This is a genomic window from Parabacteroides sp. TM07-1AC, from assembly GCF_003480915.1.
Taxonomy (GTDB): domain Bacteria; phylum Bacteroidota; class Bacteroidia; order Bacteroidales; family Tannerellaceae; genus Parabacteroides; species Parabacteroides chongii.
The window spans coordinates 663105-778447 of the sequence record NZ_QUKD01000002.1 but is presented as its reverse complement, the minus strand read 5'-3'; the positions used below and the strand labels follow the sequence as shown (position 1 = coordinate 778447).

At 43.3% G+C, this 115343-nt stretch carries 62 protein-coding genes and 1 pseudogene (2 of these 63 cut by a window edge); 53 read left to right on the top strand and 10 right to left on the bottom strand.

The features are described from left to right. Positions 1–1589 carry the 3' portion of a TonB-dependent receptor gene (locus DXD68_RS07615; protein ID WP_122361016.1) on the top strand. The gene continues 772 nt to the left of window position 1, outside the view, so only the last 1589 of its 2361 coding nucleotides appear in the window; its start codon lies off the left edge, out of view; its stop codon occupies positions 1587–1589. 22 nt (positions 1590–1611) lie between these two features. Next, entirely contained in the window at positions 1612–3150 is a 1539-nt protein-coding gene (locus tag DXD68_RS07610) for an Ig-like domain-containing protein (RefSeq protein WP_122361015.1), read from the top strand. 61 nt (positions 3151–3211) lie between these two features. Here the strand turns inward: DXD68_RS07610 and DXD68_RS07605 are convergent, their stop codons facing one another. The 3 genes from DXD68_RS07605 to DXD68_RS07595 all read right to left on the bottom strand — a co-directional run bounded on the left by DXD68_RS07605 (position 3212) and on the right by DXD68_RS07595 (position 9667). After that, complete coding sequence (locus DXD68_RS07605) at positions 3212–4543, bottom strand: MATE family efflux transporter (RefSeq protein ID WP_122361014.1); 1332 nt, start codon at positions 4541–4543, stop codon at positions 3212–3214. A 318-nt stretch (positions 4544–4861) separates the two neighbouring features. After that, on the bottom strand, positions 4862–6658 hold the full coding sequence (locus DXD68_RS07600) for a TonB-dependent receptor (protein ID WP_122361013.1): 1797 nt from the start codon (positions 6656–6658) through the stop codon (positions 4862–4864). Positions 6659–6667: 9 nt separating this feature from the next. Beyond that, entirely contained in the window at positions 6668–9667 is a 3000-nt protein-coding gene (locus tag DXD68_RS07595) for a tetratricopeptide repeat protein (RefSeq protein WP_122361012.1), read from the bottom strand. Between the two features lie 212 nt (positions 9668–9879). Between DXD68_RS07595 and DXD68_RS07590 the strand changes: the two genes are divergently transcribed. The 5 genes from DXD68_RS07590 to DXD68_RS07570 all read left to right on the top strand — a co-directional run bounded on the left by DXD68_RS07590 (position 9880) and on the right by DXD68_RS07570 (position 18022). Beyond that, the gene (locus DXD68_RS07590) at positions 9880–10467 is read left to right on the top strand and encodes an RNA polymerase sigma-70 factor (protein ID WP_122361110.1); all 588 of its coding nucleotides are present in this window, start codon (positions 9880–9882) and stop codon (positions 10465–10467) included. A gap of 43 nt (positions 10468–10510) precedes the next feature. Next, positions 10511–11452, top strand: a complete 942-nt coding sequence (locus tag DXD68_RS07585; RefSeq protein ID WP_122361011.1) for a FecR family protein — start codon at positions 10511–10513, stop codon at positions 11450–11452. A 148-nt stretch (positions 11453–11600) separates the two neighbouring features. Next, positions 11601–15017: a TonB-dependent receptor gene (locus tag DXD68_RS07580; RefSeq protein ID WP_317127509.1), complete on the top strand. Its 3417-nt coding sequence runs from the start codon at positions 11601–11603 to the stop codon at positions 15015–15017. 21 nt (positions 15018–15038) lie between these two features. Further along, positions 15039–16529, top strand: coding sequence for a RagB/SusD family nutrient uptake outer membrane protein (locus tag DXD68_RS07575; RefSeq protein WP_122361010.1), 1491 nt, complete (start codon positions 15039–15041; stop codon positions 16527–16529). A gap of 89 nt (positions 16530–16618) precedes the next feature. Then, positions 16619–18022, top strand: a complete 1404-nt coding sequence (locus DXD68_RS07570) for an alpha-L-fucosidase (protein ID WP_122361009.1) — start codon at positions 16619–16621, stop codon at positions 18020–18022. 111 nt (positions 18023–18133) lie between these two features. Here DXD68_RS07570 and DXD68_RS07565 read toward each other — a convergent pair whose 3' ends face one another. From DXD68_RS07565 to DXD68_RS07550, 4 genes are all read right to left on the bottom strand, one after another. Continuing rightward, a complete protein-coding gene (locus tag DXD68_RS07565; protein ID WP_122361008.1) occupies positions 18134–19855 on the bottom strand; it encodes a SusD/RagB family nutrient-binding outer membrane lipoprotein in 1722 nt (573 codons plus the stop codon). 37 nt (positions 19856–19892) lie between these two features. After that, positions 19893–23333, bottom strand: coding sequence for a SusC/RagA family TonB-linked outer membrane protein (locus tag DXD68_RS07560; protein WP_122361007.1), 3441 nt, complete (start codon positions 23331–23333; stop codon positions 19893–19895). A gap of 621 nt (positions 23334–23954) precedes the next feature. After that, positions 23955–24479, bottom strand: coding sequence for an NUDIX domain-containing protein (locus DXD68_RS07555; protein WP_122361006.1), 525 nt, complete (start codon positions 24477–24479; stop codon positions 23955–23957). Between the two features lie 87 nt (positions 24480–24566). Next, complete coding sequence (locus DXD68_RS07550) at positions 24567–25532, bottom strand: ROK family protein (RefSeq protein ID WP_122361005.1); 966 nt, start codon at positions 25530–25532, stop codon at positions 24567–24569. Between the two features lie 248 nt (positions 25533–25780). Here DXD68_RS07550 and DXD68_RS07545 point away from each other — a divergent pair, with 248 nt between their 5' ends. Continuing rightward, complete coding sequence (locus DXD68_RS07545) at positions 25781–26254, top strand: GyrI-like domain-containing protein (protein ID WP_122361004.1); 474 nt, start codon at positions 25781–25783, stop codon at positions 26252–26254. A gap of 28 nt (positions 26255–26282) precedes the next feature. Here the strand turns inward: DXD68_RS07545 and DXD68_RS07540 are convergent, their stop codons facing one another. Both DXD68_RS07540 and DXD68_RS07535 read right to left on the bottom strand, forming a co-directional pair. Then, complete coding sequence (locus tag DXD68_RS07540) at positions 26283–26660, bottom strand: VOC family protein (protein ID WP_122361003.1); 378 nt, start codon at positions 26658–26660, stop codon at positions 26283–26285. An 18-nt stretch (positions 26661–26678) separates the two neighbouring features. Further along, positions 26679–27401, bottom strand: a complete 723-nt coding sequence (locus DXD68_RS07535) for an MBL fold metallo-hydrolase (protein ID WP_122361002.1) — start codon at positions 27399–27401, stop codon at positions 26679–26681. Between the two features lie 520 nt (positions 27402–27921). Here DXD68_RS07535 and DXD68_RS07530 point away from each other — a divergent pair. The 30 genes from DXD68_RS07530 to DXD68_RS07390 all read left to right on the top strand — a co-directional run bounded on the left by DXD68_RS07530 (position 27922) and on the right by DXD68_RS07390 (position 84303). Next, on the top strand, positions 27922–28611 hold the full coding sequence (locus tag DXD68_RS07530) for an ABC transporter ATP-binding protein (RefSeq protein WP_122361108.1): 690 nt from the start codon (positions 27922–27924) through the stop codon (positions 28609–28611). After that, positions 28598–29863: an ABC transporter permease gene (locus DXD68_RS07525; protein ID WP_122361001.1), complete on the top strand. Its 1266-nt coding sequence runs from the start codon at positions 28598–28600 to the stop codon at positions 29861–29863. The genes DXD68_RS07530 and DXD68_RS07525 overlap by 14 nt, the downstream gene beginning before the upstream one ends. A gap of 12 nt (positions 29864–29875) precedes the next feature. Then, positions 29876–31141, top strand: a complete 1266-nt coding sequence (locus tag DXD68_RS07520) for an ABC transporter permease (protein ID WP_122361000.1) — start codon at positions 29876–29878, stop codon at positions 31139–31141. A gap of 38 nt (positions 31142–31179) precedes the next feature. Beyond that, complete coding sequence (locus DXD68_RS07515; RefSeq protein WP_075556172.1) at positions 31180–32301, top strand: efflux RND transporter periplasmic adaptor subunit; 1122 nt, start codon at positions 31180–31182, stop codon at positions 32299–32301. Positions 32302–32319: 18 nt separating this feature from the next. After that, positions 32320–33672 carry a TolC family protein gene (locus tag DXD68_RS07510; RefSeq protein ID WP_122360999.1) on the top strand — a complete coding sequence of 451 codons (1353 nt, stop codon included), beginning with the start codon at positions 32320–32322 and terminating at the stop codon, positions 33670–33672. Positions 33673–34040: 368 nt separating this feature from the next. Then, positions 34041–34619, top strand: coding sequence for an RNA polymerase sigma-70 factor (locus DXD68_RS07505; protein ID WP_122360998.1), 579 nt, complete (start codon positions 34041–34043; stop codon positions 34617–34619). A gap of 82 nt (positions 34620–34701) precedes the next feature. Next, positions 34702–35697, top strand: coding sequence for a FecR family protein (locus DXD68_RS07500; protein ID WP_122360997.1), 996 nt, complete (start codon positions 34702–34704; stop codon positions 35695–35697). Positions 35698–35851: 154 nt separating this feature from the next. Continuing rightward, positions 35852–39283: a TonB-dependent receptor gene (locus tag DXD68_RS07495; protein ID WP_122360996.1), complete on the top strand. Its 3432-nt coding sequence runs from the start codon at positions 35852–35854 to the stop codon at positions 39281–39283. A 14-nt stretch (positions 39284–39297) separates the two neighbouring features. Next, positions 39298–41076 (top strand): RagB/SusD family nutrient uptake outer membrane protein, encoded by a 1779-nt coding sequence (locus tag DXD68_RS07490; protein ID WP_122360995.1) that lies wholly within the window; start codon positions 39298–39300, stop codon positions 41074–41076. A gap of 236 nt (positions 41077–41312) precedes the next feature. Next, positions 41313–41678 (top strand): DNA-binding domain-containing protein, encoded by a 366-nt coding sequence (locus DXD68_RS24430; protein ID WP_233577036.1) that lies wholly within the window; start codon positions 41313–41315, stop codon positions 41676–41678. Continuing rightward, on the top strand, positions 41672–41944 hold the full coding sequence (locus DXD68_RS24425; RefSeq protein WP_233577035.1) for a DUF4469 domain-containing protein: 273 nt from the start codon (positions 41672–41674) through the stop codon (positions 41942–41944). The genes DXD68_RS24430 and DXD68_RS24425 overlap by 7 nt, the downstream gene beginning before the upstream one ends. Before the next feature lie 160 nt (positions 41945–42104). Next, positions 42105–44444, top strand: a complete 2340-nt coding sequence (locus DXD68_RS07480; RefSeq protein WP_122360994.1) for a carbohydrate-binding protein — start codon at positions 42105–42107, stop codon at positions 44442–44444. Between the two features lie 21 nt (positions 44445–44465). Continuing rightward, on the top strand, positions 44466–46355 hold the full coding sequence (locus tag DXD68_RS07475) for a right-handed parallel beta-helix repeat-containing protein (RefSeq protein WP_122360993.1): 1890 nt from the start codon (positions 44466–44468) through the stop codon (positions 46353–46355). Positions 46356–46372: 17 nt separating this feature from the next. Further along, positions 46373–48622, top strand: coding sequence for a hypothetical protein (locus tag DXD68_RS07470; RefSeq protein ID WP_233577034.1), 2250 nt, complete (start codon positions 46373–46375; stop codon positions 48620–48622). A gap of 31 nt (positions 48623–48653) precedes the next feature. Further along, on the top strand, positions 48654–50918 hold the full coding sequence (locus DXD68_RS07465) for a hypothetical protein (protein WP_122360991.1): 2265 nt from the start codon (positions 48654–48656) through the stop codon (positions 50916–50918). Between the two features lie 17 nt (positions 50919–50935). Further along, a complete protein-coding gene (locus DXD68_RS07460; protein ID WP_233577033.1) occupies positions 50936–53401 on the top strand; it encodes a hypothetical protein in 2466 nt (821 codons plus the stop codon). A gap of 794 nt (positions 53402–54195) precedes the next feature. Continuing rightward, positions 54196–57162 carry a LamG-like jellyroll fold domain-containing protein gene (locus DXD68_RS07455; RefSeq protein WP_122360989.1) on the top strand — a complete coding sequence of 989 codons (2967 nt, stop codon included), beginning with the start codon at positions 54196–54198 and terminating at the stop codon, positions 57160–57162. A gap of 35 nt (positions 57163–57197) precedes the next feature. Next, positions 57198–59456 carry a GH92 family glycosyl hydrolase gene (locus tag DXD68_RS07450; RefSeq protein ID WP_122360988.1) on the top strand — a complete coding sequence of 753 codons (2259 nt, stop codon included), beginning with the start codon at positions 57198–57200 and terminating at the stop codon, positions 59454–59456. A gap of 123 nt (positions 59457–59579) precedes the next feature. Next, positions 59580–61475: a right-handed parallel beta-helix repeat-containing protein gene (locus tag DXD68_RS07445; protein WP_122360987.1), complete on the top strand. Its 1896-nt coding sequence runs from the start codon at positions 59580–59582 to the stop codon at positions 61473–61475. A 6-nt stretch (positions 61476–61481) separates the two neighbouring features. Then, positions 61482–62903: a family 43 glycosylhydrolase gene (locus DXD68_RS07440; protein ID WP_122360986.1), complete on the top strand. Its 1422-nt coding sequence runs from the start codon at positions 61482–61484 to the stop codon at positions 62901–62903. Positions 62904–62946: 43 nt separating this feature from the next. Next, the gene (locus tag DXD68_RS07435; RefSeq protein ID WP_122360985.1) at positions 62947–65301 is read left to right on the top strand and encodes a hypothetical protein; all 2355 of its coding nucleotides are present in this window, start codon (positions 62947–62949) and stop codon (positions 65299–65301) included. A 130-nt stretch (positions 65302–65431) separates the two neighbouring features. Further along, positions 65432–68119, top strand: a complete 2688-nt coding sequence (locus tag DXD68_RS07430; RefSeq protein WP_122360984.1) for a glycoside hydrolase family 38 C-terminal domain-containing protein — start codon at positions 65432–65434, stop codon at positions 68117–68119. Positions 68120–68180: 61 nt separating this feature from the next. Further along, positions 68181–70427, top strand: coding sequence for a hypothetical protein (locus tag DXD68_RS07425; protein ID WP_233577032.1), 2247 nt, complete (start codon positions 68181–68183; stop codon positions 70425–70427). An 11-nt stretch (positions 70428–70438) separates the two neighbouring features. Beyond that, positions 70439–72718 carry a hypothetical protein gene (locus tag DXD68_RS07420; RefSeq protein ID WP_122360983.1) on the top strand — a complete coding sequence of 760 codons (2280 nt, stop codon included), beginning with the start codon at positions 70439–70441 and terminating at the stop codon, positions 72716–72718. A 315-nt stretch (positions 72719–73033) separates the two neighbouring features. Continuing rightward, complete coding sequence (locus DXD68_RS07415; protein ID WP_122360982.1) at positions 73034–74770, top strand: discoidin domain-containing protein; 1737 nt, start codon at positions 73034–73036, stop codon at positions 74768–74770. Between the two features lie 29 nt (positions 74771–74799). Continuing rightward, on the top strand, positions 74800–77244 hold the full coding sequence (gene galA, locus DXD68_RS07410; protein ID WP_122360981.1) for a beta-galactosidase GalA: 2445 nt from the start codon (positions 74800–74802) through the stop codon (positions 77242–77244). Between the two features lie 13 nt (positions 77245–77257). Further along, positions 77258–79474 carry a glycoside hydrolase family 3 C-terminal domain-containing protein gene (locus DXD68_RS07405; protein WP_122360980.1) on the top strand — a complete coding sequence of 739 codons (2217 nt, stop codon included), beginning with the start codon at positions 77258–77260 and terminating at the stop codon, positions 79472–79474. Then, on the top strand, positions 79461–81296 hold the full coding sequence (locus DXD68_RS07400; protein WP_122360979.1) for a right-handed parallel beta-helix repeat-containing protein: 1836 nt from the start codon (positions 79461–79463) through the stop codon (positions 81294–81296). Before DXD68_RS07405 ends, DXD68_RS07400 begins: the two co-directional genes overlap by 14 nt. Then, positions 81293–83575 carry a glycosyl hydrolase family 95 catalytic domain-containing protein gene (locus tag DXD68_RS07395; protein WP_122360978.1) on the top strand — a complete coding sequence of 761 codons (2283 nt, stop codon included), beginning with the start codon at positions 81293–81295 and terminating at the stop codon, positions 83573–83575. Before DXD68_RS07400 ends, DXD68_RS07395 begins: the two co-directional genes overlap by 4 nt. 185 nt (positions 83576–83760) lie before the next feature. Further along, entirely contained in the window at positions 83761–84303 is a 543-nt protein-coding gene (locus tag DXD68_RS07390) for an RNA polymerase sigma-70 factor (protein WP_122360977.1), read from the top strand. Here DXD68_RS07390 and DXD68_RS07385 read toward each other — a convergent pair. Next, positions 84293–85465: an ATP-binding protein gene (locus tag DXD68_RS07385; RefSeq protein WP_122361107.1), complete on the bottom strand. Its 1173-nt coding sequence runs from the start codon at positions 85463–85465 to the stop codon at positions 84293–84295. The two genes, DXD68_RS07390 and DXD68_RS07385, sit on opposite strands and share 11 nt — an antisense overlap. A 199-nt stretch (positions 85466–85664) precedes the next feature. Between DXD68_RS07385 and DXD68_RS07380 the strand changes: the two genes are divergently transcribed. The 15 genes and pseudogenes from DXD68_RS07380 to DXD68_RS07310 all read left to right on the top strand — a co-directional run. Continuing rightward, complete coding sequence (locus tag DXD68_RS07380) at positions 85665–86675, top strand: FecR family protein (RefSeq protein WP_122360976.1); 1011 nt, start codon at positions 85665–85667, stop codon at positions 86673–86675. A 176-nt stretch (positions 86676–86851) separates the two neighbouring features. Continuing rightward, positions 86852–90124, top strand: a complete 3273-nt coding sequence (locus DXD68_RS07375) for a TonB-dependent receptor (protein WP_122360975.1) — start codon at positions 86852–86854, stop codon at positions 90122–90124. Between the two features lie 11 nt (positions 90125–90135). Further along, positions 90136–91848 (top strand): RagB/SusD family nutrient uptake outer membrane protein, encoded by a 1713-nt coding sequence (locus DXD68_RS07370; RefSeq protein WP_122360974.1) that lies wholly within the window; start codon positions 90136–90138, stop codon positions 91846–91848. Between the two features lie 63 nt (positions 91849–91911). Beyond that, positions 91912–93789 carry a glycoside hydrolase family 97 protein gene (locus DXD68_RS07365; RefSeq protein WP_122360973.1) on the top strand — a complete coding sequence of 626 codons (1878 nt, stop codon included), beginning with the start codon at positions 91912–91914 and terminating at the stop codon, positions 93787–93789. 120 nt (positions 93790–93909) lie between these two features. Beyond that, positions 93910–96273, top strand: coding sequence for a GH92 family glycosyl hydrolase (locus DXD68_RS07360; protein WP_233577031.1), 2364 nt, complete (start codon positions 93910–93912; stop codon positions 96271–96273). A gap of 48 nt (positions 96274–96321) precedes the next feature. Beyond that, positions 96322–98433 (top strand): right-handed parallel beta-helix repeat-containing protein, encoded by a 2112-nt coding sequence (locus tag DXD68_RS07355; RefSeq protein WP_233577030.1) that lies wholly within the window; start codon positions 96322–96324, stop codon positions 98431–98433. A 242-nt stretch (positions 98434–98675) separates the two neighbouring features. Then, entirely contained in the window at positions 98676–99251 is a 576-nt protein-coding gene (locus DXD68_RS07350; protein WP_147382982.1) for an RNA polymerase sigma-70 factor, read from the top strand. A 41-nt stretch (positions 99252–99292) separates the two neighbouring features. Beyond that, entirely contained in the window at positions 99293–100324 is a 1032-nt protein-coding gene (locus DXD68_RS07345) for a FecR family protein (protein WP_122360971.1), read from the top strand. A gap of 225 nt (positions 100325–100549) precedes the next feature. Further along, complete coding sequence (locus DXD68_RS07340; protein WP_158585863.1) at positions 100550–103888, top strand: TonB-dependent receptor; 3339 nt, start codon at positions 100550–100552, stop codon at positions 103886–103888. Between the two features lie 19 nt (positions 103889–103907). Further along, positions 103908–105683, top strand: coding sequence for a RagB/SusD family nutrient uptake outer membrane protein (locus tag DXD68_RS07335; RefSeq protein WP_122360969.1), 1776 nt, complete (start codon positions 103908–103910; stop codon positions 105681–105683). Positions 105684–105701: 18 nt separating this feature from the next. Next, positions 105702–106397 (top strand): DUF3823 domain-containing protein, encoded by a 696-nt coding sequence (locus DXD68_RS07330; protein ID WP_122360968.1) that lies wholly within the window; start codon positions 105702–105704, stop codon positions 106395–106397. A gap of 208 nt (positions 106398–106605) precedes the next feature. Then, the gene (locus tag DXD68_RS07325; RefSeq protein ID WP_122360967.1) at positions 106606–108483 is read left to right on the top strand and encodes a right-handed parallel beta-helix repeat-containing protein; all 1878 of its coding nucleotides are present in this window, start codon (positions 106606–106608) and stop codon (positions 108481–108483) included. Between the two features lie 76 nt (positions 108484–108559). Beyond that, on the top strand, positions 108560–110548 hold the full coding sequence (locus DXD68_RS07320; RefSeq protein ID WP_122361104.1) for a DUF5054 domain-containing protein: 1989 nt from the start codon (positions 108560–108562) through the stop codon (positions 110546–110548). A gap of 28 nt (positions 110549–110576) precedes the next feature. Next, positions 110577–112742 (top strand): annotated as a pseudogene (locus DXD68_RS07315) (glycoside hydrolase family 3 C-terminal domain-containing protein). Between the two features lie 11 nt (positions 112743–112753). Further along, positions 112754–115343, top strand: the 5' portion of a protein-coding gene (locus DXD68_RS07310; protein WP_122360966.1) for a glycoside hydrolase family 38 C-terminal domain-containing protein. The gene runs 56 nt beyond the window's last position; only the first 2590 of its 2646 coding nucleotides appear in the window; it begins with the start codon at positions 112754–112756; the stop codon falls past the right edge of the window.

Below are 115343 nucleotides of genomic sequence, written 5' to 3'. Positions count from 1 at the left end.
AACGGCGTACGGGGTTGATCGTGCGTCCTGCCATCGGTATCAACTATTCGAAAAATGATTACCGAATGAAAGATGTGCAGGTGCGCAATGAGGCGGGCGACCGGTTTATCAATGGCAATCCCAAACGTTTCCATGACGGTTATTTTTCACTGTTAGCACAGATGGAAGCAGGCGTTACAGGCAAATCCTGGGCAGACGAATTCTTTGTATCGGCTTCTTACTCCAAAACGGATAAGGAGTTGCAGACCGGTTCGGTGCAGACCAAGGTGTATGGTATGGCGGAGCGTAATTCGGATGCGTGGAACGTATCGGCACGTTACAACAAGCGCAACTTCCTCACCGAAAACATGACATTGAAGGCAACCTTATCGCAAACATGGGATCACTCCCTCACAATCGATACCGCTTATCGTAAATATTACTGGGATGGCGGCTATATCGTAAGTCAACGCAACGAAATCCGGGGCGGGGAACCTTCCATGCGTCATTATAAACGTCCGCTGACCATCGCACGAGCCAATCTGGATTATCAGCTGAACGAGCATCATGGTTTTAACCTGAACTATAATCTGAGCCGGACGGGCAACGACCGTTATGACGATTTGGACAAAAGTTTTGAGCCGTCTAACGATGCGGTCACCAAACATATTCTCGGACTGACCTACAGTCAGTCGTTTTTTGACGGTAAGATGCAGAATGTATTCTTCGCAAAAGACTACGTGAATCGTCCCAATATCCAACAGACCGACCAGTCTACCGTGACCGGCTCGAACAAGGTGCAAGGCGCAACTACCAAGAATTATTTTGGATACGGAGCCGGACTGCGTTATGAGTTCTTTGCTCCCCTGGCAGTAAAGGTTTCCTACGAGCATAGCGTACGTTTGCCGATCGCCCGCGAGTTGTTGGGCAATGGAACGACTATCTATGCCAACGTGGCGCTGGAGCCGGAGAAGAGTGACAATGTCAATTTCGCCATGTTCGGAACTTGGTTTCCTGCTGCCGGACATTCCATTTATTATGAGGCGAATGGCTTCCTGCGCTATGTAGACAATTACATACAAACTTCCGTTATCGAAAAGGAGGGAATGTTGCAGTATGTCAACGATCCGGCAGTTCATATCAAAGGAGTGGAAGGAGAAGTTCGTTACGACTGGGATGGGCGGTTGCAACTCATGGCGAATGTCAGCTATCAGGATGCCCGCGATCAGAAAGAATTCAAAGAGGATGGCAAACCCTCTGCCACATACAATAATCACGTGCCCAACCGCCCCTGGTTGTTCGGAGGTGCTGAGGCGAGCTATACGTTCCGTAATCTTTTGTTTCCGGATAATAAGTTACGGTTGGGATGTTCGCTACAGTGGGTGCATTGGTATTTCCTGACCTGGGAGGCGTATGGTAATTATGATACGAAGGCACGCATTCCTTCGCAACGTATCTGCAATGCCAATGTCACCTATTCATGGAAACGCGACCGCTACAATATCTCATTGGAATGTTCCAACTTCCTTGACGAGACGGCCTACGACAATTATAAACTGCAAAAGCCTGGTCGTGCTTTCTTCGCTAAATTCAGAGTATTCATTAATTAATTCATATTTAAAACAAAAGAAAATGAAGAAGTTCAAATTTGTATTGTTAGCCTTTATGACAGCTTTGCTTTCATTCGGAATCACAGCTTGTTCTGACGACGATGAGGTAGAAAGTGTATCGGTGACCGGCGTTACTGTCAGCCCGACTACATTGGCATTGAAAACCGGAACCACCGGCACACTGACCGCAACTGTTACTCCCGGTACTGCTGCCGTAACATCCGTATCCTGGAGCAGCTCGGATGAAGCTGTTGCAACAGTAGACAAAGGCGTTGTTACAGCCGTTGCCGAAGGTACAGCTACAATTACCGCAAAGACAGATGATGGTGGTTTCACAGCGACTTGCGAAGTGACAGTGACAAGCGATGCACCGGCTTTCGATGAAAGTAAGTATCATTTCGATTTGTTCCTGACCGTAGGTAAGCATGGTGGTATGGCGAGCAATAACACCACTATTGTCAATAGCGTAGGCAAACTGACTGCCGATATGGGAACCATCACGGTAAAAGGTGAAGGAACTGAACTGGGTGACTATGCGATGGAAAGTATCTCAAGAGGTAAGTATTACTACCAGGTGCCTTCCAGCAACGACCGCTTCGTGAAGTATCAGGTTAAGAATAATCAGGTAGTGGAAGTGGCAGCTTGTCCGTTCAAAACAAATACGTATAAAGTACGTTCTTATTCTCATACATGGATTGACGACAATACCTTATTGGTTATGGCTGCCAGCGGCGATGCTTCTAAAGTGCTTTGGAGTAAGTTGAATGCTGATAATATGTCGATTATAGCAGAAGGTGAGTTGGATATCCCGTTGCCGAAGTCGGAAGTAGAAGGCGAGGAAACAAAGAAGTTCTCAACTTCGGGTATCCTTACCTATAATGAAAAGGCTGATAAGTTGTATTATTTTTATTTCGGTAAGAATGGTGTATCCGGCAGAGGTGGTATGACAACTACCCAATTCTATACAGCTGTCCTCAATCCTTCTGACTTGTCGGTGGAGAGCAACAAGCGTAACTCTATTGCTGCTGAAATGGCAGGAAGCGCGTATGGCGAGCTAATGCAGAACAGTGTTATGTACGATGAAAGCGGTAACCTTTACCTGGCTGCATTTACTGAAACAGAGAAGATGGAGCAAGGCTATATCTTGCGTATCAACAACGGTGAAACCGATTTCGATACCAGCTACAACGGCTATCCGAATCCGGAAGGTAAGGTGCTGACTACGCAATATTTGGGTAATGGCAAAGCTCTTGTCTATTTGCGTGATGATGCTGCCGGTACAAAAATTGATAGCTACAGCCACTATTACTCTATCGTCGACCTTACTACAGGCGAAAGAACTCGTTTGAGCTTTGACGGCAAAGAGATTGCTTACAGCGGTGGCCGCTTCTCTCAGCGTTCTGTTGTCTTCAACGAGAAAGCTTATATCGGCGTGAATACCGAAGCGGATGCCAACGCTATCATCTATATCTACGATATCAAGACCGGTACTGTAGAGAAGGGTGCTGAAGTGGCTGGCGAATTCTTCTTCGATATGATCCGCGTGGTAGAAAATGATTGATCCCTTTCTTCGTTTGATATAAATAAAAGTTACAGCTTCCCAAACTGGGAAACTGTAACTTTTATTTTAATATCCTCTTCTGTAATATCCTGAACCAAATAAAAGCAACAACTCCTTTTAGCATGCTGGAGATGCTGATAGCCCACCAAACGCCGATGATTCCCAATCCCATAGCCGATAAGGCAATAGCCATCGGTATGCGCAGTGCGTTGAATGTAATACTGATGATAGCTGGAGGAACGGTGCGTCCTGTCCCGTAGAACAATCCCTGCATGGTGATTTCAAGCATCATGAACAACATCGAGTAACCGTCTATCCGTAGGAAGATACCGCCTGCTTCATAGGCTTCGCGCTGAGGGACAATCCATGAAAAGACTTCGCTGCCGTAGAATACGAATAGTAGGGTGCAGAGGACACCGAATACGGCAGTCATTTTCAATGTTGTATGATAAGCCTCCAACACCCTGCTCTTTTCAGAAGCCGCATAGTTTTGGGCGACGAATGCACTTAGTGCCGTACTGAATCCTTGCGAGGTATTCCAGGCGATGGCTTCGATTTGTCCGCCGGCAGTCAGTGTCATCAAGCCGATATGTCCTCCGTAGGTAGAAGCCGTGCGGGCCATGAATATGTTGATGATAGCAAACAGAGTGTTCAGCATGGCGACCGGCAAACCTAGTTGTAGGATTCGTTTGGAATAGTTCTTCTTCAATTTGGCGAAGAAAGAAAAGCCGCCGAACAGTTTGCTTCTGCGTTTCAATTGGTAAACGAATATGGCACAGACCGTAGCCTGCGATAGCCAGGTAGCCCAGGCAGCTCCCGCCGTCCCCAGGTCGAAGACGAAGATAAATATCGGGTCTAATACCATATTGATGATAAGCCCTGTCCCACTGATGTAGAACGGCACTTTGCTCATCCCGGCTGCATTATGAATACCGGTGAAGGCTGCCGACAGGAAGATAAAAGGGAAGGCTGTAGCGACAATGCGCAGATACTCGACCGCATTTGCTGCGATAGAAGCCTCCAACTTATAGATATTGATGATTGGGTGGGCAAAGACAAAAAGCAGCAGTCCCCAACAGATGGAAATAATCAGAGCGATGGTGAGGTTATGAGAAGAATAGCTTTTCGCATCCTCTTCATTCCGTGCTCCGATACTTTGTCCGACACTTACTTCTGAACCGACTTTATTCAATAGCGATATCGAGTTGGTCATCCAGGTCAGGATACCCACAGCACCGATAGCGGCTACAGCCTCGCTTCCCAGTCGTCCTACCCAGGCCATATCGGTTATACTATAAGCCATCTGAATAAAAGAAGTGCCCATAATCGGTAATGCCAGATTGAATAATTGGCGTTTGATGGGACCTTGTGTCAGGTTTTTTGTTCCTTGCATGTTCGTCTAATTTGCTGCAAAAGTAGGAATAATCGTGAAGTTTATGTTACTTTAAATTTGTTTTACTGTTATCTTTGCGTGGATTGGTAATAAAATTCTAAAGTAAAGGATTATTATGGATATGTTATCATTGGTATTTACAGTAGGGGTAGTTATTGGTGCTGCTTTTCTTGCTTGGCTTTATACAAAACCAGGAAAGAAATGGTTGGAAAATTTGTAATCATTTTGTGATATAGAAACTACTTTGTGTTGTTTTTAATGGAGAAAGCCGTACTATAGCAAACTTGTTATAGTACGGCTTTCTTATTGAGAGGTGGATTAGAAGTTGATATTCACTCCGATCATTGCACTGAACTTCTGTAACGGATATCCGTAATAAAGTTCATACTTTTGGAATAATACATTATTCAGTTTCAGATACATTCCGAAAGTATCGTTGAAGTTGTATGCTCCGGTCAGGTTCAGTTCATTGATGTTATCCATCTTTACATCCTGAGAACCCAGTTTGGCCTCACGTCCGGTCCCTAGATAATAGTCCAAAGAAGCAGACAGGTTTTTGATCGGGCGCACTGTGACACCGGCGGTGATTTCCATTTCCGGCATTCCCCATGCTTTGGCGTCTTTTCCTCTTAAATCGGTATCAGGATATTTGTCGCTGTATTCTGCTGTCCAGTTATTGTAAACACCTTTCAAAGAGATTTCGAACAATTGCTGGTAACTGTATTTCAAATTAGCCCCAATCAACAATTGTTTTGTATCTATTTCGTTTAACATACCGCATGCAGAACCGAAGTAGTCTTCATCTCCGTACGCGAGTGTCGGAACAAAGAAATAGTTGTTGCTGGTGATTTTATATCCACCGAAAACATCAAACCAGAAACCGGGTGCAACACCACTCTTGATTCCTACGATACCGTCTAGCCAGTTGCGGGAAGGGGTTAGTCTGGATGTAGGAGATGCATAACGGTTTACCTGAAACAAGTCATACATACTGTTTGAATTTAATTTACCATTAGCATTTAAATACAATACAGTCTTGTCTGCTACTTCAACGTCTGCTGAAATGTTGGGAGACACCATGAATTCTTTTTCTGCTCCGCTAAAAAACATAGCGTTCACTCCCAGTTTAACATGCCAGTTATCACCTATTACCTTATAATATGGACTTAATGTAGCTGCGGCAAAATTGTCAAAATAATATATATATCCGGCTTTTTCTCCCTCCGGTATCTTCATTTCATTTGGTAAGCTATAGTTGAAGTATTGGAAGTTTCCATCTAATCCAATTCTTTGATTACCGCTAAAACCTGCGTTTAATCCAAAATTAAGATTGAATGTTCCTTCTGTCGGTCCGTCGAATTGTTTGCCCGCTCCGTATTTATAAGAGAAATTGGTATAACCTAAATCCAGCAGATAACCAACAGGTGCATCTTCTTTTGATTCAACGCCTACATTCGCTTTGATCGTTTGAGCGACCTGATTGGTTTCGACATCGCTGGCTAAATTCGGAGCCACACTGGAAAGTGGATCTAATGCCGGCAATCCGTAATAATTGAATCCTGAATAACCATACTTAACGCCCATCTTCAGAGCTAACTTATCGAAGTTATGCTTGAAGTTAAGGCCGCCCATATTATCATTCAGCTTCGCTTTTACCTTTTCATTTATCTGGAGATATTTCACCTTGCCGTTGGTAGAACGGTGTGAGAACCAGATATTCAGCTGATCCTTGTCTGTGCTGAGGATATGATACCCTAGGTCACCGTTCAGGTTCAGATAGGTACCGCCGCCGAAGTTAAAATAACCACGGCGTTTGTTATACTGGATATCCGTCATGATATTACCGGAAGGGAGCAGGCTGATCTCTTTCTGAGGATCGGCAGCGATCGTAAAACCGGCATAGTCGATCGCCATCTTCTTCACTTCCGGTTCTTTGATGACCGGAAGGGTGTTCACTTTGCTTGCATCCTGTACCGTCGGATCATATTCACGTTCGAGCGTCATCTCCCGGTCCAGATTCTGTTTCTTCGAAGTATCTTCCTGTGCACTCATTGTGGCAGTAGTCCCAAGCAAGGCTACAACACACAGCGCTTTTACATTATATATAGTCTTCATTGTATTCAATTATTGCTTTAGTTTACCTAATCTGTCCTCTATCATACCGGCAATCTCATCGTCACCTTTGTAATTGTTCTGCAGGTTGTTCAGATAAGCGCGTGCCTGAATGTCATCTCCCTGGCGGATATAAATATCTGCCCACAGGATGAATCCGCGTGCCAGCCAGTACTGGTGAGGAGTTCCGTTCTTAGCGAAATCTTCCAGTATCTTTTCAGCATTCTTATCGTCTTTAGTGTCATAGAAATATTGAGCCAACAGATATTTGGCTTCTGCACCGTGAGCTGTACGGGTGTCTTTGCTAAGAACTTTCAAGTCTTCAAGTGCTTTCGCCGGCTGTTTATGGTCGATATAAGCTTTGGCACGGATATAACGGGCTTCGGCTTCTACTTCAGGAGATAGCTTCGGATCTTTCAGCAATTCGTTGGCTGCGAGCTGTGCTTCTTCCTGTTGGCCGGTCTGCAGGGCACAACGCATGATACCCAGACGGGCTGCCTGTTTGTTTTCCGGATTCTCTGCGATAACCTGTAAACGCTTGAAGGTTTCCAGTGCTGCCGGGAAGTCCTGGGTGAGATATTGCATTTCTGCCGTACGTGCCACTGACTCTTCCAGGAATTTCGTATCGCCGCTGTCGATAACCGATTTGAAACGCTGCAGGGCTTCATCATATTCCTTCTTGGCAAAGGCGATGCTTCCCAGATAATAGTTCGCATTCGAACTGAAAGCTCCTTCCGGGAATGTTTGCAGATAGTTGACCAGACTGCGACGGGCTTCGTCGTTATTACCGCGCAGGAAGAGTTTTTCTGCAGCGATGTATGTCAGTGAATCCTGTTCGCCGACTTCCAGGCGGACGTTACCTCCCAGTGAGTTGACATAGTTGGCATACGCATTGATATCGTTCAGGTCGATATAAACAGACTTCAGGTCCTGAAGAGCTACTCTGGCTTCTTCGCTACCCGGATAGTTACTGATCACTTTCTTATAGGCTTCAGCCGCTTTCTGCGGTTGGTTGTCGTTGAAGTACAACAGACCTAACTGGATACCGGCTTTACGGGCGAGACTGCTTTGCGGGAAACGCTGAATCAGTGTTTCGAATGCCTGGGCTGCCTGTGAACTGTTTTCAAGCAATACATAAGAACGTCCTTTTTCGAAAAGAGCGTCGTCTACATATTGTGATTCCGGATAATCGCGGATCAGGCGGTCCATCGCACTGATCTTACCCCGATAGTCTTTCTGCAAACCGAGCAGGAAGCCTTTCTGATAAACCGAATAATCTCCGGCAGAGGGCTGCAGTTGAGCGGCACGGCTATAGTTTTCTTCTGCCTGTGTGAACTGACGTTTCTGGTACAGGCAGTCACCGACACGATTATAGGCATCCGCCAGGGCAGGAGCCTGCTGGCTGCTTTCAAGGTTGATATACTGGCGGAAACGGTTTTCTGCTTCCCCGTATTCTTTCAGTTTGAAGTAGCAATACCCCAGATTGTAATGAGCCAGTGCGTACATGTCGGTATTCCGCTGACGGGTATTGTTCAGATAGGTACGGTAATCAGAGATCGCCTGCTGATACTCTCCTTTGCGGTAGTATGATTCTCCACGCCAGAAATAAGCATCGTTGCGTGATTCCATATTATAAGAACCCAGATTGATCGCCTGTGTGAACAGGTCGACCGCTTCATCCAGTTTCATATTGGTGAATGCCTGCGTTCCCAGCTGGAACAGGATGTCTTGTTTCGCTTCCAGTATCTTTGTACTCGGACGATTGATCTTATTGATGGAGTTGAGGGCTGCCTGATAGTTTTTAGTAGTCAGATAGACTTCCACCAGGTAGTCGTTCACTTTATCGGCATATTGTGAATTTGGAAAATCGTTCAGGAAGTCTTCGAAAATAGTCACCGATTCGCCAAATCCTGTAAAGGCTGTTTCATGGATCAGCAACGCATAGTTGAACATCGCCACTTCCTGTATCTGTTTGTCGAAAGATGCCGTTGCCGCAGCTTCGAAAGCCATACGGGCGTTGTTCTTGTCTTTCAGTTTCAGGTAAGACTGTCCCAGATACAGATAAGCATTCTGTGTCAGTGCATCGTTTTCGCGTACGGTCTGTGACAAGGCGCTGACAGCACTGCTGTAATTCCCTTTATTATAATAGCATACACCGAGAATATACAGGTCGCCTCTTAACGGGCTGTCGGTAGACGATACGTATTTGCTTAACATGCTGATCGCCTTGTCCTGATTGCCCAAATGATAATACGAGTTACCCAGGATACGATAAACCTCGCTGTTATTCTTACTGTTCGGATAAGAGGAGAGGAGTTCTTCCCCTTCGCTTATTACCTTTTCATACTTGTTCTGTATAAAATAGATCTGTGTAATATAGTATAGCGACTGTTCACGGTAATCCGGCATCTCTTTCAGGCGGCTGAATTCGACTAGCGCATTGTTGTATTTACCGGTCGCATAGTCGATATAAGCCACATAGTAAGTAGCGGCTTCCCGATATTGTGTGCCGATTTGCTGTATCCGGGCAAAGTAGTTACGTGCTTTATCCATCTCGCCCGTCTGCAGGAGTGAATAAGCCAGCCGGAAACTATAGGCTTCCTGTTGCTCCGGACTGAGCAGGTCTATATCCGATTCGTTGAACCAGAAAATAGCTTTTTGGTATTCCCCGCGTCCGAAATGAACGGAACCGATCAGGAAGTTCACTTCGTCGCTATGGCGTGAAGCCGGATAATCCTCCAGATAATCTTTCAATAGTTCGTCGGCATTGGGACGGCCCTGTTCATAAGCTGCGTATACGATCATATAGTCAGCTTCCTGGACCAGGTCTGCATCTTTTGCGTGTTGTTTGTAAGCCTCCAGCTTATCGATACAACCCGGATAGTTTTTTAAACTAAACAATTCTTTACCTTCTACGAACAAACGGTCCGGTGCCTCAAACTGGTACGACCGCTGCCCGCTAGCCACATGACTTCCTACCACCAGGCACAGTGGAATAAGTATTCTTTTCATCACTCCTTCGCTTTAATGTACAGATATTAAACAGTCTCTATTAGTTCTAAGTTGCAAATATAAAGAATAACATACAAATGCTAAGTAAGTTATTAACAAAAAGAATTAATATTTGGAATCATAAACAAACGTGTCAAAACAAAAAGTGAGGGTATCGGTCATGGTTTCGTGTAAAAATGTCTTATATTTACGCTCTCTTCATACAGCAAAAGATGGGTGGATCGGAAGACATAAAAGAATTAAGCAGGTTGTTGGAAAGTTATAAAGGCCGTTTTATCAGCTTTGCAAATTCCTATGTGCAGGAATTTTCCGTAGCGGAAGATTTCACGATGGAGGCTTTTATGGATTATTGGGAAATGCGGGAAATGCTGCAGCCTGATTCGAATGTGCCAGCCTATATCCTGACTTTGATCAAGCATAAATGTCTGAATCACCTGAAAAGAAAACAATTGCAGGAAGATGTCTCTCAAAGGCTCCGGACGGTTGCCGAATGGGAGCTGAATCTGCAAATATCCTCTTTGGAAGTCTGCGAACCCACAGAGCTTTTCACTACAGAAATAAAAGAGATAGTAAACCGGACCCTTCAGCAATTGCCAGAACAGACACGGCGCATTTTTCTGATGAGCCGTTTTGAGAATAAAACCCGTAAAGAGATTGCCGACGAATTGAATATGACTTCGAAAGGCGTAGAATACCATATATCCAAAGCGCTGGCCGCCCTTCGTGTGAATTTGAAAGACTATTATACGATCCTTCCCTTTTTATTTTATAATCTGAAATTTTTAACTTTTTTAAACTAGGCGCTTGCTTCTCCCGATTTCTATATATACAGAAGATAGAAATATGGAGAAAGAATTACTATATAAGTTTTTTACGGGAACTGCTACACTGGAAGAAAAAGAGTGCATTATGCGGTGGATGGAAGTATCTCTGGATAATAAAGCTGTTTTTCTGAAAGAAAGGAAATTGTATAATGCGATACTGTTGAATGCCGAACCGGAGAATACATCGGTTGCCGGAAACAAAAAACAACATGGGGTGCATTTAGGTTTCGTGAAGTTCCTGCGGATAGCGGCAATGATCGTCATCGCTTTCGGGTTAGGGTATTTTGCCCAGGACCGGGACGACGAGGGGCCGGTAGCTATGCAGACTATAGCCGTTCCTGCCGGCCAATGCGTCAATATCACGTTGCCTGACGGCAGTAACATTTGGCTGAATGCGCAGACGACTATACAATATCCGGTTTCGTTCAACAAACATGAACGTAAGATCAAGCTGGATGGCGAAGCTTACTTTGAAGTGGCGAAAGATAAGAAACGGCCTTTTATCGTCAATACAAAAGAATGCAGTGTGGAGGTCTTGGGTACGAAATTCAATGTGGATGCCTATTCCAGTCGGGATAAATTTGAAACGGTGCTGATGGAAGGAAGCGTCAAGGTATCCATGCATAATGACCCTTTGGAAACAATTTCACTAAAACCCAATAATAAGGTGTATCGTTCGAATGGTAAACTGTTGACACAGAAAATTGATAATTACGAAAGATACCGCTGGAAAGAAGGGTTGATCTGTTTCCAGGATGAACCGTTCAGGCTGGTGATGGAAGACTTTGAGAAATTCTATGGGTTGAAGATAATTGTGAACAACCAGAAAGTGACAAAGTATTTGTACACAGGGAAATTTAAGCAAACAGATGGTATTGATTATGCGCTAAGTCTGCTGCAGAAAAATATCCACTTTACCTATCAACGCGACCGCGAAAATCATGTGGTGTATATTAATTAAATGAAATAATAACCTTTTAAATCTGATTGCCTATGATATAGTAAAAAAAGTTTTTGTTAACGAAAAAGCCGGTTGATGGTGACGCATCAACCGGCAGGAATCTCAATCACAATTAATTAAATTGTATTATTTTGAAACACACAAATGTATGAAAAAAAATACTTTACAGGGACATTATTGCCTAAAAAGTCCCAACCTTAAACAACTCTTTAGAATTATGCGGATAACTACATTCTTGTTATTGGTCTGTATCTTTTGTTCGTTTGCCTCTACTTCCCATTCACAAAATATGCGGGTGAGCATAAGTAAATCAAGCACACAGTTAAACAAAATTTTCTCTGAAATAGAGAAACAGACGGAGTATCTGTTTGTATATAACAACCAGATAGATGTGAATCGAAAAGTTTCTGTTAATGTAAAGGAGAAACAGGTTGCCCAGGTATTGGATGAACTGTTCCGCGATACCAATATCGAGTATATGATCCAGGGTAATCATATCGTTTTGTCCTCCAAAGAAAATAAGCAGGAAACACAGCAGCAGTCGAGACGTCAGATCTCCGGAGTTGTCGTAGATGATAACGGCGATCCGGTTATCGGAGCCAATGTGCTGGTAAAAGGGACGACGACCGGGAATATAACGGATGTAGATGGTAAATTCTCTTTCGAAGTGCCGGATAATGCCGTACTGGAAGTATCCTATATCGGCTATTTGACGCAGGAAGTCAGTACAAAAAATAAATCGATTCTGAAGATCACTTTGCATGAAGACACTCAGAATCTGGAAGAGGTCGTGATTGTAGGTTACGGTACGATGAAGAAAAGTGACTTGACTGGTGCTTCCGGCTCTGTAAAAGAAGATGCGTTGGCGCAACGGACAGTTACTTCTTTCGGACAGGCTTTGTCGGGACGCGTATCCGGTGTGAATATCTCGACCAACTCAGGTCGTCCGGGCGGACGTGCTTCCATCCGTATCCGTGGTAACTCTTCTATCAGCGTAACGAACGACCCTCTTTATGTGGTGGACGGTGTGATTCTGAATGTCAGCACATTGACCAACGGAACATCTCCGATCGACTATCTGAATCCGAACGATATCAAGTCGGTAGAAGTCTTGAAAGATGCGTCGGCAACAGCCATCTACGGTGCCCGAGGTGCGAATGGTGTTATTTTGGTTACAACCAAAAAAGGTGAAGGTGTGGGTACTAGTATTCGTTACGATACCGACTTCGGTATAGGTGTTCTTCCTAAAAAACTGGATGTACTGAATGCTGCCGAGTTCCTGCAACTGGAGGATCTCGCCTATGCGAATGCTCAGAAGTTCGATCCGGAAGGATGGCAGAACGGAAACTATAAAGATCCGAAACTGAAAAGAACAGACTCGCGGTTGTTCGATTCTAACGGCCAGCCGTTGTACGATACAGACTGGCAGGATGAAACTATCCGCAATGCTTTTTCGCAGACACATCAGGTATCCGTGTCCAATACAAAAGGTGGCGACAGCTACGGGTTGTCTGTCGGATTCAGAGGAGAGGACGGTCTGATCATTGAATCTTACCTGAAACGTTATTCTGCCCGTTTCTTTATGGACAGCGAGCTGACCAAATGGTTGAAAGTAGGGGGTAGCCTGAGCTATGCCTATCAGAAAGAACGCCAGACCGACTCAATGGGGGATGGCGGTATCACGGTAGGACGTCAGATCGTGGAGGCATTGCCTTTCCTGCCTGTCCGTTATGAGGACGGAACTTTTGCCGGAAACAACGATTATCCGGGAATGGAAGGCGGTAACAGTCCGGTGCAGGTAGCTAAAGACCGTAACTATACATTGGAAACACAGACTATGTTGGGTAATGTATATGCGAACATCACTATTCTTCCGGGGCTGGAGTTCCGTTCCGTATTGGGTGCCAATATCATCAATCAGAAATCGAATTATTATGGAGGTCGTCAGTTGATCTGGATCTCTTCTCCGAACGGCAGTGCTTCTGTAAATAATAATCGGAATAACTCCTGGCAGTTTGAAAATTATGTGACTTATCATAAAGATTTTGCCCGGGTACATTCGTTTACCGGTATGGTCGGTTTATCCTGGCAGCATGTGGATAACTCTTCGTCCACAGCGTCGGCAACAGGTTTCGAAGATGATTTCTTCCAGTATAACAACCTGGGGATCGGAACTTCTCCCACGGCAGCATCGAGTGCCAATGCGTATGGTTTGAATTCTTATTTTGCCCGTGTCAATTATGGCTATAAGAGTAAATATTTATTGACGGCGACAGCTCGTTTGGACGGATCGTCTAAATTCGGTCAGTCAAACAGATATGCATTCTTCCCCTCTGTAGGTGCTGCGTGGCGTATCTCGGAAGAGAGCTTTATGAAACCGGCTACTGCTATCTCTAATTTGAAGTTGAGAGCCAGCTACGGTTTGACTGGTAACTCGGAAACAGGTGCTTATGCTTCACAGGGTAGTTTGGGCAATTATACGACTGTTTTCGGCAGTTCGAAAGCATCCGGTATCGGTGTTTCTTCTTTGGCTAATCCTGATCTGAAATGGGAAAAGACTTCTCAGGTGAATGCCGGATTGGACATCGGTCTGTTCAACAACCGCGTAAACCTGGAAATGGATGTATATTATAAAAAGACGACAGATATGTTGCTGAGTGCTCCGGTACCGGCTTCCAGCGGTTTCACATCGATTACGAAGAATGTCGGAAGTATGAGCAATAAGGGTTTTGAGTTTTCTATCAATACGGTAAATATTACCAATGAGAATTTCTCATGGGAAACGACGTTCAATATCTCATTCAACAAGAACAAGGTGTTGGCGTTAAGCGAGGGAGACGATGATATTTATCCGGGACCGGATATTTTGTCTTCAAGCAATAACATCATCCGTGTTGGTGAACCGGTCGGTTCTTTCTATGGCTATAAACGTCTGGGAACTTGGGGTACGGATGAAGCGGAAGAAGCAGCTAAATATAACTTGCGTCCGGGTGACCTGAAACTTTGGGACCGTAACAATGACGGACAGATCAATGATATGGATCGCCTGATCATCGGTAAAGGTATTCCTGACGGTTACGGGACATTCTCCAACTCATTCCGTTATAAAAACTTCGACCTGGTTGTCGACCTGCAGTATATGTTCGGTAACGATGTACTGGATATTTCCAAACACTCGGCAGAAGACCGTACCGGTATAGCAAACAGTTATAAGACTGTTCTGAATGCATGGACTCCGGAAAACCAGAATACGATGATCGCACAGATCAGACCGACCGGTGCGGGATATACGACGAACATCGACTCTCATTTCGTGGAAGACGGCTCGTTCCTGCGTGGTAAAAACCTGGTTTTGGGGTATACTTTCCCGTCTGAATTGACAAAGAAGATCTCGATCAAGTATCTGAGAGTATACGGTAGTGTTCAGAATTTCTTCCTGATCACTAAATATAACGGTTATGACCCGGAAGTGTCGGATGCGACACAGACGTTTGCTCAAGGTATCACCGTATTCGGTTATCCGAAACCGCGTACGTTCACGATTGGTCTGAATGTTAGTTTTTAACTCTTAATACTATTATTAAATATGAAGACAAAATATGCTTTATTGATATTATCACTGGTGCTCGGTTGTAGTTGTACTGACTTTTTGGACGAATCGAATCCGTCTAACTTTACTCAGCAAAACTATTTTAAGACAGCGGAGCATGCGCGCAGCGTGGTTAATTCTATCTATGCAGATCTGCGGTATTCGGCAAACGGTGACTATGGTGGCAATCCGTATTTCATGACCGATTTCCTGACAGGGCTGGCAGGAACGAAAGTAAGCCAGAACGTCAACATCAATAATATCCGTTTGGTCGTGAATAATTCGGACAACGAGTATAGTAAGAGTTGGTGGAACTATGCATACCGTGCTATTGCCAATGCAAACCTGGCAATCACTTACATACCGGGAATCGAGATGGATAAATCGACTAAAAGTAAATGTTTGGGCGAAGCCTATTTCCTTCGTGCCTATAATTATTTCAACCTGGTACGTTTGTTTGGTTCTGTTCCGTTGGTATTGGTGCCGGTGGATGCTTCTTCCCCCGAATTGTATCCGCAACAGGCTTCTACGGAAGAGGTTTATAACTCGATCCTTTCGGACCTGAAACAGGCGGAAGAATCTGATCTGGGCTGGACGGATGAAACCGGACGTGTGACGAAAGCGACAGTGAAATCTTTGCTGGCAAGCGTTTATCTGACAATGGCAGGATATCCGATGGAAAAAGGAAAGGAATACTATGCGCTGGCTGCATCTAAGGCAAAAGAGGTGATCGATAACGGTAGTTATAAACTCTTTTCTTCTTACAGCGACCTGCATAATATTGAAATGGAGAATAAAGGGGAACATCTGTTCATGATACAATATCAGTCCGGTATCGTAGAGAATCCGTTCCAGAGCTTGCTCTTGCCTTACAATATGGACGTTTCTTATTATTCGACGGAAACGGGTTCTGTATATGCACTGGATGAATTTATCAATACGTATGAAGAAGGGGATAAGCGTACTGAAGAAGGTGAGTTTTATTATACACAATTCACTTCGAATGCCAACCGTGAAGAAGTTGTGAAATTCGGCGGTTATTACATCTATAAGTTCTTCGATATGGATGCTCATTTGAATACGGCTAAGAGCAGTCTTAATTATCCGTTGCTTCGTTATGCCGATCTTCTGTTGATGTATGCGGAAGCTCAGAATGAAGCGGAGGGCGGGCCTTCGGCTACTGCTTATGCTTGTGTCAACCAGATCAGGCAACGTGCGAATCTGAAAGATTTGAGCGGATTATCGCAGGAAGATTTCCGTTATGCAGTCTGGAAAGAACGTTACCATGAACTGGCTTTCGAGAATAAGATTTGGTTTGATATGGCACGTACCCGCAAGGTGTTGAACCTGGCGACCGGTAAGTTTGATGACTATGTCGGGCATAAGTTTACGTATGGTCCTGTATTGAGTTCACGGGAATTACTGTTCCCGATTCCGACGAACGAGATCAAGAACAATAAGAACCTGAAACAGAATGACGGTTATTAAAAGAACGGTTATTTAAGTAGAATAAAAAAAGGTATATTTGCCGGTTGACTTTTCGGAGGAACCGGCAAATATTTTAATAAGGAACAGTTATGAGAAAAAATGTATCAATTCTTTTGTGTCTAGCCTTTTTATGTTGCCTGGCAGTACAGGGAAAAACACAACCGACAAATGGAACTTCGGATCTGCGCACTTTGCAGCAGCAATTTGTCGATCTGAAATTCGGAATGTTTATCCACTTTAATATTCCGACTTTTATGAGTGACGACTGGGCTGACCCCGATGCCAGTCCGGCTATCTTTAATCCGGTGAAACTGGATTGTAACCAGTGGGCGGAAGCAGCTAAAGCGGCCAAGATGCGTTATGGCTGTCTGACGACCAAACATCACAGCGGTTTTTGTATATGGGATACGAAAACGACCGGTTATAATGTCATGAACAGTCCGCTCAAACGAGATGTAGTAAAAGAATATGTGGAGGCTTTCCGGAAGCAGGGACTTAAAACGATGCTTTATTATTCCATACTGGATACGCATCATAAATTGCGTCCCGGCTTTATCACGAAGGAGCATATCGACATGGTGAAGGCGCAGTTGACGGAGCTTCTGACCAACTATGGTGAAATAACTGCGATCATTATCGACGGTTGGGATGCTCCCTGGTCAAGAATTTCGTATGAAGATATACCTTTCCAGGAAATTTACCGACTGATCAAACGGCTTCAGCCTGACTGTCTGGTCATGGACCTGAATGCTGCCAAATATCCGAAAGATGCTTTGTTCTATACCGATATTAAATCATACGAACAGAATGCCGGACAGCATATTTCAAAAGAATCCAATCAGTTGCCGGCTCTGTCCTGTCTGCCCATCAATAAGAGTTGGTTTTGGAAAGAAGAGTTTCCAACTTCTCCGGTGAAGGATCCGACCGCGATTGTAAAGGATAATCTGGAGCCGTTCAACCAGGCTTATTGCAATTTCATACTGAATGTGGCTCCTAACCGGGACGGATTGATCGATCCGAATGCTGTAGAAGGTTTGAAGCAGATAGGAGCTATTTGGAAAGACAATGCGACGGCTCCTGAATTGCCGGTGTATGATGCTCCGATAACTGCAACGAATATTGCAAAGCATAAACCGACTAATTCCAGCTGGAGCGATGATATGTGGATCATGGATTTTGCCAATGATGATGATTTTACAACAAGTTGGCGATCCAATAAACAGGTGGCAAAGCCCTGGCTGGAAGTCGATCTGGACAAATGTCATTCATTCAATATGATAACGATCACAGACCTGCAAGGGAGTATAAAGAGTTATCGTTTGTTATACGAAACGGACGGTGTGTGGAAAGAAATTTGTTCAGGCGATAAGTCTGATAAAGTAAAAGTGCATCGTTTCGACCGTCTCTGGGGTAATAAAGTAAAAATAGAGATTGACAGCACCAACGGACAAGCTTCCATTGCGGAGTTCGGGGTGTATGATGAACAACGTTGATAGTTTATATAATAATAAAACCGCCGCGAATCACTTCGGGGCGGTTTCGGGTTCCACATTTACCATCAATTATGTTTTATATAATTTATGTGGATATATCTTTATTATTGATTATCGAACCATTTTGTAATAATCTTTCTTAGCCCAGAAGAGGTTGGTGTAATAACCGGATGACTCTTCGTAGTTCTTGGCGATCGCTGCCTGGCAGTTGTCACTGTTGTAAGTCAGCTCATCACTTGGATAGGGTAAGCGGTTCGGAGGAGTCGGGAAAGCGGTCACCTGGTTGTCTGTTGCGAATCCAACAACAGGATAACCGGTACGACGTGTCACATTCCAGGCTTCCAGCTTGTTCAAGAAACCGAAGTTTAACCATAGCTGAGTGCAGACAGCTTCCTGTGTCGGTTTCCAGATATTTTCAGCGTATGCTGTGATTTCATCATCTGTCGGTCTAACCAATGGACGGAATCCTCTGTAGCTATCGTTGCCTGGCTTATAAAGCGAACTTGTTTCCTTCATATCCCAGTAATATTCAGTAGACAGTTTCACACCTTCTACGAAGTGAGTTTTCGCCTTGTTGACGTCAGCTGCTACACCATAACCCATCAAATAGGCTTCTGCCTTGCTGAGGCTAACCTCTGCTGCGCTCAACCATAAACCGAATATGTTTTCATTTCCCTGATACTCTTTCCAGCCGGCAGCTGCGATAGAGTCAATTTCACAGAAATAGTTGGCATCTGGCATGCCTTTCTGTACATATTCCTGATGCTTTTGATCTATCAAGTTAGATATTTCTGCATCGGTCATCATGACATCGTAAGCGATATATTCGCCCTCTGGGTTACAGTCGTACATTACTTCCAAACGTGGGTCAGTCTGGTCATTGGGTAGACCGTTTGCTGGTACATTCATAGCATCCAGAACTGCTTGTGAACAAGCAGCCATGCCACTTGAACGAAGTGCTTGCGACAGTGACTTACCAAAGTTGAAGTCATCTTTTTGGGTGTCGGGTGTCACTCCCATATTTTCCTTATTGTTGTCAATCAGCGGATATTTGCCTGGATTGTTCAGGATTTCAGCAATGGCGGCATGAGCTTCCGCTACGCAATCACCGGAGGTTGACAAATGAAGGGCAATACGCAGACGGAGCGAGTTTACGTATTTCTGCCACATAGTAGCATCACCAGCTGCGATTGTATAATCTTGGCGGCTTAATGCATTTAATCCTTTCTGATCCACATTGCCGTGGTCGAAATAGTCGCCTACCTCTTTCAAGTTGGTAAGAATCTGCTTGTACAGTTCTACATCGTCGTCGTAAACGCACTTCTTTTTAGCCTCATTGTAGTCACCGTCTCTCCAAAGAGTTCCGGCACCGGTGTAGGGAACATCACCGAATACCGACAACATTTCATGCAACTGTGATTCAACCAACGTACGACCCAAATAATAGAATACCAAGTTCGATGGTTTTTCAACCTCGGGAAGATTTTCATAGGTATATTCCAGCAAACGCAGCTGGGTTACCATGTCATAGAAGTTTTTCCAACGATCGTCGTAGCGACCTTCTCCAGAACCCATATAGCGACCGCGTGCATTGTTGGTACCGATAATACCGGAGAAAAGACCGGATGTGGTAGATTGTATCCAATGACGATAGTAAATCGGGTTCATCCATGTATTACCTTTGAACATTAGACCGGTAAATACCTGAGGAACGCCTACTGTTTCTGTCTTGGAGGGATCAGCATACTTGTCATCATACGCTGAATCGGCACATGATGAAGCGAGCGATATCAGTGCGATTCCTCCTATTAACAATGAAAATATCTTTTTCATAAATTCTTCTTTTTAATCTGATTTAGTAAATAGTAAGTTAGAAGCTTGCGCGTACTGAGAAACCGAATGTACGTGCACTGGCAGTAGAACCGCCGATTTGTGCCTGGTAGATCCAGTTTGTTCCGTCTGTCGCTTCAGCGTCGAACAGTTTCATTGTGCGATATACATAGAACGGGTTACGTACGAAACCGGAAACCATCAGGTTGTTGCAGGCAAACTTTCTAGTCAATTCTGCCGGTAAAGTGTAACCTAGACTGATTTCGCGACATTTGATGTAGCTGTTTTTCTGGATAGCATCCTGATAACTCATGCTGGGACCTGTTCCCCAACCATACATATTGTTGTTTGCTTCCATTTGAGTCACAACGATATCGTTCGGTGTTCCGTCTTCTTTCACGCCCGGAAGTATTAAACCATTGTCCCAAACATAGTGGCCGTTAACCATTGTTTCACCTCGATTGTAGTTGCCTACTTCACTTGGATTGAGTACATGGATAGATCCTTTGTTTTCCATCTTTTCTGTATCGCTGTAGTAGAAAAGACCTCCGGTTGAATGGTCACGAACACCTACTGCATCGGTTATATTTCCAACTGCCATCATATACTGCCAGGGAGTGTTCAATACATCACCACCGAAGCGAAAGTCGAATGCCATGTCTAATGTGAAGTTCTTGTAGCTTAAACTTGTACCGAAACCTCCGGTTACTTTCGGCATAGCGTTACCAACTTTGTGACGTTCCGATGTGTCAGTCATATACAAACCGTTGCTACCTACAATATAGTTACCGTTTTCGTCGGTTTTATAGGTATAAGTATACCAGTCACCCATAGATTCGCCAACGTGTGATTCAAGAATAGCGGCTCCACCGTCGATGTTTGTATGGGTTAATACATCCAGACCTTCGGCCAGTTTTTTTACGGTGTTTTTGTTCCATGCTACATTTGCACGCAAATCCCACTTCCAATCCTTGTTTTCAAAGGGAGTGCCGTATACGCTTAATTCAACACCTTTGTTGCTTAACTCACCGACATTCATCAACATACTTTGTGCACCCATTGATGCAGCACTGGTTGTTGCAAGAATCTGATCCTTGATAGTATTGCTATAGAAGTTGAACTCCATCCCCAAGCGGTTACCGAAGAATTTGTTTTCCAAACCGATTTCAAATTCATACTTGGTTTCCGGTTTGATATCTTCGTTACCAATACTTGTTGGTACGGTATTATAAATATAGTTGGATGATCTCATCAAAGATTCTTGACTGAAAGCCAGGTTAGCAAGATAGAGTTCGGGGGCGTTACCTACAATACCGTAAGAGGCACGTACCTTTCCATAGTTCCACCAAGTCGGCATTTGATCTTTCAGCAACTCTGTATAGAGCACACTGACACTGGCAGAAGGATACCAGAAAGAGTTGTTGCCCTTTTTCAAGGTAGATGTCTTTTCCTGACGGATAGAACCTTCCACAAAACCCCATCCGTTATAACCGTAGCTGGCTGTCAGGAAAGCACCTGTTTTAAGTAACTCCTGTTTGGTCATGCTTGCATTCTTTGTACCAACGGAGGCGTTCAGGTTAAACCAGTTTTCCGGTGTCAAGCCTTGATTGGTGCTTACATCTGACAGATAGTAGGATTCTTGGCGTGCTGTCCAACCCAGGTTAGCTGTTATGTTATGGAGTTCGTTGAATGTTTTGTCATACATTAACATAACGTCGCTATAAACAATTTGGTATTGACTGTTTTTCAATCCGTATTTGTCACTAAATTGACCGTTGGTAGAGAAAATATGTGAGTTATCTGAATACTCTTTGTTTTCAATCTTGTCGACTGTCAGATCAGCAGCTACACGTCCACTCAATGTCAATCCGGGGATAATCTCCCAGGTTGGGTTGATAGAACCAATGAAACGTTGATGATCTTCTAACTGTTCCTTACCCATGATGTTCCAGAAGTATTCGTCAATCAGCGCTGTAGACCCCATCGGTGAGTAAAGGAACTGTTCGTCCGGTGTTAAGGTATCGCTTGTTCCGCCGTTGTTGGCAGAATAACTGTTCTTATACCCGAAACTAGTTACTGTATGGTCACGCATGTAAGCGACATCGGTGAAACCACCGAACATACCGCTAAAATTGTTAGTCAAACGGCTGATGCGATATGGGCGGTTCTTGATATATTGGTTCTGATAAGTAGCCGTATAGTTCAACTTGATTGTATTAGTAACATCGAATGTACCGTTCAGGTTGAAATTGTGCTTATGATTGTTAGAGTTAAGCTGCATGGCCTTCGCATCAGTATAGGTGTACGAGAAACGTACATTGTTGCGTTCATTGCTATTGGTCAATGACAGGTTATATGTTTGGTTGATACCTGTACGGAAGATATCTGCCCACTGGTTGTGATCGATCGGTTCATATGCCCGCTGTGTACCGTCAAAATAGGTTACCATCTTACTCGGATCGTATTTAGCACCCCATGAATAGTACGTTTCGCGGTTAGTCGTAGTAATAGGGTTACCGTTGCGGTCGACACGTAATTGGCGGAAACCGGTCAAAGCTTCCTGGCTGCTGTTACCTAATTCAGAGTTATCATAACCGGGACCGTATTCTTTCTGAATCTCAGGCATGTAAGCTACTTTATCGAAACTTACGTTGGCACTGAAGTCTACGCGTGTACCTGTACCGGCTTTAGCCTTTTTGGTCGTGATCATCACAACACCGTTGGCAGCTTCCGAGCCGTACAGAGCAGAAGCGGCAGCACCTTTCAAGATAGAGATGTTCTCAATGTCTTCGGGGTTGATATCGACCATACCGTTGGAATTGATACGTTGGTTACCCCAATAGCCGTCGTTGTTGGTGTTACCGTTGTGGAGAGGAACACCGTCCATGATGATCAAAGGCTGTGTGTTACCTGTGATAGAAGAAAGACCACGGACGGAAATAGATACAGCAGATGTTCCACCACCGGGAGCAGCCTGGATACGTACACCGGTTGCCTTACCGTAAAGTCCTGAAGCGAGGTTCGAACCGCCGGTTCTTGTCAATTCTTCAGAAGAAACGTTACTTACAGCGTAACCCAATTTTTTGGCATCTTTTTTGATACCCAAAGCTGTTACGACTACTTCATCGAGTTTCTGGCTGTCTTCGGCTAATTTGATGTTCAAGGAAGTCTGGCCTGTGTAGGTAATTTCCTGAGTCGCGTATCCGATAAAGGAAATCTGGATAACGTCTCCGTTTTTAACTCCTTCAAGGCTAAAGTTACCATCCATGTCGGTAATATTACCGTTTGTGGTTCCTTTGATCACTACTGATGCTCCGGCAACAGGACCGAAATCATCTTCTACAACACCTGTCACTTTCCCGTTTTGTTGGGAAATCGCGGTTTCTAGCTTCTCTGGCGCTAAATCAGCATATGCACTGATCGGCAGTACCATGGCTCCTGCGGCGAGGAGTAAGCTGACTTGTTTGAAGTGTTTCAACATAATAAATGATGTTATTGATGATAATACTAGTGTTAGTAAAGGTCCTTTAGATTTTGACGTTTATTGATCTTTGATCTTAGTTCTGAAAGAACTTAGGCTTTAGAAAGGCTAAAGGTTATTGATAATCAAGAAGAGTTTACTTATTTTAAGTGATAAAAAATATGAATATAGAAAAGCAAGCTACTTCTATTCAGAATCACTTGGAAATACTTGATTAACAAATATTGTGTGAATGATAGTTCTGATTGAATTTCTAGAATTAAATGGATGTTTTTGTACTTTAAATATACAATATGAATAAAATCATGGTCTAAGATTTGTTGTTTGATAACACCAGGGCGATCTATTTTGTTTTAGGCTAGAATGTTAAAAATGGTCTTTTATGAAATAAATATTGACGAAAAATAACAATGTGAAATAAAAAAGATATACATTTGTGGCAAGTATTAAGTATTGAGTTCTTTCAGAACTTAGGCGATATTTCTACCAAATCTCCTTGTTTTTCTTCAATTTTTACTATCTATTAATTTATTTTACCCAGTAATACTTCTGTTTGTATTAAAAATAAAAAAGAGCGGACTTTTATCCCGCTCCTGATTGTCATAAATTGGTACTTACCGATTAGTTATTATTTTTTCTATAGATTTCGATCCCTTTCTTTATCGACATCAGACCGAAATCATCTGCATTTAGCTCTTCTTTTTTCAGGATAACGACTTCGGCAGCATCATCTTCTGCGTGGGCACCGTTGAAATTATCCACGAGACATTCAAAAAACATATCCACCGTATGTACTTCGAAACCGCTATACATATACAAATTAGGAATAGAAAACAGATAGCGGCATTCGGTTATATCCAGTCCTGTCTCTTCTTTCACCTCACGATGTGCTGCTTCTTCTGCCGATTCATGCATATCGACAAATCCTCCCGGTAAATCGAGCGTCCCTTTCGCCGGGTCTTTGGCACGGCGTACCAATAAGATCTCACCTGCCGCATTACGAATAAAACAGGCTACAGCCGATGACGGGTTGAAATAGTATACGAAACCGCACGTCGTACATTGTTTAGCTTTCTCGTTACGTTCGACGAAAGTTTTAGCACCACATTTGGGGCAATAAACGAACTGATGTAAAGGATGACTCATAGAATTGACTAATATATAATGTATACAAATGAATAAGGGCGGCTTTAGGCCGCCCTTGATCCGGGGAAAATCCCCTGTGAAATACGATTACTCTTTCACTTCCCAACCCAAAGCACTTGCGCCTAATACAGCTGCATCGCTTTCTTTCAATTGAGAGAAAAGAAGTTTTGTTTTACCTTCATACACTTTCAGCATGTTCTTTTCCATAGAACGTTTGATCGGATTCATGATCAGATCGCCCGCCTTAGTCAGACCGCCGAACAAGATGATAGCTTCCGGACTGGAGAATGCAACAGCATCGGCAAAAGCTTCACCCAGGATATTTCCTGTAAATTCGAAGATTTCCTGAGCCAGTTTATCATTCTTCATCGCTGCATCATATACATCTTTTGAAGTGATTTCATCCGGATCCAATTCACGCAGCAAGCTGTCGTCTTTACGGATTTCCAGATATTCGCGTGCTGTACGAGCCACACCTGTCGCAGATGCATAGGTTTCCAGACATCCCTGGCGACCGCAACCGCAAGGACGACCGTTGTTACGACGCATAATTACGTGTCCTAACTCACCGGCAAATCCGTCATGTCCGTAAACCAGGTTACCACCGATAACAATACCGCTGCCAACGCCTGTTCCCAGTGTGATCACGATAAAATCTTTCAGACCGCGCGCTGCACCATAAGTCATTTCACCGATTGCTGCAGCGTTCGCATCGTTTGTCAGTGCTACAGGAATACCGCCGATCTGTTCGCTGATCAACTGAGCCAAAGGAATTTTTCCTTTCCATGGAAGGTTCGGAGCAAATTCAATACAGCCGTTGAAGAAGTTACCATTGGGAGCTCCTACACCTACACCTTTGATTTTGTCGGGACCGCCGGCCTGGTCGATCACTAATAACAAACCTTGTCCGAGTTCGGCAACATAATCATCTATGTCGTTATATTTACCTGTTTTGATTGATCCACTGTACAAGATTGTACCTCTTGCGTCTACTACTCCAAAAACAGTATTGGTACCGCCTATATCAATACCTACTACATAAGGCTTCTCCATGATTTTATATTTATGATTAATAATGAGCGTTTCTGGAAAGCAAATATAAGAGGAATCTGTTTAGCTGCAATGATTTTCTTCAAAAAAATGCTGAATTGTTTCAGTTTTCAGTTTTGGCAATAAATGTAACTTTAGTTTGTTACCTGATCAAAATGTGTCATTTTCAGCTTTTTCTCCTCTTTCTATAGTGGTTTTTTCGGGATTTGTTTTATATTTGGTAAATTCTTAACCCTTTAATGAATAACACTATGCCACAGGTTTCAGACATACGGCTTATGGTCCGGGCGGAACAACCTGTTTTATCAGCCCGCATAAAAGTCGGTTACAAAGAATTAGAAGAGATGTTTGCCAGGAAACGCGAGGATGCGTTGCGGATTTTACGAAAAACAGGCATATATATGACCGATGTGCCTTTTATCATTTACTACGATTTTATGAACATGGATCTGCATGACCTGGATGTAGAGATTTGTTTCCCCGTATCTTGTATGATGGAAGGGAATGAGGGTGTACAGCCCCGGGTTATTCCGTCATCGAAAGTGGTTCATTGCCTGTTCAGAGGCGATTACGACGAGATGGATTATTTGTATGGCGAGATGACTTCCTGGATGATGATGAAAGGGTATGAGCCGGAAGGTACTGCCTATGAGTTCTATTACCGTAAAAAGGAAGAATCTTACGACGACCGGTTAACCAAAATTGTATTGCCGGTAAAAAGCTGATACAATTTTGGTTTTGATATTTACTGCTTTATTTGGCTGGTAATATTTCGATCCAGTAATCATCCGGGTCGTTGATGAAATACAAGCCCATGTCGGTGTTCTCGTAACATACGCAGTCCATTTCCTTGTGGAATTTGCGGACTTCATCATAATCACCCGCCACGCGGAAACAGAGATGGCTTTCGTTATCTCCCAGTTCGTATGGTTCGTTGCGGTCTCTTAGCCAGGTCAGTTCCAGTAGGAAACCGGTCTGATCGTCTGTCAGGTAAACAAGGATGAAGGAGCCGTCTTTCGCTTCTTTGCGGTGATGCTCTTTCAGCCCCAGTGCTTTGTTGTAGAAAGCGATGCTTCTTTCCAGGTCGAGAACATTGATGTTGAAATGATCAAATCTACTTTTAATTTCCATAATTGTTTTCTTTATAAATTAAAAATCAGTGCCTTCTCCGGGGACGGACAACAAGATATAACGACATCCTTTCGACTCTGCATAAGGGCCGAAAGCGACCACTTCGGCAGGACGTTCCCAAAAGTGCATGGGGACTAAAACGTCTGTCTTGATCCGGTCGACAAACTGTCGGGCTCCCCGCATAAAGTCTGTGCCGATACGCGGATCGACGGGGAACATGGCAAGATGTAAATGTTGCGTTGTTTGAGCTAATGTTGTCAGTTCGTGCAAGTAATCGCCTTCTGCCTTTGCCACTTCCTGTGGGGTGGATTCGTCTTTCCAATGCCAGTTGTTGAGGTCGCCGGCATGAAACAGCTGTTTGCCTTCAGCCTCGATCAGGAAAGAAATACCGACATCGGTCGAGCCGAATGCTTGGATGCGGACATGTTCATCTTCAAAAACATCTCCCTTTTTCAGATAAGTGGCGTCTTCGGCTTTTGCACGTCGCCGTTTCAGGATATCTTTAGAGAAAATATATTGGATATCCGGTTTTATCTCTTTCCATTTCAATATCTCCGGATTGAAATGATCCGGATGGAAATGGGAGGACAGTATATATAATGTACCTGTGCGATGAAGCAGTTCGTCGTGTACGAATCCCGTATCCGGAGTTTCTCCCGAATCTTTAAAATAATCGATCAGGATGGCATATCCGTCTGCTTCGATGGCAAAGCCGCTGTGATAAATATAAGTAAGCCTCATACTGTTTTCTTTTGTTTTCATGTAAATAAAACATGATATCCTGTGATTAAGTTGCTTTCTGCGGTACAAATATACAAAAGGATCGGATGATTTATATTTTTTATCTCAAACAGTTTGCCTTTCGATAGCTATGGTAAGGCCTTTCGATAGCTATGGTAAGGTCTTTTGATAGCAATGAACAAGCCTTTCGACAGCTATCGAAAGGCAATTACTTTGTGGACAAAATATGAAATCAACAGCAACAATGCTTGATTTGGATGGGATGTTTTTAAAATATAATAAAAATTAAGTAGATGCAGTGAAAATAAGAAAAATCCGTTTATTTTGTAAGTGTTTTGTGATAGAATGTGTTTACCGGATTATAAATAGATAGTTAATATAATGTAATTATTAGTACCTTGCGATACAAGGTATCTTATATAAATATACATTTGTTCCGTCAGAGAATAAAAAAGTTCCTTAAACATGTAACATTTTTGGCAATGTGTACGTCTAATAATAAAAAGAAATGACAGATATTATGATTCAGCTGAAAGGAATTAACAAAACGTATTTCAATGGTGCTCCGTTGCATGTCTTGAAAGGTATAGACCTGGAGATAGAAAAGGGGGAGATGGTTTCGATCATGGGAGCTTCCGGATCGGGGAAATCGACACTGTTGAACATACTGGGAATATTAGATACTTATGATACCGGTACTTATCATTTGAACGGACAATTGATTCAGAACCTGAGCGAAACCCGTGCAGCTGAACTTCGTAACCAGATGATCGGTTTTATCTTCCAGTCATTTAACCTGATCTCCTTTAAGAATGCGATGGAGAATGTGGCTCTTCCTTTGTATTATCAGGGAATGAACCGCAAAAAAAGAAATGCCATGGCAATGGAGTATCTGGATATGGTCGGTCTGAGAGACTGGGCGGAGCATATGCCGAGTGAAATGTCCGGCGGACAGAAGCAGCGTGTTGCTATTGCCCGTGCCCTGATTGCCAAACCACAGGTGATCCTGGCCGACGAGCCGACCGGTGCACTCGACAGTAAGACTACGGTCGAGGTAATGGAACTGCTTCGCAATGTGAATAAAGAAGGCATGACTATGGTGATCGTTACCCACGAACAATCCGTAGCCGATGCAACAGAAAAGATCATCCGTGTCAAGGATGGTCTGATAGAAAACATAGAAAGAGGAAAAGGATATGTTCGACTTTGATAATTTCCGCGAGATATGGAGTACGATCAAAAAGAACAAGCTCCGTACATTCCTCACCGGCTTTTCCGTAGCATGGGGGATTTTTATGCTGATCGTCCTGCTGGGAGCTGGTAACGGGATGAAAAACGGCATCATGAAAAACTTCGACCGTTGGGCGGGAAACCGTGTGGAGACATGGCCCCGCTTTGCCAGTAAACCTTATAAGGGAATGCAGACGAACCGACGGATCAAGTATAAAGACGACGATCTGGTGGCACTGAAACAACAGAATCCGGAAGTAAACCTGGTATCGGGTATTCTCTATCAAAGCGATACACTTTCATATAAAGAGGAATATAATACTTATTCGTTGCAGGGAGTCCATCCGGACAAGGCTATAATCGACAAGATCACGATGACGGTAGGCAACGGACGTTTTATTAATGAAGTGGATGTCCTGCAAAAGAGAAAGGTGATCGTTATTAGTCCGCGAATGAAAGAAGTCCTTTTCAGGGGAGAGGACCCGTTAGGTAAATATATAAATGCCAGTGATATTGCTTATCAGGTAATCGGAATCTATACGGATGAGGATAATAATAACAATGCACCGGCCTATATTCCTTTTTCTACTGCACAGCAGCTGTATCGTTCGGGCTATGGCCTGGATAATATTATCTTCTCCCTGGATGGTGTCAGCACCAAAGAAGAATATGAAGCCTTTGAGAAACGTTTCCGTCAGCAGATGGGTAAACGACACTATTTTGATCCGGAAGATTTGCGGGCGATCGGTATGTGGAGTACGATTGAAGATTTTGCCATGTTTAACGGTATGTTGAACGGTATTACCTTGTTTATCTGGATTATCGGTATCGGAACGCTGGCTGCCGGCATCGTGGGAGTGAGTAATATCATGTTGATAACCGTAAGGGAAAGAACCCGTGAGTTCGGTATCCGTAAAGCGATCGGTGCTACTCCGTTCTCCATCCTGAAACTGATCATCGTGGAGTCTATCTTGATAACGGCAGTGTTCGGCTACATTGGAATGATAACCGGGGTAGGACTGACGGAAGCCATCAATGCCGTAATGGAGAGTAACAGTATGGGACAAGCCTCTTCGAATGATGATATGAGTATATTCCTGAATCCGACGGTAAGTCTGAGTGTCGCCTTGTCTGCTACCCTTTTGATTATCGCAGCGGGTGTGTTGGCTGGTTATTTCCCGGCACGTAAGGCAGTGAAAATTACGGCTATCGAGGCCATGAGAAACGAATAAAAACAGAAAGATATGTTCGATATAGACCGTTGGGTGGAGATATGGGTGACAATCACCCGCAACAAGACCAGAAGTTTTCTGACCGGGTTCGGTGTGTTCTGGGGAATTTTGATGCTCGTTATCCTGCTGGGTTCCGGTACAGGGTTTAAGAATGGAGTATTGATGGGAGTAGACGGTTTTGCAACAAACTCTGCTTTCTTCTTTTCCGAACGTACCGGTGAAGCGTATAAAGGATATAAGAAAGGGCGTTATTGGCAGATGCGTAACCGCGACCTGGAAACGATCCGTCAGCGTGTGAAAGGTGTTCGCTACCTTTCGCCGATGGCCATGTCGTGGGGCGGACAAAATAATGTGGTGAGAGGCCAGAAGGCAGGTACATATAATGTACGTGGCGTGCACTCAGAATATTTTCAGATTGAAACGCAGCATGTGCTGGAAGGCCGCTTGCTGAATGAGATAGATGTGTTGGAAAAACGTAAGGTCTGTGTGATCGGAAGTATTGTCCGCGAAGTATTATTTTCTCCGGGTGAAGATCCGATTGGCGAGTATATCCGCGTGAACGGTATTTATTATCAGGTGGTCGGTGTGGTAAAACCCAAACCGCGCGTACAGATTGGCGGACGTACGGAAGAGAGTATTATGACTCCTTTTACAACTTTGCAGCAGGTGGCTAACCAGGGTGATAAGTTCTGGTTCCTGTGTGCTACGGCAGAGGACGGGTATAATTGTCAGGAGATGGTGGATGATATCACGATGGTGCTGAAAATGCAGAACGAGATTTCACCGACCGACCCGCAGGCTGTTAGCAGTTTTACGATAGCCAAGCAGTTCGAGACATTCGATATGCTTTTTACCGGAATCAATATTCTTGTATGGCTGGTAGGGATGGGAACGCTGTTGGCCGGTATCATCGGAGTTAGTAATATTATGATGGTGACTGTCCGGGAACGAACCCGCGAGATCGGTGTACGACGTGCTATCGGTGCCAAACCGTTCGATATCATTTCCCAGATCATGAGCGAGAGCTTGTTGCTTACGGCTTTGGCCGGATTAATGGGGCTGAGTTGCGGGGTATTCCTGCTCGATGTGGTGAACAGAATGCTGGCAAGCAGCGGGCAAGAGGCTAATAACGGCACTTTCTTCAGTAACCCGGAGATTCATATCGGAACAGCAGTTGTCGCTACATTCGTGTTACTTATCAGTGGCTTGATGGCTGGATTGATTCCCGCCTGGCGAGCCATGCAGATCAAAGCTATTGATGCAATCAGAGAAGAATAACATACTATCATTTGTCAATTAAAATAAACTATATAATCATGAAGAATCGTATCGTAAAGAAAGTCCTGCGAATCATCTTTTTAGTATTGGTGGGAGCCGCCGTGATCGGCACTTTCTACTTCTTGTGGAAAAAATCACAACCTGTTATTACTGTTTATGAAGTAGTAACGCCTAAGCGCGACTCCGTGGAAACGAAAACCGTAGCGACCGGAAAGGTGGAACCTCGCGACGAAGTTCTTATCAAACCTCAGATGTCGGGTATTATTTCCGAACTGCTGAAAGAAGCCGGTCAGATGGTGAAAGAAGGCGAGATTATTGCAAGAATCAAGGTGATCCCGGAAATGGTTCAGTTAAACAGTGCCGAATCGCGTGTGCGTGTGGCTAAGATCAACCTGGAACAGATTACAGCTACCTATAAACGGGATGAAGAACTGCATAAGCAGGGAGTTATCGCGAAAGAAGATTATGAAACATCTTTGTCCAACTATAAAAAAGCACAGGAAGAAGCTGAGAATGCACAGGATGCATTGGAGATTATCCGTGAAGGTATTTCCCGCAGGTCTGCAGCATCCAGTACGACGCAGGTTCGCTCTACTATCACCGGTATGATTCTGGATGTTCCTATCAAGGTGGGTAACTCCGTGATTCAGTCGAATACCTTCAACGACGGTACGACGATTGCTTCTGTAGCCGATATGAATAATATGATCTTTCGTGGAAAAGTGGATGAAACGGAAGTGGGTCGTATCCATGAAGGAATGCCGATTAAATTGACTGTCGGTGCGCTGGATAGCCGTACGTTCGATGCCGTATTGGAATACGTAGCTCCGAAAGGTGTGGAAGAAAACGGTGCCGTGATGTTCGAAATTAAAGCTGCCGTACAGATGCCGGAAGATGCCTTTATCCGTGCCGGTTACAGTGCCAATGCCGAGATTGTGCTGAAACGTGCGACAGATGTAATTACTATTCCTGAAAGTTGCGTAGAGTTCAGCGGCGATTCTACTTTCGTGCAGATCGTGACGCAGGAGAAGCCGGAACAACTGTTCGAGAAACGTCCTGTAACAGTCGGCTTGTCTGACGGTATCAAGATTGAAGTGAAGGATGGTTTGGCTGAAAATGATAAGATTCGTGGCGGTATTGTTGCTCCGAATAAGAAATAAAATTTAAACGAATAAGCTATGAAACAAGTAATATCATCTATAGCGTTGGCTTCTTTCCTTTTCTGTCTCCCGGCGGGAGCACAGGAGGCGCCAAAACAATGGTCGCTGGAGGAATGTATCCGTTACGCTATTGAAAATAATATAGATCTGAAGCAGAAAGAACTGGAGCGGCAGAATCAGGAGGTGACCTTGCATACCAGCAAATATAGCTGGTTGCCCAACCTGAATGCCAGTATCAATGAAAACTTTGGTTTCGGTCGTTCGGAATCGAAGGACGGTTTGATCGTAGACCGTAACTCGGCAAATACCTCTGCTTCTATTCAGTTGAGTATGCCTATATTCGATGGTTTCAAGATCCCTAACGATATTGCAGCGCGCAAGCTGGACTTGAAAGCATCTATCGAGACACTGAATAAAGCGAAGGAAGACCTTTCTATAAATGTGGCTTCCTATTATTTGCAAGTTCTTTATAATAAAGAAATGTTGAAAATTGCCGAATTGCAGGTGGCACTCAGTTCGGAGCAGGTAACAAAGACGGAGGCGCTTTATAATGCGGGAAAAGTCCCGGAGTCACAATTGTATGATATGAAAGCGCAGCTGGCAAAAGACGAGGTTACACTGACCGAATCGAGAAACAACGTAAAGCTGGCATTGCTCGATTTGACTCAAGCGCTCGAACTGGAACGTGATGGTGAAAATTTCGACGTGCTTGAGCCTGAAACAGGTGATGCGGTTGAACAATATATGAGCAGCATTATCCCGCCGGATCAGGTGTACGACTATGCAGTCGGTGTTAAACCGCAGGTCAAGGAACAGGAATACCTGCTCGAAAGCCAGAAGAAAATGCTGAAGGTGGCTCAGGCCGGTTATTATCCCAAACTGAATTTCAGTGCAGGTTACAGCAACGGTTACTATCATAACTTCGGTGATGGAGATTATAATAATGCTCCGTTTAGTGACCAGTTGAAGAATAACGGACAGAAATCGATCGGTTTCAGTTTGAGCATTCCGATCTTCAATCGTTTCCAGGTGCGTAACAGTGTTCGTTCTGCCCGTATCGCTATCCACAATCGCGAGTTGCTGATGGAGAACACGAAAAAGACACTTTATAAGGAAATCCAGCAGGCTTATTACAATGCCACGGCTGCACAGGAAAAATATGTATCGTCCGACAAGTCGGTCGATGCCAGCAAAATAGCTTTCTCTTATGCAGAGGATCGTTATGGAGCCGGAAAAAGTACTGTTTTTGAGTACAGCGAGGCAAAGACCAAGTATGCGCAGAGCCTGGCTGAACAGACACAGGCGAAATATAACTTTATTTTCCGTGCCAAGATTTTGGATTTCTATCATGGAACACCGATTACTTTGTAATATTATTTACACAAGGATACAGATCCTTTTTACAACATAATTGATAGACACACCAAAAAGAAGGGAGGTTTTCGTGAGAAAGCTTCCCTTTTGTTTTTATTTGGTGAATTCTGTTCAAAAGGAGTGAATAAATATTATATTTGCTGCATAAAGCGGAGATTTAATCCCCAAAAAGAACTAGTTCATGAAGAACTATGGAATAGTTAGCGTACTATTCTTATCGAAATCAAAGGATGATGCAATGAGGAAGATAATGTGAGATTTTTTATAAAAAGATGAAGGTGCTGATTCTTATTTGTGTACAAAACAGAAGCGGACATAGTTCTTCATGAACTAATATTTATTGGAAAAAGCAGCATGAACGTTTTATGAATATAAACCATATAAATAAGGAGGTAATAGAGCAGATCAGAAACGGCTCGGAAAAAGCTTTTTCCGGGTTGTATAGTGCTTATTATAGCTATTTGAATGCTGTTGCTTTATGCTATCTGTTAGACAAAAGCTGTAGCGCTGAAATTGTAGATGATGTTTTTGTCAATATATGGAATAAGAGAGAAACCTTATCGTATCCTATACATTATTATCTGGTCCGTTCTGTCCAAAATGGGTGTCTCAATTACATACGCATGCAAAGAGCTCAGCAAAATGTTTTGGATGAGCACAAAGACCAAATGTTAGCTTTTCAGGAAAATTATATCCAATCGACACCGGTTCCGCTGCAATATGTAGAAATGCGCCAGACGGAAGAAGAGATACGTTCGGCAGTAAATCGATTACCTTTGAAATGCCGGCAAGTCTTTGAGGAGTATTTTTATGCCGGCAAGGAGGTTGATGTTATAGCCCATGATATGGGTTTGACTGTCAGTACGGTACGTGTTCAGTTAAAGAACGCGACAGATCGTTTAAAACCGGCATTAAAACATCTTCTATTTCTTTTCTTATATTAAATTCAAAAAAGTTTGATTTTATCTAAATGTTTTCCGGTTGAGATGTGTATTAATTCTAAACAACCGGAAAATTTAGCAGTATATGCAAGATAAAGATATATTATTTGAGGAACTAATGAGTAACTATATTTCAGGTTCCATAACGGACAAGGAGAAAGTATCTTTGTTCGCTTTGGTAGAGGAGTCTGATTTATACAGAGAGCGGTACAACGAAATGGTAAAGTTGTACGCGCTTCTTCATGTTCCAGCCTTTGAATCTCAGAAAGAAACCCAATATACCCATTTGAAAGAAAGGTTGCATATAACGTCCGGAGCTACTTTACGGCGCCGGTGGTTTATCTATGTACGAAACGTTGCTGCAGTCCTTCTATTGATGGTTTCTGTTTCCATCGGTTCTATTTTTACATACAATGAATTGGATGAATCAGGCGAACAGCTATATAATGAAATGACGGTTCCTCTGGGTTCGCAAACCAAAGTGGTTCTTCCTGACGGTTCAACGGTAGTCCTTAATTCCGGCTCTGTCTTGAAGTATCCGTTATCATACGGGAAGAAAGAGCGAAATGTCTATTTGGTAGGTGAGGGCTATTTTGAAGTGGCGAAAAATGTCGAAAAAGTTTTTCAAGTCTATGCAGGTGGTATGCAGGTGAAAGTGACCGGAACGACATTTAATCTTCGTTCGTATCCGGAAGACTCGGAGACAGAAGTGGCACTGATCAATGGTGGGGTAGATGTATTGGCTAATAATAAACAAGTCCGTTTGAAACCGGATGAAAAAGCGATATATAATCGTGAAACGGGTGCCTTGTACAGCGAAACGACTGAGTCGCATAAATCATCTTTATGGACGACGGGGCGGTTGAGTTTTGTGAATGCTTCTTTCCTTGATATATTGAAAGATATAGAGCGGAAATATAATATAAAGATCCATGTAGAGAGTAAAAAGGTTACAAATGAATACTTTACAGGAAGTATTAATCTGACAATGTCACTTCAGGAAGTGTTTAATTTTATTGACGTGGATAAGAAATATCGTTTCGAACAGAGTGGAAGCGTAATAATGTTAAAGGATAGATAAAACTGCGATTAAAATAGGATGTTTAACTTTAAAAGAGAATTTATGGAAAACACCAGTTAAAAAAAGAATCGGAGATAGTTGGCACTTCTCTCCGATTCATTAGATGATTTTTTTGAATTAATTAGTTGTTAACTAACGAAATCGTTACAAAAGTATGAAAAGAAAGTATTTCTCAATCAAACAATTGGGTTTATTTTTGGCGATGGGCGTAATATCTACTTCTGTATATGCCAATACGGCATTACAAAGCGTGAAAATTACAGTAAATCACAAAAATGCCCCTATTAGTAAAGTTCTTGATGACATAGAACGACAAACAGGTTATTCAATCCTGGTACGTAATAATGATATTAATATCAAACAAAAGGTTACGGTAAATGTAACTGATGAAACTTTAAACCAAGTTTTGTCCGATGTTTTTAAGGGAATGGACGTTAAGTATGATATTGAAAACAAGACGATATCTATTTACAAACCGAAAGTAACATCTACTATTGCTTCGGCTGTAGACCAAAACAAAAAAATGATTTCCGGTATGATCGTTGATCCGAATGGTGAACCGGTAATTGGTGCTAATATTTTAGAGAAAGGAACCACAGATAATGGAACAATTTCTGATATTGATGGGAAGTTTTCTTTAAATGTAAATGATAATGCGACTTTACTTGTCTCTTTTGTCGGTTTTAAAAATATGGAGATTCCGGTAAAAGGGAAAAATTCACTTAAGATAACGATGGCAAATGATACAGAGTTATTGGATGAAGTGGTTGTTGTCGGTTATTTGACACAGAAAAAAACATCGTTGACAGGAGCTGTCTCTAATATGAAGATGGAAGAAAACCTCACAACCATTCCTACTGCCTCAGCCGCGAATTTGTTGGCAGGAAAAATGGCTGGTGTCAATATTTCCTCTAAAAATGGACTTCCTGGAACGAACCCGAGTTTGAAGATCCGTACTGTTTCTTCCTGGAAGGAGGAAAAGTACAATCCGCAGCCGGTAACTTATGTTATTGATGGTGTCGTTAGAGATGCTACCTCTTTCAATGCGATGAGTGCAAATGAAATTGAGGACATTTCTGTATTGAAAGATGCTGCTTCGGCTGCTATTTACGGATCACGTTCTTCTGGTGGTGTTGTTATCGTAACAACCAAAAAAGGTAAGATCGGTAAACCGACTATCAACTATTCATACGGTTTCTCTGTCGATACACGTACAAAGAGTTACGATCTGACAGACGGTGTACAAACAGCGGAGATATACAATCGTGTTAACCCTGAAGCTACTAATAAATGGACTCAGGAGGAAATTGATCATATACGGTCTATTAATAACGGGTATGGATACAACCAGTTGGATGAAGTGTATCAGAACCCGACCACACAGACACACAATATCAATATCTCGGGAGGTAATGACCGGATTCATTACTTTGGTGCGGCTTCTTATATGAAGCAAGAAGGGTTCCTGGCTCCGCTTACATACGATAAATATAATATACGTATGAATGTGACGGCTGATGTGACCGATGATTTTGAATTGTATACAGGTTTTTCATTGACAAATGACAAGATTGGTCGTATTGCCAGTGATGGTACGGATTGGGCATACGATACGTATGGTAAGTTGCGTATCTGGCAACCGGAACAGCCGGTGTTTACGGATAGTGGTAAATTTGTGGATTACGGTTGGATAGGGAATGTGGGTGCCCGTGTATTGGGTGCTGACGGATATCGTCATGATAAACGACTGAATCCAACATTTACAGTAAAGGGTACATACAAAATGCCTTTCTTGAAAGGCTTGAGTGCAAGTGTCCAATATAATAAGACTTGGACTCATAGCACAGTAAACGGATATTATACCAATTATGATATGTATGTAACAAAACATTCGGGTGCGAATGGTCGTATTATGTCTACTCGTGATGAAGATATTGTTAATGTTCGTAAATCTAGCCAATATGGAAGAGATTATTTGCGTAAGGATTCCAAATGGGGAGACACACAGCAATTGAACTTCTATTTGAATTACGCTAATACATTTAACGATGTCCATAATGTGGCAGCTGTATTGTTGACAGAATGGTCTGAAGGTTTCAATGATAGTGTTTACGGTTTAAGAGAAACATTTCCGACTTATCAGACTGACCAGTTTTGGGCGGCAGGTAGTTCGCGTGAGTTTACTGAAGGAGGTGGTGATGCTTCTGCTAAGAATGGACGTATGTCTTATGTCGGACAGTTCAGTTATTCGTATGCCAATAAATATTTGTTAGGTTTCTCTTTCCGTGAAGATGGTTCTATGAACTTCGCTCCTTCTCAGCGTTGGGGATTCTTCCCTGCTGGTTCTTTAGGTTGGGTATTGTCGGAAGAAAACTTCTTCAACAAAAAGTGGATTCAATTTATGAAGATACGTGGTTCTGTCGGTCTGACCGGTGACGATTCTGTCGGTGGATGGCAATGGCAGGAGTCTTATACAGCAACAAAGCTGAATGATAACAATGATATCAAAGGTGCTTATTTCGGTAAGAATCCTTCTAAACATGTTGGTTTGAATTATGGTAATGTGGTCAATCCGAATCTAACCTGGGAAAAGGCTTTAAATTATAATATAGGTTTGGATATGAGCTTTTTGGATCATTGGAGTTTGAGTGCTGATTATTGGTTCCGTAAATCTTATGATATTTTAGATAACCGTCAAGCGACATTGCCGACTACCTTTAGTCGTGACATGCCTGCCGAAAACTACGGTAAGATGAATGCACAAGGTATTGACCTTCAGTTGGGATATAGAGGGAATAGTCGTGAATTCAATTATTTTGGTAATTTGACACTGTCCTATGGTTGGAACGAAATCAAATACAAAGATTATGCAGAGAATGCTCAATGGATTGACATTCCTATTGGTACATCCACAACTCGTTGGATCGGATATGATTTTGACCGTATCATTCGTACACAAGAAGAGTTGGACGCTTTCAACGCAGAACATCCGAATTATTCATTTAAAGGTATGAAGCCGGAATTAGGTATGCTGGTTTATAAAGACCATTCTGGTCCGGATGGCAAACCCGATGGCGTTGTAGATAGCTGGGACCGTGTTGTATTGCGTAACAAGAACTTCCCTGTTCAGTATGGTTTGAACTTGGGTGGTAGTTGGAAAGGTTTGAGTTTGGACATGATGTTCTCCGGCGAATTAGGTAAAGACCGTTCATTCCGTGATTTGGCTGGTAATGTGGAGTGGAACCGTATGTGGTCGGAGTGGTATGATAATAGTTGGACACCCGAAAACCCGAATGCGATGCTTCCGAAGCAAAAGAGTGCAAATGAACCGAGAACATACAAAGATGACGAATGCCAGTTCTGGCTGAAGAAGACCAATTTTATGCGTTTGAAATACATTACATTGAGTTATGATTTGCCGAAAAATCAATTCTATAATAAGTTGTTTGATAATGTTCGACTTTTTGTGACGGGATCAAATCTCTTTGTTTGGAGTAGCTTTAAATATTATGATCCGGAATTGGAAAATGGTAATGCCTATCCGATCATGCGGTCATTCAATTTTGGTATTGATGTTAAATTTTAAATCTGGAGTAAATAATGAAACGAATTAAATTATTAGCAGGTATGCTTTGTGCTTTCTTTATGTATGGATGCAGCCTGGATTACGAAAATACAAATTCCATTACTCCGGATGGAGTATGGAAAGATCCTCAAATGATCAGTGCATTCCTGTCGAATATTTATGGTAACATGATGCCGGGATGGCCGATTGCTGCCAATAATACGGATGAAGGTATGAATGGTACTACGGAAATGAACCAGTATGTGCGTGGTGAATATTCAGTAGATATTAGTGGTCAAAAATTGGATTATCGATTTATTGATAGGATTAATTTCTTTTTGACTAACTTGGAGACGGTTGACCCTGCTGTCTTATCTGTGGAAGAAAATAATCAAATGCGTGGTCAAGCTTTGTTTTGGCGTGCATGGGACTATTGGGGAAAGGTTTTTACCCTGGGAGGGGTTCCCTTGATTTTGGAAGTGCAGGATGTATCTGACATCAATTCCCTATTGGTTTCTCGTAACTCCACCAGTGAATGTATGGCTCAGATTGTGAAGGATTTGGATGAAGCCATTTCTTTACTGCCTGACACTTGGGGGGATAGTGACTATGGACGTATTGATAAGGGATGTGCTATGGCTTTAAAAGGTCGTATTCTATTGGCATACGCCAGCCCGTTGTTCAATCCAAGCCACGATCAAGCTCGTTGGGAGCAGGCTTATAAAGCAAATAAGGAGGCTGTCGATTTCTTGCAAAGTGTAGGTAAAGGGTTGTATCAAGGTAAATATGCCGATATTTGGTATGACGAGCAAAATTGTGAGGTGATTATGGTGAACCAGTTCTATGGACCGGATCATTATCTGGATCAGAAGAATATCCGTCCGTTGCCTCTTACAAGAGATATGGCTGAGCAGAACCAAGCTATCCTTCCGTTGTTGATGGCTTTCCCGAAAGCTGACGGAACACCGTTGGAACTGGATGTAAATCGTTTGAGTGATAAGACTTATAACCAACAATTCGTAAATGATTTCTATAATAATCGCGACCCACGTTTCCATGCTACGGTATTCTGTCCGGGAACTGAATATCCGTGTGATGATATGTTGACGGGAGGTCAGAAATATTGGAATGCTTGGAGGATGAACAATGGTGAATACACTTCGTTGTATTATGATCAGCGTGGAAGCGGGACTGGTACTAGTGCTAATTTTTATCAACGTAAAGGATTGGATTATTCCATCAATTACAATAAAGTGTATGAAGCCCAGATCGATTGGGTTGAAATCCGTTTCACGGAAGTGCTGATGAATTATGGCGAATGTGCCAATGAATTAGGAAAGAGCGGCGAAGCATTGCAGGTGTTGTATGATGTCCGTAAGCGTGCCGGTATAGAAAATACCACAGGTAAATATGGTATTACTGCTACTTCTCAGGATGAAATTCGTGAAGCCTATATGACGGAACGTTATATCGAATTTGCTTATGAAAATAAGCGTTGGGACGATTTGCGGCGTTGGAAACGTTTCGATATCCTGAATGGTATAAAATATCGTTCAACCCTTTGGCTGGTGATTGATGATTACAATATCGTTAAAAATGGCAATTTCGATTGGACGAAAGATATGTTCGACCCCGAAGTGAACAAGTTGTTCCATTTCGACTATATCGAATGTGTGGATGGCGACAAATCGTTGTATCGTTTTAACTTGGATAATAACCACTGGTTCTATCCGATTAAGAAAGACGACCTCGACCGCAATTCGAAACTGGAGCAGAACAACGAGTGGGGCGGTACCTTCGACCCGTTGAAATAAGTTTTTGATTTGAATTGATTCACTAAAGCATGCAGATTTTATCTGTAAAGATTTGTCTGCATGCTTTTTATTTTGCAAGCAAAGTACTTTAATCTTTGAAATTCGTATACCATGGCAGAAAAAATAAAACTGAGTGTAACTTATATACAACGCCATCACGGAAGTGAAAGGCGATTATGTGGCTAAACCGGTCGTTACAGGTTCATTACATAACAGTTAGATAGCCCGGCCGTATTGTGGTTAAACGTATCGAATATCACAAAGAAACCATTGTAAACATTTTGAATCCTGCCGACCAGGAGAAGGTTAATGCCATCGCCGAAGGCAAAAGCGTGGTGGATGGTGTCGGTCAGTATTTGGTGAATGTCAGTGGGGCGTTCGACGGCGAGAAAGCTCCGTTCAATTCCGTTATCCATAGATTAGGAGTTTCTTATACACTAGGTAAGTTGTTGCGTGACACGTTGAAGTATGTCGTCGTAGAAACTCGTCCGGCTGTTGTCGGAGCAATTATCAATGATATTGTCGATACAACGACGGGTGAAGAATTTGCAGTTGACCTCTTCCGGCCCTGCCCATTACAGGGACAAACATCAAGATGGTAGGTGACGGCCCGACGGTTGGTATTTATCTTACCCCAGCCGAGGGGAAAGCCAAGAAAGTTGTTTTGTTGATACACAACAACCCGTTGCAAGTTACATTCATGCTTCCGGCATTGACTAACGGTGAATACAAATTGAGTCTTAAAACACAGTATAGTGCAGATGACAACTTGGTGAAGGAAGCACGTACATATACTTTCCTGGTTTTGCTTTACGTGGGTGATGTACCTGGAAGTGATGACGATGACCGTCTGATTTACACCATCTAAGTTTCTAGATTTAGATGGTTGCAGTTTAGAGACTTACTTATCTTTTGCTCGGCAGGAAATAATAATCCACAGAAAAGACAGTATTTTGCTATTTTGTGAAAAAGAGGCAGTTCATATATTTGTTAAGTTCAAAAAGTAAAATTCAAATGAGTTTTAAAAGATGAAGAAAATAGTATTGGAAGTTGCCATGGACGTGTTAACTCTAGGCTTACAAGAATGTAAAGAAATAAAGAAATTTGTGTGTTTGATTGCGGTATTTCTTTTGTGCGGACAATTGTCTGCCAGGGAATACCATGTATCCGTAAAAGGAAGGGATACGAATGCGGGAAGTCTGTCTGCCCCGTTCCAAACCATTCAGGCGGCTGCCGATAAGGCGATGCCAGGAGATGTGGTCATTGTACATGAAGGTGTTTATCGGGAGCGGGTGGCTCCCCCCAAAGGAGGTACTTCTAATAAAATGCGTATAATTTATCAGGTAGCCCCGGGTGAACAAGTAACCATAACAGGTTCGGAACCTGTTAAAGGATGGAGTAAAATGCAAGACGATGTTTGGAAATTGACCTTGCCCAATTCTTTCTTCGGAGAGGGCAATCCTTTTGATGAGCTGATTTATGGAAGTTGGTATCGGGGAAAAGGCAGACCCAATCATACTGGTAACGTTTTTCTAAATGGAAAGCGGATACGGGAAACATTTTCTTTAGAAAGTCTTCTCCATTCCGATGAAAATCGGCAGGGTTGGTATGCTGAGGCTGATGGAAACGGAGGCCCGGTGTTGATGAATTTCGAATGGATCCAACCGGCAGGGGGGCAACGGATGACTTCTATGCAGGCTTCGGTAGATGGGGGTGACCAAGCGGTGTGTATTGCCATTGTTGACCGTTGGCCTTTTGGTTATTTGAAAGACGGTTCTGTGATGTATTTTGAAGGGGTGGATTTCGCTTCCGGTACCGATACGCTATTCTATCAAGCTGCTACACTGGCAAAAGGTGGGATTGTGGAAATGCACTTAGGAACTCCTGATGGGGAACTTCTTGGTTCTTCCATGGTGACCAATACGGGTGATTGGGAACAGTTTGCTGTGTTTCCTATGAAAATGTCACGAAAGTTGGCTGGCAAACAGGATATTTGTTTGGTATTGAAAGCTCCGGATTTGAAAGTAGATGGCAAGACGACGCTTTGGGTAAAATTCCCGAACGGAATAGATCCGAATAAAGAGTCTGTGGAGATAACGGTTCGTCCGCAAGTTTTCTATCCGGATAAGACAGGAATTGATTTCATTACGGTTCGTGGCTTTACATTGGAGAATGCGGCTACTAATTGGGCTCCTCCTTCGGCAGAGCAGCCCGGACTGATAGGTCCGCGTTGGGCAAAAGGATGGATCATAGAGAACAATACGATCCGTAACTCACGTTGTTCGGGTATTTCATTGGGTCGTCCAACCTATGGTCATGCGCACCATTATCAAAAAGAGTTGCCGGTAATTTATCCAGAACCGGATGCCGGTCAGAGCAAAGAACAATTGGCTGATTACTTTGCAGATGCTTCTTGGACAAAAGAGGAAGCCGGATTCCATATTGTTCGTAATAATCATATCTATGAATGTGGCCAGACAGGTATCGTTGGTTGTAGCGGCGGTGCATTCAGTTTGATAGAAGGGAATGAGATACATGATGTCTGTTTGGATGAGACATTCGAGGGAGATGAGATGGCTGGTATCAAGTTGCATTTTGCCAATGATGCCGTGATTAAGGACAATCATATTTATAAATGTATACGGGGAATATGGATTGATTGGGGAGCTACGGGTATGCAGATTGTGGGTAACCTTTTGCATAATAATGATAAACTGGAAGATTTGTTCATAGAAGTATGCCATGGACCGACGTTGGTTGCCAACAATATTTGTTTGTCCGGGTATAGTATATGTCTTTCTCAAGGAATAGCTTGTATCCACAATATCGCTACAGGTAAAATTTTTGCGGGCATAGACCGTTGTGCAGGTGGGCGGAAATCGTTTATTTATGAGCCGCATGGAACTGTCTCTGTCGGGAATATAAAGAATAATGGTGGTGATTTGCAATGGTATAATAATCTTTTGTCGGATAAAGCGTCTTTAAATCATTGGGATGAGCCTCAGTTGCCTTTACGTTTTGTTGGGAATGTTTTTTCCAATGGGGCGGAACCGTCACCTGATGATAAATCTTATTTGTTACTGAAAGAGTTTGTTCCGGACGTGAAACTTGAGCAAAAAGAGGATGGATGGTATTTGTCGATGAATGTCTCCAAGGAGTGGAAAAAAGCACCTTGCAAGTTGATGACTACAAAGAATATAGAGAATGCCATAACTCCGGATTTGCCTTTTATCAATCCCGATGACAGTAAGTTGAAGCTTGATTTCGACTATTGGGGGAATAAAAGAAAAGGCGCAAGACCATTCCCTGGTGCTATTGAAATGAAAGGAGAGGGGCGACAGGAATGGAAAGTTTGGCCGAAAGAATAATTCATAGATAATATTCAAATCATGAAAAAAGTACTATGCTTAATTTCGATATTCAGTTTGTGTGGAAACCTGTTGTTTGCGCGGGAATACCATGTATCCGTCAAAGGAAGCGATGCTAATAACGGAGATGTCTCATCTCCTTTTAAAACAATTAATTGGGCTGCCCAAAAGGCTTTGCCGGGAGATACGGTGACAGTGCATGACGGAACCTATCGTGAATGGGTGAACCCGCTCAATGGCGGAGAACGGGAAGGGAAACGGATCCTGTATCGGGTGGCCAAAGGTGAAAAGGCTGAAATCAAAGGTTCGGAATTGGTAACGGGATGGAAAAAAGAAAAGAAAGGGAAAGGGGTATGGAAAGTCATATTGCCAAACATTTTCTTTGGAAACTATAATCCGTATAACGATAAAATATTTGGAGATTGGTTTTCTAATCATGGGCGCGACCATCATACCGGTGATGTATATCTGAATGATGTGTCATTATACGAAACAACCAGTGTGGAGAAGGTCATTGCCCCCGATACGATGCGTACAATACGCGATCCACAGGGGGCTACAAATGTTTGGTTCGCCGAAGTCGATGCAGATAAAACAACTATCTATGCGAATTTCGGGGATGCCGACCCGAACAAGGAAACTGTCGAGATTGCAGTCCGCCCTACTTGTTTTTACCCTACCCGTGAAGGATTGGATTACATAACGATCCGCGGGTTCCATGTGAGCCAAGCTGCTACCCAATGGGCTGCTCCGACGGCCGAGCAGGTCGGTATGATTGCTACGCATTGGTGTAAAGGCTGGATCATAGAAGACAATGTGATTAAAAATTCCCGGTGCAACGGCATTACTTTGGGTAAAGAGAGAGGTAGCGGGCATAATTTGGAGTGTAATGATAAACGATTGGATGGTACGGCACATTACATAGAGGTTATATTTAACACGTTGCGTCGTGGATGGGCTAAAGACAATGTCGGTTCTCATATTGTTCGTAATAATATCATTTCAGATTGTGAACAAACGGGTATTTGTGGAAGCATGGGGGCTGCGTTTAGTGAAATCAGTGGAAACCATATTTATAATATCCATGTGAAGGGACAATTTAGCGGAGCTGAAATGGCTGGTATTAAATTGCATGGGGCAATAGATACTTATATCCATCACAACCGGATCCATAAAATAGGTAATTTTGGTATTTGGATGGATTGGATGGCACAAGGTATGCGGATATCATCCAATTTGCTTTATGACAATAAGGAACCGGATTTGTTTTTTGAAGTGGACCATGGACCTTATATCGTGGATAATAATATCCTTCTTTCACGGCGTTCCTTGTTCGATGATACCGATGGGGGAGCATTCTTGCATAACCTTTTTGGTGGTTATATCAATCGCCAGGACGATATGCGTTACACGCCTTACCATTTGAATCATTCCACTGAAGTGAAAGGAATAACGACTATTACTAATGGAGACCATCGTTTTTATAACAACCTGTTTGTTGGCGGGAAGGTTCCTGACGCCCAATATGGTTTGTGCATGTATGATCCGGCAAAAGGGCCTGTTTATGCGGAAGATAACCTGTTTTGTAACGGTGCGAAACCGATGACGGATAGAAACCAGGGGAGTGTTATGGATAGTTATGATCCTGATTTGAAATTGGAAGAAACAGCAGACGGGGTTTATTTATCATTCAAAATGGGACAAATCTCACCGGCATTAATGCAGGTAAAAACGGTGGATTCAGCCCGGTTGGGTATAACCAAACTGTCAGGCTTGCCTTATGAACATTTTGATGGGACTCCTTTCATTTTGGATAAGGATTACTTCGGTGTTGCCCGCTCAGGACAATCTCCTGTTATTGGACCTGTGGAAACATTACAGGGTGGGACAATTCGTATGAAGGTTTGGTAGATTTAAAATAATTAATGATGAGACATAAACTATTAGTATTGGCTCTTGGAGCCATTGTTTCCGTTCAAACCGGAGCGGAAAACCGGAAGTCGTGGTTACCCAAAGATCAAACGGTTACAAACAACATCCGCTTGTTGGAGTGTTCATACGATAAAGCACTCCTAAAGCAATGCGAAGAAATTACCCCTGCCTCTTCCGATTGGGAGGTGCGTGTGACGGGTGATTGGGATGGAGAGTCTACTCCGTATGGTACGCAATATGTATATGAATATACGTTTAAGGCGAAACGCGCCCTGCAATCGGCTGGGGTGGCGGTGGCTTTCGACCGTTACAACTGGAGCAGTGACAACTATGTCATGATACCTTCGGTTGTTTATAACGGCAACAGGCAGCGGATTGTAAATCGCCAGTATGCGACAGGATTGGACGAAACGGATTACAAGCGACCGGATTTGGCATTGACTTCCAACCCGATTCCTCAATTGTCACCAGAGTTCGGAGCGCCATCCCGTTTGGAGGTACTTGTAAATAATGCGGCTACTCCTGCTATAGTTTGGCTGGAACGTGCTCAGCAGAAAGGGTATGTATTGTTGACAGATCAGGGGTTAGAAAAGGATGGGGTGATTTATGATCATGCCTTGATTGTTGAAGAAACCCCAGATCGTTCCGTGTCCTCATTGGTGGTCAGTGCACCTGGCGTACGCGAAAAACGCTTGGAGTTCATTGGTTTCAGTGAGAGTCGTGATCGTGGCCTCTCTTTCCAAAAAGGGGAAGAGGTGAAAATACGGGTCCGCTTGTTTGCGTTTGATGCATCGGCTGTCCCAGCCGTGCTGGACCGTTTCCATCAGGTACGTAAATTGCAGACCGGTGAGAATCATCCGCGTAACTTGAAACCAGCCAGCGAGGTGATGCGTTTGATGACCTCTAATATCGATCGTCGGTATTTGAAATGTAACGATTGGGAATTTTATCGTCCGGAAAATGCTGATTGGATCTCTTTCGGATGGATCGGGGGGATGATGAATACTTATCCGATGTTGGCGTTGGGCGATGGCGAGCATTTGCAAAAGGTGAAGAATACGTTTGATTTTGGGTTGCGCGGACAAGGTAAATCCGGTTATTATTATAGCGTGTTAAATTCGGAAGGAAAGACTTTTTGTGGGTTGAAGGAAAAACCGGAAGTCGCTTTGGTACGTCAGAATGCGGATGTATTGTATTGGATGGTAAAACAGTTCATGTTGTTGAAAGCTCAGAACAAAGCGGATGCAATCAATCCTGAATGGGAGAAATCTATTATGCGTTTGGCTGATGCTTTTGTGCATACTTGGAATAAATATGGTGAATTGGGAAACTATATCAATGTGGAAACCGGTGATGTGGAAGTCTATAATACCACAAGTGGTGCAATGGCTGTTGCCGGATTGGCTTTGGCTTCACAATATTACGACAAGCCTGAATATTTGGAGATTGCCGAACAAATAGGGGATGCTTATTATAAAGAGTTTTCGTTAGTTGGTTTTACTTCCGGAGGTTGTGGGGATATCCTTCAAAATGCAGATTCGGAAACATCTATTGCTTTTTTAACTTCATGTAATTTGTTGTATGAATTGACTCGTAAACTGGTTTGGTTGAAAAGGGCTCAGGATGCTGCCAACCTGTGTGCGACTTGGGTGATTTCTTTCGATTATGTATTGCCGAAAGAAACAGAATTGGCAAAAGTGGATGGCCGCCTGACCGGTGCTGTATGGGCCAGTACGCAGAATAAACACAGTGCCCCGGGATTTTGTACTTCTTCGGCGGATGCTTTATTCCGTTTGTTTAGGGCAACAAAAGATTTTCGTTTTGCGGAATTGGTACATGATGTATGGCATGGATATGTGGAAGGGATTACTCCGAATGGTTTTATTTGCGAACGTTTGGGATATTGTGATGTAGAACTTAGAGGTACTCGTTTGCATGGTGATGGTGGAAATGGTTGGACAGAGCTGAACGGCTGTATGATGGCCATGGAATTGCCGGGCCTCTACATCCGTCCGGAAAAGAACCTTTTTTATGCCTTCGACCATGTGGATGTCAAACTCATCAAAGGGAATGAGCGTGAGATGTTGTTTTCAATCACTAACACAACTCCTTTTGATGCGGAAATCTCCGTTTTGAGTGAAAGTGAGGCGGAGGCTGCAAAACCTTTATCTAGTGTCGCTTTTGCGAATTGGAAGAAGATAAAGGTAAAAGCAGGTAAGACGATAGAGTACCGCGTAAAGAAATGAAAATAGCTATCATATAGATAAAACAATAAGAATGAAAAAGAATTTAATCTCGCTGGCAGCAATGACGGTATTGTTGTCAGCTTGCGGAACGGGTGGATCCCGTTCGTTTAAAACAGACCGTTTCGGTATCGACATAGACAATCGGGGATATATAACCGGCATGTGGGACTTGACAAAGGAGAACCGTAATTTCAGTCCCGCCGACCAACCGTCGCCTCTGTTGGCGCTTTATGACGAGGAGTTGAGGTGTTATTATTATCCGCAAAAGGCTAGTTATAGTGGAGGCAAGTACCGGTTGGAATATGAGAATGGTTCGGTGGCTACAGTCAGTTTGGAGGAGAAGAGCAATTATTTCAAACTGAAGTTGGAAAGCCTGGAACCTCGCAATGGTATTGATGATGTGCAGTGGGGAAACTACTATACGAACATCGATAATATTTTGGGTGAAATGATTGGAGTGGCGCGTGATACATCGGCTGCCGTATGCTACTCCATTGGGGTGTTGGCGTTGGATGATAATACGATCGGAGGCGAATCCCGTTTTATGTCGGAGACAGGTCCTTCAGGTTATATCGCCCATTCACCCGACCGTGTCAACCATCCGCTTCCTTTGGAATTGCATGAAGGGCAGCAGTTCACATTGGGAGGAGACGGGTATAATGATGTCGCTTTCTATAATCGTAAGGAGAGTTACTATCGAATTCTATACGGAACATCCGCATTTGTCGATTGTAACGGTCGGATCAATATCCATTATCACTCTCGCGACCGTCGCAAAGGTAAGATGATTTATTCTCCCGAAGGGAATCCGATTTTCCATAACAACGAGCCCAACCACATGATGCGCCAGGATGTTCCCGGGGTGGATTTCATCGGTTCATCTATCGCCTTGTGGGGTAGTCCGGACAGTACGGCTTTGATGGAGGTGATTCAGAATATCGTGTTAAGCGAAGGGTTACCTTATCCTACTTTCCAGGGTAAGTGGGTAAAAGATCCGACTAACTTCATGCCGGATATATGTACCTACGGTGGTTTGATGGATAGTGTGGCTTCGTATGCCAAACAGATGGGATTGAAAGTGATTCATACTTATGACCAGCCTTTCTTGCATGCTGACAGGGGAAATGGTGGTTTCATCGACGGTCCGAACCATGAAAATAAACGCTATCATTTTACGGACAAGGATTTGTCAACCCGTGAGTATACTGATATTTTGGCTAAGGATGGCTTGATTTTGGGGCGTACCTCCATATCCAACTCCATGGCGCCCGGTACCAAGGATTGCAGCCCGGTTCCTTCGGACAGCATCTGTATTCTGCATCGCCGTTTCTTGACGGCTGATTTGAATGAAACGGACACGTTGATTTATATCGATGATCCGACTCATCTTGAAGAGATCGCTTGCTGGGAAGGACATAACGAGGAGTTGAACATGGTGAAGATTGGTAAGGAATTGATTCATTATCTCGGTGTATCTAACGAGAAACCTTATCGATTGCTTAATGTGACGCGTGGCTATTGGAACACTGTCGCTTCTTCTCATTCCAAGGGTGATGCTGTAGATAAACTTCAGCCAACTGTAAGCTGGGGATATCAGGGACTTGTACCTAATCTTGAACTTCAGGATGAAATAGCATACCATTATGCCGACATCTGTAAAAATAGTGGATTGCGTATGTTTGATTATGATGGTCAGGAGTTTTTCTTCCATACTGGTTTCGGTGGATATGGCGTGAAACGTTTCTTCCGGGAAATGTTTGCGAAAGCAAAAGAGTATGGTTTGCCGGATATACGTTTTACTGGAGCAACTCTATCGGAAGGTTCCTGGCATTATCAAAGTATTTGGAATGTGGGGGGCGGTCTTAACATCTACGATGTAGATAAACGTGTTTGGGGTAGTACAACCAGTCAGGGTAAAGACCTGCGTGATGTTACTTATGCCAACTTCTTCCCGTCGTCATTTGGAGGTAATTTCCCAATCACAGAGAAGTCAACTGTAGAGGACTTTGAACATATCGAGGCTACGGCTGTCGGTTATGGTTGTACATACGCATTCAAGATCGGTCAGAAAGACGTGGAAAGTTGTCCGCAAAAGTATGCCATCTTTAACGTTATCCGTACTTGGGAGGAAGCTCGTCGTGCCGACGCTTTCCCTACTTACATTAAAAAGATGTTGCAAAACCCGGCACTCAGCTGGCGCCTGGAGGCTAAGGCAGACAATAGTGGCTGGACGCTTTATCAAATGGCGAATGGTGAGAAAGTTCGTTCTTTTGATTTGTGTAGTAATAAAAAGTAATTTAAAAGCTGTAAACCATGAATTTAAAAAAAATTAGCTGTATATATATGGCAGCCTTACTTGTTTTGTGTTCATGCAAGCAAGCATTTGTTGATGAATTATCTACTCAATACGCAACCTTTAGTGTGGATGGAAAAGGCTTTATTTGTCAGGTGGTAGATAACAGGACTGGTACAAACTATTTAGTAAAAGAGACAGCTTCTCCCATACTCAGTCTGTATGATGGTGAACAATATATCATGCCAACCGGCTTGAAGGCTGAAAGTGATAAATGGATACTTACTTTTGAAAATAACTCAGAGGCTATTGTTTCCAAGAAAGTGAAGGATGGTTATATCCGTCTTCAATTAGAATCATTGAGTAACCGGGACAAAATAGAAGCAGTAGCCTGGGGACCATACGCAACAACTATCTCTCAGTTTATAGGTGAGACAGTTGGTGTCGTACACGATACCACTTTTGCAATCGGAGTACAGCCTTTGCAGATTAGCACGACCGAAGGTGTTCCTCATTTGGGTGACGATGCTGTGGGCGATTGTTATATAGAGGCTCTGCCCGGGCATACTCTTCCGGAAGAGGTAAAAGATAAAGCGGGGCAAGTGGCTCCTTTTCCTAATGTGAATGTAGATGGGGATATGCCTGATTATATCCGTATGATTAGAGGAAATGCAGCCGTAGGTCGCTCTTATGGTAGTGACTTGCAATTCTTTGCACGCGATTGGAGGCAAGAAAAAGTGATTGATTATGTGGGGCGTAAACAGTTCGTTTCCGCTTGGAATCAAGATTACATCGGAACATCTATCGCTCTTTTCGCCACTCCTAAAGTGGATGTGGTAGACGTAATTGGTAAAATAGAGGTTGCAGAGGGTTTACCTCACCCGGAAGTTAATGGTGTATGGATCAAGAAGCTGAAACATCAGAATCCGGCTTATATGCTTTATGAAGGTAACTCATTGGATAATGCCTTGGATTATGCCGATTCTTGTAATTTCGACCTGATTCATATCGGTGATATATTCAAAAGTTGGGGACATTTTGACCTTCATACCTCTCGATTCCCCGATGGAGCGAAGCAGATTAAAGCTTTTACAGATAAAGCACATCAACGTGGCAAGCAGATAGGTGTACATACATTGACGATGTTTACATCGACGCACGATCCGTATGTTAGTCCGATACCGAGCGACAGCCTCGCTTTTGCCGGAAGTTCAAAATTAAGTAAAGCGATTGGGGCAGAAGACAAAGAGATCGAGATAGACGAACCGGATTATTTTCATTATCTAGGAGAAACCCGTTCGGCACGGATTGGTACGGAGATCGTATCGTATAGTGGCGTATCTAAAGAGAAACCCTATCGCCTGTTGAATTGTACACGCGGGCAGTTCGGAACCCAAGCTTCGACGCATGCTGCTGGTGATAAAGTTGATAAATTGTTGAATAACTGTTATAGCGGTTTCTATCCGGATATGAATTTGAGTCGGGTATATGCTAAAAGATTGGCAGAGGTTTGTAATGAAACAGGTATTGACCTGATGGATTTCGACGGATATTATGGTGGATCTCCAACAGGGCATGGTGTCATGGGGGCTGCCGATTTCTTGAAAACTTGGTATGAAGGTCTTGACCGAACAATGATTTCCTGTGGTTCTTCTCCTTTCCATTATTGGTGGCATTCCTATTGGTTTATGAACTGGGGAGAACCCTGGTATGACAATCTGCGTCAAAGTCAGGTAAATTACCGTTTGGAAAATCAACGTTACTTCGAACGCAATCTTATGCCGGGTATGTTGGGATGGTTCAAATTGGAGCAAACCTATCGTCCGGAAGATATAGAGTGGATACAAGCCCGTAGTGCTGCTTTCGATGCAGGTTACCTGCTGCGTGTGGATGAAAGTATCGAAAAGAATGGATTCAAAAGTCAATTGTTCGAGGCTATCCGATCTTGGCAAGAGGTACGGAATAATCATTTGTTGACATCCGAGCAACGTGAAAAGATGAAAGATCCGAAACGTGAATTTCATTTAGCAAAGATGGGGGAAAAGAGTTGGAAACTCTATGAAATCTGTTTGCAGGGAGGTAACCGACATAAGTACCGTATGGTACAAACCGGTGAACCTTTGCTGAGTAAATATACTTTCAAAAATCCATACGATAAACAACCGATTACTTTTTACGCAAATATTCTTCCTGGTGAAGAACTGGGAACAACTATCAAAAACTTGAAGTTGGTTGTAGAAGGTAGTGCAGCAGTAGAAATACCTACGACTTTGAAAGCCGGAGATAAGATTTACAGCGATGGAAAAAAAGTGTATGTATGCGACGAATACTGGAAAGCAAAAGCTGATTATCTTTTGCCCGAAACCGCTTTGTGGAATGAAGGTGATAACATTGTGAAGATTGAATGCGACTTTTCTTCCGAGAAAGCACCTATTGTCGAATTTGAATTCAAAGCAATTGGAAATGAAGAAACGATTGGGATATAAAAAGAATGAACAGGCATAATGCTGAATAGTTGAAAATTTGATAAAAAAGGGGAGGGGAAGGTTTTACTCTTTTAGTTTTGATAAATGTCCAATTTGTTTCAAATTAGGGTTGTTTATTGGAAAAAAGTTAATTTATTTCCTCTTTTGATAACAGTAGTTTGGGACTATATTACTCTGATAAGTTGTTTAGTGAAGTAAATCTGCCAGATAATACGAATAAAGTCCCAGCTGATTGAGATTATCTCAGAGATAATTGCGACGAAGTCCCAGTTGGTTGGTGTTGAAGTCCCAGATAATTGAAATTAGCTCCCAGCTGATCGCGAATGTCTCCGAGGAAAATTCATTTTCCGGAGTACAATGATTAAAAAGGGCTTTTAGAAGAGGAAAAATCATCTTTTTTTCTTCTAAAAGCCTTTTTTATACAATGCTTTTACAACTGACATTTTGTTATTGAAAGATCTGTATCTTGGTTACTTTTTTTAATTGGTAGCCAGGACTTTCTGTTTCGGATGTCGAAATGACTATTAGTAGTTTATTAAAACAGTCGAAATGATAATCCTTAACCTTTCAACAGTAGCCTATTTTAGTCCGTGTTCGATGATAGATACGTAGAGGACAAAGAAATAGAGGGAAGAATGACAAAAAGATATTTTGACAAAAGTAGTATGGAAATTTATCTTATTTGTGTTTTTTAACTCTTTTGTCTAAATGTTTTCAGGACAATAAGTGTCTTATTATATAAACAAGTTGTAGTAATAATTGATTTAAGTCTAATCTGAAAAATATAAAAGTCTATGAATTTGAAAAGAATGACGATGGCGGCAGTGTTGATGGCCCTGTCTTTGTTGGCTGAAGCGAAAGTAACCCCCATCGTGCATTACAACTTTGGAAAATCCGGTAATGTAACCTATGCCGTGGCCCCGGAAAAGTTAACGCCGTTGGCCGGAAAAGGCGAATTGATGGCCGTTGGCCGCCCCGTCTTCTATGCCGATGCACCCGGCGATAAGAAAATGAAGGGAGAAGGCGGAATCTTATTTAACGGCAATGGCGACGGATATAAACAGGTAGAAGCCATTGGTTCTCCGGCCGACAATCAGGTATTGGAAATATGGGTAAAGCCTCGCCAGCATACACAAGGCGAAGGGCAGGAACAGGTCTTGTTATCCAATGGTACAACCAAGGAAGGATATGTATTTACGCATCAGAAAGGTCATTGGTATCTAATTTCCGGCGGTACGGGACGTGCTGAAATCGGCGAAGTGTCCAATAACGCCTGGACGCATCTCGCTATGGTGGTGGAAGATGGAAAGGGCTCTGTCTGGATGAACGGGAAAAAGACCGGGACATTCAAGCCTACCAAGGCCATGGCTCCTCATTTCTCCATTGCCGTTTCGGAAGAGGGAAAAGAGGCCTTTTACGGTGAAATATATGAAGTGAGATACAGCACGTTCGCCGCCGGAAAGTTCAATCCCGAATCTGATTTCCTGCTGGATTATAAAAAGATAAAAGAGACAAGCAAACAACGTTTGGCCGAACGCCGTTCCTTGGTGCAACAACTGGAACAGGAGAGTGCGGGCAAGAAGATTGTTACAGAGTTCCCCGATGTTCGTCAGGAAAAAGACTGGCTGATCAGTCAGGTAGAAGAACCGGCCTGTTTGTATGTACAGAAATCGGAAGATGGGTTGACATCCAATTTACAGTTGAATAACGGGTTAGTTTCCCGTACCTTTTATGTCGGTGAGAATATTGCCTGCGTAGGATATAAGAATCATTCGAATGAGGCTGAGTTTTTACGGGCGGTGAAGCCGGAAGCACGTGTTTGCATTGACAGCGTGTGGTATGAAGTCGGCGGATTAAAAGGGCAGCCGGAATTGTCTTATCTATTGGATAGTTGGTATACGGAAATGGAGGCTTCCGACCTGGCGTTTACACTGGAGAAAGTGGAAACCGGCCTTCCGCTGATGCGTTATCCGTGGACTCCGAAATATAATGCCGTTCCGGCAGACTGGCCTGCCAAGGGCTTGCGCATGGAGATGACCTTCGTGCCGACTGAAAGTATGGTGGATGTGAAAGACATACAGGTGAAGGTCAACTATGAAATCTATCAGGGCTTGCCTGTGATTGCCAAGTGGATTGAGGTGATTAATGAAGGAGAAAAGGAAGTGTTGCTGAATGAGATGGAGTGTGAAGTGCTGGCTGTCAACCAGGACCAGGTGAAGCGTCTTCATGTGGAGAGTGATTTCTCCTTTGCGTTGGTGAATGCGGATATAGAGGGTAGTGCGTTGATGCATTACGCCGGTACTCCCAAACCTTATCACGTGGGCAGCTCCACTACCAAATGGACGGTCGACAAAGACTATAATACCTGGGCCAGTCATAATCAGGCAGAAGATAAGTTCCTCGGTTTCCCGCATCATAACTTATTACTGAGCAAATTGCCGATGGGACCTTATACGAAAGTAAGCAAAGAGGTTCCCTTTAAATCATATATCACCTTCGAATTGTTGCAGGATAGCGACGACCGCGAACGCCAGTCGCTCGGACATCGCCGGATGTATAAGAAGCTGGCTCCGCAGACAACTGAGTCTCTGATTTCTGCCGGAATTACTTCGCATGATGAAACGAAGCTGAAAGCACTGATCGACCAGGCTGCCGAACTGGGACTTGAACAACTGGATATTCAAGCCTGGCCGGGTGTCAGTCATGACAACCTGGATTCGGCTTATGTGCAGTTGTGGCGTCGAGTGGCGACATACGCCAAAGAGCGTGGTATCGTGATGGGTGGCTACGAGTTGCAGGTTGCCTCTCGCGGGCGAGGTGCCGAGGTGGATTGCGTTCATCCGGAAACAGGAAAACCGGGTAGCCTTTTCGGACAGAGCGTCTGCATTGCCAGCGAGTGGAAAGATACATACTATTCGAAAATGTGGGAGTTCTTCGATAAGACCGGATTTATGACATATAATATGGATGGACCGTACCATGGCGATCCGTGTGCTTCAACCGTTCATCCACACCATACGCGGTTGGAAGATTCGCAGTGGCAGCAATGGAAAACGCAGGTGGAGGTCATTCATGAACTGCAACGCCGGGGCATGTATATCCCTATTCCCGACTGGTATTTCCTCAACGGACAAAACTCTACCGGAATGGGATACCGTGAAGCCAGTGCCAACCTGACTCCGCAACAGCAGCTCTTGTTAGGACGCCAGTATATCTATGACGGAACCTGGCATAAGATTCCGACTATGGGATGGATGACCTTACAGCTGGTCGGCTTCTATACGAATGATCCGCGCGTAGGCCTGGAGCCTCTTTGCGACAATTTGGATCGCTATGAAGCGCAGTTGATGCAGTTCCTGGGAAGCGGTTGCCATCTGACTATTCGTGGAAATCGCTTGTATGATACGCCGGAGACGAAGCAGATGGTGTCTCGTTGCATCAACTGGTTTAAGAAATATCGCGACATATTGACTTCTGATATTATCCACGTCAGCCGCCCGACCGGCCGCGACTTGGATTGCATGATGCATGTGAATCCTTTCATCCGTCATAAAGGCATGGTGGTTGTGTTTAATCCGACTGACAGGGATATCACGAAAGAGATGCGTCTGCCTCTGTATTATACGGGCTTGAAGGGCAAGGCTACGGTCACCTCTTCAGACGGAAGCAAACAGAACTTCTCTTTGAACCGGGAAGGTGAATTACTGCTGCCGGTTTCGATAAAGGCACAGGGTGTGTCCTGGTTCCTGATAGAAGAATAAAGTATAGGTTGATTGAATGAAATAGGGAGATAGATATGAAAAAGTTGTTATGGCTACTGATTGGCGGATGCGTTTGCGGACTATTGACTACAGGATGCACAGAGGTTGCCGATTCGAATAACCGTTATGTAAATAAATGGATTGGTACGGCTTGGGAGGGCAGGGTGTCTCCTGTCGCCTCCGTACCGTTCGGCATGATGCAGATTGGTGCGGATACGCGTCCTTATGGTGCAGGCTATCATTATGACGATCCGACTGTTTTAGGATTCAGTCATCTGCATAAAAGCGGAGGCGGATGTGCAGATTTCCTGGATATCTTGTTTATGCCGTTACCCTTGAATCAGCCGACAGGCGAGGATGAATTGTACTCTAAACAATACCAGGCGGCTTTGTCGCATCAGGAGGAAAAGGCGGAACCTGGCTATTATTCAGTCAATTTGTATGATAAGCAATTGACGGTAGAGTTGACCGCTTCCCGCCGATGTGGGATACAACGCTACAAGTATGCATCCCAGGGGGAAATGCCGGTAATTGTCGATTTAAAGTATGGTTCTGAAAGTGCTTGTACCATACAAGCCGGGCACGATGTGGATACGGTGTATGCCTCTGCGTTTGAGAAGGTCGACCCGTACACGATTCGCGGCTATCGCTTTTCAAATGGCTGGACACCGAAGCAACAGGTCTATTTCTATTCTACCTTTTCTTCACCCATCAAAACGTGTGCCTTGTATGTAGACGACCGACGCGTCGAGGAGACCACCTCTGCCGAGGGACGCAATGTCAAGGCGCTACTAACCTTTGAAGATGAACAGGGGGAACTGGAAGTCAGAACGGCACTCTCATCGGTGAGCATGGAAGGGGCAGCCGCTAATTTGTTGTCGGAAACAAAAGGAAAGACATTCGAGGATATCAGGGAATCGGCTTTCGATGCTTGGAGCCGTACGTTAGGACAAATAGAGATAGAGACTGACGACCCGAAGAAGAAGGAACTTTTCTATACCTCTTTGCATAATGTCATGCTGTATCCGTTCCTGTTGTCGGACGTAGACAATCGTTTCAGAGGGCCGGACTGGCAGGTTCATCAAACCGATGGTTTTGATTATTACGGAGGTGTGGTCGGTTTTTGGGATACGTTCCGGGCGGCTTGTCCTTTATTGGCAATGTTAAATCCGGAAGTGGCAAATGATTATATAAAGACGTTGCTGGAGCATTACAAACAGGCCGGACAGTTGCCGATATGGACGTTGTGGGGCATTGAGAATTATCAGATGACAGGTATTCATTCGTTGCCGGTGATAGCGAACGCCTATCTGAATGGCATCCGCGGTTTCGATACCCGGCTGGCGCTGGAAGCTATGGTGGCATCGGCTATGAAAGATACGTGCGGCTATTCCATGGGCTATTTTGTCGGATTGGAGAATTATAAAAAATACGGATATGTTCCCTGCGATATGGAGATGGAGTCGGTGGCGCGTACGTTGGAGTATGCGTTCGATGATTATGCACTGGCCCGTTTTGCCGAAGCAACCGGTGCACAAAAGGAAGCCGCTTACTTTTCGAACCGATCGCTCAATTATCGGAATGTAATTGACCCGACCACCTTGCTGGCGCGGGGACGGTTGAAGGATGGCTGCTGGCGTACACCTTTCGATCCGTTGGCTTCTTCTCATCGCAAGGATGATTATTGTGAGGGCAATGGTTGGCAATGGACTTTCTTTGTCCCTCACGATGTGGAAGGACTGGCCGGTTTGTTGGGAGGCAAGGAGGCATTGGAGGAGCGACTGGATACGCTTTTCGGCATGTCTTCCGAATTGCGCGGAGAGAATGTATCCGGTGATATTACCGGACTGATCGGGCAATATGCACATGGCAATGAACCGGGGCATCATACCGTTTATATGTATAACCGGGTAGGCCGTCCGGACAAGACGCAGAAGTATGTCAATCAGGTATTGACTACTCTCTATAATAATACCCCGGCAGGTATTTGCGGTAATGAAGATACCGGACAGATGAGTGCCTGGTATGTCTTCAGTTCGTTAGGTTTCTATCCGATGAATCCGGCTTCCGGACAATATGAACTGGGTGCCCCTTTGTTTCAGAAGGCAACAATCAAACTCTCTTCGGGAAAAAACTTTGTTATCAAGGCTAACAACTTGTCGGAAAAGAATATTTATGTAGACAAGGTCTTCTTGAACGATCAGCTTCTGGACCGGACGTATATTACGTTTGAGGAAGTCTTACAAGGTGGCGAGCTTCTCTTTGAAATGAAGGGAGAGGTTCCGGTTATTTGATTTATGTAGAACAATAAGCAATAATAATCCACGAAATAGGCAGCTATTTGCTATTTTAAAAGGGAATAGCTGCCTTTATATTTGCGACATCAAAAAGATGTGATACTTATTAATATTTAAACCATGAAAAAGATACTATGCTTCATCTCGATGTTCTGTCTGTGCGGAAATATGTTATCAGCCAAAGAATATCATGTGTCGGTAAAAGGAAGTGATGCCAATAACGGTGATGTTTCATCCCCTTTCAAAACAATTAATTGGGCTGCCCAGAAGGCTTTGCCGGGAGATACGGTTACGGTTCATAACGGAACTTATCGTGAATGGGTGAATCCGCTGAGTGGCGGGGAACGGGAAGGGAAACGTATCCTGTATCGGGTAGCCGATGGTGAAAAAGCAGAAATTAAGGGCTCGGAATTAGTAACGGGCTGGAAAAAAGAGAAGAAAGGCAAAGGCGTATGGAAAGTCGTATTGCCGAATACATTCTTTGGAAATTATAATCCGTTCAACGACCGTTTATTCGGTGACTGGCTCTGGTCTGAGCGGGTTCATCATACGGGAGATGTTTATCTGAACGATGTTTCACTGTATGAAGAATTTACTTTGGATAAGGTGTTCACACCGGATACACTGCGGACAATCCGTGATCCGCAAGGATGTACGAATGTTTGGTTTGCAGAGGTGGACGCTAACAATACAACTATTTATGCAAACTTTGGAAACGTTGATCCGAATAAGGAGATAGTAGAGGTTTCAGTTCGCCCTACCTGCTTCTATCCGACTCGTGAAGGACTGAATTACATCACAATTCGTGGCTTCCATATCAGCCAGGCAGCTACGCAATGGGCTGCTCCGACGGCTGAACAGGTCGGTATGGTCGCTCCGCATTGGAGTAAAGGTTGGATTATTGAAGACAATATCATCAAAAACTCCCGTAGCAACGGTATTACCTTAGGAAAAGAACGTGCCAGTGGGCATAACCTGGAGTGCAACGATCCACGTTTGGATGGCACATTGCATTATATCGAAGTCATATTTAATACGCTACGTCGTGGTTGGAGCAAGGATAATGTCGGCTCACATATCGTTCGGAATAATATTATTTCCGATTGCGAACAGACCGGTATTTGTGGTAGTATGGGAGCTGCGTTCAGTGAAATCTATGGAAATCATATTTATAATATCTTAGTGAAGCAGCAATTTAGTGGTGCGGAGATGGCCGGTATTAAATTACATGGTGCGATAGATACATATATTCACCACAATCGGATTCATAAATCTGGTAATTATGGGATTTGGTTGGACTGGATGGCTCAGGGTGCCCGGGTATCATCCAATTTGCTATATGATAATTTGGCACAGGATTTGTTCTTTGAAGTGTCTCATGGTCCTTACATAGTAGACAATAACATTTCTTTATCGCCACGCACAATACAGGAAAATACTGATGGAGGCGCGTACTTGCATAATATTTTCTCAGGAGATATCAACCGTTTGGACGATCAACGCTACACTCCGTATCACTTGAATCATTCAACTGAGGTGAAAGGTATCCGGACCATCACTGAAGGCGACCATCGCTTCTATAACAATCTCTTTATCGGTGGAGATAACAGTGAGTTGAAATATGGAATGGTCGTGTTCGATGTCTCTCAACGTCCGATCTATGCAGAGAACAATCTGTTCCTTAACGGGGCTCTGCCTATGACAAATAAAACGCAGGATTGGGTAGAAAATACAGTCGATCCGAAGCTAAGAGTGGAAGAGACGGCAGATGGAGAAGTGTATCTTGTTAGTAACATTAATCTGCAGGAACTATCCTCTTTCAAAGGAAAAGGAATTGATGCCGACCGCCTTGGTATTACTCAGTTGACCGGATTTCCGTTTGAGAACTTTGACGGTACTCCTTTCTGCTTGGAGAAAGACTATCTGGGTAATAAGCGTTCTGCGTCTCCGGTTGTGGGACCGGTAGAAAGTTTGCCCTCTTCCAAACGTATAAAAGTGTGGCCTAACTTAAAATAACAATCAATGTCATATAAAATTCATTTATCCCTGGCGGGCAGCCTGCTTATGGCAGGACTGCTTGCCAGTTGTCAGTTTGACACAAAACAGGTAGCGGATGGTAATGCCGCCCCTGTTTCAACCAACCGAATGCTTAATCCTATCGTACCTCCGGGAGTATATATCGCTGATCCGGAAGTAAGACAGATGCCCGATGGACGTATCTATGTCTACGGATCGCGTGATGAACCGGGCAACGCCTGGTGTTCGCGTTCCTATAACGTGCTTTCTTCCTCCGATCTGGTGAACTGGAATGTGGAACAATTTTCTTTTGCTACTGACGGACCGGGTAAACAAGTGGATTATACCGACAGGATCTTATACGCTCCGGATTGTATCTATCATGACGGGAAATATTATCTCTACTATTGTTTGGCAGGAGGTGGTGACGATGAAGGTGTCGCTGTATCTTCTTCTCCTTACGGTCCGTTTAAAAATGGAAAAGTGATGGAAGGTGCAAAAGGTATCGATCCCTCCGTATTCATTGATGATGATGGGCAGGCCTATCTCTATTGGGGACAAGGATATGCCAAAGGAGCGAAATTGAGTAAAGATATGCTCTCGATCGAAGGTGCCGTGCACGATAGCTTGCTGACGTATGAAACTCATTTCTTCAACGAGGGCAGTTCTGTCCGGAAAAGGAATGGTATCTATTATTTTGTGTATGGAAGCCATTCGCAGCATGGAGAATCCAATTGTGCAACGTTGGATTATGCGACATCGACATCGCCGTTAGGCCCTTATACGTATAGAGGGGTTATTATCGATAATTGGGGCAGTGGCCGGAATTTGGTGAATAACCATGGCTGTATTACCGAAATCAACGGTCAGTGGTACATTGCTTATCATCGTCCCACTCATGCTAGTGCGACCATGCGAAAGGCTTGCCTGGAGCCAATTACTTTTAATCCGGACGGAACGATCCCCAAAGTAGAAATGACTACGCAGGGGATTGGCGGACCTATCTCTCCTTTATACCGGATGGATGCTGCCAAAGCTTGTCTGATGTCAGGTAATGTTATGGTATCCGTACGTCGTCCGGCGAATGATATTCCGGTCGAATATCTGGCAGCTATTCGCGATGGCGATCATGCGTATTGGAAATATTATGACTTTACCGGTTCGGATGTCAACCATTTCATTTGTAAGACCTGGGATAAAAACAAAGCGGCTAAGATCGAAATTCGCCTGGATAGTCCGGACGGTGAGTTGATCGGGACCTGCGAGATAGCTCCGATGCAGGGTGAAACGGCGTATGCTATTCATGAAACGAAAATCAAACCGGTCACAGGAAAACATGCACTGGTATTGGTCTTTAAGGCGGTTGATACGGAAACATCCGGGGAGGACTTGCTGAATTTGGAATGGTTTACGTTTGAGAAAAGATAAATAGAACGGAGCGTTTTTAATTAATAGATAAAAGACAAAGAAGATGAATAGGAAATTTATTAGCATATTACTGTTGATATTTTTGTTTTGCATGGCACCATTGGTCGATGCCCAGGATAACAGAAAGGGATCCTGGTTACCGGAAGACGGAAAGGTGTCTGTTCCGGATAGAAAATCAACAAAAGTGTCCGACTTCTTAAAGTCTTTGCATGGTTGTCTGCGTCCAATTGTTTGTGAATATGAGGATGTGGTCTTAAAATCGGCAAAGGGTTTTAAAAAAGGAAAAGCGCAAGCACAAACTTCCTCGTGGAGTTGTCATATTAACGAAACAACAGTAGCCGATTGTCCGGATGCCTTAGATTTAGATGTTACCTTTATGATAACAGGAGGAGAGCTGGAGTCGGGTGGTGTGGCGTTGGCTTTTGATTTTACCGGTTGGAGCCGGGAGAACTATGTCTTAATGCCAGCTTATGTATATAATGGAAACAGGTTTCATGTAGAGACCAATGGATATATGGCTCCTTATCCCTCGCATTACTATTATAATAAGAACGTTCCGCTTTTGTTTTCCAATAGTCCTCGTTTGTCAGAGGAAATACGTGCTTCTAAAATAGAGGCGCTTACAGGCAATTTGGCAACACCGGCATTTTGTTTTTTCTCTCCGAAGGAACAGAGAGGATGCATCATATTGACAGAGCAGAGAAGTCGTTTAGGCAATTATGGAATGTTTATTGAAGAAAATGCGTCACAGGATATGGCTACTTTTGTCGTTAGTGCTCCCGGTGTTCGTGAGTTGACGGCAGGGTTTGGCGACTTTGGGTATAGTGGGGATCAGGCATGCAAGTGGACTTCCGGTGATCAGTTACGGATGAGGTTTCGTATCTATAATTTTGAAGCAAATGGTATTCCGGAGCTTTTGGATAAATTCATGGACGTACGCAAAGAAGTGACAGGGGGGAATAATCCGAGGAATCTGTGTCCGTTTAGTGCGGTTACCTCTTTTACGGCTGATTATAAGAATCAAGTTCGTTGGTTGGAAAAAGGAGCAGGTAAAAGTTTTTACCGTATGGAAAATTCAGATGGCTATCAGCTCGGATGGGTTGGTGGCTTGATGGGGACTTTTGCTATGTTGGCATTAGATGATTCATTATCGCGTGAACGGGTCATTCAAACCTATGATTATGTCGTTTCGAATATGCGTGGTAAGAGCGGCTATTTTTATGGTAGTTTTCGGGATGGTAAGGTTGGTAGTGACAGGGATAATATTCCTGACGCAGCTTTGGTGAGAAAAAATTCGGATGCCTTGTTCTTCATGATGAAACACCTCATGTTATTCGAACAGCAAGGATATGGTGATTTAGTGAAACAGGAATGGAAGGATGCTGCGAGAGCTCTTGCACAGGCTTTTGTGAATACCTGGGTTAAAAATAAAGATGTAGGAAACTATGTGAACGCGGTTACGGGTGAAATAATCATTTACCATTCGACCTCCGGTGCTATTGCACCAGCTGGGTTGGTATTGGCTGCTCAGTATTTCAAAGAGGATTCTTTTTTGAAAACAGCTATGGAAATAGCCGGTTACTTTTATGATGATTATGTGGTTGGGTTAGGACTCACCTGTGCTCATTCCGGAGATATAATGCAGGATGCAGATGCCGACTCCGCCTATGGATTTATAGAATCTTTAATGGCTTTGTATTATGCGACAATGGATAAAAAATGGTTATCCATGGCTCAGACGACAGCACATTTGGCGGCTACCTGGACATTATCCTACGATTATGAATATCCGCCCGGTTCTACATTGTATGACTTAAAAGCGAATACGGCTGGCGCCATATGGGCTAGTGTACAAAATAAACATGCAGCACCTGGGATATGCACCAGCTCGGGAGATTATTTATTTAAACTGTTCAGGGCTACCGGCCAGGTGCGGTATGCCGATCTGTTGAGAGATATCATCTATGCGCATGCCGAGGTAATGGAAACGCCGGGAAGACCTACGACCGGCATGGGACCGGGGACATCGATGGAACGTATCCAAACCACAGACGCAGATGGAAAAGGATCTGTGGGAGTGATTCTTAAAACATCCAATGGTTGGACGGAAGATTGTGGTTTGCTGATGTCTCTTGAAATTCCCGGTATATATGTACAAACAGATAGGGATGTTTTATATGTCTTTGATCATTTAAAGGCAGAGGTTGTACGTCGCAATGGTGGCGAGGTGACATTGAAAATAACCAATCCTACGCGTTTCGATGCTGTGACGGCTGTTTTCGCTGAAAGGTCTTCTGCTGCTGACAAACCTTTAGGGTATTGCAATTTTACAAAATGGGAAAAAGTATTGGTGAAGTCCGGAGATACCGTAGAGGTGACTCTTTCGGCAATTCAATAAATAGGCTCAGCTACTAAGTACTAATTGTATTTAGTACAATACGTAAGATTGTATAACTTAATAAAAGGAAAGTATAAATCGATTATATGCTATTCCTCCTATTTTTGCATCACATTATACTTACACTTATATGAAACGAATTTTGCTTTTTATCGTACTGGTACTATTTATATCCCGGTCGAACGCACAGATAGCTGCGATAGATGTTGATAAAGGTTCTGAAAAGACATCGGTAGAAGATATCATAATTGTATTTAAAATGCATTTTGATATTGGATATACAGACTGGTCGGAATCTATATTGCAGAAATATGCCACTTCCATGATGGATGAAACCTTGCATTCGGTGGATGTAACGAGTAAGTTACCACCGGAACAACAGTTTGTGTGGACACTCCCCGGATGGCCTATGAAATATATACTGGACAATGTATCGGCAGACCGGAAGCCGGGTATTGAGACAGCCCTGAAAGATGGACGTTTCAGGGTGCATGCTCTTCCTTTTACTTATGAAACGGAGTCGAGCGACCTGGAAACGCTGGTTCGCGGAATGTCTTATTCTTCTCAGATCAACCGGACGTATGGACATCCGCTGACAAGAGGTGCTAAATTGACTGACGTTCCCAGTCATTCCTGGATTTTACCGACGTTGCTGACACAGGCAGGAGTAAAGATTTTACATATCGGATGTAATCCGGGGTCAGTTTCTCCGGAACTTCCGACATTATTTTGGTGGGAAGGTCCTGACGGCTCCCGGTTACTGACATTTAACTGGGCTGAATATTATGGATCAGGTGTTTTGCCGCCTGAAGGGTGGAAACATAAAACATGGTTAGCCATGATCCATACACATGAAAATACTGGAGCTCCGAAACCGGAAGAGGTTGCGGCTGTATTGGAAGAAGCCCGTAAGAAAGTACCGGGAGCCAGGGTAAGGATAGGACAACTGGAAGATTTTTACGATACATTGATGAAAGAAAATCCTTCTATTCCTGTGGTACGCGGAGATATGCCCGACACCTGGATTCATGGTTATATGTCAATGCCCAAAGAGGTGAAGATCAATAAATCGATGCAGCGTCTGATCTATAATGAAGAGACCTTGAACACATTGCTGAAAGGCTGGAACGTGAAAGCGGAACCTGTGAAACCGTATGTCGACAAAGCTATCGAACAGTCGGTATTATTTGACGAACATACTTTCGGACTGGCAATCAGTCACGGTCATCAGGCTTTCTGGAAATATGGCGATCCGTTTGTAATAGATCGTGCGAAAGGTGCTTATGATTTTATTGAAGAATCATGGAATGAAAAGGCTAACCGTGTACATCGGTCGAAACAATATCTTATCCCCTCTTTACGTAAAGACATGCGTAATCTGGCCAATGCCGTAGAAGGGGATGGGCAGAAGGTGGTGGTATATAACCCGTTACCCTGGAAACGTTCGGGTGTCGTTTCTTTGTTTATGGATGTGTATCAGAAGAAATTCACTGTTTATGGATTGAAAGACGAACAGACCGGCAAGGTCATTCCTGCTTATAATGAGGGTAACTATCTTTCATTTACCGCTCATGATGTACCTACTTTGGGATATAAAACATATTCGGTGATAACCGAGCCTGTTTCGGAAAAGGCTCATGCCATTCGTGTCGATCAGGTGGAAAATGTGATTGAGAATCCCTATTTCAAAGTCGTTATTTCATCGGAAAACGGTGCTCTGTTGTCTGTTTGGGATAAGAAACGGCAGCAGGAGATGGTCGATACCAGCAATGAATACAGCTTTGGTGAGTTTATTCATGAGAAGTTTGGTAATGAAGAGATCGAACGATATAACAAGGCATACGTTAAACCGGGTCATCACGGTTGGGCAGATCAGGAGATGGGACGTCCGGTCGATCCGGCTTTAAAGTATGAAATGGTTAAAGGTAAAGCTTTACGGATTGTTTATAATCAAACTGCACACTCGGTGGAAGCCACAGCCTTCTGCCGTACCGGTCGTGGTGAAGATTATACTTTGACCTATACGCTTTATGAAGATTCTCCTTACCTGGAAATCTGTTGGGGTATGCAGGGTAAGCGGGCCGATATGCAGCCGGAAGGCGGATGGCTGGCATTTCCTTTCAATGTCTCTCAGCCGACTTTTCATTTAGGACGTACGGGGGCTGTCGTTAATCCGGCTACGGATTTTATAAAGCGCTCTAATCATGATTATTATTTTCTGAATACAGGTATGGCTGTTGTCGACCTGAAAGGGAAGGGATTCGGATTGAATACTCCGAATGCTCCGGCAGTCAGCCTGGATCGCCCAGGGTTGTATCGTTTTACCGGTGACTTTATTCCTCAAAGACCGAATGTGTTTGTCAATCTATTCAATACCCAGTGGGGAACAAACTTTACAGAGTGGGTGGAAGGTGCCTTGTCGGCGAAGGTTTATCTATGGTCGGTCGATGAATATAAAAATGAGCCTTCACTGATTACTCCGACAGAAGAAACCCGTGTGCCTCTTATGGCTGTTTACCGGGAAGGAAAAGGTGGCGAACTACCTGTGTCGGCAGAAGGAATACAGTTGTCGAAGAAAGGTGTTCTGGTTACAGCCTTCGGAGCCAATACGGACGGAGACGGAGACGTTCTGCGTGTCTGGGAACAGGCCGGGGATGCGGGTGAATGTGTGATCACATTACCTGACTGTGGTTATCGTACGGCCCAGTATTGTAATTTACGTGGAGAGCGTCAGGGAAAAGCCTTTCCTGTGAAGCAAAATAAAATAACTATTAACTTGAAGGCCTACCAGCCTTTATCATTAATTCTGGAGAAATAAGCAAATGAAATTCAATAAGTGTGTTTTTATATGTATTAGTTTTTTTGTATGCTCTGCTTTTATGCAGAACTTGTTGGCAGAACCTTCCGGGAGGAAGGTTCATGCTGATAAGAAAATTCCGCAGCTTTCAGAGAAAGGAAGCTGGTTACCGGCAGTGAAGGATGTAACTAAAAATATCCGTTTGCTGGAATGTTCTTACAATGAAGCCGAGTTAAAGCAGTGTAAAGAGATCAATTCGTCTTCTGCCTGGGAGGTACGGACCGAACAGACAATGGCTAATGGTGGCAAACTATATACTTTTTCTTTCACAGCCAGACAGGATATGAAAGATGCCGGCGTGGCAGTGGCATTCGACCGGTATGGCTGGACAAGCGATAACTATGTGATGATCCCTTCTTCCGTTTATAACGGTAACAGGCAACGTATTGTCAATCGCTCGTATGCTACGGGGCTCGATAAGACAGATTATAACCGGAAGGATCTGGCGTTGACTTCCAATCCGATTCCGCAGCTTTCTCCTGAGTTCGGAGCTTCCTCCCGTTTGGAGGTCAATGTCAGTAATGCGGCGACTCCTGCCATGACGATGCTGGAACGGGGGAAGAAGTCCGGGACGATTTTATTGACCGACCAAGGTATCGAATGGAATAAGCAACTATTGGATCATGCCCTGATCGTTGAAGAAACACCTGATCGCAGTATCGCCTCTTTTGTTATCAGTGCTCCGGGGGTACGGGAACGTAAACCGGAATTTATCGGTTTCAGTAAAAGTCCTGACCGGGGAATACAGGTGAAGAAGGGAGATAAAATCGTTATACGGGTTACCGAGATCACTTTTCCCTGTGAAGATGTTCCGGAATTACTGGCGCGCTTTATGAAAGATCGTAAGCTACATACTGCCGGGGAAGCTCCCCGTAATCTGATGCCGATGAGTGAGGTGCTGACACGGATGGTACGGAATATCGACGACCGTTATCATGTCGGTGACCAGTGGGAATATTATTGTCCGGAGAATGCCGACTGGATCTCTTACGGTTGGATTGGCGGTCTGATGAATACCTATCCGATGCTGGCTTTAGGCGATGAGGAGCATTTACGGAAAGTGAAAAATACGTTCGACTTCGGACTGCCGCGTGCCAAAGGGAAAAGCGGTTACTATTATGATGTTCTCGGATCGGACGGAAAAGTCTTATACCGTGATGCGGCTGTCAACAATCCGGGAATCGGTCTGACCCGTAAAAACGGCGATGTACTTTACTGGATGGTCAAACAATTTATGTTATTGAAGGAACAGGGGAAAGCTTCTGTTATCGATGCCGGTTGGGAAACGAATGTGCGTCTGTTGGCAGATGCTTTTGTCAATACCTGGAAAAAAGAGGGAACATGGGGGAATTATCTGAATGTGGAAACAGGCGACGTAGCTGTATACAATACGACAAGCGGAGCAATGGCGGTAGCCGGATTGGCCCTGGCTTCCGAATATTATAAGAATCCCTCTTACCTGGAAGTTGCCTGCGAAGCTGCTGCGGATTATTACGATAATTTTGCTTTAGTCGGCTTTACCTCCGGTGGTTGCGGAGATATCCTTCAAAATGCAGACTCCGAAACGGCGGTTGCTCTGCTTACTTCTTTAATGACACTTTATGAAGTGACGGGGAAAGAACAATATCTGAAACAATCGGCCGACCTGGCCAATCTATGTGCCACCTGGACCGTATCTTTCCCTTACCGTCTGCCGGAAGATACTCCGCTGGCAAAACTGGGAGCCAATCTGACCGGTGCCGTTTGGGCAAGTACACAGAATAAGCACGGTGCTCCGGGCTTTTGTACGCAGTCCGGAGATGCCTTGTTCAAACTATACCGTTCTACCGGCGATGTTTCTTATGCAGAATTACTCCGTGACGTAATCCATGCCCATGCAGAAGGCATACAACCCAACGGAAAGATTACAGAACGTCTTACTTATTGTGATGCCGATAGCCGTGGCTCTCGCGGAGACGGTGGTAAGACCGGCTGGAATGAAACAAACGGTGCCATGATGGCATTGGAGATTCCGGGTATTTATGTTCGGACAGACCTCGGCTCCCTCTATGTTTTTGATCATGTAGAAGCGAAAATAATCAAACAGAACAAGAAGCAATTAGTTCTGCAAATTACGAACCCGACCGCTTACGATGCAACTGTCACCCTCTTAGCAGAGAATGCAGAAGAAGCATCCTGTCCGCTGGGCGACAATGCCTTCCTCGGATGGAATGATAAGGTGACGGTAAAGGCGGGTAAGTCTGTAACCTATAAACTAAAAACAAATTAATAACAACTCTTATGATAGAATATAAGAAAGTCCTTTCATTATGTGCCGCTTCTTTACTTCTTTTCAGTTGTACAACTGAGAAGACCTGGGATTTCAATACCGACTATTTCAGTATCGGTGTGAATGACAAGGGGTATATTACCAGTATGAAGAATACGACTGTTTCCCCTGCCCGCGAGTTCAGTCCAGCTGATAAACCCTCTCCGTTGATGTCGTTATACGATTCTGAGAAAAGGGTGTTTTACACACCGCAAAGTGCCGTTTTCAATGACGCAACTCATTGTTTTACGTTGGAATATCCGAACGGTTCTGTGGCTGAAGTCTCATTGCAACCCAGTGGTAAATATTTTAAACTGACATTGAATAGCCTGGAGCCAAGAAACGGTATCGATGCGATTCAATGGGGAAGCTACTATACCAACATCACCAACCTGTTAGGTGAAATTATCGGTGTTGCTCGCGATACCAGCGATGTCGTGAATTACAGTATCGGCGTGCTCGCCCTCGATGACAATACATTAGGTGGTACACCTGATATTGAAGGAGATGCCGCCCCTTTCCAATACATCATTCACACGCCCGATAAAGAACGCTACCCGTTGCCTGACAGTTTGCATGAAGGACAAATATTTACTCTGGGTGGTGATGGCGTCAGCGATGTCGCTTTCTATGCCAATAAGGAACCTTATTACCGGATCATGTACGGAAATGCGGCTTTGGTGGATAGCCTGGGACGCATTTATCTGAATTATCAGTCGAGGGACCGCAGCAAACCGCGCCAGGTCTTTTATTCCCTAATCCCGAATATGCCGGCAAACATTCCGAACCATATCGATGTGGAACCTATACCGGATGTCGATTTTATCGGTTCTTCCGTCGCTTTATGGGGTAGTCCGGACAGTACGGCGCTGTTGGATGTCATTCAAAATATTGTCCTCTCGGAAGGATTGCCTTATCCGACCGTAAAAGGAAAATGGATCAAAGACCCGGCTGCCTTTAGTCCGGATGTAATGACCAGCGGTAACCGTTACGACAGCATTATTTCGTATACCGCCCGTTTGGGCTTCCCTGCCATCCATGCATACGATCAGGGATTTTTGCGTCCCGACCGTGCCAACGAAGGGTATCTGGACGGAAAAGCTCAAACAAAGAAGCCTTTCCGTTTTAATTCAGGAAATAAATCACATCGTGAGTTTGCCGACCTGGCTGCCGCCGAAGGTTTGATGTTAGGTCGTGTCTGCATTACCAACTCACTGGCACCAGGTACTAAGGATGCCAGCCCTGTCCCCAGCGACAGCCTATGTTATCAACAGAAACGCACGTTGATGAAAAGTATCACTGCCCAGGATACGCTGATAGTAGTCGATGATCCGAAATACCTGGAAGAAATAGCCAGTTGGGAAGGTCATTGCAAAGACCTGAATATTCTGAAAATCGGAAAGGAACTGATCCATTATCTGGGAGTTTCCGAAACAGCTCCTTATACATTACAGCATGTAACTCGTGGCTATTGGGGAACGCAGGCCGCTAGTCATGAAGCCAATGAGCCTGTCTATAAATTGCAGGTGACCATCAATTACGGTTACGACGGATTGATCCCGAACCTGGCCCTTCAGGATGAGATTGCCGAATATTATGCAGAGGTGGCTGCCCATAGCGGTCTGACTCTTTATGATTTCGACGGACAGGAATTTCTGTTCAACAACGGTCATGGCTATTATTCTGCCAAACGTTTTTTTCGCAAACTATTTGAAAGAGCCAAAGAACTGGATGTTCCCTATATCCGTTTCTCTGGTGCTACCTTGTCGGAAGGCTCCTGGCATTACCAGAGTGTATGGAATGTGGGCGGCGGACGTAACCTGTATGATATCGACACCCGTGAATGGGGAAGTGCGACTAGTCAGGGAAAAGACTTGCGCGATGTGACCTATTCGAATTATTATCCGGTTTCGTTCGGTGGTAATTTTGCTATCAAAGATACTTCAACTGTAGAACAATATGAACATGTGCAGGCCATCTCAGTCGGATACGGTGCAACCTATTTCCTGGCAATTAACCAGGAAGATGTAGAAAGTTGTCCGCAGAAAGACGAGATATTCAAAGCCATCCGTACCTGGGAAGATGCCCGCCGGGCGAATGCCTTCTCCCGACAGTTGAAGAAACTTCTCAGGGATCCGTCCTACGACTGGAGGCTGGAGGCTTGTGAAGATGGAAACAGCTGGACCTTGTACCGTCTTGCCAATGGCGATAAGGTAGAATCGTTTGTTTTACGAAGAGCGGAAGGATATTAAAATAGCACAATAGTGCTGGGTGGTATAGCACTATAGTACCAAGGGAGCTAGCATAGTAGTGCTATATACCCTGGTGCTATAGTGCTACTTTTAATGATATAGGCATCCTGATATCTTATGGATATCTGTCGTCAGGAGTTTTCCGTGGTACTGTAAAGTATGCGAGCTTATTGTATGAAGGATGATTATATATAGATATTGTTTGTAAGACAGTAAATGTTGTTATTTTTGTTGTATATCTACTTGCTAATCTGTATATTTGTTTCCGTAAATACCTGAAAAACTCAATCTTTATATGTGATAAATACAAGAAGTATGAAAAAGTTATTGCTAACCTTGCTGGCTGTACCTCTTTTGGTAAGTTGCCAGGACTCTCACCTGATCGAAGCTAAAATAGCCCAGTCTCCGAAAACGTTTTGTAATCCGGTGAACCTCAATTACCGGTTCATGAAAATAGATGGAGGCGAGGGGATTCGGGAAGCTGCCGATCCGGTTGTAGTAACCTTCAAAGAGAAACATTATCTGTTTGCATCCAAGTCATCGGGTTACTGGTATTCTGATGATTTTACTGACTGGAAACATGTTTTTATAACCGACAGTGTATTGCCTATCGAAGATTATGCACCGGGTCTTTTTATACATAATGACTACCTCTACTATGTGGGGTCCACGCATGGGAAAGGAATGTTGTACCGTTCATCCGCTCCGGAAAAAGGAGAGTGGGAGTCGGTGAAGGAAATCTGGTCTTTTTGGGACCCTGCTTTTTATGTAGAAGGGGATAATTTGTATATGTACTATGGCTGTTCGCCTGTCGATCCGATCTATATGCAGGTACTGGATCTGAATACATTGGAAGCAAAAACAGAAGTGATCACTTGCTTTAACAGTGATAAGGAAAATCATGGCTGGGAACGAACGGGAGAATTGAACGAACTGCCCCGTCGTCCTTATATCGAAGGAGCCTGGATGACGGCTCATCAAGGTAAGTATTATTTACAATATGCCGGTCCGGGAACCGAATGGAAGTCGTATGCGGACGGTGTGTATGTCAGCGCATCTCCTACCGGTCCGTTTACCTATATGGAAAACAGTCCGGTCTCTTATAAACCGACCGGATTTATCGGTGGTGCCGGACATGGCTGTATGTTTACGGTCGGTAACGAAAACTATTGGAAAGCGGCAACCAACTCGATTTCCGTCCGTCACATGTTTGAACGGAGAGTTTCTTTCTTCCCTGCCGGTTTCGATAAGGATGGTTACCTATATACGAATACCTATTTAGGAGATTATCCGATGTATCTGCCCGGAGGCAAAGAGCAGACTGCCGGAAACTATCAACCCGATTGGATGTTGCTTTCCTATAAGAAACCGGTCACAGTCTCTTCTTCACTGGATGGTTATCCGGCAGAGAATACGGTGGATGAAGATTCCCGTACGGCATGGGTTGCCGCATCGAATAAAGCAGACGAATGGCTACAGGTCGATTTGCAGAAACTCTCTTCCATTCAGGCCATACAGGTGAATTTCGACGAATACGGAGCGAATCAGCGAGGCTTTGTTCCGAATGTTTACCAAAGTTATCTAATCTCTGCTTCTGCCAATGGCGAAGACTGGTATCCGGTAGTGGATTACAGTACTAAAAAGACTGATACTCCTCATGACTATATCGAATTTGAGGCTCCGTTTAAGGCTCGGTATATCAAATTGCAGAATAAAGAATATACAGTATCGTCGAATCTGTCCGTCCGTGATCTGAGAATCTTCGGTAACGGTCTGGGCAGTAAGCCGCGTGCAGTGAATGGCTTTACAGTGGAACGGGATCTTACCGATCCGTGTAAGGTCCGTTTGAGTTGGAATGAAGTGCCGCATGCTCAAGGGTATATTGTCCGTTATGGTGTGGCGAAAGACAAACTGTATAACAATTTCCAGGTAATGGGAGATACTGCCCTGGAAATCGGAAGCTTGAATCAGGGTGTAACTTATTATTTTACCATAGATACTTATAATGAGAATGGCGTTACTCAAACGTCGCAGATAGAAGTTTGCCAATAATGACAAAATAGAAAACAATAGATAGAGGAATGAAAAGATTGATTTTTACAGTCATGCTACTACTCCCTTCCCTTTGGATGGGGGCGCAGTCGCAACGCGAGAAAGTATTATTAAACCAAGATTGGCTTTTTGCCAAAGGACATGCGGCTAATCCGGAAAAGGATTTTAATTACGGACAGGCATTGTCGTTCTCTAAGATTGCCTTTTTGCAGGAGTCGACTATGCTGGATGCAGACCAGGAATCACGTTTGGCCATTCCTCATACGCAGAAGTTTGATGACAGCGCATGGGAGAAGATCTCTGTGCCTCATGATTGGGGAATGGCTTTGGGATATAGCCAGGAGCAATTCAAGATGAAAGGATATCGTAAGCTGGGCGGACGTGCACCCGAAAACAGCGTGGGCTGGTATCGGAAACAGTTTACTCCCGAATTGGTAAAAGGGGACCGGTATACGCTGGAGTTTGAGGGTATCTTCCGTGATGCACAGGTATGGATGAACGGAGTCTATTTGGGACGTGGCGAGAGCGGCTATGTGCCTTTGGTATTCGATGTAACGGAATGCCTGAATTATGAGAAGGATGCTGAAAATGTGATATCCGTCCGTGTAGACGCTACTCATTCCGAATTATGGTCGTACGAAGGTGCCGGTATCTACCGCAATGTATGGCTTCATCGCACGGCTCCCGTGCATATTCCGCAATGGGGAACATTCGTTACCAGTGAAGTGGATCTGCAGAAGAAAGAAGCCCGTGTGAAGGCTCAGGTGGAAGTTACTAACCAGAGTGGAAATACATCGAGTGTCATTGTAAGGAATATTATAGTAGACAATCAGGGTAAAGAGATAGCCAGTGCAGACGCAAAGGTTTCCGTGAAATCATTGGAGACGGAAGAAGTCGAGACATTGATGAATGTACCGGATGCCTGTTTATGGTCATTGAAGATTCCTACTCTTTATACATTACATACGGATATTGTTGCAGATGGGAAAGTCGTAGACAGTTACGATACCTCTTTCGGTATCCGTGATATTCGTTTCGATGCCAACGAAGGTTTTTTCCTTAATGGCGAACGTGTGCAGATTCAGGGGGTATGCTGCCACCAAGATCATGCCGGCGTAGGGATTGCTGTTCCTGACCAGCTGAATGCCTGGAGGGTGGCCCGCTTGAAAGAATACGGGGTAAATGCATATCGTGCTTCCCACAATCCCCCGACAACGGCAGTGTTGAATGCTTGTGACACATTAGGTATGTTGTTCATGGATGAACTGCGTGTATTGAGCTCCAGTAAAGAAGGTCTGAGCCAGTTGGAAACGATCATTCGTCGCGACAGGAATCATCCGTCTGTTATCATTTGGTGTTTGGGTAACGAAGAACCTGCGATACAGGGAACGGAGAAGGGGCGTATGATTGTTGAGCGCATGAAAGCCGTTCAGCGTAAACTGGATCCTACCCGCCCGTGCACGGCTGCCATGAACGGTAGTTGGGGTGAAGGTTTTACCTATGCCGTAGATGTACAGGGTTCTAATTATTATAAAATAGGTAATATCGATGCCATACATGAAAAGTTTCCGAACCTGCCCTGTATCTTCACTGAAGAGGCGAGTACGGTGATGACGCGTGGTATTTATCAGACGGATGCAAAGAAAGGTTTCCATCAGGCTTATGATCGTGACTGTCCGGGATGGGGAGCACGTGCACAAGAATGGATGCGTTATGTCGATGCACGCAAGTTTGTCGCCGGTGCTTTCGTTTGGACCGGTTTCGATTATGGAGGCGAGGCGCAGTTGCATTTCTGGCCGGGTGTAGTGTCTCATTTCGGTATTCTGGATTATTGCGGTTTCCCGAAAGATGCTTTTTGGTATTATAAAGCCTGGTGGACGGAAGAACCGGTGTTACACGTGCTTCCTCATTGGAATGGAATCGGTACCGATTCGGTCGATGTACATTTGTATACTAATATGGATGAGGTGGAACTGTTCCTGAACGGTAAGAGCTTGGGTAAAAAGACGGTTGAAAAGTTCGATATTCCTGCCTGGCGTGTTAAATACACTCCGGGTAAGCTGTTGGCTAAAGGAAAGAAGGACGGAAAGAAATATACGGAGTTGGTAGAAACTACCGGAAAGCCGGCTTCCCTGCAACTGGTCAGTGAGAACGGTTCTTCTATTCAGGGTGATGGCAATGACGTGGCAATCGTAACCGTAAAAGTGTTGGATGCCAAAGGACGTGTAGTGCCGATTGCTGACAACAGTATTCATTTCGATGTCCGCAACGGCAAGATATTGGGAGTGGGTAATGGTAATCCTTGTAGTCAGGAACCGGATGTCTTCCCCGAAGGCAGCGATGTACACCGGAATGCTTTTAACGGTTACGCCCAGGTACTTGTTACCAGCGACCGTTCCGGACAGCCTATCGAACTGACAGTCGTATCGGAAGGACTGAAAGAGAGTAAAATCATTGTCGAAGTAACAAAATAAAATAGATAATCACATGAAAAACAAACTGAAAAGTATCGTTTTACTGGCTGTTGTCTCTTTGAACGGCCTGGTTGCACAGACGTATGAGTATCCGTTCCGGAATCCGGATCTTCCATTGGATGAACGTGTGCAGGATATTATTTCCCGTCTTACTCTGGAAGAAAAAGTTCAGTTGATGAAACATGCCGCTCCGGCAGTTCCCCGTTTAGGCATACCGGCTTATAACTGGTGGAATGAAGCACTTCACGGTGTAGCTCGTACACAAGAAAAGGTGACTGTTTTCCCGCAGGCGATCGGTATGGCTGCCACCTTCGACACGGAAGCTTTGCAACTGATGGGGGATATGACCTCATCGGAAGGCCGTGCCCTCTTTAACGAAGATTTGAAAGCAGGAAAGACCGGTAGTATTTACCGCGGACTGACCTATTGGACACCGAATATCAATATCTTCCGTGATCCTCGTTGGGGACGTGGGCAGGAGTGTTACGGCGAAGACCCTTATCTGACAGGTAAGATGGGATCGGCTATTGTCCGTGGCCTGGAAGGTAGTGATTCTCATTATCTGAAAGCAGTAGCCTGTGCCAAGCATTATGCCGTACATAGCGGACCGGAAGGCAATCGTCACTCGTATGATGCGCATGTTTCTTTATATGATTTATGGGATACGTATCTACCGGCTTTCCGTGAGTTGGTGACTAAGGCGAAAGTGCATGGTGTGATGTGTGCCTACAATCGCTTGGAGGGGCAACCCTGTTGTGGACATAATGAGTTGTTGCAGGATATTCTGCGCAATCAGTGGAAGTTTGATGGGTATGTGACATCCGATTGCTGGGCGGTAAGTGACTTTGCGAAGTATCACAAAACACATAGCAATGATACGGAAGCAGTAGCAGATGCAGTTTTGGCTGGTACCGACTTGGAGTGTGGTGATTTGTATCAGAAGTTGCAACAGGGAGTAGAGCGCGGTATTATCTCGGAGAAAGAAATCAATGTTTCTTTGGCTCGTTTGTTTGAAATCCAGTTTAAGTTGGGTATGTATGATCCGGCTGACCGTGTACCATATTCTACAATTGGTCGTGAAGTGATCGAGTGTGATGCGCATAAAGCTCATGCTTATAAAATGGCACAGGAGTCGATGGTCTTGTTGAAGAACCATAAGAATATACTTCCTTTAAACCCGAAGAAGATCAAACGTATTGCTTTAATCGGTCCGAATATGGATAATGGCAGCACGCTGTTAGCCAACTATTTCGGTGTTCCGAGCGAAATCATCACTCCGTATAAGAGTTTGAAGAAACGTTTTGGTAATACGATTCAGATCGATACGCTGACAGGTGTCGGTATCGTTCAGAAACTGGAAGGTGCTCCCTCTTTTGCCCAGGTGGCTGCCCAGGCTAAGAAAGCAGACATTATCATCTTCGTTGGCGGTATCAGCGCCGACTATGAAGGAGAGGCCGGTGATGCCGGAGCTGCCGGTTACGGTGGTTTTGCCAGCGGTGACCGTACCACAATGAAGTTGCCAGCTGTGCAGACAGAATTGATGAAAGAGTTGAAGAAGACAGGCCGTCCGTTGATTCTGGTTAATATGTCCGGTTCCGTTATGAGTTTCGACTGGGAGAGCCGCAATGCGGATGCTATCCTTCAGGCCTGGTATGGGGGACAAGCTGCCGGTGATGCTATCACCGATGTCCTTTTCGGCGACTATAATCCGGCTGGCCGTATGCCGTTGACTACCTATATGAATGATGAAGATCTTCCGGATTTCGAAGATTATTCGATGGCGAACCGTACGTATCGTTATTTTAAAGGCGATGTCCGTTATCCGTTCGGTTATGGCTTGAGCTATACTACATTTGCTTATCAGCCGTTGTCGAATGCTTCCGTTGTAAAAACCGGCGAAAGCATCAAGGTGACGACAACAGTGACCAATATCGGCAAACGGGATGGTGATGAAGTCGTTCAGTTATATGTCTCTCATCCTCAGAACGGAAATACGCGTGTCCCGCTACGTGCCTTGAAAGGCTTCAAACGTATTCATCTGAATAAAGGCGAAAGTCAGACAGTTACTTTTACGCTTTCTCCGGAAGAGTTGGCATTGGTAGATGACAAAGGCAATTTGGTGCAGAAAGCCGGAGAGGTGGAATTGTATATCGGTGGTGGCCAGCCGTATAAGTCGGAAGGTAGTTTTGGTAATTTAAAAATGGAGGGAGAACCGTATGTTGTATACTAAATATTTTTTATTAGTGTGTTTTATTCTGTTTGCCGCTCATGCAGGGGCAAACAGAATAGACACTGTTTATGTTTCGGATTTTGGCGTACAGCCCAATACCTATGAGAATGCTGTAACAGGTTTGCAGGAAGCCATAAAAGCCTGTAAACAAACAGGTGCAAAGGTATTGAGTTTTCCGAAAGGACGCTATGATATCTGGCCGGAAGGAGCTATTCGTGCCGAATATTTCATCTCTAATACATCGACGGAAGAGGAATGTCCTTCAAAAGTAAAAACGATAGGATTGCTTTTTAAGGACATGGAAAATCTGATTATTGAGGGGAATGGTTCCATGTTGATGTATCATGGGAAAATGATTACAATGGTACTGGATCATTGTAAGAATATTCAGATACGGAATATCAGTACGAACTTTCAGCGTCCGACTGCATCTGAGATTCAATATACCCGGGCTACTACGGGAGAGACTGTCGTTACTTTACATCCGGATTCATGGTATGAGATAGTGGACGGTTATATTAATCTGTTTGGTGAAGGATGGAAGTCGAATCGTATCCATTGCAATGAATATGATGTGGAAAAGAAAACATCTGTTTATACGAATGGCTGGAATGTCTTATCCAAATCAAAGGCTAAAGAACTATCCCATGGAGTTGTCAGTTTCTCAACTCCTTCTGATTTTCATCCCAAAGAAGGAAATATATTAACAGCCCGTGATGTGATTCGCGACCAGGTCGGAATGTTCATTCTGGAGAGCAGCGATATCGTTTTGCAGCATGTGAATATGCATTATATGCATGGTTTAGGTATCGTTAGTCAGTTTGTGAATAATATAACCATGGATCATGTGAATTGTGTTCCTCCGGATGGCAGTGGCAGAATCCTTGCGGCATCTGCCGATATGATGCATTTCTCCGGATGTAGCGGAAAGATAAACATTTCGGACTGCCGTTATGAGGGAGCGCATGACGATCCGATCAATATACATGGAACCAATTTGAGGATCATGGAAAAGCTGGATGCCAATACGTTGAAACTTCGTTTTATGCATGGGCAGAGTTACGGTTTCAACGCTTTTCATGAAGGAGACGAGGTTGCTTTTGTCAGGGCTAAACGTATGGAACGTTATCAGCGTTCCAGCGTGTCGGAAGTGAAAAGGATTTCGGACAGAGAGGTTCTGTTGCGTTTGGACAAACCGGTTCCGGCCGATATGGAATTGGGATTGGATTGTATAGAAAACATGACCTGTACACCGGAGGTCGAGATACGTAACTGTTACTTTACGCGTACTTGTACACGGGGATTATTGATCACGACTCCTCGTAAAGCTGTTATTGAAAATAATATTTTTGAAAAGACAGGAATGAGTGCCATCCTGATAGAGGGAGATGCGGAAGGCTGGTTTGAGTCGGGACCTGTCTGTGACATTTTGATCCGGAAAAATACTTTTATAGATTGTGCTTATCAGGGAGGTCCTGGTAATGCCGTTATTGCACTGAACCCGTCGAATACACTGATTGATCCGGACCGGCCTGTTCATAAAAACGTGCGTATAGAAGAAAATGAATTTCGGGTGTTTGATTATCCGGTTCTTTATGCCAAAAGTACGCAGGGGCTGGTGTTTAAGAATAATACGATCATCCGGACACATGATTTACAGCCGAAATCCTCCAACAAACAGGCGTTTTTCCTGAATGGTTGCAGTAAGGTGGTTATCGAAGGAACTACCTGGGAGGGAGACGTTTTATCTTCCGGTTTACATCTGGAAAATATGAAAAGGAAACATGTGAAGTTTTCTAAAGATATAACACTTGAGAAATGAGAAGAAAGAATAATTTGTTGATGATGTTGGGGCTATCTGCATTGAGTCTGTTTTTATTCTCATGCAATGATCAAAATAGTCCTGAACAACAATCGGAGGCGATTATCCGGAAACATACGGTTCGTTTTACCGAACCTCCGAAACGGATTCCTAACCGTAATTCGGTAGATGCGCCTTTGCTGGGGAATGGCTTTACTGGTGTCGCACTGGCGGGGCCTCCCGAAGCACAGACCTTTTACGTAGCCAGAAACGATTTCTGGCGGTTGAAGTCGGCTTTAGATGAATCCTATCCCTTGGTACTGGGCAAAATAGAGTTGTCGATACCGGCTTTGGAAGGAGCTTCTTATCTGGTGGAACAACAGTTATATGATGCTACTACGACTGCCCGGTTTACAAAAGATAATCAGTCTGTATCCTATAAAACATATGTGTCGGCTACTGAAGATTTGTTGGTTGTCGAACTGGAAATGGATGGAGAAGGCAGTATAGAAGGTCATGTAAACCTGTCTTTGCCCGGAGAGAAAGAAATCATAAATAAACCGCCATTGGAACGAGTCTTTCCTGATGAACGGGAAGTCGGTATAACCAAAGAAGGCGTTCTCTATCTATGGCGGGCTTTTGAAGATTCTGTCGATATTCCAACCAAAGCGGCTATGGCTTTGCGTATGGATCAGTCTTCGGATGGAAGTTTTGTCCTGGAGCCGGGCAAACCGGTGCGCATGGTCTGTGCTTTTTCAAGTAATTTTAAAAGCAATGACTGTGTATCGGATGTTATCGGGCGTGCTTCCGACTGTTCTTCTTCCCATCTGAAAGAAGTAGAAAAGCATCATCAGGAATGGTGGAAAGATTATTGGCAGAAGTCTTTTGTCAGTATCCCCGATTCGGTAATAGAAAAGCAATATTATCTGTCTCTTTACGGAACAGCTTCTTGCAGTCGTGATAAGGATTTTCCTCCTTCTATCTTCGGTACCTGGATTACCCGGGAACGTCCGAACTGGAACGGTGATTATCATTTGAATTATAATCATATGGCTCCCTATTACGGTTTATACTCTTCCAACCGTATCGAACAGGCCGATCCCTATTATATGCCGATGCTGGCTTTGATATCCCGCGGAAATTATTATTCTGAAAAAGTAACCGGTATTCCTGACGGTATCTTGTTACCTGTAGGTGCTGGTCCTCTAGGTATCGAAACAACTCGTCGTTCTCCTTTTATGGATACCTATTTTAAAGGTTGGTTCGAAGAAAAGCTGGTGGAGGATGAGGGTTTCTTTATGGGGCAGAAAAGCAATTCGGCGTATGCGGTTGTCAATATGTCCATGCAGTTTTATCGTACCTGGGATAAGGCATATACCCGGAAGGTCTATCCGTTCGTAAAGGGAGTTGCTGCTTTCTGGGAAAAGTATTTAACGCTTGAAGGAGACCGTTATGTTATTTATAATGATGCTATCCATGAAGGTACGGTTGGAACAATGAATCCGATCCTGTCTTTGGGACTGGTACGGATGGTTATGCAAACCGTATCCGACATGAGCATTTTTCTGGGAGTCGATGATGACAAACGAGAGCAATGGGCATTTATCACCAACCATATATTTGGTTATCCGTTGCAGGAACGAAATGGTAAAACAGTCTTTCGCTATACGGAAAAAGGAACGGATTGGTGGGATGGTAATACGTTGGGTATCCAGCATATTTATCCGGCAGGTCAGATCGGCTTAAACAGTGATCCGGAAATGTTGAAGATTGCACATAATACAGTCGACGAAATGCAGCGTTGGCTGGATTTCAACGGAAGTAACAGCTTCTTTCCGGCAGCAGTGCGGATAGGTTATGATCCGGACAGTATTCTAGTTCATCTGAATGCCTACTCCCGTCATACTTATCCGAACGGATTTCAGTTGGATAATCCGCATGGCATAGAGAACTGGAGTACGGTTCCCAACACGATCAACGAGATGCTTTGTATGGGGCATCAGGACATTGTCCGCGTTTTTCCGGTTTGGCCACGTGAAAAAGACGCTTCATTCCATCAGATCAGGGTGGAGGGGGCTTTTCTGGTTTCCGGTGAATTGAAAAATGGTGAGGTTGCTTCCCTCGCCATATTCAGTGAACAAGGGAGACCTTTGAGTTTATTGAATCCCTGGAAGCATAAGAAAGTCCGGATGAAAGTTTGGCAATCAGACCGGTTACTGGAAGAAAAAGAGTTGGAAGGCGAAATATTTCATATGGAAACCTTACCAGGTGCAAGTTATTCGTTTATAGTTAGTAATTGATTGAGATTTTTTTTAGTCTTGCAGGTGTACTGTTTATTTTAATATCTGTTTTAAAACGGTCCCTGCAAGCCTTATCTTTTTATCTATTTCTGATAGGTATATTGTTTATTTGGTTATTTTTGCGAAACAGAGGGATACGAGATTAACAAAAGAATAACCTCATTTAATGAAGAAACTATACAAACATGATCATTAATGAAAGAACATTCAAAGATGCATATAATGACTATTTTGAAATTATATGCCGCTTCCTGAATTACTATACCCGCGATTATCAGGTAATAGAGGAGGTGGTTCAGGATGTTTTTGTCTGTTTGTGGGAGGATTACGAAGGTAAAGAAATACAATACATCAAGACTTTTTTATATAACAGTGCCCGTAACCGGATGCTGAATTATTTGCGTGATGAAGATAATCACGCTGTTTTATTAGAGAAATGGGCCCGTATCGAATTAGAAAAGAACGAATCGGTCGATTGTGTAGACCGTGAGTTGTTTTATCAATTACTGCAGGCTGCCGTCGAGTCTTTACCTGAAAAATGTCGGGAGATATTTATCCTGAGCCGGGAAGAACAATTAAGTTACAAAGAAATAGCACAAGTAAAAGAGATTTCCGTAAAAACTGTCGAGAACCAAATGGGGATTGCCTTAAAAAAGATACGTGAATATATTGCATCCCATTCGGACGAAGCGATGACGCTTGTATTATTATCTCTTCTTAATAAATGAAACCAAACATCCATAAGGGGATTTCGTTTTTATAGGCATATTCTATGTCATCTTTCACCACATATCCCTCGGTTGCATTTTTTATCTGTACCTGTTTTTTGTTTCGCCCACCAACTTCGAATGTACGTCCGTCAATTTCAAAATCGCTTATAGGGGATGATGTGACGAAGTGCCTTACACGCATCCAGGCGAAAAAGACGGTTTCACGAATATTACCAATATCTGGTGTCATGTCGGACAACATGTAGGCGATGTCTGAATTATTAAGATAGACTTTATCTATCTTTTCCAATAATTTCAGGCCATTGGCCTTTTCGCGAAGCAGATTTATGAGTCCGGCTTTTTCCAGATAGAGCAGATAGTCGGGCAGTGTGTTCCGACTGATTTCAAGGTCACGTTCCAATTTGGTGTAGTTAGGCTTGAATGGAACGCTTTGGGCAAGTGCATAAAGTAATTTTTTCAACTTAAAAGCCGATGCAACATTCATTTCTGCAAACTGAGGAATGTCTGTTTCCACCATAAGTTTCACGACACTGCTTAATCGCAGACGATACTCTGTCTCTGTGAAAAAAGGGTAATAACCCGCTTGCAGATAACTTTTAAAAAGTTTAAGAGGACGTTCTTTTTCATAAGGGAACAGTACTTTCCCGGCTAATATATCGGATAAGGAATAGGCAGGTAACTGCCATCCTTGAGTCAGATTAATGTATTCTCTGAAAGAGAGGCCGGGCAGGTTGTACTCCACTTTCCTTCGACTTAAATCGGCACCGCCTTTTTCCAAATCAAGAATGGACGACCCTGTGTAGACGACATGCAGACCGGGTATTTGGTCGTAGATGTTTTTTATCTCTGTCGACCATCCTTTGTATTTATGTATTTCATCTATGAAAAGTTTTTTCCCACCTTGTGTATAGAACAGGTAGGCTAAATCGAAAAGCCGATGATTGGTAAAATAAAAGTCATCAGCGGTAACATAAAGCACTTCTTCAGGATTCTCGTACTTTTTGATGTGTTGAAGTAATAACGTAGTCTTGCCTACACCTCTTGAACCGACAATGGCTATCAATCTGCTATCCCAGGCAATTTTTTCATGCAGGAAGCGGATGAAATCGGTAGAAGTCAGTTCTAATTGGAGACGAAAATTTCTGTATAAGTTTTGCATATTAGCTATCATTTAGGCTTTTATTCGCTACAAAGATAATAAATTGCATGATGCATTGTGCAGTTTTTGTGAAAAATCGCACGGTGTATCGTGCAGTTTTTGCTGATTATTACCTGCAGAAAGGTACAGTAAAAAATATTTCAAATTCCTTTGGGGGTATTAGGGGGCATTATGTGTCAACTAATAAAAGAAACGGAATATGAACGAACGACAAATACCATATGAACTACTAGCCAAGTATTTATCCCGGCAATGCATACAGGCAGAATTGGAAGAGGTAAATCGTTGGTTGAACGAAGATGCCGAACATCCTCTTCTGCTGGAAAAGCTGAAGCTGCAATGGGAAGCAGTTCAGGTGGATGCCTCTGCCTTTGTGATACCGGATAAAGCAGCGGTATGGAATAAGGTACAGGCACGTATTCGTGATAAAGTGAAGCAGGTTCCATTGTATTCCCGTTCATTATTGATACGTGTGTCGTCAATAGCTGCTGTTATTGCGTTGGTTCTAGGCTTTTCACTCTCTTTTTTATTGAATGGTCAGAAAGAATCCTGGCAGGCTTCTCAGTTCGAAAATGTGGTTATGGCACCTCCCGGACAGAAAACTCAGCTTGTTCTTCCTGATGGTACGCTGGTCTGGCTGAATTCCGGATCGCGTTTGTCTTATAACTATCAGTATAGTACACAAGATCGTATTGTCAATCTGGAAGGAGAGGCTTTCTTTGATGTTCAAAAAGATACGCAATATCCTTTTATAGTCAAGACCGGTGCCGTTGATGTAAAAGTACATGGTACGGCATTTAATGTCAGTGCATATGCCGACGATGAGGATATTATGGTAGCATTGCTTCGAGGAAAAGTAAGTTTGCTATCGGCCAAAGATCAGCAGTTGCTGACTTATTTATCGCCGGATCAGGAAGCTACTGTTTCTAAAAGTAGTTTGTTGTGTCATGTTGAGACGTGCGATGCGGAAATAGAGGCTAGCTGGCACCACAATCTTTTAAAGTTTGATGGTGCATCTGCAGAAGAAGTATGGAAGAAATTGGAACGTTGGTATGGAGTGGATATAACATTATCCAATGTGGATGCTTCCAGGGCTTATTGGTTTACTATTAAGACAGAGTCATTGACGGAATTATTGGAGATGATCAATAAGATTACCCCAATAGAGTATAAATTAGACGGGAAGGAGGTGACGATCAGATATAAATAGAGATGCTTTTTGTCTAACGTATAATGCCTTATGCGTAAAAGGCACAGAGACCCCTAATCTCCATGCCTTTTGAAGTATATATACTTATTCGGTTGTTATGCCTTTGGCAGGCATAACAAATAATTGATATACAATGGCAAAGATATAACAAATTTATAATCTTAAAGCTATTACACATGTTTAAAATAAACTGGAAATTATTACCAGTGCTTGTTGCATTCGGAGCAGTAAATAGCGTCTATGCACAGGCCGAAAAACTAGATTTATCGGTAACGAATAAATCATTAAAACAATTTATTACTCAGGTAGAGAAAGAGACGGATTATACTTTTATGCTGGATCAGACTGTCGATCAGAATCAGAAAATCACAGTAAAAGGTCAGCAGGAAAGTTTGGAAACGATTTTAACAAAAGCCTTTGCAGGAAAACCTGTTACTTTCGAAATTGTTGGCAAACAGATTATTTTGAAATTGCCACGCACCACACAAAGCGGTCAGACAAAGAAAATTACTGGTACAATCAAGGATGAGAACGGTGAAGCTGTTATCGGAGCAAATGTCTCGGTAAAGGGTACAACGACTGGAACGATTACGGATATAGATGGCAATTTTAGCCTGGAAGCACAGCAGGGGGCTACTCTACTCATTTCTTATATTGGATATGAAACGCAGGAAATAACTGTAGGAAGTCAATCGGTTTATAGTATAAGATTGTCGGAAGATAGTCAGGCTTTGGATGAAGTAGTCGTAATTGGTTATGGTACGCAGAATAGACAGGCGATTACAGGATCTATTACTAAAGCCGATATTGATACATATCGTGATGTCCCGACTAATAACATTATGGAAACGATTAAAGGTTCGGTTCCGGGATTGAATGTAGGCGGTGTGAATAAAGCGGGTAATGTTGCCGGATTCAGCATTCGAGGTCAAAATTCAACCCGTGATGGCGGTAATAATCCATTGATAGTATTGGATGGTGCTATTTATGACGGGTCATTAGCTGATATACCATCAGAAGATATTGAAAATTTTACTGTATTGAAAGATGCCAGTGCAGCAGCTGTTTATGGTAGCCGTTCTGCTAATGGGGTTATTTTGATTCAGACAAAACGAGGTAGAAGCAAGTCTTCGAAACCGGAATTTAATGTAAATTTATCATATGGTATAAGTAACGAACTGAAACGCTTGAAGGTATATGATGCCCCTGGCTATTTACAACATATCTTAGATGTACGTCAAGCCAATGGTTTGGATGCAGATCCAGCGAAGATAGACCTTTATCTTCAGGCAGAAGAGTCGAAAAACTATAATGCAACACCAGACCATCAACCTACTTTTTCGGATCCTTATGAACTGTTTCGTCAGAATGCTTATAATTTGAAGGCAAATGTAAGTGTTTCTAATAGCTCGGAATTTGCAAGTTATTATATCTCTGCAGCAATGACAGATCAGAAAGGAGTTGTGCTGAATGACCGCTATAAGAATTTCTCAGGCCGTGTCAATATTGATAGTAATTTGACAAGCTGGTTGAAAGTAGGGGTAAAAACCAATTATAGTATTCGTGATTATTCAGGAAGTACTCCGTCTATGGAGAAAGCTGCCCAGTTTAGCCCTTATGCTTCTTTGTATGATGAAGAAGGACGTTATTTACAGTTTCCTCAAACAACAACATCTTTCCAAAGTCCGTTTTGGAGTATGAGGACGGATGATACGGAGAAATACAATATTTTGGGAGCTATTCTGAATGGTAAGATAACCGTACCTTGGGTGAAAGGCCTGACATACGAGATGGTTTATTCAAATACTTTGCGTTGGTCTCAGAAAAATTACTTTTATGATGAATATACAACCGAAGGACAGGGCAAAAACGGTAAGGGGGAACGAAAGAACGAAAACAACTACAGCATGTTGTTGGACAATATGATTAAATATAACAATACATTTAATCAAAAACATAATGTGGATGTGACTCTACTGTACTCAAGAGAACGTCGTACTTGGGATGATATGACTTCTTATGCAGAGAATTTTGATAATACTGTTTTGGGTGACAATAAACTGGAAGATGGCAAAAAGCAGACAGTAAATACGGGGGCTGGTGAAAGTGGTGCAATTGCTTGGATGGCTCGTGGTACTTATACTTTCGACGGTCGTTATTCTTTGACCGGAACTGTGCGTCGGGATGGTTGTTCTGCCTTTAGTATCAATCGGAAATGGGCCACTTTTGCTTCCGGAGGCTTGAATTGGAATATCACTAATGAATCTTTTATGAAGGATGTTAAGGCTATTGATAATCTGGCATTGCGCGTTTCTTATGGTTCAAATGGTAACCAATCTATTGATTCATACAGTACATTGGCTAAAGTGGGCACTAATAAATATATCTTTGCAGGCGACCCGTCTTATTCAATTACACAAGGAATTTCATCTTTTGCATTGAATGATTTGGGATGGGAAAAGACGACAGGAGCTAACTTCGGAGTAGATTTTTCTGTATTGAATAACCGTCTTTCCGGTTCTGTAGATGCTTATTTTACCAATACGACAGATTTGCTTTTTAGTCTTGCATTGCCATCCGTTTCCGGTAAAACTTCTATTTTATCTAATTTAGGTAAAATTAAAAACAAAGGGGTTGAAATCGGTTTACATTCGGTTAATATAGAGACAAAAGATTTTTCATGGACTTCTGATTTTGCTTTCTCTTTAAACCGTAATAAAGTAGCTACTATTTATGGTGAAGATAACGATGGAGATGGAAAAGAAGATGATTTGATCAGCTCCGGATATTTTATTGGAAAAACATTAGGCACAATCTATAACTATAAAGTGAATGGTATGTGGCAGCAAAGTGATGTCGACAACGGCACGATTATGGAAGGAATGCGTCCTGGTGATTATAAATTGGAAGATGTGGATGGCGACGGGAAGATTAGTTCGGATAAGGACCGTCAATTCTTGGGTACTTCAAAAGAAAACTTCCGTTGGAGTTTGACGAATACATTGTCATACAAAGATTTTTCTTTGATGGTATATATTAATTCTATCTGGGGTGGAAATGGATATTTCCTTTCCGGCAACAATACTCCTTATACTGATGAGTATGTGAATAGCGCAGCACATAATAGAACTGTCTATGATTACTGGACTCCGGAGAATACGAATGCAAAGTATCCACGTCCTGATTATCAAGCGAATGCAAGGTATAAAGGAACAAAATACGTAGATCGTAGTTTTATTAAATTGCAAAAGATTGCTTTAAGTTATGATTTATCAAGATTGGTGAAACCGTATGGATTTAATAATATGCGTTTATCTTTGAGTGCAGATAACTTATTTACGTTTGCTCCTCATTGGGATGGTTTAGATCCGGAAACAGATTCTGGTTTGAAGATTACGGCATTCCCATCTATTCGTACATATCAAATGACTTTAATGTTTAACTTTTAATCTATTGGAAAATGAAACTGATAAGAAATTTATTTATAGGATTGATTTTAGCAGGATCGATGACTTCGTGTAACGACCTGTTGAATGAAACACCAAAAGACTTTTTGACTCCGGAGAATTCTTATACGGATAGAAAAGGCTTTGAGGCTGCTTTGGCTAACCTTTATTTGAACATAAGGAATGATTTTTATGCAAATACAGATAGTTGGCAGAATTATGATTTGATGGGTGTGGATGTTGATTTGAACGGTCCGCGTTCTGCGACAGACGTATATCCCGAATATTTTTACTGGAATACGCTAAATGCAGATAATGGATTTGCTAAAAAATGGTGGCAGCGGCTGTATGGTTATATTTATAGCTGTAATGTTATTATAGATCGGAGCGAAAGTTCTATTGTAAAGTGGAATTCGGAAGAGGAAAAGAATGCAATAGTAGGGGAAGCTAAGTTTTTGCGTGCTTTTGCATATCGTTTTTTGGGTAATATGTGGGGACAGGCTCCTATTGTTCTCGAAGAAACAACTTCACCTCAATTTAACTATAAGAGTGCCAGTCAGGAAGAAATCTATCAGCAATGTAAGGATGATTTGTTGTTTGCTATCCAATGGATGCGAGATATTGACGACCAGAAAGGTGGAATGGCTTCAAATGTAGCTGCCAGACATTTGTTGTCTGAAATTCTTATTTGCATGAAAGATTATAATGGTGCAATAGAACAGGCAACGGCTGTAATCAACAATCCGGCTATGTCATTGATGACAGAACGATTTGGGAAACTTAAAGATTTTACTTTTGAAGGATATGATTACCAAGGAGAAAAAGAAGCATGGGGAGATGTCTTTTGGGATTTGTTCAGAGAAGGAAACTTTAATAGAATCGATGGAAATAAGGAGTGTATCTGGAATGTGCAGTTTGATGTGGATTTGGAAGGAGGCGGAAACGTGGGTGCTTCCGGTGGTAATTTTGTTATGGAGCGTTGGATTGGTACCATGTGGTGGAATTTGAAAGATGCGGATGGAAACTCAAACTGGTTGAAAGATATTTTGAGTGGTCGTCCGGTAGACCAGATTTCTATAACTGATTATGCCGCCAATCAGATATGGCAGTATAAAGATGATTGGGATCGTGATATGCGTAACTCAAAGTATAATATGAAACGTGAGTATTACTGGACAAACCCGAATGGCCGTTTTTATGGACAGAAAATGTCGGAAGAAACGTTGGGGAATAAAGAAGAATTGTTCCGTATCACTCAGCCTACTTTTATGAAAGTCGTTACGGCACAACATCATGGTCAGTTCAAAGATTCTCAAAGTGGAGAAACGCATGACAATGGTCGTACTTATAAAGATTGGTATATTATGCGTTTGGCTGAAACGTATCTTTTGCGTGCGGAAGCTTATATGAATGCAGGTGATTTGAATGCGGCAGCCGCTGATATTAATGTTATCCGGAATCGTGCAAAAGCAACTCCGGTTACAGCATCTGACGTGAACATAGATTTGATCCTGGATGAAAGGGCACGTGAACTTTACATGGAAGATTATCGTTTGAATACGTTGATGCGGTTGAATAAACTAACTGAGTATTTGATGAAATATAATCCGAAAGTTATTCAGGCTGGATATAAATTGGATGATCATTTGAATAAGTTACCTGTTCCTAATTCTGAAATTGAAGCGAATAAGGAAGGTGGATTAGTTCAAAATCCGGGTTATAATTGATGTTAAATGCCTCTATTCTCTTTCATGTAAGAGGATAGAGGTTTTATTGTTAAAGATAAAAGGATGAAAAAGACAATTAGTTTATTATTTTGTGCCCTGTTACAGCCTCTGCTGCTTAGTGCACAAACTCTGTTACCCCTGGTAAGCCCTTCGGAAACATTGAATGCTAAAATTCAAGTAGATGGAACATCTGTCCGGATTGGTCTGTATGAAAAAGGAGACCAGGTTGTAGACGTGAAAACTCTTCAACTTAATCTGGAAGAAAATACCTTAGCTGGCAACTGGCTGGTAACCAACCAGAAAAGAAACGAAGTCAATCAAACCTGGAAACCTGTCTATGGCGAACGCTCACTTATCACCGACCGCTATAACGAACTCAAACTGACGCTCCGCTCCGATGCAAATCAAAAAGAGATGACGTTGGAAGTCCGTCTGTACGACGAAGGACTGGCTTTCCGTTATGCCTTCGATAAACTGGATTTTTGGAATCAGACTTTGCTGAACGAGAAAACACAATTCCTATTCAAAGAAGACTGTAAGACTTGGGTAACCGGTATGGCACAGGGTGCTTATTCGGAAAAGAGGTTGAGCACGTTGAGCGGTGCTGCCGACCGCCCCCAAGTCATTCAAGTAAACGACCATCGCTTTGTGGCGATCGGTGAAGCCGCTTTGGTCGATTATTCCCGCATGAAACTGGAAAAGAGTGAAACCGGTTTTGGCGTACAATCTGTACTATCAGGAAAGGTGAACCTGGATTTGGCTGATTACCAATCACCCTGGCGTTATGTTATGGTTGCCGAACATCCGGGAAAATTGGTGGAACATAATTATTTCGTTCTTAATCTGAATGAACCCAATCAAATAGCGAATACGAGCTGGATCAAACCCGGACAAGTGCTTCGTGAAGTCACGTTGACTACGGCTGGCAGTTTGGCTTGTATCGATTTTGCTGCAGAAAACAATATTGCTTACGTGCTGTTTGATGCCGGTTGGTATGGTGCGGAAGAAGATATGAAATCGGATGCAACGACAGTTACTATCGATCCGGCTCGCTCGAAAGGACCGCTCGATTTGCCGAAAGTGATAGAATATGCCAATTCTAAAGGCGTAGGTATATTAGTATATGTAAATAAAAAAGCCCTGCATCAGCAATTGGATGAAATACTTCCTTTGTATAAGATATGGGGCATTAAAGGTGTAAAATACGGTTTTGTAAATGTCGGTGATCAATATGCTACTGCCTGGTTGCATCAGGCAGTCCGCAAAGCGGCCAAATATGAATTGATGGTTGATATCCATGACGAATATCGTCCGACGGGCTATTCACGCACGTACCCGAATTTGCTTACTCAGGAAGGTATTCGCGGTGATGAAGAAGGACCTTCTTTGGATCAAGCTATTTACACGTTATATAACCGTATGATTTGTGGAGCAGGAGATTATACTAATTGTTATTTTGCCGAAAGAGTAACGGCAAAGATGGGAGGACGTGCCGCCCAGTTAGCCAAATTGGTGGCTATTTACAGTCCCTGGCAATTTGTCTATTGGTACGATCGTCCGGAGAAATCTCCGAGAAAAGCCGGTGGAGCCGGTTCTGCCGAATCGGTGATAAAGACGGATGTAGCAACCCGTTTTTATAATTCCATTCCGACAGTGTGGGACGATACGCGGTTTATGGATGGGAAGATGGGAGATTATGCCGTTGTGGCTCGTCGTTCCGGTTCCGATTGGTATGTCAGTGTATTGAACGCAGGAGAGAAGAAACAGGTATCTGTCCCGCTGGATTTTTTGAAAGATGTGACAACCTATAATGCAACTCTTTATTATCAGGCTCCGGGAAAGAAAAAGGATGTAGTAAGCATTAAAACGATGAAACTACAACCGTCGTTGACGCTCGATGTAGAGGCCAACAGCGGATGTGTATTACATATTACCCGTTGAAAAAATGGTTGGCTTATAAAATAAGTAAGCAATAATAATCCACCAAATAGGCAGCTATTTGCTATTTTTCATAGCAATAGCTGCTTTTATCTTTGTAATCTGAAATAAACTATTCATACCATGAAAGAAATATTTTATTTGAATAAAATACCCGCCTTCATTATCGCTGGTAAGTGCGTTATTCTTACTCTGCTATTCTTTTCAATGTCAGGCATAGCAAGCCGTGCGGAGGAGGTGAAATCTCCTGTGGATCATGTTCGTCCCCAGATTGACAGCCATAAATCACGCTGGTTTTATTTTGCGTCGGCCAGTCGTCCTTATGGGATGGTCAGTTTGAGTCCGGACACGTGGGTGAAAGGGAGTTGGAATTCGGGTTATTTATATGATTCGACCGAAGTGAGATGTTTCAGCCATATTCATTGCTGGCAGATTTCCGGTATTCCGGTCATGCCGACAACGGGTGAGGTGACAGGCCACAAAGGAATGGAGACATATAAATCGGGATTTTCACATGATACGGAAATAGTTAAACCCGGTTATCATCAGATTACGCTTGATAAATATGGAATAAAGGCAGAGCTGACATCTACCTCCAGGGTAGGTATGCACCGCTATACATTTCCTCAAAAGGAAATGGCCAATGTCCTGTTTGATGTCGGTGCATTCTTAGGACATGGGGCTATGGAGAAAGCTGCCATCCGTAAGGTTTCCTCCAAAGAGATTGCAGGATATGCCGTTATGGCTCCTACCAGTCGAAGGAAGAAAACATGTACGGTGTATTTTGTAGCTCAATTCAACCGTTCCATCCATGAGTTTGGTGGTTGGGAGAAGGTCGGTGACGAAAAAGAACTGACAAAGAAACAAGCCCTAGAGGGAAAGGAGGTTGGCGGTTATGTCAGATTTAAACCCTTGGGTGATGCGCCTTTATTAATGAAAGTCGCTTTATCGTATGTGGATGAAGAACAGGCACGCCTGAATCTGAATACCGAACTGAAACATTGGGATTTCGATCGTGTTGTCGGGGACTCCTATGCTGAATGGAACGGAGAGTTAAGCAAGCTAACAGTGGAAGGCGGAACCGAGCAGGAGCGGATTAAATTTTATACAGACTTATGGCATGCATTGTTAGGTCGTCATACTTATTCAGATGTGAATGGGAAATATACGGATAACACGGGGGATACTCCGCTTGTATGCCAGGTACCACTGAAAAACGGTGTCCCAACGTATACTGTCTATAACTCCGATGCATTATGGGGTACAGAATTTAATTTGAATATCTTATGGTCGATGGCTTATCCTAAGATTATGAGCGAGTTTGTATCTACGATGGTCGGATATTATCCTACAGGAGGTTTGATTGCCCGTGGACCCAGTGGCGGGAATTATACCTATGTGATGGTGGGCGATCAGGCAATACCTCTGATAGCTTCCGCCTATAATAAAGGCATACATGATTTTGACTTGAATGCCGCCTTGGAAGGTAGTATCAAGAATGCTGAACCGGGAGGCATACGTGATCATGCAGGTTATGAAACGGAAGTGAATGAGTATATGAAATATTATACGGAGAAAGGTTTCGTGCCGGAAGGCATCGAGGGAAAAGGCGGACATCGGGAAGGCTGTGCCATGACGCTTTTCTTTGCTTATCAGGATTGGTGTTTGGCTCAATTTGCCAAAGGGCTGGGAATCGATTCTGTGTATAACAAATATAACAACCGTTCGTTTAATTACCGGTATATGTTTGATCCCGGACAGGGATGGATGCGTCCCCGGATGAAGAACGGAGATTGGTTAAAAGATTTCGCACCTGTGGGGAAAGGTTTCAATATGCCGGGTTTTGTAGAAAGTAATGCAGCTATCTTTACTTATTATGTCCCTCATAATATTCCGGATTTGATTTATCTGATAGGAGGAAAAGACTCCTTTGTCCATAAATTAAACCGTCAGTTTGAACTGGCTGCCCCGAATAATTTTATAACTCCTCACGGACATCACGCACAGAATTGGGTAGATTATGAAAACCAGCCTTCTTTGCATATGGCACATCTGTTCAGCCATGCCGGTGCTCCCTGGTTGACTCAATACTGGGTTCGGAGAATAAAAAAAGATGTATTTGGGGATATAACGCCTTACGGAGGTTATAACGGTGACGAGGATCAGGGACAGATGGGAGCTCTGGGAGTTCTGATGGCGATCGGGTTGTTTGATGTGCAAGGTGGAGCCTCTGTGGATCCCCACTATGAAATAACCTCTCCGATCTTTGACCGTATAACGATTCAGCTGGATGAACGTTATTATCCGGGAAAGAAGTTTGTTATTGAAGTAAAGAATAATTCGGCAAAGAATGTCTATATCCAATCCGCACGTTTGAACGGTAATCCATTGAATACGTATTATTTCCCTCATACCGAATTTGCCAAGGGGGGAGTACTTGAAATAGAACTGGGTCCTGAGCCCAACAAGCAATGGGGGATAGAATAGTGTACGGTTATCTTATTGTTCAGTAAATATTATAGGAGGAAATAAATAATGAAAATGAAGTTTATCGTATTAGTCGTTTTTATTTTACAAGGCATTTTTGTTCATGGAAAAAGTGAAAGTCAGTCAGGCAATCGTCAAACGACAATAATTGTAAAACCCGGTTCGGGAACTTTGCAGCAGGCTATTCGTAAAGCTGCATCTTTGGAAGGAGATGTGATCATTGAAATGAAGGGCGGCGAATACCGTACGGATAAAACTATTGAAATCCAACCGGGTAAATGGTCTTCTTTGCTGATAAAAGCGAAAGAGGGAGAAAAGGTATCCGTATCCGGTGATAAAGTGATCCCTTTGAGTAGAATAAGACAAGTGAAAGATCAGGCTATCCTGTCCCGCCTGCAGGAAAGTGTACGTGGAAAAGTGGTTGAGGTAGATTGTAAAGGTATTGTCGAAACTTTGGCAAATATCCGTCCTTCCGGTTTTGGACGTAAGTCACTACCTGCCTGGTCGGAGTTGATGATTGACAACGAACCGTTGCACTTATCCCGTTGGCCGAACGATTCGATGGCATTGATTGGACGGGTCGATGTGTCCGGCGGACCGGAAGATAAAAAGCTGGGTCGATTGCCTGTATTTCATTATCAGGAGGAACGTCCGGCTCATTGGAAAAACACGGATAATATGTGGATTGGCGGATATTTCGGGTATGGCTATGCAGATGATATGATACCGGTTAAGTCGGTCAACCCGCAAGACTCCAGCATCTCTGTCGGTATGTTTACAACCTATCAGTTCTTTACCGGAGCCGATTTCCGTAGATGGTTTGCCTTGAACCTGCCGGAAGAAATAGACCGGACGGGAGAATATGTGATTGATCCGGATGCAAAGAAGTTTTATTTCCTGCCGGGAGATCAAAAAATAACCAAAGTCCGCCTGACCGTTTTGGACGAGCCGGTCATAGTCGTAGAGAATTGTAAAAATGTAACCATAGAAGGCATTACGATTGAAAACAGCCGGGGTATAGGTGTTTATATGGATAATACGGAAAACGTATTGTTGCAGGGATGCACCATCCGCAATGTCGGAAATGTAGGTGTTTGCATAGGGAAAGGTACTGATTCGCCCAAAGAAGACAACACGCTTCAAAAACATGCCATGGAAGCAGGAGGTGAACTTTGTGGCAGAATGGTAGGCGATATGATGGGAAAGATCTACGAAAACTCTATTCTGGATCGGCAAGCCGGAAGAAACAACGGTGTAAAGGATTGTTATATTTATAATACCGGAGCCGGCGGTGTCAGTTTGGGAGGAGGCAACCGCGTTACGCTGACCCGTTCGGATAATTACGTTGAGAATTGTAAGATATCCCGCTACAACCGTATTGAGAAATCCTACCGTCCGGGCGTTTGGATAGATGGCGTAGGCAACCGGGTTACCAAATGCGACATATCGGATGCACCGAGCATGGCCATTCTGTTTCATGGAAATGAGCATACGATAGAATATTGTGATATTACGCAGGTTTGTCAGGAGGTAGACGACCAGGGAGCTATTTATTATGGACGTGACCCGTCGGAACGGGGGAATGTGATCCGTTATAATTATTTCCACGAATTAAGTCCGCGTCATCGGGTAACAGCCACTTACCATGACGATGGTGCCTGTGGAAGCGAAGTCTATGGCAATATCTATTTCAAAGCCGGTTCATTACCTGTGCTGATTGGAGGCGGAATGGATCATAAATACTATAATAATATCTTTATTGATTCCCCTACGGCTATCCATCTGGATAATCGTTTGCAAAACTGGGCAAGCAACATGGTGAACAAAGGAGATATTTACGACAAACGTCTGCAAGCCGTCAATTATACGCAACCCCCTTATAGTGTGAAATATCCGGAATTGGTCAATTACTGGCAGGAAGACCCGGCTTTCCCGAAACGGAACCGGATATACGGCAATCTCTTTTATAATATAACTAACCTGTTGCATGGCAACAGCCAGTGGGGTGAGTTTTGGAATAACTGGACAACTAATGAAGATCCGGGCTTTGTCGATCCGGCTGACCCTTTAAAAGGATTCCGAAAAGATGCCCCTGTCTTTAAACGGATAGCCGGTTTTAAAGATATCCCTTATGCAGAGATCGGTTCGACATTGAAATAATCTTAAAAGTGTTTCACCCTGATGAAACAAGTGTTTCTCCTGGATGAAACAAGTGTTTCTCCTGGATGAAACAACTGTTTCTCTTAGGTGAAACACTTTTGGGCTGTAGTTTAACGATTTTAGAAAAGCGGATATATGCAGCTGAATAATCTGTTGTTTCGATTTTTCTGATGACGGAGTAAGTAAATATTTGATTTAAATCGTTTTTGTTGTGTAATTGTTATACCGGCGATTCTAATCTTATGAAATTAAGTGGAGAAAAGGGAGATTTGATTCCGCGGGATGAGGTGGAATTATTTAAAAAGATATATGTAGCCTATACCCCTGACTTAGTTGCTACAGCAGCCCGGTATGTCGGTATGGTAACGGCAGAAGACCTGGTGCAGGAGCTTTTTTTGAAGGTTTGGAATCAGAAACTCTTTTTGTGTGTCAAAGCTTCCGAACTTAAATATTTTTTGTTTGCATCTCTTCGCAATGCCTGTTTGGATGTGCTGAAACACGAAGAGGTAAAACAAGGATATGCCGAGTATTATAAGAAAGAGTTGATGATGGAAATATTATCTTGCTCTGAACAGCCTTTTTATTATGAGGAAGAAAACGACAGCCTCAATACTCTTTTTGGGAAAATCAATCAATTGCCTCCTAAATGCCGGGAAATATTTCTTGCCTCTTACGTCGATGGGAAAAAAGCATCCGAAATAGCCAAAGATAAGTCCATCTCACAACGTACGGTAGAAGCTCAATTGTATAAAGCTTTGAAAATACTACGCGGAGCATTGACTCTACTTATTTTATTTTTTTCATTTCTGAGTAAGTAAATCTTTTATGAAAATCGTTTTCGGGATAGAAAAGCAAAATAATGAAACATAAAGAACATATCGATTATGAAAAGTTGCTGATCCGGTATCTACAGGATACAGCTGATACTCAATCTTTGCAGCGGCTGTTGGATATTGTCCGGAAGTCGGAAGACAAGAAACGGGAGTTGGCAGAGTTACAATCAGTTTATGATTCTTTATCCATACGGCTCGATGCGCAAAAATATCCGATAGAGGCTAGTTGGGAGAAGATGCGGCAGAAAATAAATGTGGATAAACAACCGAAAGTGTCTCGAAAGTCCATAACTCTATTATTGTCTTATGCTGCAATTATCCTATTGGCTTTGTCGTTGGGCATACAGTATTTGTATTATCACAATCTCCGTCAACCGCAAGAGGTGGCAGATAGTTATACACGATTTGTGGTGGAAAAAGGGGGTGGGAAAAGCTCTTTGTTCCTTCCGGATGGAACTAAAGTCCTGTTGAATGCCGGAACGACTATTCAATATCCGACACGCTTCGACCAGAAAGAACGGATGGTAATGCTGGATGGTGAAGGTTTTTTTGAAGTTGCCGAGAATCAGCAGAAACCATTTGTTGTCCGGTTGAAAGGACATGACGTAAAAGTTTTAGGGACAGTCTTTAATGTAAAGGCCTATTCGGATATGGATCATACTGTGACCTCCTTGATTTCAGGGAAAGTTCTTTTGACTTCTTATGATACGGAAGGTTCGATACGTGAAGAACAAGTTTTACATCCGGATGAGACAGCCCGTATCGATAAGCAAACCGGAACAATAACGACTTTCCGTAGTGATGATGAGTTTCAGTTGGCATGGACAAAAGGTCTTTATAAATTTAAAGATAAACCTTTCTCGGACGTAATGTCTGAACTGGAACATCTGTACGATGTAACTATTTTGATAGAAGATGACAAACTCGCTAAGTCTGTTTATACCGGTAGTTTGGTTTTGAAAAACACGATCGAAGAGGTTTTGAAACCTTTAGGCCAATACAATAAGTTTCGGTATAGGAAAGAGGGGCATGTGATCCGTATTTACTCCGAAAAATAATTGTTTTGATGTATAACTTTAAAAATAGAAAGGATGGAACCACCAGAGAAGTAAACAATTAAAAAAATTCGGGAAATGCCAGGCACCTCCCGAACTATTATTCATTTCAGTCTTCCCGCGAACGTCGGCAAACAGAAACGGAAAGACTTCAAACTTAAAATAATACACAAAAATATGGAAAAATATCAAGAATGGGGCTTTTTGTCTCCAAAAATAAGGCGTATCATGAAATTAACACTGGCATTTACGCTATTATGTATCATACATATATCTGCCAATACGTATGCACAGACCACACAGGTATCAGTAGATGTTAAAAACGGTACTTTTTATGATGTGGTGAAACAAGTGGAGAAACAGTCTGAATATCTGTTTTTTTACAATAGTAAAGATATTCCCAACGATTTGCCGGTTAGTCTTCAGAAGACTAAATCCAATATCACTGTGATATTGGATTATCTGGTAGAAAAGTATGATTTGTCATATAAAATAGATGACAGACAGATTTTTCTGACAAAGAATGCGGTTGTTCAGCAACAACAAGGAAAACGAATAACGGGTATCGTAAAAGATCCGAACGGTGAACCTATAATTGGAGCCAATGTGATGGAAAAAGGGACGACCAATGGAGTTGTGACAGATATTGATGGGAAATTTATGCTGACTGTATCTGAAAAAGCTGTCGTACAAATCTCTTATATCGGCTATCTTGGTCAGGATATATCAGTAGGAAGTCGTACCGATTTTTCAATAATATTGAAAGAAGATTCTCAGAATCTGGAGGAAGTAGTGGTTGTAGGATACGGTACACAAAAGAAAGCAACATTGACCGGTGCTGTAAGTAATATCGGTAACGAAGAGCTGGTAAAAACTCGTAATGAGAATGTGAAGAATATGATTTCCGGAAAGATTGCCGGTGTTCGTGTCGTTCAGAAATCCGGAGAACCGGGAAGCTATAATACGGATATGCAAATTCGTGGTATGGGTGCTCCGTTGGTAATTATAGATGGAGTTCCCCGTACGAATATGGATCGCCTGGATCCGAATGAAATAGAATCGTTTACGGTACTGAAAGATGCTTCGGCTGCTATTTATGGTGTAAAGGCTGCAAATGGGGTGGTAATTATTACTACTAAAAAAGGAACAAGCTCGAAATTAACATTGGAATATAATGGTTCCGTCGGTTGGCAGCAAGCTTCTAATATACCTGAAACATTGAATGCTGCAGACTGGATGGAATTGACAAACGAGAACTCGATCAATAAAGGAGGAAGTTTAATGTTCTCGGCAGAAGATATCGATGCTTATCGTAAAGGATTGAAACCTGAAACAAAATGGTCAGATGTCGGATTTGACAAGATTGCGCCGCAAACTCAACATAGTATCAGTGCTCAGGGTAAATCAGAAAAGATTGATTATTTCCTGAACTTTGGTTACATGAAACAAGACGGCTTCTATTCCAGTGGTGATTTGAATTACGAACGTTATAATGTCAGAGCGAATATAAATGGGCAGATAACAAAGAATCTTAAAGTGGGGATGCAACTGAATGCGATGATGGGGACTAAAAACGAGCCTGTAATGGATGCATGGGAAATATATAAAGCAGCCTGGATGCATATACCGACATTACCTGTTTATGCCAATAATAATCCGGCTTATTTGCAACAATTACCAGGGGCTTACCATCCATTGGCTCTTACTGATGCAGACATAAGTGGCTATAGAAAGAATCAACAGAAATTATTTCAGGGAACTTTTACATTGGACTATACAGTTCCTTTTATAAAAGGCCTCAATGTGGGAGCTATGTATAGTTATGACTATGATAACTCTGACAATCGTTTATCCAGAAAGGAGTATACGTTGTATGAGTATGATAGCGCATCTGATATTTATCAACCTTACAAGGCTTATTCTCCTTCACTGATACAACGTAGTTATGGGAAAGTGGAAAGAACTTTGTTGCAATTAAGGCTTAATTATGAAAGAACATTTAATGAAGATCATAATTTGAAGATTTTAGCATTGTATGAAGAAACAACAAATCGTTCGGATAATTTTGCTGCGCAAAGGGATTTACCGATGGATGCTGTCGATCAAATTTTTGCTGGAAGTACGACTAATCAGCAGGCAACAATGAATACAGATCCGAAAGTCTTTTTCGATATGGCAAATAAAGCATTTGTCGGTAGAATAAACTATGACTATAAATCAAAATATTTGGCAGAATTTAGTTTTCGCTATGATGGTTCTTCCAAATTTGCAAAAGGTTCTCAATGGGGATTCTTTCCTGCTTTCTTAGCAGCCTGGCGTGTCTCTGAAGAGTCTTTCTTTAAAAATACGGATGCATTATCATTTATAAATAATGTGAAACTACGTGCAACGTATGGTATATTAGGTGATGATGATGCTTCTACTTATCAATTTTTGTCCGGTTATTCTTATCCGAATGGGGGATATATTTTTGATAATTCTTATATCAGTGGTTTGGGATTTAGAGGAATGGCTAATCCAAATATAACCTGGTATGAAGCACATACTGCTGATATAGGTTTGGATATCGATATGTGGAATGGTCTGTTAAGTTTTCAGGGAGATATTTTTAGTCGAAATAGAAAGAATTTGTTATCAACCAGAGTCTTGTCTGTTCCTGGAACATTGGGATCTGCGTTGCCTCAGGAAAACCTAAATGGTGATTTAACACGTGGATTTGATCTTAGTTTATCACATACGAATACAATTGGTGATTTCCGCTATATGATTTCTGCTAATATGTCCTATTTCAGAACAATGAACAAGTATGTGGAAAGAGCTGAATCGAATAACTCCTATCGTAACTGGCGCGATAATAATAATGACCGTTATAGCGATTATTATTGGGGATATGATTTTATCGATTATTTTCAGAATATGGGACAAATATGGTCTGCTCCGATTCAAGATAATAAAGGAAATTCGATTCTTCGTCCAGGTGATTACATTTATGAAGATTGGAACGAAGATGGTATCATTGATGATAATGATGTTCGACCGATTGAGTTGAGTGGAGATCCTCGTATTAACTTTGGTTTTACTTTGGCTGGTACATATAAAGGGTTTGATGTAAATTTATTGTTCCAGGGTGCTGCTAAAGGTACAGTTGTAAATCAGGTACAAATGGAAAGACCATTGACTTGGGACCGTGGTGGTCTTTCTATGTTTATGGATCGTTGGCATACAGCAGAGATGGGGGCTGATCCGAAAGATCCGAATACAGAATGGATTCCGGGGTATTATCCCTCTACTAATAATGGAGGAGAAACAACAAACTACTGGACCTCTACTCGTAGTGTTCAACATGTAAATTATCTTCGTTTGAAGAGTGTGGAGGTTGGTTATACGTTGCCGCAGCATTGGATGCAGAAGGTTGGTATTCAAAATTTGCGACTTTATCTGAACGCATACAATTTGTTTACTCTGACAGGATTAAAGTATGTTGATCCGGAACATCCAAGTGATAGTTACAGCTGTCTGTATCCTATTACAAAAACTTACAATGTAGGTGTGAATGTAACATTCTAATTTTAAATACAGAATCATCATGAAAAAGATAATAACCTTTTTATTTATAGCGATATTGGGTACCAGTTGTAATTCGTTGGACGTTCCGCCTCTTAATATCATTCAAGATAAAGATATTTTTGCTTCCGAGTCTGGTATCTCTTCATATATGTCTTCTTTGTATAATGATTTACCAATACAGGATCATCAAGCTACTGTGTATGGATTTGGTAACTATTGGAACAGTTGGCCTCAGGCAGGGCATATGTCAGGGGAGTTGGTGAACAATAAACTTTTCTTTGTATACGATTCTCCTACTGGAGATATGTTTCAGTTTTGGGCTTACGATCGGGTGAGGAAAATAAATTATTTTATTGAAAACATGCCTCTTTATGAAGCCAGTTTCCCAGCAGATAAAATAAATGCTTGGTTGGGGGAAGCTTATTTTTGTCGTGCTTACTACTATTTTGCTATGGTAAACCGATATGGGGCTGTTCCTTTGGTGAAAGAAGTGAAAAACTATCCGGAAGCGAGCATTGAAGAACTGCAGATTCCTCGTAATACACAACAAGAAGGATGGGATTTTATTGCGGAAGATTTGGATAAAGCGATAGAACTACTTCCGGAAGAAAGTCTGATGCGAGGTCGTGTAAATAAATATGTCGCTTATGGATTAAAATCAAGAGCAATGCTTTATGCGGCCTCACTTTGTCTGTTTGATACCCCAGTTAGTGGTTATGAAGAACTTTTAGGCATGCCTGCATCTAAAGCGCAAAGCTATTATCAGGCAGCGTACGATGCTGCTTCCAAATTGGATGGAAAATATTCGTTATATAATAAGCATACGGATAAGTTTGAAAATTATTGGAACCTATTTCTGGATGAAGACAATCCGGAAGTGATCTTTGCTAAATATTATCAATATCCCGATAAAACTCATAGTTGGGATGTACATCAGGTCCCATTTCAAGTAAGAGGTCCTGAAGGATATTCCAGTATTTTAAACCCGACATTGGAGATTGTCGAATTGTTTGATGATATCAATGGTAATCCGTTTGTGTTAAAAACAACAGATACAAATGGTAATCCTATTCGCTATGATAATCCGTATGACATCTTTAAAGATGTAGAACCTCGTTTAAGAGGTAGTGTTATTTTACCGAATGATGTTTATAAAGACGAAGTCATAGAAATCAGAAAAGGTATTTGGAGCAGTTTTCCGAATGGAGAATTAAAAACAACAACGGATTTTTCTGCGATGTATCAGAATATGCCAATAATGGGTAAAAGTGGTATGGGACATAATGAAACAACGACAACAGGTTTTTTTGTACGAAAGTATCAGGATCCAACTTTGGCAGATAACTTGATTATACATGGGCGTTCTACTACTCAGTTTATCGAAATGCGTTATGCCGAGATTTTATTAAATCAGGCAGAAGCTGCTTTTTATTTAGGGAAAAAGCAAGAGGCTTTGGATTTGATCAATCAAGTGAGAGAAAGAGCTGGTGCTAAATTGTATACATTGGATCAATTAACGGAAGAGAATATCCGTAAAGAAAGACGTATGGAATTGGTATTTGAAAAACATAGTTTTTGGGATTTGCGGAGATGGAGAATTGCGGATAAATTGATGAATAACAAAAAATACACTGCATTATGTCCGTATTATATTTATGATGAGGGTAAATATATCTTTACCAAAGAAGAAATAAGTACTACTTATACATATGATGTAAAAGTAAATTATGCAAAAGTACCGGACGGTGAAATATCCAAGAATCCGAATTTGTTACCTAACAATCCAGGTTATTAATTCAATAGTTATAACAATATGAAAAAGATCAGTTTATTAATGTGTATGTTGTTTGCATTGGGCATGATGTCGTGTGGCGATATTGATAACATGGAAGGTCCTAATGCAGCGATAGCGGGAAGTTTGATAGATGAAACGACTAATAAACCTATTATATCTGAACAACCGAATGGTTTCAGAATAAAGATGGTAGAAACGAGTTGGAGTGAATCGGCGACACCGGAATATTTTTGGGGAAAAGCCGACGGAACATTTAAAAATACGAAGATATTTAGTGCGACTTATGATGTACAACCGGTGGAAGGAGCTTTCTTTCCGGTAGAACCAGTATCTGTAACAATCAAGAAGTCTGAAAATATAGACTTTAAGGTTACTCCTTATTTATCGATTCACCCTAAAAAAGTAGAGATAGCAGGGGATGTCATAGAGGTGGAATGGACTATATCTCGTCCAAAAGTAGGTGATAAGATATTGGATACACGTGTGTTTGTGGTTCATGACAACCCGAATGTGGGGACAAACTATTTTACAACGGCATTGAGTCCGATGATCGATTTGAGTAGTGTTCCGGATGAAGAAGCTTTGTCTACAACGTACAAACAGACGATTACCGGATTGACCAAAGGTAAGACCTATTATGTAAAGGTTGGTGCGCGAACGGACAATTCCAGCAAACGCTACAATTTTGCAGAAACAGTGAAGTTGGAGTATTGATTGGTAGCATTTTTGTAACGCGGTTCGTTACTGAAGTATAACTAACCTTGCAGACGAAGCATAACGAGGTTTGTTAACGGAGGGCGGCGAACCGCGTTACTATTTTGGGGTGGAAAAGCAATAATAATCCATCGAATAAGCAGCTATTTGCTATTTTTTATAGCAATGGCAGTTTTTATCTTCGTACATTGAAATAAAAGTAAATATCATGAGAAATATTCTGAATCGGATTTTGGTATTAAGCCTGTGTTGTAATATGTTGCAAGCGAAAGAGTACCATGTCTCTCCCAAAGGAAATGATAATAATGCTGGAACAATCGAGGCCCCCTTCAAAACCATCAATCGGGCGGCTCAAAAGGCATTACCCGGTGATGTGGTGACGGTACATGAAGGAGTGTATCGGGAATGGATAAAACCGATGTATGGCGGGACCAGCGATAATCGGCGGATTGTTTATCAGGCTGCCGAAGGAGAAAAGGTGGAGATTAAAGGCTCTGAAGTGATCAAAGGCTGGAAGAAAGAGGGAAAAGGTATTTGGAAGGTGGTGATTCCTAACACACTTTTCGGTGATTTCAATCCTTATAAAGAACTGTTTGATGGTGACTGGATTATCAATGACGGACGTGTCACGCATTTGGGGGAGGTCTATTTGAATGGAGAGGCCTTCTATGAAGTGGATTCTTTGAGTAAGTTGCAAAATCCGAAGCCGCATGTATGCAAGGCGGATCCGGAGGGAACGACTGACTTCTGGTATTGTGAAACGGATGACGAAAACACGACTATATGGGCTCGCTTCGGTACCGTAGATCCCAATAAGGAATGTGTCGAGGTGGTTGCCCGTCCGACCTGCTTCTATCCGGATAAGCAGCAACTGGACTATATCACCATCAAAGGGTTTGAAATGAGCCAGGCCGGTACGAAGTGGGCTTCGCCGACGAATGAGCAGGTGGGTGTAATCGCCACGCACTGGTGTAAGGGTTGGATTATAGAAAATAATATCATCCACGATGCCAAGAGCACAGGCATTACGTTGGGCAAGGAGCGTACAACCGGCGACGGGGTACTTCCTGCTGATGATGCCGATGGAGTGAAAGATGGGCATATCTCTTATATAGAAGTTATATTCAACACAACACGCCATGGCTGGAACAAAGAAACGATCGGTTCTCACATTGTTCGCAACAATACGATCTATAATTGTGAACAAACGGCTATTTGTGGGACGATGGCTGCCTTCAGTGAAGTCTACGGTAATCATATCTACAACATCCACGTGAAAGACCAGTATAACGGGTATGAAATTGCCGGGATCAAATTTCATGGGGCGATCGATGCCGTGATACGGGACAACCGCATTCATGATTGTACGTCGTATGGTATGTGGTTGGATTGGATGACGCAAGGAACACGAGTGTCCGGTAATTTGATGTATCGTAATTCGACTGATTTGTTTATAGAAGTGAGCCATGGTCCGTATATTGTGGATAATAACCTGTTTCTTTCTTCCCTGTCGCTTTGTCAGTCAACGGATGGAGGTGCTTACCTGAATAATTTTTTTGGAGGGAAGTTGACTCTGCAGGCAGACTATACCCGTTTTACCCCTTACCAATTGAATCATTCTACCGAGTTGAAAGGTGTAAGTCCGATAAAACATGGCGACCTGCGTTTTTATAACAATATTTTTGTGGGAGGAGCTGATAAGAAATTGTATGGCTTGGAGTTTTTGAATGAGGTAACAGGTGTGATTTATGCCGAAGACAACCTGTTCTGTAACGGAGCACGTCCTATGAAAGAGAAGGTGCAGGGTGTGGTGGATGATGCGTTCAACCCTTCTTTCAAAGTGGAAGAAGTTGCGGATGAAGTATATATTACATTCGAAGGGGAAACTAAATTGTCTCGGTTGAAAGGCAAACCGGTCAATACCGACCGCTTGGGAGTTGCCAAGTTGACGACCTATCCGTTCGAGAATGCCGATGGTACTCCGTTTTTATTGGATATTGATTTCTTGGGAGAAAAGAGATCAACTGTCTCTCCTTCTATAGGACCGTTTGAAATAGTATCAGGTAATCGTATTAAGGTGTGGTGATGTTTAGCTGGCAAGTGACAAATCTACCGAATGGGCTGGAAGAAGAATGTTTAAATTTTAAAAATACAAGATGATTATGAAGCGAATGTTAATCCTTCTACTGCTGGTTGTGGGAGGACTTTGCCAGTTGGTGGCACAGGAAGTAAATACCTCCGTCGATAAAGTTTATGTCGTTTTTAAGACGCATTTGGATGTTGGTTTTACCGATTTGAGCTCCGTGGTGACACAACGTTATATCACAGAGTTTATACCCAAGGCTTTGGATGTGTCAGAAAAATTACGGGCAGAGAATGCAAGTGAAAAATATGTCTGGACAACAGGGGCGTGGCTGATTTGGAAATATCTCCATACGGCATCTCCAGAGGAAGTGAAACGCCTGGAGGCAGCTATCGGACGGGGGGATATTGTTTGGAACTCTGTTCCTTACACTGTCGAGTCGGAATCGATGAACTTGGATTTGTTTGAAACAAGCCTGCTTCTTTCTCATAAGCTGGATGAAAAATACGGAAAAAAGACGATTGCCGCTAAAATGACGGATGTGCCGGGACATACGCGTAGCATTGTGTCGCCGATGAGCCGTGCAGGGATTCGTTTTCTGCATATTGGTGTGAATCCGGCTTGCCCTATACCTAATGTACCGGAGTTCTGCCGTTGGAGAGATACGGATGGCAGCGAACTGATTTTGGTCTATCAGCAAGATTATGGCTCGGAGAATATACTTCCGGGAGGAAAGGCTGTTATTTCTATCAACTTTACCGGTGATAACCACGGTCCTCATTCGTATGAAAAGGTGAAAGAGATTTATGCCGACCTGCATAAGCGTTATCCGAATGCCCGTCTGGTAGCTTGCTCTTTCAATGAGATTGCCGAAGAGTTGATTGCCATGCAGGACCAGTTGCCGGTAGTTACATCGGAAATAGGGGATACCTGGATATATGGTTATGGAAGTGCCCCGATACGAATGGCGAAATTCAGAGCCTTGTCTGAACTCTATTCCCAATGGTTGCGTGAAAAGAAAATCGACAAGAATAGTGATGCAGCACTCGATTTTGTATTGGAATTGGGTTTGATTGCCGAACATACGCAGGGAGTGGATGTGAAAACGCATCTTCATAACTGGGATAAATATGATATGGACCTTTTCCTTCCGGCTCGTGCCACCGCACCTTTCCGGAAGGCGGAAGCATCGTGGAAGGAATTGGACGATTATATTTATAACGCGATCCAATACCTTCCTCAGCATTTACAGGCAGAGGCGTTGGCGAAGATGAAGGAAATCGACCAGCCGGTTGTTCCTGTCTTTACGGAAAAAGCCCAATCGGTTTCTTCTACTCCTTGGCAGGCTGCCGTACTGAAGAAGGGGGCATTGAAACTCGAAGGTTTATCATACCAGATGTATGATGCCGCCGATTATAAGCAGTATTTGGATAACTACCTGCGTGCCCATTATGGATGGGCTTTAGCTGATATAGGCAAGCCGGGACTGGATAAGTCGAAAGCCGTCAGTGTTTCTCTCTCCGCACAGACTATCAAGCAGGAGGTCCGTAAAGAGAAGAAAGGGATACGGACGGTAAGCGAACTGGTCTTCCAAAATGAAGGTAAGGTGGATCAGCGGGTACTTCCTGAAAAGATGTATATAGATGTATTGGACTATAAGAACGGAAAGAAGGCGGAAGTTACTTTGACGATAAAAGGTAAACCAGCCGTTCGCCTGCCGGAAGCTTATTGGCTGTCTTTTACTACGGATGATATTCTTTCCATCGTTGCAGAGAAGGTAGGCGGGCGTGTTGACCTGCTCGATGTGGTAGAAAAGGGCAACCGCCAGCAGCATGGCATCGACCGGTATGTGGATTTGATTACCTCCAACGGCACCATCCGTATATGGAGTGAAGCCGCTTTCCTGGTGAATGTCGGTGAAGCGAGAGGTATAAATTACTCATTGGATTATCCCGACAAAAAGGGCGGCGTTCATTTTAATCTGAGTAATAATCTTTGGAATACAAATTTCCGTATGTGGAATGAGGGATCGTTAACTTATCGTTTCACGATCGAAAGAATAGATTAACGACGAATAAACATAAGAGTAATAGACAATGAGCTATATAAAGAAAACAGGATGGCTTGTTTTGGGTTTGATTGGTTATTTTACCGCTTTTTCCCAAACGAAACCTATCTATCAGGATGCCGCCAAACCGGTGGAAAAACGTGTGGAAGATGCTCTGTCCCGTATGACTCTGGAAGAAAAAGTGCGGTTGATACATGCCAATGGAGGCTATCGTTCGTGGGGTGTCCCTCGCTTGGGTATACCCGATAATAACCCGACGGATGGTCCTACCGGTATGCGTCCGGAGTTCCGTTGGGAAAACTGGTCGGATGCGAAGGCGAATAATGACTATTGTACGGCGTTCCCGTCCCTTATCTCTTTGGCTGCCACTTGGAATCCGGATATGGGTATCTTGTATGGAAAGTCATACAGCGAAGAGGCGCTGTATCGTAATAAAAACATCATATTAGGTCCGGGAGTGAATATCTGTCGTACACCTCTCAACGGGCGTAGTTTCGAGTATATGGGGGAAGACCCTTACTTGGCGTCTCAAATAGCAGTGTCGTATATTCAAGGTGTCCAGTCAAATCATGTGGCAGCATGTGTGAAGCATTTTGCTACCAACAACCAAGAAACCGGCAGGATGTATATCAATTCGCTGGTCAACGAGCGTACTTTGCATGAAATCTATTTCCCTGCTTTCAAAGCAGCCGTGCAACAAGGGCATGTGTGGACTGTGATGGGAGCCTACAACCTGTTGAATGGCCAGCATTGCTGCCATAACGACTATTTGTTGGACGACATATTGAAAAAGGAATGGGGCTTCGACGGGGTGTTGTTGTCTGACTTTGGCGGTACTCATAGTACTCAGGAAGCAATCGACAATGGATTGGATTTGGAATATGGAACCGCTTTAGGGTCGGAAGAGGCTTTTGAAAACTATTATTTGGGAAATGCTTATCTGCAACTGTTGAAATCAGGAAAGGCAGACGAAAAAGTGCTGGATGAAAAGGTAAGACGTGTTTTGCGTATGATGTACCGGACGAATATGTCGACAGACCGTCCTTGGGGTGTCATGAATACCCAAGCGCATACGGATGCTGCACGCCGGATTGCCGAAGAGGGAATCGTATTGTTGAAGAATGAAGCCTCTATCCTGCCTTTGAGTCTTTCCGGCTTGAAAAAGATAGTAGTAATAGGCGAGAATGCCATACGGACAGTTGCCAATGGTGGTGGCTCTTCCGAAGTGAAGGCTTTGTATGAAGTGACTCCTTTGGAAGGGATAAAGAAGATGGCGGGCGATAAGATAGAGGTCGTTTATCAGCCCGGTTATTCATCCGGATTGAAAGGTGCATCTGCTGCAGATAGCCTGAAACGGGAGGCGCTAAAAGCGGTAGTTGGTGCAGACGTGGTTGTCTATGTCGGTGGGTTAAATAAGGAACCGAACCAAGATAGTGAAGGTTCAGACAGGTTATCGTATAATTTACCGTATGGGCAGGATGAATTGATAGCGGAGTTATCGAAAGCCAACCCACATTTGGTTGCCGTGATGATAAGCGGTAATGCGTATGCCATGCCTTGGTTGAAACAGGTACCCGGTATACTTCAGGCCTGGTATGGAGGTACAGAGAGTGGGAATGCCATCGCATCGGTATTGTTTGGCAAGGCAAATCCTTCGGGAAAGTAGCCGGTAACTTTCCCTGTCCGGCTTGACGATATGGCAGCGCATGCATTAGGAGCTTATCCCGGAGATGGAAAGACGGTCGAATACAAAGAGGGTATTTTTGTCGGTTACCGGTGGGTTGAAAAAGAAAAAATCAAACCCAACTTTGCTTTTGGGCATGGCTTGAGTTACACGACATTCAAGTATGGGAATGTAACTATTGATAGGAAGGTTGTGGATGCGACAGGACGTTTGACTGTAACGGTACCTGTTACGAATACAGGGTCGCGAGAAGGATCAGAGGTGGTTCAGTTGTATGTCAGCGATCTGAAATCTTCCTTGCCTCGTCCGGTAAAGGAATTGAAAGGGTTCCGCAAGGTCAAATTGGCTCCGGGGGAAACTGCCAATGTATCCTTTACGATAGATAAGGAAGCACTGAGTTTTTATGACCCGGCGCAGCATGGCTGGGTGGTTGAACCCGGCAAGTTCCAGGTGTTGGTCGGCTCGGCATCGGATGATGTCAGGGCGAAAGCTATGTTTGAGTTGCAATAAAATATAGGTTTATGGATAAGAAAAGTATATTTTGTGGATTGTTATCTTTGCTTCCCTTTCTGGCAAAAGGAGAGGTGGCAGAAGAATATAATACTAAGGTGAAAGAGGTCATTGTGATTTGTAAGACCCATTTTGACATTGGCTATACGCATCGGGTGGATGATGTGGTGAACTATTATCAAACGGACATGATCGACCGTGCCATTAAAGCTATGGATGCTTGTGCCGATCTGCCCGAAGAACAACAGTTTGCCTGGACGATCCCCGGGTGGGTCTTGTCGAAGACGATGGAAGACTGGGATGGGCAAACGCCTCAGCGTAGGCAGATATTGGACGATAAATTCAGGTCGGGGAAGATTATCTCGCATGCGTTGCCTTTCACGCTAATCTCTGATATTTGTGGAGTGGAGGATATGGTACGCGGACTGGGCTTTTCGTCTGCGTTGAATCGTAAGTATGGTTTGCCTTTGTCACACTCTGGCAAGATGACCGACGAACCGTCGCAGACAGGAGCTTTGGCGACGGTATTGGCTCATGCGGGTATCCGATTTTTGCATATCGGTTGTAACTGGCCGAGCGGGTTTGTTAAAACACCGGGATTGTTTTGGTGGGAAGGACCGGATGGCTCGCGGGTGATGATATTGTACTCTGCCAGTTACGGAACAAACTGTGCCGTGTGTCCTGTAGAATGGCAGGGACCGAATGATCCGATGATGGGAGTAAACCTGATGCCGGCAAAAGATTGGCCTTATACGGTTTGGCCGGCTATTCTAGTGACAGGTGATAACTCGGGACCTCCTACGGCAGAACGAATTAAGGAATTGTTTCAGGAGATAAAAGAGAAAATGCCGGATGTGAATGTGCACATGGGAACGATGGATGACTTTTACGATGCTATCATGAAAGAAAATCCGCAATTGCCCGTGGTGAAGTCCGCTATGCCGGATACTTGGATACATGGGGTGATGTGTGACCCGGGTGGAATACGCCTGTTGCGGGAAACGCATTCATTGATACCGGCAGCAGAGGCGTTGCATACGCAATTGGGCTGTTGGGGTGTTGATACACCGGCGGTTTCGGATGAGATAGCTACAGCGTATGAAAAGATGGCTTTGTATGGCGAACATACGTGGGGCGGATCAAGACAAGTGAATGTTTACGGAAAGGCTTTTCAGCAATTACCGGCTGAAAAAAATAAAGATTTGGAAGCTTCGTGGGAAGATAAAACGAATTATGTGCGGAAAGCCTCCGACATCGCGCATTCGGTTACAGATAGGAACATGACGGCTTTGGCTACTCACGTGAAATGTAATAAACCCTCTTCCATAGTCTACAACCCGCTGCCTTGGAAGCGTTCGGATTGGATAGAGCTAGAGGGAAAGAAACTGTTTGTAAAGGATATCCCCGCAGGAGGATACCGGACTGTCCCGTTGAAAGAGGTAAGTACCAAAGAACAGAGATTGTCAGGCAACACACTTGAGAATACCTACTATAAAATCACTTTCGATGCGGAACGGGGATGTATCACTTCCTTGATAGATAAGAAGAGCGGACGCGAGTGGATAGACCCGAAAGCCGAACAGGGCTTCGGACAGTATCTGAATGAGCGGTTCACGTATGAACAAACGTTGGATTATACGATGACTTACCAGCAAGGACGAGCTAAAGATTGGGCACATCCAGGTATTTGCAAACCGGGTATGGTGTCGGAAAAAGAGGTCCCTTATCGAGCCGCATCTCCCCAACAAGGTGTGTTGAAGATGACTGCTGAGGGTGACGTGCAAATAGCCGAACTGGCTATGCCTTCCGACCGCTCCAACCATCTTCCGGCTTCTGTATTGCGTATCTCTTTGTATAAAGACCAGCCGTATGTGGATATGGAAATCACGATACAGGATAAAGCGAAAGACAATTGGCCTGAGGCGGACTGGCTCTGCCTGCCTTTCCGGATCGAGCAGCCGGAGTTCAATGTTTACCGGCAGTTAGGCGTGATGAATCCGGCAACGGACATTCAATCGGGAGCAAACCGGCATCTGTATGCGGCTGAATATGGTGTAACCATTACCGGTCGGGATGGAGCTGGAATGGCAGTATGTCCGCTCGATCATCCGTTGATCAGTTTGGGAGTTCCCGGATGTTGGAAATATTCAGATGATTACGTACCGGAACAGCCGGTTGTCTATCTTAATTTGTATAATAACCAGTGGAATACGAATTTCCGTTATTGGTATCCTGGTACGTGGAGTTCCCGGGTTCGTATCTGGACGATAGAAGAAGGTACTACTCCGGAAGAAAGATCCCGGCAGTTCGTGACGTCGGCATTGGAAGCGCGTAATCCATTACAAGCCGTATCTGTAAAAAAGAATGAAGGAAATCTTCCTGCTGCCCAATCGGGTATAGAAGTCTCTCGTGCGGGAGTGACAGTCACCGCATTTGGTGCCGATCCGGATGGAAATACAGGAACATTACTACGCGTTTGGGAACAGGTTGGAGTTTCAGGAAAACTAATGGTCACGTTGCCAAAAGGGATGAATGCCTCACTTGCCGTACCGGTAAATTTGCGTGGGGAAAAGAAAGGAGACCCTATCCACATTAAATCCG

Bases quoted from the DNA above. Each gene is read 5' to 3' on its own strand.
- DXD68_RS07610 (WP_122361015.1), top strand. From the start codon at position 1,612: ATGAAGAAGTTCAAATTTGTATTGTTAGCCTTTATGACAGCTTTGCTT.
- DXD68_RS07605 (WP_122361014.1), bottom strand. From the start codon at position 4,543: ATGCAAGGAACAAAAAACCTGACACAAGGTCCCATCAAACGCCAATTA.
- DXD68_RS07600 (WP_122361013.1), bottom strand. From the start codon at position 6,658: ATGAAGACTATATATAATGTAAAAGCGCTGTGTGTTGTAGCCTTGCTT.
- DXD68_RS07595 (WP_122361012.1), bottom strand. From the start codon at position 9,667: ATGAAAAGAATACTTATTCCACTGTGCCTGGTGGTAGGAAGTCATGTG.
- DXD68_RS07590 (WP_122361110.1), top strand. From the start codon at position 9,880: ATGGGTGGATCGGAAGACATAAAAGAATTAAGCAGGTTGTTGGAAAGT.
- DXD68_RS07585 (WP_122361011.1), top strand. From the start codon at position 10,511: ATGGAGAAAGAATTACTATATAAGTTTTTTACGGGAACTGCTACACTG.
- DXD68_RS07580 (WP_317127509.1), top strand. From the start codon at position 11,601: ATGAAAAAAAATACTTTACAGGGACATTATTGCCTAAAAAGTCCCAAC.
- DXD68_RS07575 (WP_122361010.1), top strand. From the start codon at position 15,039: ATGAAGACAAAATATGCTTTATTGATATTATCACTGGTGCTCGGTTGT.
- DXD68_RS07570 (WP_122361009.1), top strand. From the start codon at position 16,619: ATGAGAAAAAATGTATCAATTCTTTTGTGTCTAGCCTTTTTATGTTGC.
- DXD68_RS07565 (WP_122361008.1), bottom strand. From the start codon at position 19,855: ATGAAAAAGATATTTTCATTGTTAATAGGAGGAATCGCACTGATATCG.
- DXD68_RS07560 (WP_122361007.1), bottom strand. From the start codon at position 23,333: ATGTTGAAACACTTCAAACAAGTCAGCTTACTCCTCGCCGCAGGAGCC.
- DXD68_RS07555 (WP_122361006.1), bottom strand. From the start codon at position 24,479: ATGAGTCATCCTTTACATCAGTTCGTTTATTGCCCCAAATGTGGTGCT.
- DXD68_RS07550 (WP_122361005.1), bottom strand. From the start codon at position 25,532: ATGGAGAAGCCTTATGTAGTAGGTATTGATATAGGCGGTACCAATACT.
- DXD68_RS07545 (WP_122361004.1), top strand. From the start codon at position 25,781: ATGCCACAGGTTTCAGACATACGGCTTATGGTCCGGGCGGAACAACCT.
- DXD68_RS07540 (WP_122361003.1), bottom strand. From the start codon at position 26,660: ATGGAAATTAAAAGTAGATTTGATCATTTCAACATCAATGTTCTCGAC.
- DXD68_RS07535 (WP_122361002.1), bottom strand. From the start codon at position 27,401: ATGAGGCTTACTTATATTTATCACAGCGGCTTTGCCATCGAAGCAGAC.
- DXD68_RS07530 (WP_122361108.1), top strand. From the start codon at position 27,922: ATGATTCAGCTGAAAGGAATTAACAAAACGTATTTCAATGGTGCTCCG.
- DXD68_RS07525 (WP_122361001.1), top strand. From the start codon at position 28,598: ATGTTCGACTTTGATAATTTCCGCGAGATATGGAGTACGATCAAAAAG.
- DXD68_RS07520 (WP_122361000.1), top strand. From the start codon at position 29,876: ATGTTCGATATAGACCGTTGGGTGGAGATATGGGTGACAATCACCCGC.
- DXD68_RS07515 (WP_075556172.1), top strand. From the start codon at position 31,180: ATGAAGAATCGTATCGTAAAGAAAGTCCTGCGAATCATCTTTTTAGTA.
- DXD68_RS07510 (WP_122360999.1), top strand. From the start codon at position 32,320: ATGAAACAAGTAATATCATCTATAGCGTTGGCTTCTTTCCTTTTCTGT.
- DXD68_RS07505 (WP_122360998.1), top strand. From the start codon at position 34,041: ATGAATATAAACCATATAAATAAGGAGGTAATAGAGCAGATCAGAAAC.
- DXD68_RS07500 (WP_122360997.1), top strand. From the start codon at position 34,702: ATGCAAGATAAAGATATATTATTTGAGGAACTAATGAGTAACTATATT.
- DXD68_RS07495 (WP_122360996.1), top strand. From the start codon at position 35,852: ATGAAAAGAAAGTATTTCTCAATCAAACAATTGGGTTTATTTTTGGCG.
- DXD68_RS07490 (WP_122360995.1), top strand. From the start codon at position 39,298: ATGAAACGAATTAAATTATTAGCAGGTATGCTTTGTGCTTTCTTTATG.
- DXD68_RS24425 (WP_233577035.1), top strand. From the start codon at position 41,672: ATGGTAGGTGACGGCCCGACGGTTGGTATTTATCTTACCCCAGCCGAG.
- DXD68_RS07480 (WP_122360994.1), top strand. From the start codon at position 42,105: ATGAAGAAAATAGTATTGGAAGTTGCCATGGACGTGTTAACTCTAGGC.
- DXD68_RS07475 (WP_122360993.1), top strand. From the start codon at position 44,466: ATGAAAAAAGTACTATGCTTAATTTCGATATTCAGTTTGTGTGGAAAC.
- DXD68_RS07470 (WP_233577034.1), top strand. From the start codon at position 46,373: ATGAGACATAAACTATTAGTATTGGCTCTTGGAGCCATTGTTTCCGTT.
- DXD68_RS07465 (WP_122360991.1), top strand. From the start codon at position 48,654: ATGAAAAAGAATTTAATCTCGCTGGCAGCAATGACGGTATTGTTGTCA.
- DXD68_RS07460 (WP_233577033.1), top strand. From the start codon at position 50,936: ATGAATTTAAAAAAAATTAGCTGTATATATATGGCAGCCTTACTTGTT.
- DXD68_RS07455 (WP_122360989.1), top strand. From the start codon at position 54,196: ATGAATTTGAAAAGAATGACGATGGCGGCAGTGTTGATGGCCCTGTCT.
- DXD68_RS07450 (WP_122360988.1), top strand. From the start codon at position 57,198: ATGAAAAAGTTGTTATGGCTACTGATTGGCGGATGCGTTTGCGGACTA.
- DXD68_RS07445 (WP_122360987.1), top strand. From the start codon at position 59,580: ATGAAAAAGATACTATGCTTCATCTCGATGTTCTGTCTGTGCGGAAAT.
- DXD68_RS07440 (WP_122360986.1), top strand. From the start codon at position 61,482: ATGTCATATAAAATTCATTTATCCCTGGCGGGCAGCCTGCTTATGGCA.
- DXD68_RS07435 (WP_122360985.1), top strand. From the start codon at position 62,947: ATGAATAGGAAATTTATTAGCATATTACTGTTGATATTTTTGTTTTGC.
- DXD68_RS07430 (WP_122360984.1), top strand. From the start codon at position 65,432: ATGAAACGAATTTTGCTTTTTATCGTACTGGTACTATTTATATCCCGG.
- DXD68_RS07425 (WP_233577032.1), top strand. From the start codon at position 68,181: ATGCAGAACTTGTTGGCAGAACCTTCCGGGAGGAAGGTTCATGCTGAT.
- DXD68_RS07420 (WP_122360983.1), top strand. From the start codon at position 70,439: ATGATAGAATATAAGAAAGTCCTTTCATTATGTGCCGCTTCTTTACTT.
- DXD68_RS07415 (WP_122360982.1), top strand. From the start codon at position 73,034: ATGAAAAAGTTATTGCTAACCTTGCTGGCTGTACCTCTTTTGGTAAGT.
- galA (WP_122360981.1), top strand. From the start codon at position 74,800: ATGAAAAGATTGATTTTTACAGTCATGCTACTACTCCCTTCCCTTTGG.
- DXD68_RS07405 (WP_122360980.1), top strand. From the start codon at position 77,258: ATGAAAAACAAACTGAAAAGTATCGTTTTACTGGCTGTTGTCTCTTTG.
- DXD68_RS07400 (WP_122360979.1), top strand. From the start codon at position 79,461: ATGTTGTATACTAAATATTTTTTATTAGTGTGTTTTATTCTGTTTGCC.
- DXD68_RS07395 (WP_122360978.1), top strand. From the start codon at position 81,293: ATGAGAAGAAAGAATAATTTGTTGATGATGTTGGGGCTATCTGCATTG.
- DXD68_RS07390 (WP_122360977.1), top strand. From the start codon at position 83,761: ATGATCATTAATGAAAGAACATTCAAAGATGCATATAATGACTATTTT.
- DXD68_RS07385 (WP_122361107.1), bottom strand. From the start codon at position 85,465: ATGCAAAACTTATACAGAAATTTTCGTCTCCAATTAGAACTGACTTCT.
- DXD68_RS07380 (WP_122360976.1), top strand. From the start codon at position 85,665: ATGAACGAACGACAAATACCATATGAACTACTAGCCAAGTATTTATCC.
- DXD68_RS07375 (WP_122360975.1), top strand. From the start codon at position 86,852: ATGTTTAAAATAAACTGGAAATTATTACCAGTGCTTGTTGCATTCGGA.
- DXD68_RS07370 (WP_122360974.1), top strand. From the start codon at position 90,136: ATGAAACTGATAAGAAATTTATTTATAGGATTGATTTTAGCAGGATCG.
- DXD68_RS07365 (WP_122360973.1), top strand. From the start codon at position 91,912: ATGAAAAAGACAATTAGTTTATTATTTTGTGCCCTGTTACAGCCTCTG.
- DXD68_RS07360 (WP_233577031.1), top strand. From the start codon at position 93,910: ATGAAAGAAATATTTTATTTGAATAAAATACCCGCCTTCATTATCGCT.
- DXD68_RS07355 (WP_233577030.1), top strand. From the start codon at position 96,322: ATGAAAATGAAGTTTATCGTATTAGTCGTTTTTATTTTACAAGGCATT.
- DXD68_RS07350 (WP_147382982.1), top strand. From the start codon at position 98,676: ATGAAATTAAGTGGAGAAAAGGGAGATTTGATTCCGCGGGATGAGGTG.
- DXD68_RS07345 (WP_122360971.1), top strand. From the start codon at position 99,293: ATGAAACATAAAGAACATATCGATTATGAAAAGTTGCTGATCCGGTAT.
- DXD68_RS07340 (WP_158585863.1), top strand. From the start codon at position 100,550: ATGAAATTAACACTGGCATTTACGCTATTATGTATCATACATATATCT.
- DXD68_RS07335 (WP_122360969.1), top strand. From the start codon at position 103,908: ATGAAAAAGATAATAACCTTTTTATTTATAGCGATATTGGGTACCAGT.
- DXD68_RS07330 (WP_122360968.1), top strand. From the start codon at position 105,702: ATGAAAAAGATCAGTTTATTAATGTGTATGTTGTTTGCATTGGGCATG.
- DXD68_RS07325 (WP_122360967.1), top strand. From the start codon at position 106,606: ATGAGAAATATTCTGAATCGGATTTTGGTATTAAGCCTGTGTTGTAAT.
- DXD68_RS07320 (WP_122361104.1), top strand. From the start codon at position 108,560: ATGAAGCGAATGTTAATCCTTCTACTGCTGGTTGTGGGAGGACTTTGC.